The 112720-nt window shown below is 60.6% G+C and carries 113 protein-coding genes (2 of these 113 cut by a window edge); 67 read left to right on the top strand and 46 right to left on the bottom strand.

Going from position 1 to position 112720, the window contains the following annotated elements:
• Window positions 1–1458 carry the 5' portion of a DUF563 domain-containing protein gene (locus Q1A91_RS12020; RefSeq protein WP_299877296.1) on the bottom strand. 261 nt of this gene lie to the left of the window's left edge, so 1458 of the gene's 1719 nt are visible here — the first part of the coding sequence; its start codon is at window positions 1456–1458; its stop codon lies off the left edge, out of view.
• 178 nt (window positions 1459–1636) lie between these two features.
• Between Q1A91_RS12020 and mutS the strand changes: the two genes are divergently transcribed.
• Window positions 1637–4258, top strand: coding sequence for a DNA mismatch repair protein MutS (gene mutS / locus Q1A91_RS12015; RefSeq protein ID WP_299877754.1), 2622 nt, complete (start codon window positions 1637–1639; stop codon window positions 4256–4258).
• Between the two features lie 49 nt (window positions 4259–4307).
• On the opposite strand, the gene Q1A91_RS12010 is transcribed toward mutS, so the two are convergent.
• Window positions 4308–4871, bottom strand: coding sequence for a nucleotide exchange factor GrpE (locus Q1A91_RS12010; RefSeq protein WP_299877293.1), 564 nt, complete (start codon window positions 4869–4871; stop codon window positions 4308–4310).
• Window positions 4872–4880: 9 nt separating this feature from the next.
• Window positions 4881–5945 carry a heat-inducible transcriptional repressor HrcA gene (gene hrcA, locus Q1A91_RS12005; RefSeq protein WP_299877291.1) on the bottom strand — a complete coding sequence of 355 codons (1065 nt, stop codon included), beginning with the start codon at window positions 5943–5945 and terminating at the stop codon, window positions 4881–4883.
• Between the two features lie 109 nt (window positions 5946–6054).
• Here hrcA and rph point away from each other — a divergent pair, with 109 nt between their 5' ends.
• From rph to hemW, 3 genes are read left to right on the top strand one after another with little or no spacing between them, the layout of a single operon-like run.
• Window positions 6055–6768, top strand: a complete 714-nt coding sequence (rph, locus tag Q1A91_RS12000; protein WP_299877288.1) for a ribonuclease PH — start codon at window positions 6055–6057, stop codon at window positions 6766–6768.
• A complete protein-coding gene (gene rdgB, locus Q1A91_RS11995) occupies window positions 6765–7376 on the top strand; it encodes an RdgB/HAM1 family non-canonical purine NTP pyrophosphatase (RefSeq protein ID WP_299877285.1) in 612 nt (203 codons plus the stop codon). Before rph ends, rdgB begins: the two co-directional genes overlap by 4 nt.
• On the top strand, window positions 7369–8526 hold the full coding sequence (gene hemW, locus Q1A91_RS11990) for a radical SAM family heme chaperone HemW (RefSeq protein ID WP_299877283.1): 1158 nt from the start codon (window positions 7369–7371) through the stop codon (window positions 8524–8526). Before rdgB ends, hemW begins: the two co-directional genes overlap by 8 nt.
• Here the strand turns inward: hemW and Q1A91_RS11985 are convergent.
• The 7 genes from Q1A91_RS11985 to Q1A91_RS11955 all read right to left on the bottom strand — a co-directional run bounded on the left by Q1A91_RS11985 (window position 8523) and on the right by Q1A91_RS11955 (window position 15858).
• Window positions 8523–9413, bottom strand: coding sequence for a ParB/RepB/Spo0J family partition protein (locus Q1A91_RS11985; protein WP_299877280.1), 891 nt, complete (start codon window positions 9411–9413; stop codon window positions 8523–8525). The genes hemW and Q1A91_RS11985 overlap by 4 nt on opposite strands.
• A 10-nt stretch (window positions 9414–9423) precedes the next feature.
• Window positions 9424–10224 carry a ParA family protein gene (locus Q1A91_RS11980; RefSeq protein WP_299877277.1) on the bottom strand — a complete coding sequence of 267 codons (801 nt, stop codon included), beginning with the start codon at window positions 10222–10224 and terminating at the stop codon, window positions 9424–9426.
• Entirely contained in the window at window positions 10217–10825 is a 609-nt protein-coding gene (gene rsmG, locus Q1A91_RS11975; RefSeq protein ID WP_299877274.1) for a 16S rRNA (guanine(527)-N(7))-methyltransferase RsmG, read from the bottom strand. The genes Q1A91_RS11980 and rsmG overlap by 8 nt, the downstream gene beginning before the upstream one ends.
• Window positions 10822–12684, bottom strand: coding sequence for a tRNA uridine-5-carboxymethylaminomethyl(34) synthesis enzyme MnmG (gene mnmG / locus Q1A91_RS11970; RefSeq protein WP_299877271.1), 1863 nt, complete (start codon window positions 12682–12684; stop codon window positions 10822–10824). Before mnmG ends, rsmG begins: the two co-directional genes overlap by 4 nt.
• A gap of 13 nt (window positions 12685–12697) precedes the next feature.
• Window positions 12698–13981 (bottom strand): tRNA uridine-5-carboxymethylaminomethyl(34) synthesis GTPase MnmE, encoded by a 1284-nt coding sequence (gene mnmE, locus Q1A91_RS11965; RefSeq protein WP_299877268.1) that lies wholly within the window; start codon window positions 13979–13981, stop codon window positions 12698–12700.
• 31 nt (window positions 13982–14012) lie between these two features.
• Window positions 14013–15284: a transcription termination factor Rho gene (rho, locus tag Q1A91_RS11960; protein ID WP_299877265.1), complete on the bottom strand. Its 1272-nt coding sequence runs from the start codon at window positions 15282–15284 to the stop codon at window positions 14013–14015.
• Between the two features lie 124 nt (window positions 15285–15408).
• Window positions 15409–15858 carry a CopD family protein gene (locus Q1A91_RS11955; RefSeq protein WP_299877262.1) on the bottom strand — a complete coding sequence of 150 codons (450 nt, stop codon included), beginning with the start codon at window positions 15856–15858 and terminating at the stop codon, window positions 15409–15411.
• 402 nt (window positions 15859–16260) lie between these two features.
• Here Q1A91_RS11955 and Q1A91_RS11950 point away from each other — a divergent pair, with 402 nt between their 5' ends.
• The 4 genes from Q1A91_RS11950 to dnaQ are packed head-to-tail and all read left to right on the top strand — an operon-like array spanning window position 16261 to window position 18959.
• Window positions 16261–16860 carry a Maf family protein gene (locus Q1A91_RS11950; protein WP_299877259.1) on the top strand — a complete coding sequence of 200 codons (600 nt, stop codon included), beginning with the start codon at window positions 16261–16263 and terminating at the stop codon, window positions 16858–16860.
• Complete coding sequence (locus Q1A91_RS11945) at window positions 16857–17690, top strand: shikimate dehydrogenase (protein ID WP_299877257.1); 834 nt, start codon at window positions 16857–16859, stop codon at window positions 17688–17690. Before Q1A91_RS11950 ends, Q1A91_RS11945 begins: the two co-directional genes overlap by 4 nt.
• Window positions 17690–18280, top strand: a complete 591-nt coding sequence (gene coaE, locus Q1A91_RS11940; protein ID WP_299877254.1) for a dephospho-CoA kinase — start codon at window positions 17690–17692, stop codon at window positions 18278–18280. Before Q1A91_RS11945 ends, coaE begins: the two co-directional genes overlap by 1 nt.
• The gene (gene dnaQ / locus Q1A91_RS11935) at window positions 18273–18959 is read left to right on the top strand and encodes a DNA polymerase III subunit epsilon (RefSeq protein WP_299877251.1); all 687 of its coding nucleotides are present in this window, start codon (window positions 18273–18275) and stop codon (window positions 18957–18959) included. Before coaE ends, dnaQ begins: the two co-directional genes overlap by 8 nt.
• Here the strand turns inward: dnaQ and secB are convergent.
• Complete coding sequence (gene secB, locus Q1A91_RS11930; RefSeq protein WP_299877248.1) at window positions 18956–19438, bottom strand: protein-export chaperone SecB; 483 nt, start codon at window positions 19436–19438, stop codon at window positions 18956–18958. The genes dnaQ and secB overlap by 4 nt on opposite strands.
• 74 nt (window positions 19439–19512) lie before the next feature.
• The gene (locus Q1A91_RS11925; protein ID WP_299877245.1) at window positions 19513–20019 is read right to left on the bottom strand and encodes an FxsA family protein; all 507 of its coding nucleotides are present in this window, start codon (window positions 20017–20019) and stop codon (window positions 19513–19515) included.
• 104 nt (window positions 20020–20123) lie between these two features.
• On the opposite strand from Q1A91_RS11925, the gene Q1A91_RS11920 reads away from it, so the two are divergent.
• The 3 genes from Q1A91_RS11920 to Q1A91_RS11910 are packed head-to-tail and all read left to right on the top strand — an operon-like array spanning window position 20124 to window position 22395.
• Window positions 20124–20783 carry a Tim44/TimA family putative adaptor protein gene (locus Q1A91_RS11920; RefSeq protein WP_299877241.1) on the top strand — a complete coding sequence of 220 codons (660 nt, stop codon included), beginning with the start codon at window positions 20124–20126 and terminating at the stop codon, window positions 20781–20783.
• Between the two features lie 41 nt (window positions 20784–20824).
• Window positions 20825–21817 carry an MltA domain-containing protein gene (locus Q1A91_RS11915; RefSeq protein ID WP_299877238.1) on the top strand — a complete coding sequence of 331 codons (993 nt, stop codon included), beginning with the start codon at window positions 20825–20827 and terminating at the stop codon, window positions 21815–21817.
• Complete coding sequence (locus Q1A91_RS11910) at window positions 21814–22395, top strand: Smr/MutS family protein (RefSeq protein WP_299877236.1); 582 nt, start codon at window positions 21814–21816, stop codon at window positions 22393–22395. Before Q1A91_RS11915 ends, Q1A91_RS11910 begins: the two co-directional genes overlap by 4 nt.
• Here the strand turns inward: Q1A91_RS11910 and Q1A91_RS11905 are convergent.
• The 3 genes from Q1A91_RS11905 to hslV are packed head-to-tail and all read right to left on the bottom strand — an operon-like array spanning window position 22392 to window position 25508.
• Window positions 22392–23609: an MFS transporter gene (locus tag Q1A91_RS11905; RefSeq protein ID WP_299877233.1), complete on the bottom strand. Its 1218-nt coding sequence runs from the start codon at window positions 23607–23609 to the stop codon at window positions 22392–22394. The genes Q1A91_RS11910 and Q1A91_RS11905 overlap by 4 nt on opposite strands.
• 37 nt (window positions 23610–23646) lie before the next feature.
• Window positions 23647–24954 carry an ATP-dependent protease ATPase subunit HslU gene (hslU, locus tag Q1A91_RS11900; protein WP_299877231.1) on the bottom strand — a complete coding sequence of 436 codons (1308 nt, stop codon included), beginning with the start codon at window positions 24952–24954 and terminating at the stop codon, window positions 23647–23649.
• Entirely contained in the window at window positions 24951–25508 is a 558-nt protein-coding gene (gene hslV, locus Q1A91_RS11895) for an ATP-dependent protease subunit HslV (RefSeq protein WP_299877229.1), read from the bottom strand. Before hslV ends, hslU begins: the two co-directional genes overlap by 4 nt.
• A 101-nt stretch (window positions 25509–25609) precedes the next feature.
• Here hslV and Q1A91_RS11890 point away from each other — a divergent pair, with 101 nt between their 5' ends.
• A complete protein-coding gene (locus Q1A91_RS11890; RefSeq protein ID WP_299877226.1) occupies window positions 25610–26515 on the top strand; it encodes a hypothetical protein in 906 nt (301 codons plus the stop codon).
• A 48-nt stretch (window positions 26516–26563) separates the two neighbouring features.
• On the opposite strand, the gene trxA is transcribed toward Q1A91_RS11890, so the two are convergent.
• From trxA to regB, 7 genes are all read right to left on the bottom strand, one after another.
• The gene (gene trxA, locus Q1A91_RS11885; protein WP_299877224.1) at window positions 26564–26884 is read right to left on the bottom strand and encodes a thioredoxin; all 321 of its coding nucleotides are present in this window, start codon (window positions 26882–26884) and stop codon (window positions 26564–26566) included.
• A gap of 40 nt (window positions 26885–26924) precedes the next feature.
• Window positions 26925–30299, bottom strand: a complete 3375-nt coding sequence (gene addA, locus Q1A91_RS11880) for a double-strand break repair helicase AddA (RefSeq protein ID WP_299877221.1) — start codon at window positions 30297–30299, stop codon at window positions 26925–26927.
• Window positions 30296–33253, bottom strand: a complete 2958-nt coding sequence (gene addB, locus Q1A91_RS11875; protein ID WP_299877752.1) for a double-strand break repair protein AddB — start codon at window positions 33251–33253, stop codon at window positions 30296–30298. Before addB ends, addA begins: the two co-directional genes overlap by 4 nt.
• On the bottom strand, window positions 33246–33938 hold the full coding sequence (locus tag Q1A91_RS11870) for a nucleotidyltransferase family protein (RefSeq protein WP_299877749.1): 693 nt from the start codon (window positions 33936–33938) through the stop codon (window positions 33246–33248). Before Q1A91_RS11870 ends, addB begins: the two co-directional genes overlap by 8 nt.
• 105 nt (window positions 33939–34043) lie before the next feature.
• Window positions 34044–34517 (bottom strand): tRNA (adenosine(37)-N6)-threonylcarbamoyltransferase complex ATPase subunit type 1 TsaE, encoded by a 474-nt coding sequence (tsaE, locus tag Q1A91_RS11865; RefSeq protein WP_299877219.1) that lies wholly within the window; start codon window positions 34515–34517, stop codon window positions 34044–34046.
• Window positions 34518–34565: 48 nt separating this feature from the next.
• A complete protein-coding gene (locus tag Q1A91_RS11860) occupies window positions 34566–36077 on the bottom strand; it encodes a PAS-domain containing protein (protein WP_299877216.1) in 1512 nt (503 codons plus the stop codon).
• An 84-nt stretch (window positions 36078–36161) separates the two neighbouring features.
• Window positions 36162–37547 (bottom strand): sensor histidine kinase RegB, encoded by a 1386-nt coding sequence (gene regB, locus Q1A91_RS11855; RefSeq protein WP_299877213.1) that lies wholly within the window; start codon window positions 37545–37547, stop codon window positions 36162–36164.
• Between the two features lie 97 nt (window positions 37548–37644).
• Between regB and Q1A91_RS11850 the strand changes: the two genes are divergently transcribed.
• Window positions 37645–38253 carry an SCO family protein gene (locus Q1A91_RS11850; protein WP_299877210.1) on the top strand — a complete coding sequence of 203 codons (609 nt, stop codon included), beginning with the start codon at window positions 37645–37647 and terminating at the stop codon, window positions 38251–38253.
• Window positions 38254–38336: 83 nt separating this feature from the next.
• The gene (locus Q1A91_RS11845) at window positions 38337–38885 is read left to right on the top strand and encodes an ActR/PrrA/RegA family redox response regulator transcription factor (RefSeq protein ID WP_299877746.1); all 549 of its coding nucleotides are present in this window, start codon (window positions 38337–38339) and stop codon (window positions 38883–38885) included.
• A 105-nt stretch (window positions 38886–38990) separates the two neighbouring features.
• Here the strand turns inward: Q1A91_RS11845 and Q1A91_RS11840 are convergent, their stop codons facing one another.
• The gene (locus tag Q1A91_RS11840) at window positions 38991–39476 is read right to left on the bottom strand and encodes a GNAT family N-acetyltransferase (protein ID WP_299877207.1); all 486 of its coding nucleotides are present in this window, start codon (window positions 39474–39476) and stop codon (window positions 38991–38993) included.
• Complete coding sequence (locus tag Q1A91_RS11835; RefSeq protein WP_299877204.1) at window positions 39473–40069, bottom strand: HD family hydrolase; 597 nt, start codon at window positions 40067–40069, stop codon at window positions 39473–39475. The genes Q1A91_RS11840 and Q1A91_RS11835 overlap by 4 nt, the downstream gene beginning before the upstream one ends.
• 245 nt (window positions 40070–40314) lie before the next feature.
• Here Q1A91_RS11835 and Q1A91_RS11830 point away from each other — a divergent pair, with 245 nt between their 5' ends.
• The 3 genes from Q1A91_RS11830 to Q1A91_RS11820 all read left to right on the top strand — a co-directional run bounded on the left by Q1A91_RS11830 (window position 40315) and on the right by Q1A91_RS11820 (window position 42721).
• On the top strand, window positions 40315–40509 hold the full coding sequence (locus tag Q1A91_RS11830) for an S-adenosyl-L-homocysteine hydrolase (protein ID WP_299877201.1): 195 nt from the start codon (window positions 40315–40317) through the stop codon (window positions 40507–40509).
• 88 nt (window positions 40510–40597) lie between these two features.
• On the top strand, window positions 40598–41986 hold the full coding sequence (gene ahcY, locus Q1A91_RS11825) for an adenosylhomocysteinase (RefSeq protein WP_299877198.1): 1389 nt from the start codon (window positions 40598–40600) through the stop codon (window positions 41984–41986).
• A gap of 6 nt (window positions 41987–41992) precedes the next feature.
• Entirely contained in the window at window positions 41993–42721 is a 729-nt protein-coding gene (locus Q1A91_RS11820; protein WP_299877194.1) for an extensin family protein, read from the top strand.
• Between the two features lie 12 nt (window positions 42722–42733).
• Here Q1A91_RS11820 and Q1A91_RS11815 read toward each other — a convergent pair whose 3' ends face one another.
• Window positions 42734–42949: a hypothetical protein gene (locus Q1A91_RS11815; protein WP_299877191.1), complete on the bottom strand. Its 216-nt coding sequence runs from the start codon at window positions 42947–42949 to the stop codon at window positions 42734–42736.
• A gap of 246 nt (window positions 42950–43195) precedes the next feature.
• Here Q1A91_RS11815 and Q1A91_RS11810 point away from each other — a divergent pair, with 246 nt between their 5' ends.
• On the top strand, window positions 43196–43537 hold the full coding sequence (locus Q1A91_RS11810; RefSeq protein WP_299877189.1) for a DUF2853 family protein: 342 nt from the start codon (window positions 43196–43198) through the stop codon (window positions 43535–43537).
• Window positions 43538–43765: 228 nt separating this feature from the next.
• Here the strand turns inward: Q1A91_RS11810 and Q1A91_RS11805 are convergent, their stop codons facing one another.
• From Q1A91_RS11805 to tsaD, 5 genes are read right to left on the bottom strand one after another with little or no spacing between them, the layout of a single operon-like run.
• Window positions 43766–44158 carry a DUF1761 domain-containing protein gene (locus tag Q1A91_RS11805; RefSeq protein WP_299877186.1) on the bottom strand — a complete coding sequence of 131 codons (393 nt, stop codon included), beginning with the start codon at window positions 44156–44158 and terminating at the stop codon, window positions 43766–43768.
• 52 nt (window positions 44159–44210) lie between these two features.
• The gene (locus tag Q1A91_RS11800; RefSeq protein ID WP_299877183.1) at window positions 44211–44630 is read right to left on the bottom strand and encodes an EVE domain-containing protein; all 420 of its coding nucleotides are present in this window, start codon (window positions 44628–44630) and stop codon (window positions 44211–44213) included.
• Window positions 44630–44905, bottom strand: a complete 276-nt coding sequence (locus Q1A91_RS11795) for a YciI family protein (protein WP_299877180.1) — start codon at window positions 44903–44905, stop codon at window positions 44630–44632. The genes Q1A91_RS11800 and Q1A91_RS11795 overlap by 1 nt, the downstream gene beginning before the upstream one ends.
• A 1-nt stretch (window position 44906) precedes the next feature.
• Entirely contained in the window at window positions 44907–45860 is a 954-nt protein-coding gene (locus Q1A91_RS11790; RefSeq protein ID WP_299877178.1) for an NAD(P)H-dependent glycerol-3-phosphate dehydrogenase, read from the bottom strand.
• Window positions 45857–46942: a tRNA (adenosine(37)-N6)-threonylcarbamoyltransferase complex transferase subunit TsaD gene (gene tsaD, locus Q1A91_RS11785; RefSeq protein WP_299877175.1), complete on the bottom strand. Its 1086-nt coding sequence runs from the start codon at window positions 46940–46942 to the stop codon at window positions 45857–45859. Before tsaD ends, Q1A91_RS11790 begins: the two co-directional genes overlap by 4 nt.
• A gap of 64 nt (window positions 46943–47006) precedes the next feature.
• Here tsaD and Q1A91_RS11780 point away from each other — a divergent pair, with 64 nt between their 5' ends.
• The 22 genes from Q1A91_RS11780 (at window position 47007) to Q1A91_RS11675 (ending at window position 70199) form a co-directional block, all read left to right on the top strand.
• Window positions 47007–47714, top strand: a complete 708-nt coding sequence (locus tag Q1A91_RS11780; RefSeq protein WP_299877172.1) for a uroporphyrinogen-III synthase — start codon at window positions 47007–47009, stop codon at window positions 47712–47714.
• Window positions 47715–47826: 112 nt separating this feature from the next.
• Window positions 47827–49134 carry a hypothetical protein gene (locus Q1A91_RS11775; RefSeq protein WP_299877169.1) on the top strand — a complete coding sequence of 436 codons (1308 nt, stop codon included), beginning with the start codon at window positions 47827–47829 and terminating at the stop codon, window positions 49132–49134.
• 13 nt (window positions 49135–49147) lie between these two features.
• On the top strand, window positions 49148–50659 hold the full coding sequence (locus tag Q1A91_RS11770) for a heme biosynthesis HemY N-terminal domain-containing protein (RefSeq protein WP_299877166.1): 1512 nt from the start codon (window positions 49148–49150) through the stop codon (window positions 50657–50659).
• A 157-nt stretch (window positions 50660–50816) separates the two neighbouring features.
• A complete protein-coding gene (locus Q1A91_RS11765; RefSeq protein ID WP_299877164.1) occupies window positions 50817–52079 on the top strand; it encodes an ABC transporter substrate-binding protein in 1263 nt (420 codons plus the stop codon).
• 15 nt (window positions 52080–52094) lie between these two features.
• Complete coding sequence (locus Q1A91_RS11760) at window positions 52095–52808, top strand: ABC transporter ATP-binding protein (protein WP_299877161.1); 714 nt, start codon at window positions 52095–52097, stop codon at window positions 52806–52808.
• Complete coding sequence (locus Q1A91_RS11755) at window positions 52801–53496, top strand: ABC transporter ATP-binding protein (protein ID WP_299877158.1); 696 nt, start codon at window positions 52801–52803, stop codon at window positions 53494–53496. Before Q1A91_RS11760 ends, Q1A91_RS11755 begins: the two co-directional genes overlap by 8 nt.
• Window positions 53496–54422 (top strand): branched-chain amino acid ABC transporter permease, encoded by a 927-nt coding sequence (locus Q1A91_RS11750; RefSeq protein ID WP_299877155.1) that lies wholly within the window; start codon window positions 53496–53498, stop codon window positions 54420–54422. Before Q1A91_RS11755 ends, Q1A91_RS11750 begins: the two co-directional genes overlap by 1 nt.
• The gene (locus Q1A91_RS11745; RefSeq protein ID WP_299877152.1) at window positions 54419–55945 is read left to right on the top strand and encodes a branched-chain amino acid ABC transporter permease; all 1527 of its coding nucleotides are present in this window, start codon (window positions 54419–54421) and stop codon (window positions 55943–55945) included. Before Q1A91_RS11750 ends, Q1A91_RS11745 begins: the two co-directional genes overlap by 4 nt.
• Window positions 55946–55948: 3 nt before the next feature.
• A complete protein-coding gene (locus tag Q1A91_RS11740) occupies window positions 55949–58249 on the top strand; it encodes a N,N-dimethylformamidase beta subunit family domain-containing protein (RefSeq protein ID WP_299877149.1) in 2301 nt (766 codons plus the stop codon).
• Window positions 58250–58271: 22 nt separating this feature from the next.
• Window positions 58272–59240: a LuxR C-terminal-related transcriptional regulator gene (locus Q1A91_RS11735; protein WP_299877145.1), complete on the top strand. Its 969-nt coding sequence runs from the start codon at window positions 58272–58274 to the stop codon at window positions 59238–59240.
• Window positions 59241–59303: 63 nt separating this feature from the next.
• Window positions 59304–59930: a LysE family translocator gene (locus tag Q1A91_RS11730; RefSeq protein WP_299877142.1), complete on the top strand. Its 627-nt coding sequence runs from the start codon at window positions 59304–59306 to the stop codon at window positions 59928–59930.
• 38 nt (window positions 59931–59968) lie between these two features.
• The gene (locus tag Q1A91_RS11725; RefSeq protein ID WP_299877139.1) at window positions 59969–60814 is read left to right on the top strand and encodes a DMT family transporter; all 846 of its coding nucleotides are present in this window, start codon (window positions 59969–59971) and stop codon (window positions 60812–60814) included.
• Between the two features lie 375 nt (window positions 60815–61189).
• Entirely contained in the window at window positions 61190–62095 is a 906-nt protein-coding gene (locus tag Q1A91_RS11720; RefSeq protein ID WP_299877136.1) for a LysR family transcriptional regulator, read from the top strand.
• A gap of 99 nt (window positions 62096–62194) precedes the next feature.
• Entirely contained in the window at window positions 62195–62746 is a 552-nt protein-coding gene (locus Q1A91_RS11715; protein ID WP_299877134.1) for a sigma-70 family RNA polymerase sigma factor, read from the top strand.
• The gene (locus Q1A91_RS11710) at window positions 62743–63339 is read left to right on the top strand and encodes a hypothetical protein (RefSeq protein WP_299877132.1); all 597 of its coding nucleotides are present in this window, start codon (window positions 62743–62745) and stop codon (window positions 63337–63339) included. Before Q1A91_RS11715 ends, Q1A91_RS11710 begins: the two co-directional genes overlap by 4 nt.
• Before the next feature lie 149 nt (window positions 63340–63488).
• Window positions 63489–64382: a hypothetical protein gene (locus tag Q1A91_RS11705; RefSeq protein ID WP_299877130.1), complete on the top strand. Its 894-nt coding sequence runs from the start codon at window positions 63489–63491 to the stop codon at window positions 64380–64382.
• A gap of 20 nt (window positions 64383–64402) precedes the next feature.
• Window positions 64403–65521 (top strand): S8 family serine peptidase, encoded by a 1119-nt coding sequence (locus tag Q1A91_RS11700; RefSeq protein WP_299877127.1) that lies wholly within the window; start codon window positions 64403–64405, stop codon window positions 65519–65521.
• Between the two features lie 88 nt (window positions 65522–65609).
• Entirely contained in the window at window positions 65610–66404 is a 795-nt protein-coding gene (phnC, locus tag Q1A91_RS11695) for a phosphonate ABC transporter ATP-binding protein (protein ID WP_299877124.1), read from the top strand.
• 39 nt (window positions 66405–66443) lie between these two features.
• Window positions 66444–67346, top strand: a complete 903-nt coding sequence (phnD, locus tag Q1A91_RS11690) for a phosphonate ABC transporter substrate-binding protein (protein ID WP_299877121.1) — start codon at window positions 66444–66446, stop codon at window positions 67344–67346.
• Window positions 67347–67411: 65 nt separating this feature from the next.
• A complete protein-coding gene (phnE, locus tag Q1A91_RS11685; protein WP_299877118.1) occupies window positions 67412–68302 on the top strand; it encodes a phosphonate ABC transporter, permease protein PhnE in 891 nt (296 codons plus the stop codon).
• Window positions 68299–69579, top strand: coding sequence for a phosphonate ABC transporter, permease protein PhnE (gene phnE / locus Q1A91_RS11680; protein ID WP_299877115.1), 1281 nt, complete (start codon window positions 68299–68301; stop codon window positions 69577–69579). The genes phnE (Q1A91_RS11685) and phnE (Q1A91_RS11680) overlap by 4 nt, the downstream gene beginning before the upstream one ends.
• Window positions 69579–70199, top strand: a complete 621-nt coding sequence (locus Q1A91_RS11675; protein WP_299877112.1) for a chloramphenicol acetyltransferase — start codon at window positions 69579–69581, stop codon at window positions 70197–70199. The genes phnE (Q1A91_RS11680) and Q1A91_RS11675 overlap by 1 nt, the downstream gene beginning before the upstream one ends.
• On the opposite strand, the gene phnF is transcribed toward Q1A91_RS11675, so the two are convergent.
• Window positions 70196–70906, bottom strand: coding sequence for a phosphonate metabolism transcriptional regulator PhnF (gene phnF, locus Q1A91_RS11670; protein ID WP_299877109.1), 711 nt, complete (start codon window positions 70904–70906; stop codon window positions 70196–70198). The genes Q1A91_RS11675 and phnF overlap by 4 nt on opposite strands.
• Before the next feature lie 102 nt (window positions 70907–71008).
• Here phnF and phnG point away from each other — a divergent pair, with 102 nt between their 5' ends.
• The 3 genes from phnG to Q1A91_RS11655 are packed head-to-tail and all read left to right on the top strand — an operon-like array spanning window position 71009 to window position 73109.
• Window positions 71009–71464: a phosphonate C-P lyase system protein PhnG gene (phnG, locus tag Q1A91_RS11665; RefSeq protein WP_299877106.1), complete on the top strand. Its 456-nt coding sequence runs from the start codon at window positions 71009–71011 to the stop codon at window positions 71462–71464.
• A complete protein-coding gene (phnH, locus tag Q1A91_RS11660; RefSeq protein WP_299877103.1) occupies window positions 71464–72024 on the top strand; it encodes a phosphonate C-P lyase system protein PhnH in 561 nt (186 codons plus the stop codon). Before phnG ends, phnH begins: the two co-directional genes overlap by 1 nt.
• A complete protein-coding gene (locus tag Q1A91_RS11655) occupies window positions 72024–73109 on the top strand; it encodes a carbon-phosphorus lyase complex subunit PhnI (protein WP_299877101.1) in 1086 nt (361 codons plus the stop codon). Before phnH ends, Q1A91_RS11655 begins: the two co-directional genes overlap by 1 nt.
• 5 nt (window positions 73110–73114) lie before the next feature.
• On the opposite strand, the gene Q1A91_RS11650 is transcribed toward Q1A91_RS11655, so the two are convergent.
• On the bottom strand, window positions 73115–73291 hold the full coding sequence (locus Q1A91_RS11650; protein ID WP_299877098.1) for a hypothetical protein: 177 nt from the start codon (window positions 73289–73291) through the stop codon (window positions 73115–73117).
• Window positions 73292–73353: 62 nt separating this feature from the next.
• Here Q1A91_RS11650 and Q1A91_RS11645 point away from each other — a divergent pair, with 62 nt between their 5' ends.
• The 4 genes from Q1A91_RS11645 to phnN are packed head-to-tail and all read left to right on the top strand — an operon-like array spanning window position 73354 to window position 76192.
• Window positions 73354–74184, top strand: a complete 831-nt coding sequence (locus Q1A91_RS11645) for an alpha-D-ribose 1-methylphosphonate 5-phosphate C-P-lyase PhnJ (RefSeq protein WP_299877095.1) — start codon at window positions 73354–73356, stop codon at window positions 74182–74184.
• Complete coding sequence (gene phnK / locus Q1A91_RS11640) at window positions 74181–74951, top strand: phosphonate C-P lyase system protein PhnK (protein ID WP_299877092.1); 771 nt, start codon at window positions 74181–74183, stop codon at window positions 74949–74951. Before Q1A91_RS11645 ends, phnK begins: the two co-directional genes overlap by 4 nt.
• A gap of 9 nt (window positions 74952–74960) precedes the next feature.
• Window positions 74961–75653 carry a phosphonate C-P lyase system protein PhnL gene (gene phnL, locus Q1A91_RS11635; RefSeq protein WP_299877089.1) on the top strand — a complete coding sequence of 231 codons (693 nt, stop codon included), beginning with the start codon at window positions 74961–74963 and terminating at the stop codon, window positions 75651–75653.
• Window positions 75650–76192 (top strand): phosphonate metabolism protein/1,5-bisphosphokinase (PRPP-forming) PhnN, encoded by a 543-nt coding sequence (gene phnN, locus Q1A91_RS11630; protein ID WP_299877086.1) that lies wholly within the window; start codon window positions 75650–75652, stop codon window positions 76190–76192. Before phnL ends, phnN begins: the two co-directional genes overlap by 4 nt.
• Here phnN and Q1A91_RS11625 read toward each other — a convergent pair.
• Window positions 76174–76848, bottom strand: a complete 675-nt coding sequence (locus Q1A91_RS11625) for a DUF1045 domain-containing protein (RefSeq protein WP_299877083.1) — start codon at window positions 76846–76848, stop codon at window positions 76174–76176. The two genes, phnN and Q1A91_RS11625, sit on opposite strands and share 19 nt — an antisense overlap.
• 46 nt (window positions 76849–76894) lie before the next feature.
• Between Q1A91_RS11625 and Q1A91_RS11620 the strand changes: the two genes are divergently transcribed.
• Complete coding sequence (locus Q1A91_RS11620; RefSeq protein WP_299877080.1) at window positions 76895–78040, top strand: alpha-D-ribose 1-methylphosphonate 5-triphosphate diphosphatase; 1146 nt, start codon at window positions 76895–76897, stop codon at window positions 78038–78040.
• A 19-nt stretch (window positions 78041–78059) separates the two neighbouring features.
• On the opposite strand, the gene hemF is transcribed toward Q1A91_RS11620, so the two are convergent.
• Window positions 78060–78941, bottom strand: coding sequence for an oxygen-dependent coproporphyrinogen oxidase (gene hemF / locus Q1A91_RS11615; protein WP_299877742.1), 882 nt, complete (start codon window positions 78939–78941; stop codon window positions 78060–78062).
• A 94-nt stretch (window positions 78942–79035) separates the two neighbouring features.
• A complete protein-coding gene (locus Q1A91_RS11610) occupies window positions 79036–79797 on the bottom strand; it encodes an MOSC domain-containing protein (RefSeq protein WP_299877077.1) in 762 nt (253 codons plus the stop codon).
• Window positions 79798–80094: 297 nt separating this feature from the next.
• On the opposite strand from Q1A91_RS11610, the gene Q1A91_RS11605 reads away from it, so the two are divergent.
• The 12 genes from Q1A91_RS11605 to Q1A91_RS11550 all read left to right on the top strand — a co-directional run bounded on the left by Q1A91_RS11605 (window position 80095) and on the right by Q1A91_RS11550 (window position 92641).
• On the top strand, window positions 80095–81414 hold the full coding sequence (locus Q1A91_RS11605) for an extracellular solute-binding protein (RefSeq protein ID WP_299877074.1): 1320 nt from the start codon (window positions 80095–80097) through the stop codon (window positions 81412–81414).
• 96 nt (window positions 81415–81510) lie between these two features.
• Entirely contained in the window at window positions 81511–82458 is a 948-nt protein-coding gene (locus Q1A91_RS11600; protein WP_299877071.1) for a carbohydrate ABC transporter permease, read from the top strand.
• 112 nt (window positions 82459–82570) lie between these two features.
• Complete coding sequence (locus Q1A91_RS11595) at window positions 82571–83506, top strand: carbohydrate ABC transporter permease (protein ID WP_299877067.1); 936 nt, start codon at window positions 82571–82573, stop codon at window positions 83504–83506.
• A 94-nt stretch (window positions 83507–83600) separates the two neighbouring features.
• Entirely contained in the window at window positions 83601–83789 is a 189-nt protein-coding gene (locus Q1A91_RS11590) for a hypothetical protein (protein ID WP_299877065.1), read from the top strand.
• A gap of 5 nt (window positions 83790–83794) precedes the next feature.
• A complete protein-coding gene (locus Q1A91_RS11585; protein WP_299877062.1) occupies window positions 83795–84892 on the top strand; it encodes an ABC transporter ATP-binding protein in 1098 nt (365 codons plus the stop codon).
• Window positions 84885–85880 carry an ABC transporter ATP-binding protein gene (locus Q1A91_RS11580; protein WP_299877059.1) on the top strand — a complete coding sequence of 332 codons (996 nt, stop codon included), beginning with the start codon at window positions 84885–84887 and terminating at the stop codon, window positions 85878–85880. The genes Q1A91_RS11585 and Q1A91_RS11580 overlap by 8 nt, the downstream gene beginning before the upstream one ends.
• Before the next feature lie 12 nt (window positions 85881–85892).
• Complete coding sequence (locus Q1A91_RS11575) at window positions 85893–87515, top strand: dihydroxyacetone kinase subunit DhaK (protein ID WP_299877056.1); 1623 nt, start codon at window positions 85893–85895, stop codon at window positions 87513–87515.
• Window positions 87516–87536: 21 nt separating this feature from the next.
• Window positions 87537–88604, top strand: coding sequence for a LacI family DNA-binding transcriptional regulator (locus Q1A91_RS11570; RefSeq protein ID WP_299877053.1), 1068 nt, complete (start codon window positions 87537–87539; stop codon window positions 88602–88604).
• Window positions 88605–88616: 12 nt separating this feature from the next.
• On the top strand, window positions 88617–89675 hold the full coding sequence (locus Q1A91_RS11565; protein WP_299877050.1) for a sugar phosphate isomerase/epimerase: 1059 nt from the start codon (window positions 88617–88619) through the stop codon (window positions 89673–89675).
• Window positions 89676–89985: 310 nt separating this feature from the next.
• Window positions 89986–91116, top strand: a complete 1131-nt coding sequence (locus Q1A91_RS11560; protein ID WP_299877047.1) for a Gfo/Idh/MocA family oxidoreductase — start codon at window positions 89986–89988, stop codon at window positions 91114–91116.
• Window positions 91117–91170: 54 nt separating this feature from the next.
• Window positions 91171–92343, top strand: a complete 1173-nt coding sequence (locus Q1A91_RS11555) for a pyridoxal phosphate-dependent aminotransferase (protein ID WP_299877044.1) — start codon at window positions 91171–91173, stop codon at window positions 92341–92343.
• Entirely contained in the window at window positions 92336–92641 is a 306-nt protein-coding gene (locus Q1A91_RS11550) for a cupin domain-containing protein (RefSeq protein WP_299877041.1), read from the top strand. The genes Q1A91_RS11555 and Q1A91_RS11550 overlap by 8 nt, the downstream gene beginning before the upstream one ends.
• Here Q1A91_RS11550 and Q1A91_RS11545 read toward each other — a convergent pair.
• From Q1A91_RS11545 to Q1A91_RS11530, 4 genes are all read right to left on the bottom strand, one after another.
• On the bottom strand, window positions 92638–93423 hold the full coding sequence (locus tag Q1A91_RS11545; protein WP_299877039.1) for a carnitinyl-CoA dehydratase: 786 nt from the start codon (window positions 93421–93423) through the stop codon (window positions 92638–92640). The genes Q1A91_RS11550 and Q1A91_RS11545 overlap by 4 nt on opposite strands.
• A 12-nt stretch (window positions 93424–93435) precedes the next feature.
• Window positions 93436–95466 (bottom strand): acetate--CoA ligase family protein, encoded by a 2031-nt coding sequence (locus Q1A91_RS11540; protein WP_299877036.1) that lies wholly within the window; start codon window positions 95464–95466, stop codon window positions 93436–93438.
• Window positions 95466–96626 carry an acyl-CoA dehydrogenase family protein gene (locus Q1A91_RS11535; protein ID WP_299877033.1) on the bottom strand — a complete coding sequence of 387 codons (1161 nt, stop codon included), beginning with the start codon at window positions 96624–96626 and terminating at the stop codon, window positions 95466–95468. The genes Q1A91_RS11540 and Q1A91_RS11535 overlap by 1 nt, the downstream gene beginning before the upstream one ends.
• Before the next feature lie 91 nt (window positions 96627–96717).
• Complete coding sequence (locus Q1A91_RS11530) at window positions 96718–98157, bottom strand: mannose-1-phosphate guanylyltransferase/mannose-6-phosphate isomerase (RefSeq protein ID WP_299877030.1); 1440 nt, start codon at window positions 98155–98157, stop codon at window positions 96718–96720.
• Between the two features lie 190 nt (window positions 98158–98347).
• On the opposite strand from Q1A91_RS11530, the gene Q1A91_RS11525 reads away from it, so the two are divergent.
• The 3 genes from Q1A91_RS11525 to cueR are packed head-to-tail and all read left to right on the top strand — an operon-like array spanning window position 98348 to window position 102039.
• A complete protein-coding gene (locus tag Q1A91_RS11525; protein WP_299877027.1) occupies window positions 98348–99364 on the top strand; it encodes a pyridoxal-phosphate dependent enzyme in 1017 nt (338 codons plus the stop codon).
• 54 nt (window positions 99365–99418) lie between these two features.
• Window positions 99419–101656: a heavy metal translocating P-type ATPase gene (locus Q1A91_RS11520; protein WP_299877024.1), complete on the top strand. Its 2238-nt coding sequence runs from the start codon at window positions 99419–99421 to the stop codon at window positions 101654–101656.
• A complete protein-coding gene (cueR, locus tag Q1A91_RS11515) occupies window positions 101653–102039 on the top strand; it encodes a Cu(I)-responsive transcriptional regulator (RefSeq protein ID WP_299877021.1) in 387 nt (128 codons plus the stop codon). The genes Q1A91_RS11520 and cueR overlap by 4 nt, the downstream gene beginning before the upstream one ends.
• Before the next feature lie 3 nt (window positions 102040–102042).
• Here cueR and Q1A91_RS11510 read toward each other — a convergent pair whose 3' ends face one another.
• From Q1A91_RS11510 to gmd, 3 genes are read right to left on the bottom strand one after another with little or no spacing between them, the layout of a single operon-like run.
• Window positions 102043–103209, bottom strand: coding sequence for a DegT/DnrJ/EryC1/StrS aminotransferase family protein (locus Q1A91_RS11510; RefSeq protein WP_299877018.1), 1167 nt, complete (start codon window positions 103207–103209; stop codon window positions 102043–102045).
• Window positions 103206–104135 carry a GDP-L-fucose synthase gene (locus tag Q1A91_RS11505; RefSeq protein WP_299877015.1) on the bottom strand — a complete coding sequence of 310 codons (930 nt, stop codon included), beginning with the start codon at window positions 104133–104135 and terminating at the stop codon, window positions 103206–103208. The genes Q1A91_RS11510 and Q1A91_RS11505 overlap by 4 nt, the downstream gene beginning before the upstream one ends.
• Window positions 104135–105253 carry a GDP-mannose 4,6-dehydratase gene (gene gmd / locus Q1A91_RS11500; protein ID WP_299877012.1) on the bottom strand — a complete coding sequence of 373 codons (1119 nt, stop codon included), beginning with the start codon at window positions 105251–105253 and terminating at the stop codon, window positions 104135–104137. Before gmd ends, Q1A91_RS11505 begins: the two co-directional genes overlap by 1 nt.
• A 120-nt stretch (window positions 105254–105373) precedes the next feature.
• Between gmd and Q1A91_RS11495 the strand changes: the two genes are divergently transcribed.
• Complete coding sequence (locus Q1A91_RS11495; protein WP_299877009.1) at window positions 105374–106063, top strand: fumarylacetoacetate hydrolase family protein; 690 nt, start codon at window positions 105374–105376, stop codon at window positions 106061–106063.
• Here Q1A91_RS11495 and Q1A91_RS11490 read toward each other — a convergent pair.
• The 3 genes from Q1A91_RS11490 to Q1A91_RS11480 are packed head-to-tail and all read right to left on the bottom strand — an operon-like array spanning window position 106056 to window position 108190.
• On the bottom strand, window positions 106056–106856 hold the full coding sequence (locus Q1A91_RS11490; RefSeq protein ID WP_299877006.1) for an alpha/beta hydrolase: 801 nt from the start codon (window positions 106854–106856) through the stop codon (window positions 106056–106058). The two genes, Q1A91_RS11495 and Q1A91_RS11490, sit on opposite strands and share 8 nt — an antisense overlap.
• A complete protein-coding gene (locus Q1A91_RS11485; protein ID WP_299877003.1) occupies window positions 106849–107838 on the bottom strand; it encodes a P1 family peptidase in 990 nt (329 codons plus the stop codon). The genes Q1A91_RS11490 and Q1A91_RS11485 overlap by 8 nt, the downstream gene beginning before the upstream one ends.
• Window position 107839: 1 nt before the next feature.
• A complete protein-coding gene (locus Q1A91_RS11480; RefSeq protein WP_299877000.1) occupies window positions 107840–108190 on the bottom strand; it encodes a cupin domain-containing protein in 351 nt (116 codons plus the stop codon).
• Between the two features lie 84 nt (window positions 108191–108274).
• Here Q1A91_RS11480 and Q1A91_RS11475 point away from each other — a divergent pair, with 84 nt between their 5' ends.
• Together Q1A91_RS11475 and Q1A91_RS11470 are read left to right on the top strand one after the other, a co-directional pair.
• Window positions 108275–109396: an acetoin utilization protein AcuC gene (locus tag Q1A91_RS11475; protein WP_299876998.1), complete on the top strand. Its 1122-nt coding sequence runs from the start codon at window positions 108275–108277 to the stop codon at window positions 109394–109396.
• 67 nt (window positions 109397–109463) lie between these two features.
• On the top strand, window positions 109464–110720 hold the full coding sequence (locus Q1A91_RS11470; RefSeq protein WP_299876995.1) for an Hsp70 family protein: 1257 nt from the start codon (window positions 109464–109466) through the stop codon (window positions 110718–110720).
• Window positions 110721–110723: 3 nt separating this feature from the next.
• On the opposite strand, the gene Q1A91_RS11465 is transcribed toward Q1A91_RS11470, so the two are convergent.
• Window positions 110724–112010, bottom strand: a complete 1287-nt coding sequence (locus Q1A91_RS11465) for an acetylornithine deacetylase/succinyl-diaminopimelate desuccinylase family protein (RefSeq protein WP_299876992.1) — start codon at window positions 112008–112010, stop codon at window positions 110724–110726.
• Between the two features lie 135 nt (window positions 112011–112145).
• Here Q1A91_RS11465 and Q1A91_RS11460 point away from each other — a divergent pair, with 135 nt between their 5' ends.
• Window positions 112146–112720: the 5' portion of a YihY/virulence factor BrkB family protein gene (locus Q1A91_RS11460; protein WP_299876988.1), read on the top strand. It continues 301 nt past the right edge of the window; only the first 575 of its 876 coding nucleotides appear in the window; it begins with the start codon at window positions 112146–112148; its stop codon lies off the right edge, out of view.

Here is a 112720-nt window from a genome sequence, read left to right as displayed (position 1 = left end):
CACCATCTCCTCATGCGCCTCAAACAGCGCCAGCACCTGCGGCAGGGCATCTGCCGCCAGCAATTGCCGCGCCAGAGAGGCGAGCGTCGGTGCCCTGGTCAGCGTTGGCACATGCCCCAGAACGGTTACGACAAACGCCATCACTTCGCCCACGGCCTCTTCGGACAAGGACACCGGCACAAGGCCGTCTGTCTTGAAATCAGGCTCTGACAAAGGGTTTTCCTGCTTATAATCGCCAAAGAAGCTGATGTATTTGCACCTTGCGGCATGGGCCACTGGCCAGAAATCCGCCCACCTGTGCTGCGCTGTCTGATGGGTTCCAATCTCAATCACGTAGGTCTGCGGCCCCGCAAACAGCATATTGGCAAACCCGGCCCCATGGTATGACACCATCATCTCCGCGCGCGCCATCACGGCGATTTGCTCAAGCGGCGGCATGTTCTCAAAAACGACGTACTCAAACCCGAACATCTGTAAATGCTCAAACAGCAGTTCTTCGCCAGCCATATGGCGCTCGCGGCTAAGCCGGTTATCCCGGCCCACGAAAATCCGCTTGGGCAAATGGCCAAAATCCTGCACCTCAATCGCCGCCAGCGCCCGCTCCCTCAATGCGCGGAGCGGGCCCGGCACGGAGTTCATCGTCAACATCGGCAAGGCATTGATCGTGTGCAAGGCTGCGTTCTCTCGTTTCTCTCCCGGCAGCAACGCCCCGATCCCGCGCTGCACAGAGGGCGGCATATGCAAATGACCCCCCATCACATCATACCCGGTGATCGCCTGATGATAGGACTTCGGCGCGCGTTCAAAGTGCAACCGGCCCTTGAACTCAGGAAACAGCGTCTCCGCAAAAGCCTGTGCAAAGGGGCGCTGCTTCTCAGGTGCATTGGGGAAATGAAAAAAGATCTCTCCCTGAAAGTCCAATCCATCCAGCAAGGTCAGTTGCGGCAGGGATTCCGTGAGGAAGTGATAATAATTAAACGTGTTCCGGCAGGGCACAACAAACGGCGTATCAGGCTCTAATCCGCCTGAAATCACCGGCAATGACATCCCTTCATTCTGCCACTGCATCTGCTGGAAGTAGAGGTTCAACAGAACATCAGGCGCCCCGACTTCCGTGTTTTCCCAACGGAACCTGTTCAGCAACCGCGACCCCGCAGCGCCACTCAGCAAAAACTGCCCGCCTGCGGCGACAAAGGACTTGTGGCACGTCACATCGCTCAACAGCGCAGGCACGCTTGTTGTCTCAATCGGCTGGGCAAAGCGTTTCTGGGACATCGTCCGCCGGATGGTGCCCCGCATCCGTTCGCGCATCTTGGGATGTGCCGTGATCGGAAACCCTTCGATCACCGCCCCGTCCGTGGGCTGCCAAACTGTCTCTACGTGCTGCAACGCCTGCATCCGCGTGTCACGCCATGGGTTCAGAAACAGGTCTTCAGGCGGCAATGTCATATCGTTCATGTCCCGCACTGAGCCGCCCTCTCCTCTTGGGGTTTAGATTAGGTTAAAAAATATCACTTTTGTGGAAACCGTCCACAAACATCCCCGTGTCAGTCGCCCTTTCCCTCGCAACCGTGGTTTTGTACATACACCTGACGTGGATCAGGGGGTGCGGGTGAGCCAGGACAAAGTCACGCCAATGATGGCGCAGTATCTTGAGCTGAAGGCGCAATACGCCGACGCGCTGTTGTTCTACCGCATGGGCGACTTTTACGAGATGTTCTTTGACGACGCTGTCGCGGCGGCCGAAGCGCTGGACATCGCCCTGACCAAACGCGGCAAACACGAAGGCAACGACATCCCCATGTGCGGTGTACCGGTCCATGCCGCTGAAGGATACCTGCTGACGCTGATCCGCAAGGGGTTCCGCGTTGCTGTCTGTGAACAGATGGAAAGCCCGGCGGAGGCAAAGAAACGCGGCTACAAGTCGGTCGTCAAACGTGATGTTGTCCGGCTGGTCACCCCCGGCACCCTGACCGAAGAAGCCCTTCTGGAAGCGCGCCGTCACAACTTCCTCGCCGCCTATGCAGAGGTCCGCGATGAAGCAGCGCTCGCCTGGGTCGATATCTCCACCGGTGCGTTCCATGTGATGCCCCTCTCGCCTGTGCGGCTCAGCCCCGAGCTTGCGCGCCTTTCCCCGTCCGAGCTTATCGTTTCTGAAGCAAAAGAGCCTGAACTGTACGACTTAGTCTCTGATTTCAATCTGTCGCTCACCGGCATGCCCCGCGCCGCCTTTGACAGCACGGGGGCGGAAAACCGGCTCTGCACGCTCTTCAACATTGCCACGCTCGATGCCTTCGGCACTTTCACGCGCAGCGAAGTTTCCGCCATGGGTGCGCTGATCGACTATCTGGAAATCACGCAGAAGGGCAAACTCCCCCTCCTCCGCCCCCCGCAGAGAGAGAGCGAAGCACGCACTGTCCAGATCGACGCGGCCACCCGGCGCAACCTTGAACTTACCCATGCCATGACCGGCGGGCGCGCAGGCTCACTGCTCGCCATCATGGACCGCACCTGCACCGCCGCCGGCGCCCGCCTGCTTGAACGGCGTATTTCCAGCCCCTCTCGCGTCCTTGAAACGGTACATGCCCGTCTGGATGCCGCCACATTCGGCTATGACAATGCCCGCCTTACCCAGGACTTGCGGGATAGCTTGCGCAAAGTGCCGGATCTGGACCGCGCCCTGTCCCGCCTGTCGCTGGACCGGGGCGGACCCCGCGATCTGGCCGCCATCCGAAATGGCCTGACCCAGGCCGAAGCGCTGAGCCAGACACTCGGCACCCTCGACCTCCCCGATCTTTTGCGGGAGGCGACCACCGGCCTTGCGGGCCACGACGGGTTGATCGACCTCCTCGACCACGCGCTCGTGGCCGAACCCCCGCTGCTTGCCCGTGACGGCGGCTTCATCGCAGAAGGCTACGACGGCCCGCTAGATGAAGCCCGCAAACTGCGGGACGAAGGCCGCAGTGTCATCGCCAGCATGCAGCAGGACTTCATCGCCCAGACCGGCATCAACACGCTGAAGATCAAACACAACAACGTGCTGGGCTATTTCATCGAAACCACCGCCACCCATGCGGAAAAGATGCTCTCCGCCCCGCTGTCAGACACCTTCATCCATCGCCAGACGACCGCAAATCAGGTGCGGTTCACCACCGTAGAACTGTCAGAAATGGAAACCCGCATCCTGAACGCAGGCAACGAAGCACTGGAGATCGAAAAGCGGCTCTATGAAAGCCTGAAAGGCCGGATACTTGAGCGCGCGGGCGAAATTGCGGTGACATCAAACGGGCTGGCAGAGATTGATCTTGCGCTCAGCCTTGCAAACCTCGCCGAGGAAGAAAACTGGACGAAACCTACAGTCGACAACAGCCGCGCCTTTCGCATTGAAGGGGGCCGACATCCTGTCGTGGAACGTGCGCTGCAACAGCAATCCGGGGAACCCTTCATCGCAAATGACTGCGATCTGAGCGCCGACGGCACCGCGGCCGCTGTCTGGCTGCTGACCGGCCCGAACATGGCTGGCAAATCGACTTTCCTGCGACAGAACGCATTGATTGCCCTGATGGCACAAATGGGCAGCTACGTCCCGGCAACACAGGCCCACATCGGCCTGATCAGCCAGCTCTTCAGCCGCGTCGGAGCCTCAGACGATCTTGCCCGTGGACGCTCCACCTTCATGGTCGAAATGGTCGAAACCGCCGCGATCCTCAATCAGGCCGACGATCGTGCGCTGGTGATTCTGGATGAGATTGGCCGCGGCACGGCAACCTATGACGGTCTCTCCATCGCCTGGGCCACACTGGAACACCTGCACGACGTCAATCGCGCCCGCGCCCTGTTTGCCACCCACTACCATGAAATGACCGCCCTTTCCGCCAAACTCCACGGTGTTGAGAATGCGACCGTCGCCGTGAAAGAATGGGAAGGCGAGGTCATCTTCCTGCATGAAGTCCGCAAGGGCGCCGCAGATCGATCCTACGGTGTTCAGGTCGCCCAGCTCGCTGGCCTGCCTGACAGCGTCATCGCCCGTGCACGGGTGGTGCTGGACGCGCTGGAAAAAGGCGAACGCGAAGGCGGGGCAAAACAAAAAACCCTGATCGACGATCTCCCGCTTTTCTCCGTCAGCGCGACCCCGCCGCCACAGCTCCAAAAACCCTCAAAGGTCGAAGACGCCCTGAAAAACGTGCTGCCGGACGAACTCACCCCCCGCGAAGCCCTCGACATCCTCTACAAACTGAAAGAAGCGGCCAAGCCCTGACCGCCTCTTCCAAATGGTTTTAAAAACCCCCGCGGAGCGTTGAAATCTCTTATCCCGCAGGTTGCGACGAAACCCCAACCTGCGCGGGACGCAACAACCGATCATGCAGCATGAACCCTTCGGCGGCAACTTGAATGATATCGCCTGCCTTGGTGCCCGGCACAGGTGCCTCGAACATCGCCTGATGGTTTTGGGGATCAAACCTGTCACCAACCTCTGGCGCGATGATCTCAATCCCGTGTTTCTTGAAGACGTTCAGCAGCTCCCGCATGGTCAGTTCAACCCCTTCAAGCAGGGGCCCGGACACATCACGTTGCTCATCCGTTGCGGCTTCCAGCGCGCGCTTCATGTTGTCATAGACCGGCAGCATATCCCGCGCGAGCTTTGAACCGCCATAGTTCTCAGCCTCCCGCCGATCCTTGTCAGACCGCTTGCGCGCATTCTCCGCATCGGCAAGCGCACGCATGAAGCGGTCTTTCAGCTGGTCCCGCTCCGCTCTGAGCTGATCCAGTTCCAGCGCTTCGTCATCAATCTCTTCTTCCTCGGCGGCATAGACTTCCGCCTCTGCCGCATCCAGATCGTCTAAAAATTCATTTTCTCTCGGGTCAGCCATTCTTCACCTCTAGCTGCGGTCGGAGACCATCTTTCCGACCAGCTGCGCCGTGTAATTCACAATCGGCACAATACGTCCATAATTCAGGCGCGTGGGGCCGATCACACCGACCGCACCGATCACCTTTCGATCAGCGTTCATATAAGGGGAAACCACCAGAGAGGAACCCGAAAGTGAGAAAAGTTTGTTCTCAGAGCCAATAAAGATGCGCACACCGTCACCACCTTCGGCAAGTTCCAGAAATTCAGCGATATCGCGCTTGCGCTCAAGGTCATCAAACAGCTGTCTCACCCGCTCCAGATCTTCGGCTTCTGCGTCCCCGTCCAGCAGGTTCGCGCGGCCCCGCACGATCAGGCGTTCCGAATGTTCCCCTTCGCCTTCCCAAAGGACCGCACCGCTTTCAACAAGTTCCTGCGCAAGCGCGTCAATTTCGGACCGGCGCTGCGCAATCTGCTGTTTGATGCTGCGCTGCAATTCGCTGATGGTCTTGCCTTCCACCAAAGCGTTGAGGAAATTCGCAGCCTCCCGCATGGAACTGGGGGTTTGTCCGGGCGGCGGTGTGAACAGCCGGTTCTCCACATGACCGTCGGAAAAGACCAGAACCACCAGCGCGCGGTCCGGGGACAGGGACACAAACTCGATATGCTTGATCGGGGCTTCGTGCTTGGGGGTCAGCACCAGCGATGCGCCATGGGTCACACCGGACAAGGCCGATCCCACGCGGTCCAGCAGGTTGCCCACGTCTGACGCATCCTGCCCCATCGTCGCGTCGATCTTTTCACGATCCTTGTCCGAAGGATCACCCACCTCGATCATCCCATCGACAAACATCCGCAACCCAAGCTGCGTGGGGATACGCCCGGCGCTGATGTGCGGGGAGCCAAGCACACCGATATGTTCAAGATCCTGCATCACATTGCGGATCGTGGCGGCACTGACCTTCTCACTAAAATCCCGCGTCAGCGTGCGGGAACCAACCGGGTCACCTGTATCCAGATATCCTTCAACCACACGGCGAAACACTTCGCGGGAGCGATCATTCATTTCCTTCAGCAGCTTGACAGTCTCTGACATTCACTCACCTCTGGTGCCAATAAAGGGAGGCAGAGCGCAAACGTCAATCTTGCTTGCATAACAGGCGCGTGGGGCGGTATCCCCGAAGCCAAATCAAAAAGGATATCCCATGCGCCCTTCTGGCCGGAAACTTGACGAAATGCGCCCTGTCTCTGTTGAGGTCGGGTTTACCAAACACGCTGAAGGATCGGCGCTGATCAAGGTGGGTGACACCCATGTCCTGTGCACCGCAACGGTCGAAGACCGCGTGCCGCCGTTCATCAAGGGGTCCGGATTGGGCTGGGTGACAGCGGAATACGGGATGCTGCCCCGCGCGACCAACACCCGCATGCGGCGGGAAGCGGCGATGGGCAAACAAGGCGGGCGCACGGTGGAAATTCAGCGTCTCATCGGTCGATCGCTGCGCGCCGGCGTGGACCGGGTTGCTTTGGGCGAGCGCCAGATTTCAATCGACTGTGATGTCTTGCAGGCAGACGGCGGCACACGCTGCGCCTCCATCACCGGCGGCTGGATTGCCCTGCGTCTTGCGGTGAACAAGCTGATGAAGGCCGGTGACATCATCTCCGACCCTTTGGAAGATCCAGTTTCGGCAGTAAGCTGCGGCATCTACGCGGGCCAGCCCGTGCTTGATCTGGACTACCCGGAGGATTCCGAAGCCGGCGTTGATGGCAATTTCATCATGACCGCAACCGGCAAGCTGATCGAAGTGCAGATGAGCGCCGAAGGTTCCACCTATTCCCGCGATCAGATGAATGAACTGATGGATCTGGCGGAAAAAGGTGTGGCGGAATTGGCGTCGATCCAGAAAGACGTCACTGCGTGACACGCAAGTTCACCTCCGACCGTATCCTGATCGCGACCCACAACGCGGGCAAGCTCGAAGAAATGGCGCAGCTCTTTGCGCCCCGCGGGGTGCAGGTTGTCGGCGCGGCGGAACTGGGCCTGCCTGAACCGGAAGAGACGGAAACCACCTTTGTCGGCAATGCCCGGATCAAGGCGCATGCGGCGGCAAAGGCAACCGGGATGCCAGCACTGGCCGACGATTCGGGAATTGAGGTCGACGCGCTGGACGGCGCGCCCGGTGTCTATACCGCAGATTGGGCGGAAACACCGGATGGCCGGGATTTCGTGATGGCGATGACCAAGACCCACAGGCTGCTGGAAGAGAAGAGCGCGCCCCATCCCCGACATGCACGTTTTTGCGCGACATTGGTACTGGCCTGGCCTGATGGCCATGACGAAGTCTATGCAGGAACGGTGGAGGGCACGCTTGTCTGGCCGATGCGGGGCAAGCTGGGCCATGGATATGATCCTGTGTTTCAACCCGACGGCCATGACATCACCTTTGCCGAAATGGATGCTGATCAGAAAAACGCAATCAGCCACAGGGCAGATGCCTTTACCAAGCTGATCAAGGGTTGTTTTGACTGAGGACTGGCGAGAGGGGGGCTTTGGCCTCTATATCCATTGGCCGTTTTGCGAGGCGAAATGTCCCTATTGCGATTTCAACAGCCACGTTTCGCGCAACATTGATCAGAATGCTTGGCGCAACGCCTACATCGCCGAGCTTTCACGCGCTGCGGCTGAAACACCGGACCGGGTTTTGAACGCCGTTTTCTTTGGGGGTGGCACACCCAGCCTGATGGATCCCGATGTGGTCTCAGATCTCATCGCCGCGATCCGCACCCATTGGCCCGTTGCGAATGATCTGGAAATCACACTGGAGGCAAACCCAAGTTCTGTTGAAGCCGGCCGTTTTACAGCCTATCGGGAAGCCGGGGTGAACAGGATTTCGATGGGCATTCAGGCGCTCAATCATACCGACCTGCGCCGGTTGGGGCGCATTCACACTGCCACAGAAGCCATGACAGCCTTCGACATCGCGCGGAACACCTTTGATCGGGTCAGTTTCGATCTGATCTACGGGCGGCAGGATCAGAGCCTTGCCGATTGGGAAGTAGAGCTGAAACAGGCTCTAACATTGGCCCTTGATCACTTGTCGCTGTACCAACTGACCATTGAACAAGGCACTGCATTCGGCGACCGCTACAACCGCGGGGGTTTGCGGGGATTACCGGATGAGGATCTGGGCGCGGACATGTACACGCGCACACAGGAGATTTGTGAAGACATGGGCATGCCCGCCTACGAAGTCTCAAATCATGCGCGGGACGGCGCCGCCTCACGGCACAACTTGATCTACTGGCGGTATGGAGACTACATCGGCATCGGTCCCGGCGCACATGGCCGATTGACGCTGGGCGGACAAAAACGGGCCACCGAAGCCTTCAGCAATCCCAAACGATGGCTGGAGGGTGCAATGCAGGGCATGACGGAGAAGCAGCGCGGTACTTTGTCTGCTATGGATCAGGCACAGGAATTCCTGCTGATGGGCCTGCGCCTGAAAGAAGGCATCGACCTGCGGCGATACGAGAGCATTGCCGGGGCATCCCTGCCCAGCGAGAAGGTAGCGGAGCTTGCCGATCTGGGTATGGTTCGTGTTTCAGATCGCCGTTTAATCGTTACGGATCAAGGGTTTATGGTTCTTAATGCCGTAATAGAAGCCCTGCTGCCGGATTAACCGCCGCCGAGGACACGGCACAGTTCATCCAGCTCTTCCAATGTCCGATAGTGAAGCGTCAGCTTGCCGCTTTCCTGCCCATCCTTGTGGTCCAAAGACACTTTCATCCCAATCGCCGCCGCAAGATCCCGCTCCAACGCGACGGTATCGGCATCCTTTTCCTGCGCGGGGGATTTGGCGGTGAGTTTTGACGCAGGACCACTGGCTTCCTTCTTGACCAAAGCCTCAGCCGCGCGGACGGACAGGCCGCCTTTGATGATCTGCTGCGCAAGCTTCAGCGGGTCCTGGGCCGGGATCAACGCGCGCGCATGTCCGGCACTGAGGGCACCGGTGCGCACCATCTCTACCACCCCATCCGGGAGGTTGAGCAGACGCAGCAGGTTGGCAATATGGCTCCTGCTCTTGCCAAGCGCTTCGGCCATTTTCTCCTGCGTGTGACCAAAGCGGTCCATCAGTTGACGGTATCCTGCGGCTTCTTCAATCGGGTTCAGATCAGCACGCTGAATGTTCTCAATGATCGCAACTTCGAGCACTTCAACATCGGTAAATTCACGCACAATGACTGGCAGTTCGTGCAGTTGCGCCATCTGCGACGCGCGCCAGCGGCGTTCGCCGGCAACGATTTCAAAACTGTCATCGGGACGGGCGCGGACGATCAAGGGCTGGATAACACCTTTCTCCTTGATCGACGCCGCGAGGTCTTCAAGATCTTCGGACGCGAAGCGTTTCCTCGGCTGGTCTGGGTTGGGAGAGATCTGCTCAATCGGGATCAGACGCTCAGCCGCACCCGGTCCTTTGGCGGCGGTGTTTTCGGACTCTGTCACGTCGGCCATCAATGCCGACAGCCCACGACCCAAACCCCGCTTGCGTTCCTGCTTCTCTGCCATTTCGACCCCCTTAGTTTTGATTGTTTTCCAGTATTTCCTGCGCCAAAGCCCGGTATGCCATCGCCCCTTTGGACTGGCTGTCGTAAGACAGCACCGGCAAAGCAAAGCTGGGCGCTTCGCTGACCCGGACGTTCCGGGGGATCATGGTTTTGAACACAACATCGCCCAATGTATCGCGCGCATCCTGCTCCACTTGTTGGGACAGGTTGTTGCGCCGGTCGTACATGGTCAAGACCACCCCCTCGATCCGAAGATCCTTGTTTCCGCTCTGCCGCACTTCCCGCACGGTCATCATCAGCTGAGAAAGACCTTCGAGGGCAAAAAATTCACTTTGAAGCGGCACCAGAATGGAATGTGCAGCAATCATTGCGTTCACTGTCAAAAGGTTCAGCGACGGCGGGCAATCAATCAGGATGTAATCCAGCGCAAAATCATCCATCTGAAGCTGCCGCAGCGCATCATGCAGAAGGAAGCTCCGCTTTTCATTCGAAATGAGTTCAATATCAGCAGAACTCAGATCGACAGTGGCAGGGATGACATACAGGCCGTCGTGGTTGGTTTGCTGCACCAGGCGATCCAGTGCGATATCCTCAAGCAGCAGCTCATAAGTGGTAAATTCACGGTCATCCAGCGCGATCCCAAACCCCGTGGAGGCATTTCCCTGCGGATCAAGATCAACCACCAGCACACGCTTTCCCGCCTCCACCAGGGCAGCGGCAAGGTTGATTGTCGTGGTCGTCTTGCCAACGCCGCCTTTTTGGTTTGCCACAGCGATAATCTTGGGCCCTTGTGGCCGCGTGGGGTCAGACACGTCGAATATCCTCAATTCTCAACACAGCTGCAGCAGGGTTTGTGATGCTTGTAATGGCTTCACAGCGGTATGACCACCGTTCTTGGGCGGCCGCATGCTCTTTCTGCCAGTTTTCTCCTTTTGGGAAAATGGCTGTTCCCGTCGGGGCCATATGTCGGCTTGCAAACCCCATCAGCGCGTCCAGATCAGACAAGGCGCGGGCACTGATCACATCGGCATTTTGGGGGGCAAGCGCCTCAATACGTTCGGAACGCACCACACCGTTCAGGGAGAGTTCCCGTATGGCACCTCTCAGGAAGGCTGATTTCCGTTGGTCGCTTTCAACAAGGGTGAACTTTGTGTCCGGGCTTTGTTCAACCGCGATGATCGCCACGACAATGCCCGGAAAACCGCCGCCGCTGCCCAGATCAAGCCAATGCGCGCAGGCTGGCGCAATATCGAAGATCTGAACGGAATCGCGAATATGGCGGTCCCAGATGTGCGGAATACTGGCCTTGGAGATCAGGTTGATCTTTACCGTCCACTTTTCGACCAGCTTAACGAAGGCTTCCAGCCGTTCCAATGTTTCACGTGAAACATTCAGTCCGTGATCTGTTGTCATGCTGTCTTCTTACGCGCATTTCGTTTCAACCGCGTCAGCAGCAACGTCAACGCCGCCGGCGTCATCCCGTCAATCCGCCCCGCCTGAGCCAGTGTTTCAGGTTGCGCCGCCATCAACTTAGCCTTCAACTCATTTGACAGCCCTTCCAGCGCCCCATAATCGAAACCCTCCGGAATCCGATGTGCTTCATCTTTTTGCAGCACATCTATATCACGTTGCTGGCGGTCCAGGTAATTCGCATAGAGCGCGTCCCGTTCAATTTGCTGACGGATGCCATCGGGCACGTCATCAAGCTCCGGCAGCAGTGGAATCAGATCGTCAAACCCAACATCGGGAAACGACAGGAGCTGAAACGCAGAGCGGCGGTTTCCATCCTGGCTCACCTTGATCCCGGATTGCGTTGCCTCCTTCGGCGTAAAGGTATGATCCGATAGCTGTTGCTTCGTCTTCCGCAACTGCGCTGACTTTTCGCTAAAAAGCGCCGCGCGCGCCTCCCCCACACATCCCAGCACCATCGCCAATGGCGTCAGGCGTTGATCTGCGTTGTCCGCCCTCAGGGACAGCCGAAACTCCGCCCGAGAGGTGAACATGCGATAGGGCTCTGTCACGCCGCGCGTTGTCAGATCATCCACCATCACACCGATATAGCTCTCAGACCGACTGAAGAGGACTGGATCGCCTTGTTTTGCCGCCCGCGCCGCGTTCAACCCCGCCACAAGCCCTTGCGCTGCCGCCTCCTCATACCCTGTGGTTCCATTGATCTGCCCAGCCAGGTACAATCCCGGCACCGACCGCAGCTCCAACGTGGCCCGCAAAGCGCGCGGATCGACATAGTCATATTCAATGGCATAGCCCGGTTGCAGGATCACTGCATTCTCAAGGCCAGCAATCGAACTGACATAGGCTTCTTGCACCTCCACAGGCAATGACGTCGATATCCCGTTCGGATAAATCGTATGGTCATCCGCCCCCTCTGGTTCCAGGAAGATCTGGTGAGACGTCTTGTCCGCAAACCTCACCACCTTATCTTCAATCGACGGGCAATACCGCGGACCAACCCCGTCAATGTGACCGCCGTACATGGCGGAGCGTTCGAGGTTCTGCGCAATGATCTCATGCGTCGCAGCGTTCGTATGCGTGATCCCGCAGGTAATCTGCGGCGCACTCACGCCCGTCGACATAAACGAAAAGAGGGTTGGCTCATCATCTCCCGGCTGTTGTTCCAACCCTGACCAGCCGATTGTCCGGCCATCAAGGCGTGGTGGCGTGCCCGTTTTCAAACGGCCCATTGGAAGTTCAAAGCTATCCATCCGAAGGGCGAGTTGCTCCGTCGCCTTGTCGCCCATCCGCCCACCGGAACGGCTGACATCGCCGATATGTATCACACCGCGCAGGAATGTTCCGGTGGTCAGGATAACGGCAGAGGCAGTGATCTGCTCACCCGACGCCAGAACGACACCCGCAACGGCAGCGCCATTCATGACAAAATCAACAACCTCCCCCTCAATAATCTCAAGGTTTGGCTGTTGTTCTGTCTCCGCCAGCATCTCGCGCTTGTAGATCTTTCGATCCGCTTGCGCTCTTGGCCCCTGAACTGCCGGTCCCTTTCTGCGGTTCAACAACCGAAACTGTATGCCCGCCTTGTCCGCAACCCGCGCCATGACACCGTCCATGGCATCAATCTCTCGCACCAGATGGCCTTTGCCCAAGCCTCCAATCGCCGGATTACAAGACATGACCCCGATGCCATCTCTGGACATCGTGACCAACGCCGTTTCCGCACCCATCCGCGCAGCAGCATGCGCCGCTTCGGATCCGGCATGACCACCGCCAATGACAATCACCTCAAAATGTTTCACGTGAAACACTCCATCACTTGCCCAAACAAAAACTGGAGAAGATCTCATCCAGCAGGGATTCAACGTCAACCCGACCGATCAGCGCTTCCAGGCACCTTATCACATGCCGCAACTCTTCAGCAGCAAGTTCATAGCGATCAGGACCCGACACCAGAATTGCATCTGTCTGCGTCAATCCCGCCAAGGCCTCTGTCAGAACAGACCGATGACGCGCATGTGTCGCGATACCCACCAAAGCAGCTCGCCCTGCCAAAGCCTCCCGCACCTGATCAATCAGCTCATCCACACCCTGCCCCGTCAGTCCAGAGACACCCTCACCATCTCCCCGCAAGTCTGCCTTCGGCGCAATAACGATATCACCCTCCACCGGCGTCAGCTTCAATTGCACATTTTCTTCAGACAGAAAGACCCTCAGGTCAGCACCCCGCGCCCGCTCAATCGCACGATCAATACCAATCACTTCGACCACATCTTCGCTGTCCCGCAATCCCGCCGTATCCAAAAGCGTCACCGGCAGACCGCCAAGGTCCATACGCACCTCAATCACATCCCGTGTCGTCCCGGCAATGTCCGAGGTAATCGCTGCTTCCCGCCCAGCCAGGGCATTCAGCAACGTCGATTTCCCAGCATTCGGCGCACCCAAAATCGCGACCTCAAACCCGGATCTGATACGTTCTGCAACCTGACTCCCATCAATCTCCGCTTCAACCTCAGACCGGACGGCCCGAAGCAGATCGTTCACCTCTGGCGTGACATCAACCGGGACATCTTCATCTGCAAAATCAATTGTCGCTTCCAGCAAGGCCGCCGCCCGGATCAACCGCGACCGCCATCCATCCACCAGTGTGCCCAGATGGCCCGAAAGCACACGCAGGGCCTGCTTTCGTTGCGCTTCGGTTTCCGCATCAATCAGGTCTGCCAACCCCTCAACCTGCACCAGGTCGAGCCGCTCGTTGTCCAGCGCACGGCGGGTGAACTCCCCCGGCTCCGCCAGCCGCGTGGCGTCAAATCCAGACAGGACATCAAAGAACGCCTTCACCACCGCGATACTGCCATGGAGATGAAATTCAACAACGTCTTCGCCGGTGAAACTATGGGGTCCTGCAAAGGCGAGGATCAACGCCGTATCAATCCGGGCGCCATCCGCCCCCCGCACAGCCCGTACAGCAGCCTGCCGCACGGGAGGCAGTGGCCCTGCAACCTGTTCGGCAATCTCAAACGCCCACGCACCCGACAACCGGACCACGCAAACACCTGCGCGGCCCATCGCCGTAGCTTGGGCATAAATCGTCTCCATTTCACATAACCTATTGTTATTATGAAATATTCTAGGTGTTCATCGAATCGAAGAAGTCTGAGTTCGTCTTGGTCTGCTTCAGCTTCCCGATCAGGAACTCAATCGCATCCGTGGTCCCCATCGGGTTCAGGATACGGCGCAGCACAAAGGTCTTCTGGAGATCAATCTTGTCGACCAGCAGATCCTCTTTCCGCGTCCCGGACTTCAGAATGTCTATCGCCGGGAACACGCGCTTGTCTGCGATCTTGCGATCCAGCACGATTTCAGAGTTACCCGTGCCTTTGAATTCCTCAAAGATCACCTCATCCATCCGCGACCCGGTATCAATCAGCGCAGTTGCGATGATGGTCAGCGAACCGCCTTCTTCAATGTTGCGTGCCGCACCAAAGAACCGCTTGGGCCGTTGCAGTGCGTTGGCATCCACACCACCGGTCAGAACCTTGCCGGAGGACGGCACAACCGTGTTGAATGCACGGCCAAGGCGCGTGATGGAATCGAGCAGGATCACCACATCACGTTTGTGTTCCACCAGCCGCTTGGCTTTCTCGATCACCATATCGGAGACAGCCACGTGACGGGTCGCAGGTTCATCAAAGGTCGAGGATACAACTTCCCCTTTCACTGACCGCTGCATGTCCGTCACTTCCTCGGGCCGTTCATCAATGAGCAACACAATCAGATAACACTCGGGATGATTCTTCTCGATCGAGTTGGCGATGTTCTGCAACAGAACCGTCTTACCCGTGCGCGGCGGCGCCACGATCAGGGACCGCTGCCCCTTCCCGATGGGAGAGACCAGGTCAATGATCCGGGCAGAGCGGTCTTTGACCGTCGGATCGTCCACTTCCATGGTCATCCGTTCATCCGGATAAAGCGGTGTCAGGTTTTCAAAGGCAACCTTGTGACGGGCCTTCTCAGGCTCTTCAAAGTTGATCTTTGTGACCTCTGTCAGGGCAAAGTAGCGCTCATTGTCGTCCGGGGCCTTGATCAGCCCCTGAATGGTGTCTCCGGTCCGCAAAGACCACTGTCTGATCATGTCGGGCGACACATAGATATCATCTGGACCCGGCAGATAGTTGGCCTCCGGAGAGCGCAGGAATCCAAACCCGTCCTGAAGCACTTCCAGAACCCCATCGCCGGAGATTTCCCATCCCTCATCCGCGCGCTCACGCAGGATCTGGAACATCATCTCGCCCTTGCGCATGGTGGAGGCGTTCTCAATCTCCAGCTCTTCGGCCATCGCCAGAAGGTTCTTCGGCGTCTGGGCCTTCAGATCGGCCAGATTCAGCGTATCAGTGGTCATGGAATATCCTTTGCAGCCGTCACGCAGGTTCACGCGGCTGGTCGTCACAGAATGGGAAGCAAAAACATCACCCGGACGGGCAACGCTGCCATATAGGCGCCGACCCCCGTCAGAGTCAATCAGATCAGAACTTCAGCACCACAGAAAACACGATCACGATCATCAGCACCGTCGGCACTTCGTTCATCATCCGGTACTGTTTGCCTGTCAGCGTGTTCTCTCCCGCTTCAAACCCTCGGACACGCCGCATCAACCAGATGTGGAACGCTGTCATTCCCAGAATGCCAAACAGCTTCGTCCAGGGCCAGACATAGGACCAATCGACAATCCCCGGTGTGGCCACCAGCAAAATCCCAAAACCCCAGGTCGCCATCATCGCAGGGTTCATGATCACTTTCGCCAGTTTACCTTCCATCATGGTAAACAGCGCATGGGTCTCCCCACTCAACCCCACCCGTTCCGTATGATGCACCATCAGGCGCGGCAGATAGAACAGGGCGGCCATCCATGAAATCACGGAGATGATGTGAAACGCTTTGACCCACAGATAGGCTGAGGCAAGAATGTCAGACATAGGACCCTCCGTTCCCCGCCTTTCATATATAAATAAAGAAAAGAAGAAAGATGATGATGTAAGTAGGGTGCCCGATTTCTGTGGATTATTGGTTTGCCCCCGATCTTTTTCACAACGGATAAGTCGATCCGCGCTTCCGGGGATAAACGGTCAGCAAGACAATTTTGTGAGGGAAAATCAGCGCAGGCATGCACCCCGCTTGGCCACCGTCCTGTGGATAGAAAACCTGGACCATGTGTATGGCCCCGATTCCCCCACGGATCAGGCTTATCCTCACACACAGGTGCGGGAATCGTTATGAAACCCATGACGAAGCCGTCAAGCATTTCTGTTTCTCGATCTGCCTAGATATTGTGGGGAAAACCCTTAAGAAGTCCTTAAGATTTCGCACAGGATATCCACATGTCTCATCCTCTCATTCTTGCGTCAGGATCGCAGATCAGGTCCCAGCTTCTGACGCAGGCCTGCGTTGCGCATGAGGTGATCCGTCCGCTTATTGACGAGGACATGATCAAACACGCCCTTCTGGCGGAGGAGGCCAAGCCCCGCGATATCGCTGATACCCTCGCTGAAATGAAAGCCCGCAAAGTCAGTGAAAAACACCCTGACGCTTTGGTTCTGGGATGTGACCAGGTGCTTGACCACAAAGGCACGCTCCTGTCGAAAGCCCCCGATCCGGACGCTGCACTGGCGCAGCTCAAGTCACTGCGCGGCAGCCAGCACATGTTGCTTTCCGCGGCCGTGATCTGTGAAGGGGGTAAACCGATCTGGCGTCATATCGGGCAGGTTCGCCTGCGCATGCGGGCGGCAAGTGACAGCTACCTTGAGGATTATGTTGCCCGGAATTGGGACAGCATCCGCCACGCCGTCGGCTGTTATTTGCTGGAAGAAGAAGGGGTCCGCCTGTTCTCTCACGTGCAGGGGGATTACTTTCATGTCCTGGGTATGCCACTTCTTGAGCTGCTTAACTATCTGACCCTGCGCGGAGACCTTGCCACATGACGCCCTCCAGAATTCCTCTTGCCGGTGTAATCGGCTCTCCGATTGCGCATTCGAAGTCGCCACAACTGCATGGCCATTGGCTCAAGACCTACGGCATTCCGGGTCACTATATCCCGATGGACATCGCCTCGGACGATCTGGCCGAGACCATTCGCATGTTGCCGCGGATGGGATTTGTCGGGGTGAACATCACGATCCCCCACAAGGAAGCGGTGCTATCAATCGCGGATCTGATCACGGACCGCGCCATTCTGATCGGGGCGGCGAACACGCTGATCTTCCGCAAAGATGGAAAGATTCACGCCGATAATACAGATGGCTATGGCTTCATGGAAAACCTCAAGACCGGCGCGCCGGGTTGGGATCCCCGATCCGGCCCGGCTGCGGTGTTGGGTGCCGGGGGCGCTGCGCGTGCTGTCATCGCATCGCTATTGGATGCCGGCGTTCCTGAAATCCTGCTGTCCAACCGCACTCGGGTCCGGGCGGATAAACTCAAAGCCGACTTCGGCAGCCGGTTGCAGGTCTATGACTGGGTCCAAGCGGGCAACATGTTTGATCACGCAGCACTCGTGGTGAACACGACCTCCCTTGGGATGATCGGCAAGAACGAAATGCGCGTGCCGCTTGACGGTTTGCAGAAAGGCGCCGTCGTAACAGATCTGGTTTATGCGCCGCTCAAGACACAACTCCTTGAAACCGCAGAACAAATGGGCTGCATAACTGTGGACGGCCTCGGCATGTTGCTGCATCAGGCTGTGCCTGCGTTTGAACGCTGGTTCGGCACCCGGCCCGCTGTTGATAGTGCCGCGCGCGCGGCGGCCTTGCGCTGATGTTTCTTTTGGGTCTGACCGGTTCCATCGGCATGGGCAAATCCACGACCGCGCAGATGTTTGCCGCCGAAGGATGTGCCGTCTGGGATGCAGATGCTGCGGTGCACCGACTCTACAGCAAAGGTGGCGCGGCTGTCGCACCCATGGCCGTAGCTTTACCCGCCGCCGTCGAAGAGGGCGCGGTGTCCCGTACACAGTTGAAGGCGATCATCGGGCAAGATCCGACAGCCTTGACCAGAATCGAAGCCATCGTGCATCCCCTTGTCGCCAAAGACCGCGCCGATTTCATCGCTGCGGCCAAATCAGACGTGATCGTTCTTGATATCCCGCTCTTGTTTGAGACGGGCGGGGACGCAAAAATGGACGCAACAGCCTGTGTCAGGGTCGATTCAGATACGCAGAAGGCCCGCGTGATGGATCGGGGCACAATGACCGAAGCGCAATTTGAAACCATCCTGTCCAAGCAGATGCCGATTGACGAAAAATGCGCCCGCGCGGACTATGTGATAGAGACAGATACACTTGACCATGCCCGCACGCAGGTGCGCGCGGTGTTGGCAGACATTCGGGAAAAAATTGCACATGCGTGAAATCGTATTGGACACGGAAACCACTGGTTTCGACCCTGAAACCGGCGACCGCATTGTCGAGATCGGCGCGGTTGAACTGATGGGCCATGTCGCCACCGGCAAGACCTACCACCAATACATCAACCCCGAACGCGCAATGCCGGATGAGGCCTTTCAGGTTCATGGTCTGGGGGATGATTTCTTGCGCGACAAGCCGAAGTTCGCGCAGATCGGGCAGGCGTTTCTTGATTTCATCGGTGACGCCAAGCTGGTCATCCACAACGCGGCTTTCGACATCAAATTCCTGAATGCCGAATTGAAATGGATGAACCTACCCCAAATCCCATGGGAGCAGGCGATTGATACCCTCGCCATTGCCCGAAAGCGGTTTCCCGGCTCTCCCGCGTCACTGGACGCGCTCTGCCGTCGGTTTGGCATCAACAATGACGCCCGCACCTTGCACGGCGCGCTTTTGGACAGTGAAATTCTGGCCGAAGTGTATCTTGAGCTGATTGGCGGCCGTCAGCCGGACTTTGCGCTGTCCCAACAGCCCGCGCAAACGGCGGAAAGCACGGCCACGGTGTGGAAACCGAAGCCACGTCCAACGCCCCTGCCCGCGCGGGTGACGCCGGATGAAGCCGCCGCCCATGCTGAGTTCATCAGCAAACTGGGCGACGATCCCATGTGGGTAAAGACTTAAGCGTCTGCTTTTGGTGGGTTTTCGGCCTGACGGCGCGCGATTTCGTTCCGGTACAGTGACAGGAAGTCGATGTTTTCCAGGTTCAGCGGTGGGAAGCCACCGTCGCGGGTGATGTCGCTGACAACACGGCGCAGGAACGGGAAAATCATGCGTGGACATTCGATCAGCAGGAACGGATGGATCTGGTCATCCGGCACGTTCTCAATATGGAAAATGCCGACATAGTCAATTTCCAGCACGAACAGCGTGGTGTCGCCTTCTTTCGCCTTGGAGGTCACGTTCAGCTTGATGGCGGATTCGTACTGATTGTCCGTGGTGCGTTTCTTGGCATCCAGATTGACCTGCACCTGCACGTCAGGCTGCACATCAGCGGAGGCACCCTTTTGGGCCATGATGTTCTCAAAAGACATGTCGCGGATGTATTGGCCCAGCACACGCATCTGCGGTGCGACGGGTTGTGTGGCTTCGTTCTCTGCCATTGGATGTTCCTTGTGGTGAATTCAGGTTGGCGGCGGCTTATCAGGTTGATGCCCTGCCCTCAATGCCCCTGGCTCTAATGCTTGGTCCAGCCGGAGGGACCGTCTGGTTTGCGGTCCTCCCCCTCGATTTCGTGAAATTCACCGTCGATGACATCCCCGCCCGTAGGGCCGCGCCGACCGGATGGGTCGTGTGGTTGGCCAGGCTGGTGCCCATGTGGTGTCCCGAAACTGTGGACCTGAACCCGTTCCCGCAGCATCTTGTATGCCGCTTGCCGGAAACCGGGGATCAACAAGGCAAAGCCGAGCGCATCTGTAAAAAACCCCGGCGTCAGCAGCAAAGCGCCGGCAAAAAGGATCATCGCGCCATGCACCAAAGGTTCCGTCGGGTCGCGCAGATCGTTGAAGGATGTCCGCAGCTGGCCCAAGGCCATTGCGCCCTGCGTGCGGACCAAAAACGTCCCTAACACAGCGGTGATCAGCACGATCAGCAGGGTCGGCCACAGGCCAATTGCACCTCCAACCTGAATGAAAAGCGCGATTTCAATCAGCGGTACGGCGATAAATGCGATCAAAAGCCACATGACGGCATTGTCCTTATCTGGGGCGCGGAGTGGACTCACCCCGCTCATGCACCTACATAAGACCAGAACTCCGATGTTTCCATGTTTTGCCTGATGAGGTTTCGATGAACTCTCCTATGCTACAGCTTCTGGTTCTTGCCGGTATTGCTGTTTTTCTGATCCTGCGCCTGCGTAATGTGCTGGGCACCCGCGAAGGGTTTGAAAAGCCCCCCGTCGTGGATCAGGCACCGGCGCGCCGTGAAGGTCCGGCTTTTGAGGTGATCGAAGGCGGGCCGGATCTGGACATCACCGATCACTTCCCGGAGGACAGCGATCAGGGCAAGGCGCTGGCAGGAATGAAACGGCTAGAGCCATCCTTCAACGTCGGTGATTTTCTGGGTGGTGCCCGTGGCGCCTATGAGATGATTGTCATGGGCTATGAGCATGGCGAACTGGCGGAAATCCAGCCCTTCCTGTCCGAAGAGATTTACGAAAGCTTCGTTGACGGCGTCGCCGCGCGGGAGGACCAAGGCCTGACAATCGAAGCCAACTTCATCGGTGTGCGGGAGCTTGAGTTGGAAGACGTCACGCTTGATCCTGACACCAACGAAGCCGAGGTGACCATGCGTTTCGTGGCAGAGCTGAATTCCGCGGTGCGCGACAAGGCGGGTGACATCATCGAAGGCTCCCTCACTGAGGTGAAAAAGCAAAAAGACACTTGGGTGTTTGCCCGCATCATGGGTTCGGATGATCCAAATTGGTTGCTGGTTTCTACAGACGGGTAAGACATGCGATCTTTGCATTGGCTGCGGTTGGGGCTTCGTTCGTGACCCCCGCGGCAGCCACGGATGTGTCTTACAGCGTTCTTGAATTTGATCAGCTGGATGGCTGGGACAAGGACGACCACGCCGCCGCCTTTGATGTGTTCCTGAGCACCTGCGGTGACATGAAGCCTTCTGACTGGCGAGCGGTATGTGCCTACGCCCGACAAAACCCCGATCCTCGGCAGTTCTTTGAACTATTCTTTCGGCCGGTCCTGATCGAGGACGGCCAGGACCCGCTCTTTACCGGCTACTTTGAGCCGGAACTTGAGGGCGACAAATACCGCTCCAACCGCTACCGCTTCCCGGTCTATGCGATGCCGAACGAGGCAAAGCAGAATTCGCCCTGGCTGACCCGTCGCCAAATCCTGACAAGCGGCGTGATGGATGGCCGCGGCCTTGAAATTGCGTGGGTCGATGACCCGGTTGAGCTTTTCTTCCTTCAAATTCAAGGGTCCGGGCGTATCCGTCTGCCAGATGGATCCTACATCCGCGTCGGCTATCGCGGGGCCAATGGGCATCCCTACCGGTCCATCGGGGTCGAACTGGTTCAGCGTGGCATCTACCAACCCCATCAGGTCAGCGCCGAGGTGATCAAGAACTGGGTCCGCCGCAACCCGGATGCAGGACGGGAGCTTTTGTTCCACAATCCGTCCTATGTGTTCTTCCGCGAAGTCAATCGTGTCCCCGCAGACAAAGGGCCGCTGGGGGCAATGAACCGGTCTGTGACCACGCTCCGCTCCATTGCTGTTGATCCCGCCTATGTCACGCTCGGCTCTCCGGTCTGGGTTGAGAAGGACGGTGCCGATCCGCTGCGGCGGCTGATGATCGCGCAGGATACCGGCTCCGCGATCAAGGGCGCGCAACGGGCGGATGTGTTCTTTGGCACCGGCGATGACGCAGGGCGCGCGGCCGGCAAGCTGCGTGATCCCGGACGGATGCTTGTGCTGATGCCCATTCAACGCGCCTATGCCCTGCTGCCTGAAAGCGCGATATGAAACGGCGCGGATTGGACAAGGACGACCTTGAGCTTTGGCGCAGGGTCACGGAGCGGACGGAAAAGCTTGACCTGAAATCGCTGTTTACGCCCGAGATTGACACCCCCTCCCCCTCCGTTCCGGCGATCCGAAAAGCCAAGACCATTGTGCTGGGCAAACCAAACCCCAAACCCCGGCGCAACACCCATGACTTGTCACCCGCCCTGCCCGATCAGATGAATGCCGCCCCGGTGCAGATGGATCAAAAGGCCTTTGGCAAGATGAAGCGCGGCAAGATCAAACCAGAAGGGCGGATCGACCTGCATGGCATGACGCTGGACCGTGCCCATCCCGCGCTCAGCCGGTTTATCCTGTCGGCGCATAAGAACGGAAAACGGCTGGTGTTGGTCATCACTGGCAAAGGCAAAGTGCGCGACGAAGGTGGGCCGATTCCGGTGCGGCACGGTGTTCTGCGCCATCAGGTGCCGCAATGGTTGGGTATGGCGCCACTGTCATCCGTGGTTTTGCAGGTGACACAAGCGCATGTCAGCCACGGCGGTGGCGGTGCATATTACGTCTATCTGCGGCGTCAGCGTTAGCGGCCCAGCGCGGGTCTGTACTTGAAAATCCCGAATGCCGCCAACCCGGCTGCACCGAAATAGAACAGCGCGATCGGCAACATCTGCGCCTGAAAATCCACGCCCCAGTCGATCAGCGCGCCGGTCACACCCGGGCCGATGGCGGAGCCGAAAACCATCAACGCCGCCGCCGCCGATTTGATCGCGCCAATGTGCCGTGTGCCGAAATATTCAGCCCAGAAGGTCGATGCACCCGTCGCCTGCATCCCCTGCCCGATGCCAAAGATCACCAACCCCACGCCGGCCATGAAAATAGTCTCTGCAAAGGCCAAAACGACAAAAGAGAATGCAAAAGGCAACATTTGAACAGGCACGATCCTGCTGACCCCGAAGCGGTCAATTGCCCAGCCCGATGCGAACGTCGCCGTGATCGCGGACAAGGTATAAATCGGCATCAATGCCACGTAATTCACCAGTGCCCAGCCCTTTGTCTCCACCAGATGCACCTGATGGAAGAACAACGCGGTGCCCCATGCCGCGGGCCCAGCAATCATCGGGATCATCAGGAAGAAGAGCGGGGAGCGCAGGGTCTCAGGCCGGGTCCAGTGCCGCCCGTGCATCCCGGCAATCTGCGCCTCTGCGGCCATGCTTTGCGGGGTGCGTTCCTGGCGGAGCAACACAAGAACAGCCGGGATCGTCAAAAGAACCATGCCAGTGGCCAATACCCAAAGGCTACGCCAGTGCATGACAGCAAAAAGCGCGACGAAAGCGATGGGCAAGATGGCCTGCCCCACGGCATATCCCATCGAGGACAGCGAAAGCGCTTTGCCCCGCGTCGCTTCGAACCAGCGCACCATTGCCACCGATCCCAGTTGCGACATCATACCCTGCCCGGTGAGCCTGAGCGCAAAGATCACCGCAATCAGCAGCACCCATGAGGTATTCACCGACATCGCCAGACAGGCCAGCGCCAGCGCGATCATCACACCAAGCGCCAGCGCCCGAATGCGGAACCTGTCTGTCAGCACGCCAACCCAGATCATCGCAATTGCTGATGCGGTGGTGCCAAGGGTGTAGATCCCACCCCATTGACCGTCGGTTAACCCGAAGTCGGCCTTAATCTCTCCAGCGAAGAGAGAGATGAAATAGGTCTGCCCATAGGACGACGTGAAGGTGAGCAGAAAGCCCGCCAGCAGAAACAGCCAGTTGGTGCGCAGGAAGTGGAGATAATCCATGCCCCTACATCAGATGTGCAGGGGCAAATGGAAAGGATTAAAGCACGTAACGGCTCAGATCAGCGGACCTCGTGAGCGCGCCGAGGTTCTCTTCCACAAAGGCTTCGTTCACCTCAATCACATCCCCGGACCGGTCCGGCGCGGTGAACGACAACTCCTCAAACACCCGCTCCATCACGGTGTAGAGACGGCGCGCACCAATATTTTCAACTGATTGGTTCACGTCCGCCGCGATCTTGGCCAGCGCGGCAATCCCTTCGGGGGTGAAGCTGACAGTGACCTCTTCAGTGCCCATCAGGGCGGTGTATTGCAGGGTCAGCGCGTTATCTGTTTCCGTCAGGATGCGCACGAAATCTTCTTCCGTCAGGGCCCGCAGTTCGACCCGAATGGGCAGACGCCCCTGCAATTCCGGCAACAAATCGGACGGCTTGGCGATATGGAATGCACCCGACGCAATGAACAGCACGTGATCGGTCTTCACCGGCCCGTGTTTGGTGCTGACAGTTGTGCCTTCGATCAAGGGCAGCAAATCACGCTGTACCCCCTCGCGGCTGACATCGCCACCGCGTGCATCTGACCGGGCGCAGACCTTGTCGATTTCGTCCAGAAAGACGATCCCGTTCTGCTCCACCGCATCAATGGCAGCGCGGGTGACGGTTTCGTCGTCCAGCAGCTTGTCCGCCTCTTCGCCGATCAGCACTTCATAGCTTTCAGCGACGGTGAGCCGCTTGCGTGTGGTGCGACCGCCCATGGCTTTGCCAAACAGATCGCCAAGGTTCATCATTCCCGCCCCGGCACCCGGCTGGCCCGGAATATCCATCATCTGAAAGGGGTTGGAGGTGTCTGATACCTCCAGATCAATCATCGTATCGTCCAGCTGCCCATCTTTCAGCTTCTTGCGGAACATGTCCCGTGTCCCCTCGCGCGCATCGGGCCCTGCAATGGCATCAATCACCCGCTCTTCCGCGGCCTTGTGGGCGTTGGCCTTCACGTCTTCGCGCATATGCTCGCGCGTCATCGCGATGGAGGCATCGACCAGATCGCGAATGATCTGCTCCACATCCCGGCCGACATAGCCGACTTCGGTGAACTTCGTGGCCTCGACTTTCAGGAACGGCGCGCGGGCCAGTTTGGCCAAACGGCGGCTGATCTCTGTCTTGCCGACGCCGGTGGGGCCGATCATCAGGATGTTCTTGGGATACACCTCATCGCGCAGATCGTCGGCCAATTGCTTGCGCCGCCAGCGGTTGCGCAGCGCCACGGCGACAGCACGTTTGGCGTCCTTTTGGCCAATGATGAAACGGTCAAGCTCTGAGACAATCTCGCGCGGGGTCAGGTCGGTCATTTGGAAATTTTCTCCACGGTCAGATTGCCGTTTGTGTAGACACAGATGTCAGATGCAATTGCCATGGCATCCCGCGCCACCGCTTCTGCATCGCGGTCGCTGTCAATCAGCCCACGCGCAGCGGCCAGTGCGAAGTTACCCCCCGACCCAATCGCTGCCACGTTATGCTCAGGTTCCAGCACGTCGCCGGCACCGGTGATGATCAGCAGTTCCGTGCCATCCGTCACGATCAGCATCGCTTCGAGCTTTTGCAGGTATTTGTCAGTCCGCCAATCCTTTGCCAGCTCAACCGATGCCCGCGCCAACTGGCCGGGTGTCGCCTCCAGCTTGACCTCCAGCCGCTCCAGCAGTGTGAAGGCATCGGCCGTCGATCCGGCAAAGCCCGCGACCACGTCAAACCCACCGGGCGAAAGCCTGCGCACCTTGCGGGCCGTGCCCTTGATCACCGTCTGACCCAGGCTGACCTGACCATCACCGGCGATGACAACTTCATCACCCTTCTTGACGCCAATGATCGTGGTGCCGTGCCATCCGGGGAAAGCGTGTTCTGACATAAAGTTCTCCGTTTCAACGGGTTCTATATGACCCCCCGGCGCAGGTCGCACAAGGGTGTGCGGGCTTGTCGGCCACCCGAAGCGCCGCTAGCGTCCGGGTCATGACTGATGATCTTCCGCTTCGTTTCTATCTGCATGACGCGCTGCGCCGACGCGCTGAGGCTGGTGGTCATAACTTCATCAATCTGATCTGTGAAATAGCTGAAAGTGCACGGTTTAGGGTCGAATTTCACACGACCCCGCTGCCGTTGAGGGTGCCCGATGTCCATTCCCTCTATCATATGGAGCCGCCGGCGAACGCCCGTGGATTGGTCTTTCGCAAGGTGTATCACTACCCTTTCTGGCAGATCGATCAGACATCGGAACGCTGGCATTGGGATGTGGCCAAGGCGCAGTTTGACCCCACAACCGTGTCAAATGACGCAGAACGGTTTTACCGCTTCTGGCAAAAACGCCTGTTTGAGGCAGCCCCGCAAGACACCCGGCGGGATGGCTTTGTCTATGTCCCGCTGCAAGGGCGTCTGACCCGCCATCGGTCCTTTCAGAAATGCAGCCCGCTCGACATGATCCGCCATTGCCTGATCCACCTGCCGGATCGCAAGATCATCGCCACTCTGCATCCGAAAGAGGAATATACCGCATCAGAACGTGCCAAACTTGATGCACTGGCCCGCAAGCACCCCAATCTGGAGATCGCCACGGGCGACATGGTGCACTACCTGCAAACCTGCGACTTTGTCGTGACCGAGAATTCAAGCGCTGCTTTCAACGGCTTCTTCTTTGGAAAGCCTGCGTTGCTTTTTGCGGGGATTGATTTCCATCACATCGCGGTAAAGGCGGATATGGATGACCTGCAAACAAGTTTCGACCAGGTCGCAGGGCATGCACCTGACTATGCCGCCTATGTCTGGTGGTTTTGGCAAAGCCAGAGCATCAACGCTGGCAAGGACGACGCACGAGATAAAATCGCGGCCCGCCTGCGCCGGTTTGGCTGGCCGATAGAATAAAGGGCGCCCCGACAGGACGCCCTTTCAGATTACCGAGGATCAGAAAGATCAGAGTGAATCTTCGATCCAGCTTTGCAGCGCCGCTTTGGGTTTGGCGCCGGCCATGTTGGACACAACCTGACCATCCTTGAACATGAACAATGCCGGGATCCCGCGCACACCCATCTGGGCGGGGGAATTCGGGTTCTCGTCCACGTTGACTTTGACGATCTTCACTTTTCCGTCCATCTCAGCGGAGAGTTCCTCCAAAGATGGGCCGATCTGTTTGCACGGGCCACACCATTCGGCCCAGAAATCCACCACAACGGGGATATCGGAATTCTTCACTTCGGCGTCGAAGGTGTCATCGGTGACTGCGACGGTGGCCATTTTGCTCTCTCCTGACAGCGGATGTTGTTGAGGTGTGAACCTATGAACGGGGAGGGGGCGCGTCAAGATATGGTGACCCAGACAGCGCCGATATCACGTCGTCGTGTGGCAGTACCATGAGCGCACGTGTCGCTGTCCATAAAACAGCCGTCTCGACCATCTTGTCTGGATAGATCTGCCCAAGCATGAGCGCATAGGCCCCCATTTGGCGCAGGATTCCATCCGGGCAGGCGGCGGCGGAGGCCGGCGCGGTTTGGTTGGACTTGAAATCAATCGCCATCACGCGGGTGTCCTCCACCACCAAGCGGTCAATGATGCCGTGCAGACGGGCGTTCCCGATCTGCGCGGTGACGGGGACTTCGGCCAATGTGTCGGGCGTAAAGAGATGTGCGAGTTTGGGATCATCCAGAACCGCCAGAGCCTGTTCAACAGCGCGCCCGGCGTCCTGGGGGAGTTCTCTCTGTGCAATGCGCGTCGCTGCTGTCCGCCGGGATGGTGCAGGCAGGGCGGGTAGGACTTCGAGCAAATGGTGCACCATCGAGCCAAAAGCCATCGCGGCATCACGGTCCGTTTCGCTTTCACCCCCAAGGGTTTTTGTACCCCCCAGATCGGATGGTGAAAGGGCAGGGGTTTCCAACGCGAATATCGGCAATTGCGCGTTGAAAACAGTGTCTAACTTGGGGTTCTGGGCGGTTCTTGGCGGCGATACGTCAACCTCCAGCCCGTCCCAATCACCTTCTTCAAAGCGCAGCGTTGCACCCCCGTCCACTTCAACGGCGTTCATGTGGTCCAGCGTTTCCTGCATGATCTTGTACCACCCGCTGTCCTTGGACGACATCTTCCCGGCGGCGGCGACGATCAGCCATTTCTCTGCCCGGGTCATGGCAACATACAAAAGCCGCAACCGCTCTTCGTGCTGGGCTGCGATCATCTCTTCCAGCCGCAGGCGGATCGCGGTGGGCTGTTCGTCCTTGTTCGGTTTCCATACGGGCAATGCACCCAGTGACACGATCTGATCCTTGACCGAGGCGGTTCGCGCCATCGTATCCGGCAGGATCACAATCGGCGCTTCCAACCCTTTGGCGCCATGCACTGTCATCACCCTGATCTGATCCGACGCACTGTCGATCTTGCGTTTGATTTCCAGATCATCTGTCCGCAGCCATTCGATGAACCCCGTCAGGCTGGGAACCTCCGTGCGTTCATAGGCCAGCGCCTGCGCCAGCATCGCGTCAATGCCGTCTTCCGCCTCTGCGCCCAGCCTTGCAAGCAAGCGGGCGCGGCCCTGATGGCGGGTGAGAATGCGTTCGATCAGATCATAGGGGCGCAGAAAGTCGACCTGCCCGCGCAAATCAGACAGTATCGCAAGCGTCTCGGGATGTGTTTCCTCTTGATGCCGCAGGCGTTGCCACAAGACCTGCCCTTTGGGCCGCCCCTGCGCCAGCGTATAGAGCGCCTGTTCATCCCACCCCAACAGTGGCGATTTCAGCGCCGTGGCCAGCGCCAGATCATCGTCCGGCGTAGTGAGGAAGTACAGCAAAGCGGCCAGATCCTTCACGGCCAGTTCTGCGCCCACTTTCAAACGGTCCGCGCCGGCAATGGGCAAATTCCGCGCTTTGCAGGCGCGGATGATCTCTGCGAACAATTGTTTGCGCTGCTGAACAAGGATCAGGAAATCACCCGCCGTGATGCGCCGTTTAATGGGCGTTTGCTGGCCCTTCTTCTCATCCGGAATGTAGTTTTCACCCTGTATCAGGGTCGCAATTTGATCGGCGATCTTCTCTGCCAGGATCACATGGTGATGACGCGGGCTGAGCCGGTCGACAGGGTCTGTCCAGGGCGTGTCTTCCTCCGCGGGAGACGGGTCAATCAGCGGCCAGAGGTCCACGCGCCCCGGCAATTGATCCTTGAACGCCCTGTGCAGCGAATCCCGGTCAAACCCGTCCCGCCTGCGCGGATCAAAAGCAGTGTCTACACAGCGCAGAATCGCGCTTGAGGAGCGGAATGAATACTCAAGACTGCGGCGCTGGAAGATCTTGCTGGCCCCGGTGAACTTCTCTTCGAAATAGGCAGCCTTGTGGTCAAACTCCCTCGGATCCGCACCCTGAAAGGAATAGATCGACTGCTTCTTGTCGCCCACCACAAACATCGTGCGATCGACATCGGCACGCATGCCTTCGCCACTGTGGAACTCTGCTGTCAAAGCCTTGATCACATCCCACTGCCGTGGCGATGTATCCTGGGCTTCGTCCACCAGAACATGGCTGATCCCGCCGTCAATCCGGTAAAGCACCCAGGCCGCAGTTGCAGGATCGGTCAGCAAGGCGCGGGCCTTGAGGATCAGGTCATCGAAATCCAGCCACCCGCGCGCCTGTTTCGCCGTGGCGTAGCGGTGCAGGAAAGCATGTGCAAACCTGTGCAAAGCGACAGTGTTCCGCGCCGATACCAGCGCAATCCGCGCATCACGCGCGTCCTCAACCCGCTGCATGAACCCGTGCAGTGCGTCGAGGTCATCCGCGATGACCTTCTGTGTGGGTTTTGTCGGGAAGGTTGAAAACTTGGCAGTGTAGGGTGCCGCACCGCTTTTGGTCAGAAAGACGGATTCCAGCAGGGGCAGGGTGGTCAGATCGCACCTCCCAACCTCCCGCAGGACATCCGCCGCTTTTCCGTCGTTCCCGCCTTTTGCCGTCAGATGCGGCAGGATACGGCTGATCAGTGCCTGTTCCCCGCCAACAAATGCCATGTCTGCAACGGCGTCGTCAGTCAGCGTGGCGGGATGGCCCAGCGTTGTCAGGACGTCTTCAAAACGCAGATCACCCTCAAACTGATCGCGTTTGCCGGTGATCGCCTGCGTGAGCCTGCTGAAATCCTCACCACTGTTGATGCGGGCCATATCGCGGATCAAACCCGCCTCCGGTCCCTCTGCCATCTGATCGACAATCTCTGCGCGCAACAACTCTGCGGCGCGGTCCTCAATCTCCGTGAATTGAGGGGAGACGCCTGCCTCCAGCGGGAACCGCCGTAACAGCGCCGCGCAGAAGGAGTGGATGGTCTGGATCTTCAACCCACCCGGCGCTTCAATCGCCAATGCAAACAGGGTACGGGCCTGCCGCAGGACGGGCGGGGACAGTTCTGTTTCGATGCCAAGCTCAACAAGCGCTTTGCGCAGTTTCGCGTCGTCCAGCATCGCCCACGCCCCCAGCCGCTGGAACAAGCGGTTCTGCATCTCTGACGCCGCGGCGGTGGTATAGGTCAGGCACAGAATATGCTGGGGCGACACCCCGTCGAGCAGCAGACGCGCCACCCGATCTGTCAAAACCCGTGTCTTCCCAGACCCGGCATTGGCCGCCAGCCACGTCGAGGCATCCGGGCGCGCGGCCTCAATCTGGGCGCGGGTGGCGTCATCGAAGATCATGTCAGATCCTCCGGCACGGGCAGGTCGGTGCCATCCCATTCCCCATATCGGGCAAGTTGATCAAACTCACCCTGCGCGCCTTCAGTCTGTACGATCCTGCGGGACAGAAACCCGCGATCCGGCGCAAGATAGGCCGTGAGCAGCGCGTGCAAACCGGCGAGCACCCTGGCAGGTGGTTCATCGTCCAATGGCGCGCTGATTTCATCTGGATTCGACCCTAATCCAATGTAAATTGCCGCCGCAACGGGGGTAGGGGGAAGGCCAGCAAAGGCGCCTTCTTCGACCATCGCAGCCTCGATCAATAATTGCTTGTCGAAATACGTCTGCTCTTTCTTCGTAGGTGGCGCACCGGTCTTGTAGTCGTAGATGAGCGCATCTCCGTTGTCGGTCATGTCAATCCGATCGGCGAAGCCGATGATCTCAAAACCGATGTCTTTGAAAAGGTAACTGCCGCGCGCCCCCTCTTCAAACGCGACGGGACGCGAGTATCGTTGCCGGGCGCTCTCATGGTCGATGAACCACTCGGCAATCCGCTCAACCCGCGCCAGCCACATCGCGCGGGTTGCGGGCCAGGGTACTTCGCGGGTCAATACGGCTTCGGCATGTTCCATCAGATGGGCGGTGGTCAGCAGCGTGATGTCATCCGCGACAGATTTGATGAACTCTTCCATGATCTTGTGCACGACGATCCCGCGCATCGGCGCATCCGGGGCGGGCACAAGCGGATCAATCGCACGCAACCCCAGGACGTGGCGCGCATAGATCGCATAAGGGTCACGGATCAGTTTCTTGATCTCCGTCACCGACAGTTTGCGCGGACGGGCGCCGGCGGGAGGACGGGGCGCGGGGCGGGACGCTCCAGCGGTTGGCGTGATCTGTTCCAGCGCCGCCGTCTGCGCCAGCCAATCCTCCCCCCGTTCGCGCATCGCATCCCATGCGGCGCGCCCACCGGCATCCGGCAACCCGGTCAACAGATTGCCCAAACGGTTGAGCCAGCGTGACGGTACGGTCTCTGCCTCATCCGAGCGGATCGCGCGGGTCAGCCAAACCTCGGGTGCGGCAATCGCCTGCTGGTAGTCATGGGCAGACAATCCGATGCGGCGTTCGGGCAACAACAGCCCTGCATCCTTGCGCATTGTCCGGTTGAGCCAGGGATCAGGCGGCGGTGCTTCGGGCCATGTGCCGTCGTTCAGCCCGCCAAGGATCACCAGATCCGCGCCCTGCACGCGCGCCTCCAGCGTGCCCCAGATCATGATCCTGGGATGCGGCGCGTCGCGGTCGCGGACCTCCGCCGCAGACAGCAGCGCCCCCACAAGATCGGTGTAATCCGCAGCGGACATCTGACCGCCGTGATCTGCATGGGCCGCCAGATCATCCATGACCTCGCGCGCCTTGCGCCCCGCATGTTTGTGCCAAAGCGGGTCTGGATTGGCAGATTTAGAGCCTGATGCGATCCGTTCTGCACGTTCCAGATGCCGTGTCACCCACTCTGAAAGATCATCTGTCCTGACACCATCCTGCCCGCAGAACACATCCGAAACCCATGTGGTCCACCGCTGGAAATCATCAGGCGCATCAAGTTTGCGCGCCGCCCGGCTGGCGATCCGCTCCAGCCCTCCCGCGTCAGGATAGGGCAGCCCATCCCGTCTGATCTGCATCTCCAACCGCTGGGTGTGCAGCTGGTGGAGGTTCCGGTCTGCACCGGCGTGGGTCAGCGGGTGTTTCAAAAGCGTCAGCAGCGTCTCCGCATCCAGCTGCGCACGGAACAACCCGGCGACATGGCGCAGAAAACGACCGGGCGGTGACAGGTGCAAAGGCGTGCCAGCACTGTCATCGGGCAGAATGTTCCACCGATCCAGCGCTGCGGTGACCTGCCGCGTGAGCATCCGGTCCGGCGTGATCAGGGCGGCGGTCTGCCCCTCCTGCGCGGCCTTGCGCAGCCGCAATGCAATGGTCAGCGCTTCCTGCCGCGGGCTGGTGGCCTCAACCAGCGTCATGTCTTTCGTCGCCGCCTCAAGACCGGAAAGCTGTGGACCTTCGCTCAACCAGGCGTGGGTGACCGGGGCGGGGCGCAGCGACAATGACACAAGTTTGTTGCGCATCGCCGACGGGGGCGGCGTGTCATGCCAGGGCAGGATGCTGTCCTTGGGCAGGTCAAGCGCGGTCATCAGGTGCCGGAACCGATATTGCGGATGATCCTCGGACAGCAGGGCATCCTCCAGATCCGCCCAAACGGCAGTTGGCATGTCAAAATCAAAACCGGGCAGCACCACAGCCCCTTGTGGCAACCGCGCGACGGCCTGCATCAAAAGCGCCGTTGTGCCACGCGATCCGGTAGACCCTGCCAGGAGGACGGGGTGCTGAGGCGGGTGTGCGTCCCACCCGGCGATCAGGGCCTGCGTCAGTTGCCGCTGACGGGCCTCGGCATCTGGCGCGCTGCCGGTCTGGCCAAGGTATTGTTGCGCTATGCCAAAGAACTGCTTGGCCCGTTCCCAATGCCCCGACTGGTCTGTCACATCAAGCGCTGCGATGTCCGCGGGCGAGACACCTTCGCCCTGCATCTCATCGATCAGCTTGGCAAGACTGTCTGACAGATCGTAAAGCGACGTGCGCGGTGCCAGCCGTCCATCAGCATCCAGCAGGGTCGAGACGAGTTGTATCAGATCAAGCCGCCGCCGCAGAGGCGGGGAGGGGGGCGGCAGATCCGCGTGCGGGATCAGCGCATCGAGGCTGGTCAGAAGATGAATGCGCGGCAGGAAACCGGCAGGGCCCGCATCAAAGATATCGCGCAAACGGCGGGCCATGCGCCGGGTGTTCACGATCAGATCAATCCGCGCGATCTGTTCCGGCGGCCCCCCGTCAAGACGGGTACGCAGCCCCGCAATCAGGGTCGCTGGAAAGTCCAGACCGGGTGCGATGCCAAACACACGGGGGTGCGCGCCGTGTTCAAACATGGCGGCCCGCCAGCAGGTCTTCGGCAAGGGTGATGCCTTCGGGGTGGCCGACATCACACCAATGTCCGGGGTAGGATGTGCCAAACAGGCGGTCCTGGCGCAGCATCACGTCCCACAGGCGGTTGAGCGAGAATGCCCCGGGCGGCATCTGCGACATGAGATCGGTCTTGATGATCTGAAGGCCGCCATAGACCAGCCCGCTCCCACGTTGCAGCCTGCCAGCGGGATCGGCAGCGAAATCGTCAGGTCCGTTCCGGCCGACAGCGCGATCAGAAGGCACGCACATCAAGAGCGCGTCCATGACCTCCGGCTGCCATGCGGCCATCAGCAACGGCAGCGGATTGGGCCCGGCCCAGAACGCGTCAGAGTTCATGGTGATAACGGTCGTTGCCCCCAGCGTCGGAAGCGCATTGCGCAGCCCGCCGCCGGTGTCCAGGATGTCGGGCGTTTCCAGAATGCAGGTGACATTGCGCCCTTCAAGATGGCTGCGCAGCGCGTCGGGCTTGTAATGCAGATTGGCAACCACGCGCCCGGTCTGCGCCGTTTCAATCAGACCCAGCGCATGGTCGATCATCGGTCGGCCTGCCACCTTTACCATGGGCTTGGGTGTGTCTTTTGTCAGCGCGCCCATCCGGGTGCCAAAGCCAGCAGCGAAGAGCATGACGGGGAACGGGGTTTCAGGCATCTCGTCTTCGACCTTGCAAGGAGTTGAGCGGGTGACCTGCGTGGGAAGGTCCACCATTGGGCGGTGTCGGCCATAGGGGAGATATGTCAAACGCGATAGTGCAACTCATGTCAGCCATGCCTTTACCCGCGCGTCCCATCTGTCGCTATCCCACCTGCAAGTCAGTCGCCGCGCATCCTGTTGCCCAGCCTGCGCCAGCGTCAGATCAAGCGCATCCTCCGGGCGGAGATCCCCCAACCGGTCGGGCCATTCGATCAGGCAGATCGCGCTCTCAAAGGCGTCTGAAAGGCCAAGCTCCTCAATCTCTGCCGTGCTGGTCAGGCGATACAGATCGGCATGCCAGATTTCCCCCTTCGAGGTGTCATAGGTCTGTACAAGCGTGAACGTGGGGGAGGGGACGTCTTCGGGTTCAACAAGCAGGGACTGGATCAAAGCGCGGGCAAAATGGGTCTTCCCCGCGCCGACATCACCGGTCAGCAAAATGACGTCTCCCGGCACCAGCACAGCACCCAGACGCGCGGCGCTTTGGGCGGTTTCCTCAGCCGAGTGGAAGGAGCATGTGGTGAGAGGCGCGGACATTGCCCTATCGTGGCGGTGCCGGTCCGGGGCTTCAAGGGCAAAGCGCGGTCAGACGCTCAGCGTCGCTTCATTTTCAAGCGCCAGCTGTGCGGGCGGATCACTGCGATCAAAGCGGATCAGTCTTGCGCCGGTTGCGATCACATGCATCCGGCAGCGCAGCGTGGTGGCATCCTTGAGCGGCAAAGTGACTTCCTTATGTTGATGATGCTCTGCACCGCTGACGAAATCGGCAATCACAGGCCATGGCGCGTCAGCCGCGGCTCTGTCCTGCCAGGCGCTGATGGCATCCGCGATGGTGACATCTGCAAACGCGCCATCGGGGTTCTGGTCCCACATGATGCGGTAGGCATCATTGCTGAAGGTCAGCACACCCGCAGGAGAGAAGACAACAAGCGCTTCTTCAAAACTGTCGAACAGCGCCTGACCCAGTTCAAGCTCCGCCCGGAAGTTCCGGGTCAGCTGAACCTCTGCGCTGATATCCTCAATCAGGAAGGCGGTGGCCCCGTCCGGGTGCGGACGTCCCTGCACACTGAACGTCTGCCCGCCTTCAAGGCTCCATGTTTCCTGATAACGGCCATCGGCAGCAGCGAGGATCATATCGGCGATCTCTTCCCGCCAGCTGGCATAATTCTTCGGCTCCGGCATGCGCCTGTGTTCGCGCAGCTGATCAAAGAAGGAAATCATCGTGGGCCGTCCGGACAGGAACACGGCCGACAGGCCCGTCAGATCAACCAGCGCCGGGTTGAACAACGCCAGCTGTCCATTCCTGTCAAATATGGCAAGGCCAGTCGGCAGATGTGCGAAGGTCTTGCTGAGGGTCTGGACAAAGGTGCGTTTGGCCTCTTCTGCCTGACATTGCGCGGTTACGCATTTGGCATGCAGATAGGTCACATCACCCACAGGTTCGCAGGTCACTTCATACCATTCGGTGGGGGATCCATCCGGTGGCAAGAGCTGGGTGCGCACCGGATCAGAGCCGGGATCAGGCGTTTCAAAAGGCGAGAAGGATTGTTGTGCCTCATCCGGAAAGAGCCGTTGGATCAGCGCGCAATAGGCCCCGTTTTGCCAGATCACGTTGCCGTCGCCATCAACCGCCCATGCAGCATGGGGAGAGCTGGCGGCGGCATTTCCCAGATGTCCGATAGCGGCGCGCTGGGCTGGTGTATGTGCCTGTTCCGGCGGGACGGAAGACAGCGATACCCAACACAGATCACCCCGCCAGCGGATGCGGACCTGTTCGGGGTCCTGCCCGTCCACCGCATCCAGGGTCTGGCTGCCCCGCGACCCGCTGTGGGCCATGCGGGGGAAGTTGGGGAATCTGCCAACCAGCGTATCCCAAAGATCCTCCCAGTCATGGGTGCCCGGTTCCATCTCAAGCGTGTGGGCGGCGGTCTGGGTGGCGTGATGCAGGATGCCGTTTTCAAACAGCAGCGCGACCGCCTCCGGCCCCGCTGAACCGTTCTGCTGCGCAACAGGGCGCGCCGGAATGCGCTGAATGGACCAAAGGGCAAGCGCCGCTGTCAAAACAGAAATGCCGCTTACCAGAAGTATGTCTGTCAAGATCTGCACCATCGAACCCTAAAACCGTATTACGTTCAAAATGCGGTCTCATGGTTAATAGGCTCTTAATAACGCCGGAATTTCTTACAGATTGAACTGTGGGTTATGGCCCAGCGCCTGCCTGTTTTCGCTTGTTTCAACGACCAGCGCCGCTCTTGGCCATGTCACTTCTACCACTGCGCCGGTCCGGTTGGGCTGGGGGCTGTCTTCGGGACCATTGGCAAATCTCAGCTGCGCGCCGGAGCGTTCAAGCAGCGTCTTGGCGATGAACAGACCCAGCCCCATCCCCTCGTATTCGGGTCTGCTGCCTTCGGACTGCGCGCGGCTGCGCTGACGCACAAACGGATCGCCAATCCGGCCCAGCACCTGCCAGGGAAAACCCGGCCCGTCATCGACGATGCGCAGGGAAATCTCCGTCTCTGACCAGCGGGTTTCGATCCAGACCTCGCTTGCCGCGAAATCGACAGCGTTTTGCACAAGGTTGCGCAACCCGTGCACGATCTCCGGCTTGCGCAGCACGATGGGCTGTTCCTTGCGGGTCTGCGGGTCCATCCCGATGTCCATCAGGACGGTCTTGCCCCGATCCATATGCGGCTCCGCCGCCTCGATCACCACCGCTTCAAAAGGGGCCTGACGCAACAGCACGTCGTCCTTGCCCGCGCGCCCCATGTTATGAAGAATGACCCGGCACCGGTCCGCCTGATCGCGGATCAGGGCCGCGTCTTCTGCCAGATCAGGTTGGTCCTTGAGATCATTGAGCAGCTCTGCACTGGCGAGTTTGATCGTCGCGAGCGGTGTGCCCAACTCATGCGCCGCAGCCGCTACAACGCCGCCCAGATCGGTCAGCTTCTGTTCCCGCGCCAGCGCCATCTGCGTGGCGGCCAATGCGTCACCCATGGTGTGGATCTCGGTCGTGACGCGCCATGAATAGGCGCTGGTAAACAGGATCGCGATGATCAGACCGACCCAGTGACCGAAGACAAACAATCCCGGAATGCGCAACACCTCACCGCTTTGGGTGGTCAGTGGAATATGCGCGACGGCCAGAATGGAAACGATCACCATTGTTGTGGTGCACAGCACAATCGTCGATCGCAGGCTGAGCGCGGAAGCGGTGATCGTCACCGGCCCCAGAAGCAACAGCGCGAAAGGATTGTGCAGCCCGCCCGTGAGGAACAGCAAGACACCCAGCTGGACGACATCAAAGAACACCAGAGAGGCATTTTCCCGCTCCGACAATCGCTTGTTCTCGGGAAACACAAAGGTGGCCACAAGGTTCGCCACCACGGATGCGCCAACGGCCAGGTAACACAGCCCCAGTTCAAGCTGTAGACCGTAGATCAGCTGTGCCACGGTGATCGCCACAAGCTGCCCGGTGATCGCGACCCAGCGCAGGACAATCATGGTCCGCAGACGGATCCAGTTGGCCCGCTTCCGCCCGGACAGGGGCCGGATATTCGCCTGCGTCATCTGCGCACCTTTTGTTTATTCGGCATTACACCAACCGTGATGTAGCGTAAGGGTGCCATATCGCCCGTACAAGGGCACGTCCACGCAAGGAGAGACCATGAAAATCATTGCCATAGCCGCCGCTGCTGTCGCCGTCGTATTTCTGGGTGTCATTGGTTGGATGACCCTTGGGGGGCAGGGGGATGACAAGTACGCCCAATGCCGTTCGTCCACCGTTGCCGGTGAACTGGGCGGGCCGTTTGAACTGGTCAACGGCGCCGGGGAGACGGTGACGGACAAGGATGTCATCACTGAACCGACGTTGATCTATTTCGGCTATACCTATTGCCCGGATGTCTGCCCGCTGGACGTTGACCGCAACGCCGCCGCGGTGGAGATCATGGAGGAGCGCGGGCAAAGCGTGACGCCGGTCTTTATCAGCATCGACCCCAAGCGGGACACGCCGGACGTGGTCGGGGAATTCGCGGAAGTCATGCACCCGAGGATGATCGGGCTGACCGGCACACCAGAACAGGTGAAGGCGGCCAGCCAGGCGTATCGTACATATTACAAGGCACATCCGGACGTGGATGGCGAATATCTGGTGGATCATTCGACCTTCAGCTACCTCGTGATGCCCGACGAGGGCTTTGTCGAATACTTCCGCCGCGAAGTGCCGCCGCAGGAGTTGGCGGACAAGATCGGGTGCTTTGTGGATAACGTCTGACAGCGCGGCATTTGACCCGGACCCCTACTGCACCATATCAGGGTAAGTATCCGCATGGATCAAAGACATAGGGACGAAGAATGATGGCTGAAATGGCGGAGATGGGCGCGGATCGCTCGCTGCTTCTGGTGGATGATGATGAGCCGTTTCTGCGGCGTCTGGCCAAGGCCATGGAGAAACGCGGATTTGAAGTGGAAACCGCGGACAGCGTCGCGGCGGGAAGCGCCATCGCGACGGCCCGGCCACCCGCCTATGCGGTAATTGATCTGCGGCTTGAAGACGGCAACGGCCTCGACGTGGTGGAGGTGTTGCGGGAGAAGCGGGAGGACGCGCGGGTCGTTGTGCTGACCGGGTACGGCGCCATTGCAACGGCAGTGGCGGCGGTCAAGATCGGGGCCACGGATTACCTGTCCAAACCTGCGGATGCCAACGACATCACCAACGCGCTTTTGGCCAATGGCGATGACCTGCCACCACCCCCCGAAAACCCGATGAGCGCGGACCGGGTGCGGTGGGAACACATCCAGCGGGTCTATGAATTGTGCGACCGGAATGTATCGGAAACCGCGCGGCGGCTGAACATGCACCGGCGGACATTGCAGCGGATTCTGGCGAAGCGGTCGCCACGGTAAATTGCCGGAAATCGGGGGTCACGGGCTGTACACAACCTGTACACCGTTAACGCGCGGTGCGTTCATGGGATGCTTGGAAAGATTACCAAAACCTAAAGCCAAGACCTACAGATCGTAGCGCTTGAGACATTTGTCGACGATCTGACCATTCGCCATCTCGTAGCCTTCGATCCGGCCGTAATCCTGAAATCCGCGACTTTGATAGTAGATCAGCCCGCCCTCATTGTCGGCACGGATGTTGGCGTTGATCCAGACATACCGCATCGCTTTGGCGGCTTTGCGGGTCGCATCGAACAGCTTTGAACCAATGCCGAGCCCGGTCTGGCCTATCTGCACGAAGGTGGCAATGTTGGCGGCCTCGGCAGGCAGGCTGTCTTCGGGTTCGATCCACTGAAAGCCCACGACCTTTTCCTGCGCATCGACCGCGACGTGCCACGCATTGCGGTCAGCGCAGAACTGCATCCACTCCGCCAGATCATCGCCCGTCACCGGACGGGTCAGGGCAGTGGTGCCGCCTTCGGCGATGATCTCATTCAACAGCCGTGCCATGTCGGGCAGATCAAGCGGGATGGGACGGCGGACGGTGATCATGTGCAGGCCTCCAGCAGATCAGCATGACGGGCGGTGAAGGCAGTGCGGGTCTCAACCGGGGGGCGCAGGACGATGGAGAGACCTTCCATCACGGATGGATCCGGCGCGCCGAAAAACTTGGTCGCTTCAGCCTCTTCAAAGCCGGCGATCTGGATGGCTTCCATCCAGGCGCTGATCCGGTCGGCTTTCTTGATCTGACGCTTGATCTTCACAGGCAGTGCTGCGGGCAGGCCGAACCGGATGTGGATGGCCGATGTCAGCCGATCATCCAGCGCCCCATACCCCGGCCCGACAGCGGCCTTCACCGGAGAGATCATATCCCCGATCACATACTCCGGCGCGTCATGCAGAAGGGCCGCCAGCTGCCACTTGGCGGGCGCTTTGGGTTCCAGCCTGCTGAACAGGGTTTCCACCAGCAAAGAATGCTCCGCCACGGAATAGGCATAGTCGCCATGGGTCTGACCATTCCACCGGGCGACAAAGGCAAGGCCATGGGCAATGTCCTCAACCTCCACATCCATGGGCGTGGGGTCCAGTAGGTCCAGTCTGCGCCCTGATAACATGCGCTGCCAGGCACGTGGTTGTTTGGCCATGAAGCCCCTCCCGAAAATTTAACCAAAAATAGATTGAACCATTTCTGAACCCACACGAACACATACATATTGAGACGATACGATCTGTGTAACGAGTACCTTTTTTATTGAGTTTAGTAATGAGTTAGGAGTTTGACATGAAGCGCGTTTTTTTATCGCTGCTTACAGTCGGCACCCTTATGAGTACGGCCACAGCTGCTATGGCCAATGACGTTTGTATGCCAGGCCCTGAGTTAAGAGCATCGTTGATTGATTGGTACGGGGAAGAGCCCGTTGCTGCACCGAACAAGGCGCAGCAGCAGATATGGGCCTCTCCCCGGACCGGCACCTGGACCAAGGTCCATTTTGACGCCAACGGCGTGGCCTGCGTTCTGGCGCAGGGCGATGACTGGCTGGTGGGTGCGGCCCGTGAGGCGCTGTTGGCGTCGCTAGCGGATTAACACCCCGAAACCACGTACCGACTGTCGCATTGAGGCTTTAACACAAAGGTGTTAGAGGCGCGCAAACACTTCTTGAAAGGTGCGCGTCATGGCCAACGACTATATCGTAAAAGACATCAACCTTGCTGCTTTTGGCCGCAAGGAACTGGATATTGCTGAAACCGAAATGCCCGGCCTGATGGCCCTGCGCGCCGAATACGGCGAAGCGCAGCCGCTGAAAGGCGCGCGCATTGTCGGATCGCTGCATATGACGATCCAGACAGCGGTTCTGATTGAAACGCTGGTGGCGCTGGGCGCAGATGTGCGCTGGGCGTCGTGCAACATCTTCTCCACCCAGGACCACGCGGCGGCGGTGATTGCGGAAGCGGGCATTCCGGTATTCGCGATCAAAGGCCAGTCGCTGGAAGAGCATTGGGATTATCTGGACAAGTCGTTCATGTTTGATGACGGCCCGAACCTGATCCTCGACGATGGTGGGGATGCGACCCTCTACATCCTGTTGGGTGCACGTGCTGAAGCGGGCGAAGATGTGATTGCTGTGCCGTCTTCCGAGGAAGAAGTCGCGATCAAGGCCCAGATCAAGAAGCGCATGGAAGCCAGCCCCGGTTGGTTCACCAAGATGCGCGATCAGATCAAAGGTGTGTCCGAGGAAACCACCACGGGCGTGCACCGGCTCTATGAACTGGTGAAACAGGGCCAGCTGCCGTTCCCTGCGATCAACGTGAATGATTCCGTGACCAAGTCGAAGTTCGACAACAAATACGGCTGCAAGGAATCGCTGGTGGACGGCATCCGCCGCGCGACAGACACCATGATGGCTGGCAAGGTTGCGGTTGTGATGGGCTATGGCGATGTGGGCAAAGGATCGGCCGCGTCGCTGGCCGGTGCGGGTGCACGGGTGAAAGTCACCGAAGTGGACCCGATTTGCGCGTTGCAGGCGGCGATGGACGGGTTTGAAGTTGTGCTGCTGGAAGACGTGGTTGGCACGGCTGACATCTTCATCACCACCACCGGCAACAAGGACGTGATCCGCATCGAGCACATGCGTGAGATGAAGGACATGGCGATTGTCGGCAACATCGGCCACTTCGACAATGAGATCCAGGTCGCCAGCCTGAAGAACCACAAATGGACCAACATCAAAGAGCAGGTGGACATGATCGAGATGCCGAATGGCAATCGTCTGATCCTGCTGTCTGAGGGGCGTTTGCTGAACCTTGGTAATGCCACCGGCCACCCGTCGTTTGTGATGTCCGCCTCCTTCACCAATCAGGTGCTGGCGCAGATGGAACTGTGGACCAAGGGCGATGAGTACAAGAACGACGTCTACATCCTGCCCAAGCATCTGGATGAAAAGGTCGCGCGGCTGCATCTGGACCGGATCGGCGTGAAGCTGACCAAGATGGACCCGGAGCAGGCGGCCTATATCGGCGTGTCCCCGGACGGTCCGTTCAAGCCGGAACACTACCGCTACTGATTGCGCATGACGCCCGAACCGAACAGAAAACGCCGCCCCGTCCTGCGCTGGGCGGCGTTTTTCGTGGTGCTGGGCGTGGGCATCTGGCAGGCGCTGGTGCATCCGCGCAGCCCACTGCCGGAAGCGTGGAATCCTTTGGTCGGGTTTGATCTGTCCCAGCCGGAGACGCTGTTGACCCGGTGGAAAATGGCGCGGGCGCTGGCCGATCCGCAGGCTTGTTTGGCTGCGTTAGAGACGGGTGCGATCTTTGAGAAGGTTGCGGATCTGGAGGAAAGCGCGCAGTGCCATATCCGCCCGCAGGTCATTTTGCAGAGCACGGCAACCGCGCGCATGCAGCCGTTGAACACGCGCTGTCAGACCGCGCTGAGGCTGGCGGCATGGGACCGCTATGGCATACAACCTGCCGCGCGCGAACACCTGGGCACTGGCGTGCGCCGGATCAATCATCTGTCCAGCTACAATTGCCGGGCCATGCGGACGACCGGGTCAGGCGCGCCAAGGATGAGCACCCATGCCACCGCCGATGCCGTGGATATTGCCGGCGTCACGCTGGATGATGGGCGGCAGATCCGGCTGATTGAACACTGGACAGGGCAAGACGCGCGCGCAGCTTTCCTGCGGGACATCCGGGACAGTTCCTGCACGTGGTTTCGGGTAACACTGGGGCCGGAGTATAACCGGCTGCATGCGGATCATTTTCATCTACAGCATACCGGCTGGGGCCTGTGCCGTTGACCTGAGCGGCCGTCAAAGGACGAACCCCAAAAGCAGCAGCGAACTGAGCGTGCTGGCTTCGATCACGGTCTTGAACACGCCCGCAGGTTGCGGCGGCGGCATGCTGAGTTCACGCTCCACCGTGGTCATGGGCCGGACGGCCCGGTTCTTGGCACAGCGCGGCGTGACGGCTGTTGTCATGTGAAGGCGCGCAAGGCGCTCCTCGAAGGTTGGTTTGTAGTGGGACATTATAAATCCTCTATCTGCTCTGGGTCCCATAACAGGTAAGCTCTGGGTCGTTTTTGTGGCGTATTATGTGAAATTGCGGGGCATCCTCGTGGCCTGTCTGCGGTGAAGAGACCCGGTTTATGGCGCGGATTTGCCGTGCGGGGAGAACGCGGCAAATTTTCCCTTTGTGGTGATCCCGTTTCTGACTAGGCTGCGGCGCAGCTAAGAAAGCTGAACAAGAGACATAACCAAGCTGGGAGACTTCCAATGGGCAAACGTGACGAGTGGATCGAAAAATACGCAGACGATCTGAAGAACAAGTGTGGCATGACACCTGACATGGACCTGCTGACCAAGGTCACCATCGGGTGCGGTCCGTCGATCTACAACGCCGACGCCTCAACCGTGGCAGGCAGCCAGGAATCGGAACTGGAGACAGTGAAGAACAACTTCCTCATCAAGAAACTGGGCCTGGCCGACGGTCCCAACCTGATGGAAGCGATCAACAGCGTGATCGAAACCTATGGCAAATCCGAGCGGAACAAGTACCGCGCCGTGGTTTACTACATGCTGACCAAGCACTTCGGCAAAGAATCCGTTTACGGCTGATCACAGTCCCAGAGGACCACAGACGCCCGCTTCATCAAGCGGGCGTTTTGCTTTTGTGTTTCTTTTGAAGCATTGATTTCTTTGAGAATTCGGTTGTTCGGGGTAAGACCATGCTCCGGCCAGAAGGCCAGAACGGATTTCGAGACGTGTGTGGGATCTTGGGAGCACACGGGGTGAGAGAGGGTTCTGGCGGCGTGTCAGGACCCTCTTTTTTTCAGAAGCGGACGCCTAGAACAGCGTCAGCACCAGCCCGATGATCGCGCAGCCAAACGTTGCATAACCGGCATCAATCAGCGTCAGCTTGAAGGGCCTGCCCCCATAGCCGTTGTTGATCATGATCCACGGGCTGATGAAAAACAGCCCCACGCCCAGACCGGACAGGAACCCTTTGCCGATCGTCTCAATCCCCGACAGAGCAAAGGTGTGCCGCATCATGCCGGCAACCACGATCATCGCCACACCCGCCATGATATAGGGCAGGGGAGAGTCGTTCTCCGGCCGCCCGTCCGGGCCTGCCTTGATCCCTGCGGCTTCCATCCATGGACCGGCCAGCATCATGTACCAGACCGCCCCGAACGCAAATCCGGCGATGGCGGCCACCAGCACTGCAAGAATACCCATCCTGTGTTCCTCCTTCATCTTCCCGTATTATGGGTCGATGTGTCGGACTTGCCTATGGTTTTGTTTGGCCCATCGCGCAGACGGTTTCCCACTCCTCAGCCGTGACAGGCTGCACGGACAGGCGGGAATTCTTGACCAGCACCATCTCTTCCAGGCGCGGATCGGCTTTGATTTCGTCCAGCGAAACAGGCTCTATAAAAGGCCGAACGGCCTTGATGTCCACGCATTCCCAACGCGGATCATCGGTGGTGCTGTCGGGATGCGCCTGTGCAATGACCTCGACAATGCCGACGACGGATTTCTCTTTCATCGAGTGATAGAAGAACCCCAGATCGCCGGGTTTCATCGCGCGCATGAAGTTGCGCGCCTGATAGTTGCGCACGCCGTCCCATTCCTCACCCGCCTCGCCCTTGGCGACCTGATCGTCCCAGCTCCAGGTGTTGGGCTCTGATTTGAACAACCAATAGGCCATCAGCCAATGACCCTTTTCCACGGGCGCAATGTGACCGACGCAAAAAGCCCGGCTTTGGCATAGGGGTCTGCGGCGGCCCAGTTTTCGGCGGCGGCCATGTCGGGCACATCCATGATGATCAGCGACCCGATCATGCCACCGTCATCGTCCAGCAGCGGGCCTGCCTGCGCGATCATCTCGGGCTGTGATCCCAGATGCGCCAGATGGGCGTCACGGTTGGCCGCGCGGAGGTCCTGCGCGCCGGGTTTGTCATGGGCGATCAAGGCAACAAGCATATCATTCTTCCTTTAGAGGCCGCGCCAGAAGGGATTTCATCGCGGTCGTTACATCTAAGCGCCGATCCAGCAGACCTGCAACGGCAGCGGTGATGGGCATGTCGAGGGTGTGTTTTTGAGCAAGGGCATGCACCGCCTGCGCTGTCGCGGCCCCTTCTACGGTGATTTTGGGGTCAAACGCTTCGCCCCGCCCCAGTGACAGGCCGAGGCGATAGTTGCGGGATTGATCGGATGTGCAGGTCAGCGTCAGATCGCCAAAGCCGCTGAGACCCGAAAGGGTGGAGGGGTCTGCGCCCAGATGCGCCGCGAGCCGCTGCATTTCCGCGTAGCCACGGGTCATCAGTGCAGCACGCGCGCTTTCGCCCAGACCCGCGCCCATGGCCGTACCGCAGGCGATGGCGATGACGTTCTTCAGCGCCCCGCCCAGTTCCGCGCCCACCGTATCTGTTGTGCGGTAGAGACGCAGGTTCTGCGTGGTGAGCTGTTCCTGAAGCGCTGTGCCGGTCTTTTCATCCGCACAGGCCAGTGTCAGCGCGGTGGGCAAGCCACGGGCGATGTCGGCGGCAAAGCTGGGGCCGGTCAGGATCGCAGGCTGGGCGCTGGGCAGGCAGGAGGCGATTACCGCGACGGGCCCCAGACCGGTGATCCGTTCAACACCTTTGCAGCAGGCAACAAGCGGTTTGCCGTCGAGCAGGGCGGCGTTTTCGGTGATGAAGCCGCGCAGTTGCTGCATGGGCACGGCGAGCAGCAGGGCATCGGCCTTTGTTGCCTGCGCCAGATCGCCGGTCACGGTGAGCGCATCGGGGAAGGGGCATCCGGGCAGCCGCGCGGTATTCTCCCGCTGTGTCTGCATGTCCGCCGGGGCCCGCGCCCAGAGCGTGACGGGACCGTTGCCTGCCAGTGAAATCGCCAGCGCAGTGCCAAAGGCACCCGCACCCAGTACCGCGACGCTCATGCCTTGGCCCCTTTCTTGCCGGAGCCCAGCATGCCCGGTTGCCGCTTGTCCAACGGCCAGCGCGGGCGGGCGGAGAGGGTCATGTCATCAGGCTCGCGCAATGTGGCCTGTTCGGCTGCGGCATAGGCGATCATCGCGGCGTTGTCCGTGCACAAGCCAAGGGGTGGGGCGAGGAAAGTGACGTTTGCGTCTTGAGAAACAGTCTCTAACACAGTGCGAATGGCCTTGTTTGCAGCGACACCGCCGGCAACGCAGATGGTTTGTACGTCCGCCACTTCAGCCAGCGCGCGGCGGGTTTTTCCGGCCAGGACATCGACAACGGCGGCTTGAAAGCCGGCAGCAAGGTCGGCCTGATCCTGCTGAGTGAGGCCGCTTTGCGCCGAGACCAGCGTGTCGCGGGCGCGCAGGACGGCGGTTTTCAGGCCGGAGAAGGACATGTCACATCCCGCACGATCCATCAGCGGGCGTGGGAAGGCAAAGCGGGCGGGATCACCGCTCAATGCCGCCTGCTCAATCGCGGGGCCACCGGGTTGGGACAGGCTGATCAGGCGGGCGACTTTGTCAAAGGCTTCGCCGGGTGCATCGTCAATCGTGCCGCCAAGCCGGGTGAAATCATCAGGGCCAGAGACCAGCAAAAACTGGCAATGCCCGCCGGAGACGAGCAGCATCAGGTAGGGATAGGGCACATTGTCGGTCAGGCGTGGGGTCAGCGCATGGCCCGCCAGATGGTTGACGCCATAGAGCGGTTTGCCCGTCGCCGCCGCCAGACCCTTGGCGCACATCACGCCGGAGACGACCCCGCCGATCAGCCCCGGACCTGCGGTCACGGCGATGGCGTCCACCTCAGAAAGCTGCATTTTGGCCTGTGTCAGAGCCTGTTCGACGCAGTGATCGAGCTTTTCCGCATGGGCGCGGGCGGCGATTTCGGGCACGACGCCGCCGAAAGCCGCGTGCAGATCGTTCTGCCCCACCACCACGGAGGACAGCACCGCCCCCGTCCCATCCGGCAAACGGCGGACCACGGCGGCGGCGGTATCGTCGCAGCTGCTTTCCAGTCCCAGAATGGTTTCGGGTGCGCGCATCACGGTCTTCTCTTGGTTGTGCCCGGCTTGCATGGGCCTCCACTGGCAGGTAACACCGCAGGCCATGGCAAACAATGCGCACCCTTCATCGCTGTTGCTGACCCGGACGCAGGCGGATGCGGCGCGGTTTGTGGCGCAACTGGATGCTGGGCTGCTGGCAACCACCGATATTGTCATCGCTCCGCTGTTGCGGATCGAAGGGGTGGAGGGTGCGGTCGATCTGGATGGCGCGTCTGCCGTGATCTTTTCCTCCGCCAAGGCTGTGGGGTTTGCGCCGGTTGGCGCGGGGCGTCGGGCGTACTGTGTGGGCGCTGTGACCGCAGAGGCGGCAGAGGCCAAGGGCTGGCGCGTGCAGCAGGTGGCGCAGACGGCCGATGATCTGGTGGCTGCGTTGGATGCGGCGGGTCCGTTGGTTCATCTGTCCGGCCGGCATCAGCGCGGTGACATTGCAGAACGGCTAACAGCACGGGGCATCCCATGCACGCGGCAGGTGCTGTATGATCAGCCGCTCCAACCGCTGGACCCTGCGGCGCAGCGCGTGCTGGAGGGGGACAAACCGGTGATCGTTCCCCTTTTTTCGCCCCGCATCGCCGGGCAGTTTGCCAAAGAGGCGCGCGATTTGACGCAGGCGCATGTGCTGGCGATCAGCCCGGCTGTTGCCGAAGCGTTTGAAGCAGGCAGGCCTGCAGCACTGCGCATTGCTGCTGAACCAACGGGCATTGAGATGCGCCGGGGTGTTGAAAAGCTGTTGCGGGAGACCAGCTTGCCTTGAAGCCCGCCTGTGTTGGCGGGTAAGATCGTGCAGTCAATCCGGCCTGTGGGTCAGAATCGGAAAGGTGGGGATCGTGGCGAAACCAAAAAAACCAGCATCCAAGGCGTCGGATATGGCTGGAGCGTCCAAGGCAAGTGCTGCTGAGACGAAGCCCGATCCTGTGGCACAGGCTGTTGCCAGCACGAAAGCCGTGGCCGAAAGCGCGAAACCTGCGCCTGAGAAATCGCCCGAGAAACCAGCGGCAAAAACGCCAGGCGCTGCGGCGACAGCCACCAGCAAAGCCTCCGAGGCTGCAAAGCCTGCCAGCACCGCAGAGAAGAAACCTGCAACGGCTGACAAACCCAAGGAAGCCGCACCCGCAAAACCAGCAGAGGCGAGGCCGAAGGACGCAGCTGCAAAGAGCCCCGCCAAGCCTGAGGCGGCAAAACCGGCTGAGGTGTCCAAACCAAAGCCGCAACCAACCCCTGCGCCGACACCCCCCGCACCTGCGCCGCAGAAGAGCGCGAGCCCCTGGCCGCTGGTTTTGGGTGGTGTGGCGGCCGGTGTGATTGGATTTATCGCGGCAGAGATGAACGCCTTTGGCCTGCGCGCCAACAACGACACATTGCAATCGGCGATCAGCGCCCAATCCGACCGGATTGCGGAACTGGAAACAGCACTTGCCGATGCGGCCGCACCCGAGATGCCTGATATTGCGCCCCTACAGGAGGAACTTGGCGGGTTGAGCGGCACGGTTGCATCGCTGGATGAGCGGGTGACAGAGCTGGTGAACCGGCCCATCGTGACCACCACCGGTGAGGTGGATGTTTCGGCCTATGAGAACCAGCTTGCCGATCTCCAGTCCTCTGTTGTGGCCCAGAAGGAAGAACTGGACCGGCTGCTTGAAAACGCCCTGAGTGTTGAGCAGGCCACCGCGGAAGCCGCGCGGCTGGCGGTGGTGCAGGGCGCGCTGACAGACCTGTCTGCGGCGATCACCGAAGGGGTGCCGTTTGAAGGCGCACTGGCCGTGCTGGCCGAGAATGGCGTGAGCGATATTCCCGCTGCCCTGGCGGACGCGGCTGCTGATGGGGTGCCGACGCTGTCGGGTCTGCAATCAGGGTTCACCGAATCCGCCCGCGCTGCCCTTGGCGCCGCGCGCGCGTCCGGTGAACAGGCAGGCGAAGACGGCTTTGTCGGCTTTCTGAACCGCTCCCTCGGGGCGCGGTCGGTGGCGCCACGGGAAGGGTCGGACCCGGATGCGGTCCTGTCCCGCGCCGAAGCTGCGATACGCGAAGGTGCGTTGGATACGGCATTGAGCGAACTTGATACACTGCCTGCGGCAGCGCAGGATGCGATGGGGGCGTGGCTCTCAGATGCGAAGGCACGGGCGACGGCGCGCGCGGCGGCCCAAGACCTGTCTGAACGCCTGACGGCAAACTGAGGAACCCGGATTTATGTTGTGGTCATTGATCAAGATTATTGTGTTTGTCGGCGTTGTTGCAGCGGCGGCATGGGGTGCCGGGTATCTGCTGGAAAGTCAGGGCGGTGTGCAGATCACCGTGATGGGCACGGAATACAGTTTCGGCCCGTTGCAGTCGGTCATTGGCGTCGTGGTGCTGCTGGTTGCGGTGTGGATCCTGCTGAAGCTGATCTCCCTGCTGTTTGCGACGTTGAAGTTCATCAACGGGGATGAGACGGCCCTGTCGCGCTATTTCGACCGCAACCGCGAACGCAAGGGGTTCGAGGCGCTGTCAGAGGGTCTGATGGCGCTGGCCAGTGGCGAGGGCCGCGTGGCGATGGCGAAGGCGGCGAAGGCGGACAAGTACCTCAACAAACCTGCGCTGACCAACCTGCTGACCGCACAGGCGGCTGAACTGGCTGGTGACCGGCGCAAGGCCGAGGAAACCTATCGCAAGCTGGTCGAGGATGATCAGACCCGCTTTGTCGGTGTGCGCGGGATCATGAAACAGAAGCTGGCGGACGGGGACACGGATACCGCGCTGAAGCTGGCGGAGAAGGCCTTTGCGCTGAAGCCCAAGCATGAGGAAACCGGTGACGTCCTGCTGCGCCTTCAGGCGGAGAAGGAAGACTGGTCTGGTGCCCGCCAAACGCTGAGCGCCAAGTTAAAGAACGGTGTGCTGCCGCGTGACGTGCACAAACGCCGGGATGCGGTGCTGGCGCTGTCCGAAGCGCGTGACGTCTTTGCCGAAGGCAACGACATTGCTGCGCGGGAAGCCGCGATTGAGGCGAATCGGCTGTCGCCTGACCTGATCCCCGCTGCGGTGATGGCCGCGCAGGGGTATATTGAGCAGAACAAACCCCGCTATGCCACGCGGTTGCTGACCAAAGCCTGGGGCGTGCAACCGCATCCCGATCTGGCGGCTGCCTTTGCTGCGATTGCCCCGGATGAGAAACCCGCCGCGCGGATCAAACGCTTTGCTGGCTTGACCAAGGCGAAAGCCGATCATCCCGAAACCAAGATGCTGCTGTCTGAACTGCACATCGCGAACGAGGATTTCCCGCAGGCGCGCCGCGCGCTGGGCGATCTGGTTGAAACCGATCCCACCGCGCGGTCGGTCACCCTGATGGCCGCGATTGAGCGGGGCGAGGGCGCGTCTGACACGGTGGTGAAAGGCTGGCTGGCCAAGGCGCTGACGGTGTCGCGCGGTCCGCAGTGGGTTTGCGACAATTGCCAGCACATCCATGCCACATGGCACCCGATCTGCGTCAACTGCTCCAGCTTCGACACGCTGGCGTGGACGACGCCGCCCACGGCAGAGGTGGCGATGCCCGGCGGGGTTCAGATGCTGCCGCTGATTGTTGGCGCGATCGAGGATAAATCGGACGAAGCGGCTGACACGACGGGCAAAGAGCCGGATGCCTCCGTCATCGAAGATGTGGAGCTTGTGGAGGATGCCGTGGTGGAGACGGCAGAAAAGACCGACAAGCCACAACCCGCGACCTGACAGCCGACCCGCGCCTGACCAGAAAGAAAGCGGACTGCCCGATCAGGGGCGGTCTGTTTGTGCATTTGAGGCCAGCCTCGCGTCCAGTAGTGCATTTGCATCATAGACAGTCCTGACGCCGCCAACGTCTAATTCCCTGCAAAACAGGGAGATGACAATGTTTACATTATCCAAGCGAAACCTCGTTCTGGGGGCCGCAAGTGCCGTCGTTGCCAGTTGCATGACCGTGATGGCCGCCTCGGCCGAGAATATCATCATCGGTGTGCCCGCCGCGCAGTCCGGTCCCGTGGGAGTTGCCGATCATCAGGACTGGACCAACGGTCTGATGATGGCGATTGAAGAGATCAACGCGGACGGTGGTGTGCTGGGCCGGCAGTTGGAAGCCAAGATCATTGATCTGGATATGCTGACGCCCGAGGGCAACGTTGCGGGTATCCAGACCCTGATCGAAGGGGGCAGCCACGCAATTGCCTCTGCCTTCACGATCATTCCGCCCCCTGCGATGGACACAGCAGCGCCGTCTGGCATCCCTTATCTGCACGGCAATACCTCGTCGTTGAACGTTGATTTGTTTCAGGGCGATCCGGAGAAGTACAAGAATATCTTCCAGCTGGATGTGCCTGAGAAATACTATGGCTCCGGCTATGTGAAGTTTTTGCAGGACATGGTCGCCTCCGGCCAGTGGGAACCGAAGAACAACAAGATCCATATCGTGCAGGGGCAGATCAGCTATACGCAGCTGATCTCTCAGGCCACGCAGGAGGCCGCCGCTGCCACCAATGGCGAATGGGAGATTGCGGCGATCACCGACATTCAGTTCCCGGTACAGGACTGGGCGCCGGTCATCCGCGCGTTGCAGGATACCGATGCCGCCGCGATCATGATCGACCACTGGGTGGCCGCCGAACTGGCTGCCTTTGCCCAGCAATATGCCTTTGATCCGGTGCCCGATTCGCTGGTCTATCTGCAGTATGGCCCGTCGCAGCCGGAATTTCTGGACCTTGCGCAGGGCGCGGGGGAAGGCATGATCTGGGGCACGGTCTATGGTGTCTATGCCGATGAAATGGGCGCGGCCTTTCGCGAAAAGTACCGCGCGAAGTATCCCGGCACGATGGGCATGGTTTACACCGGTGGCGGCTATGACGCGGTACAGATCCTCAAACAGGCGTGGGAACAGGTGGGCGACCCGGATGATTTTGCCGCCGTGGGCGACGCCATCCGCGCGATTGAGTATCGGGGCGTGAACGGGTTCTACACGTTCGACCCGGAGACGAATTCCGGCATCTCCTATCCCAACATGACCGACGATCCCGAAGCGGGTCAGGCGCATCTGTTCTTCCAGGTTCAGGACAATGAGCACCGCATCATCGCGCCATCGCCCTTTGCCGAAGTCGACTTTGTCGCGCCGCCCTGGTGGTAAGTCAGAGGGACCGCAATGCTGTTCGGATGTGAAGGGATCAACCTGTCGCTGGGCGGCAGGCACATCTTGAAAGATGTCGCACTGACCGCCCAGCCCGGAGAGATCCTCGGGCTGGTGGGGCCGAACGGGGCGGGGAAAACCTCCCTTTTTGAGGTGCTGTGTGGGCGCTATGTGGCGGATACCGGCAAGGTGATGCTGGATGGCCGCGATGTGACGGCGCTGCCCTTTCACAAACGCACGCGGCTGGGGTTGGGGCGGACATATCAAAGCCCTGTCGTGCCTGCGTCCCTCACTGTCGGAGAGACGTTTCGTGCCGCGCGCAAAGCCTATGCCCCGGCCTTAAGCAAACATGATGCCGAATGGGCCGCGCGGCTGGTGCATCTGCACGTGCCATGGGGCACCCCGGCTGCGTCTCTGGGCGCGTTTGAGCGGCGCAAGCTGCTGCTGGCCTGTCTAATGATGCGCGGGCCGAAGGTGATCCTGATGGACGAACCCGCCTCCGGCCTGATCAACGCGGAGATTGATGAGCTGGACCTGATCATGCGCACCTTGGTCGATGAATACGACATCGCGCTGGTGTTGATCGAGCATCGGCTGGAGTTGCTGTCGGCGGTGGCGGACACCTGCATCGTACTGGATCTGGGCGAGGTAATTGCCAGCGGGGCACCGGGCAATGTCTTCGAAAACCCCCGCGTCAGAGCCGCATATTTCGAGGGACAGGATGCCTGAACTGTTGGAAATCGAGAAGCTGTCGGCGGGCTATGGTCCGCTCCGCGTGCTGCATGAGATCGACATGACAGTGCGCGCGGGCGAACGGCTGGGGCTGGTGGGCCTGAACGGGCACGGCAAGACGACGCTGATCCGGGCGCTGACCCATATGTCGGGCTGGCAGCAGGGGTCGATCAAACTGGACGGCAAGGAGATCGGCGGCGCGCGGTCGCTGGGAGCCGGACGTCGCACGCCGGGGCTGGTGCGCATGGGGATCGGTGTGGCGCCGCAGGGCGATGCGATCTTTCCGGGATTATCAGTGCGCAAACATCTGGAGTGTGGCGCGTTCTCAAAGCTTGCGTGGCGGGAGCGGAAGGGGCGGATCGACCGGATCTTTGACATTTTCCCGCCCCTGCGTCCGTTGGAACATGCGCTGGTCGGCAAGTTGTCGGGTGGTGAACGGCGCATGGTGTCGATTGGCCGGATGCTGATGACCGAAGCGCGGCTTTATCTGATTGATGAGCCGTCGCTGGGGTTGGCACCGAAGATTTCCCATCGGGTGATGGAAGCGCTGTGGGACCTGCCGGTGGAGGGTGCGATGATCATTGCGGAGCAGAACGTGGCACTGCTGACGGGCCGTGCGGACCGGATGATCGGCATGCACGCAGGCCGTTTGCGCGGCGACGTTGGCCATGTGGCGCTGAACTGATGGACCTGGGTCTGATCATATACGCGCTGAACCTGTCGGCGATCTACGCGCTGATGGCGATTGGCATTTCGATCCTGTGGTCGTCGGTGGGCATCATCAACATGGCGCATGGGGCGACCTTTGCGGTGTCGGGCTATGCCGCGTGGCTGGTCACGGGCGTGATGAAACCGGTGATTGCGGATATTCTGGGCAATGGCGGTCTGGCGACCTTTGCGATGGCGGGGACGCTTGTCGGGTCTGCGCTGGTTGCGGGGGCCTTGTGCGGGGTGGTGATTTACCTGCTGGCGTTCCTGCCGATCCACGACAAACCGAACTTTCAGGTGCGCGCGCTGATCGTGACGCTGGGCCTGAACATTGCTGCGGTGCAGGGGCTGCTGTGGACGTTTGGGCCGCGCAATCAAGGGCTGCCGAAGATCTTCGGCTTTGGCCGGTGGGAGGTCTGGGGCACCAAGATCAGATACGATCAGGCAGGCACGATCATCGGGGCCGCGATCATCATGACATTGACGCTGGCGTGGCTGCGCTATTCCCGGCGCGGGCTGGAAGTGCGCGCGATGATGCAGAACGCGGAAGGGGCGGCATACTCCGGCATTTCGCGACAAGTAACGGCACTGCCTGTGTTGATGCTGACAGGCGCATTGGCTGGCATGGCGGCGGCGCTCCTCAGTCAGACGATTTTCGTCAGCCCCACGGCAGGGGTGATCCCCCTGGTCAAAGGCCTGACAATCGCCCTATTGGGCGGATTAGGCTCTGTTCCCGGCGCGATGATCGGCGCGCTGCTGGTGGGGTTCCTTGAAGCCATTGTCGGCGCAATTCCCTTCCTCGGCCAGCGCTATGTCATGTTCGCCACTTTCCTCTTTATCATTGCCGTCCTGATCATCCGCCCGCGCGGCATCGGCGGCCTGTTGGATGACACCCGCGAATGAGTGAGAAACGTTTTCATAAAGTCGGACGCAGGCCCTATGAGCTACGGCTGACCCCCGATGGCAGTGCCGAGCGTGCGCGCGGTCGGCTGCCCGGCACCAAGCGGCACTGGCTGCAATGGCGTGACGTGCACAACCCCAAGACGCTGAGGCGTGAGCGGGTGCTGGTGGACAAAAAGCCACTGTGGTGGGTGATTGGCCTCAGTTTTCTGGTGATCATAACGCCGTTCCTGCCGAACTCACTGATTTCGGTTGTGTCGATCTTTTGTGTCTATGCCTCGATCAATGTGCTGTGGACGCTGATCATCGGGACGGCGGGTATCTTCTCGCTGGCGACTTTGGCCGTGGTCGGGGCGTCGGGGTATATCGCCGCTGCCGCCAATGTCTATCTGGGCGTGCCATGGCCCTTCATGTTGCTGATCGGGCCGCTGGCCGGGCTGGTGTTTGGCGCGGTGCTTGCAGCACCCTCGACGCGGCTTGATGGTCTCTATTACGCGCTTCTGACCATGGGTGTGGCTGAGATTTGCCGGGTGTTCGTCATGCAATTGCGCCCCCTGACCGCAAGCGGTGGCGCGATCACCAATGTGGACAGTTTCATCCCCGAAGACTGGTTCCTGCAACGCCCCGGCCTGCTGCTGGGGTTCGCGGGGGCGTTCCTTTTGCTGCTGGGTGCGCTGCTGGTCTGGCGGCTGGTGAATTCCGAACGGCTGGGGATGCTGTTGCGGGTGGCCAAAACCAGCCGGGAGGACGAAGCCTTTGCCGAAGCCATCGGCATTGATTTCCGCCGCGCGCGACTGCTGGTGTTTGTGATCTCATCGGCGGCGCTGGGCGTCGTGGGAGCGTTCTATGCGATGTATTTCCGCTCCATCTCGCCGCAGATTTTCTCGCTCGATCAACTGCTGCTCTTGTTCGCGATGATGGTGATTGGCGGGCTGGGCCGGGCCGAAGGGGCGGTGATTGGCGCGGCAGTGGTGACGATCATCGACAAGGGGCTGATCACGCTGGGGCCGCCGCGGATCATTCTGGTGGCGCTCATCATGATTGGCGTCACGATTTTTGCCCGCGAAGGGCTGACCGGCGCCCGCGACCAATTCCGCGATTTCCGCAAGCGCAAAGCCGGGGAGCGGCGCGCGGGACGGACCGACAAGGGAGGTGAAGCCATGCCTGAAGAAGCCACCGACGTGCACGACAAGCAGGAGCTGTACTATCGCCGCTTCAACAAACGACTGCGGGACCGGTTGAAAGAGCTGATCACGCCGGAGCTGATCGAAGAGCACAAGCGCGATCCGCTGGGCCACCATTCCGATGCCCTGTCGCGGGTGCTGAACTACTTCCGGCGGGGGGAAATGGCGGACAAATACGTGATCCACCGCATGATCCCGGCGGAGGAGAAGTTTCGCATCATGGCGGTCTCCGGCCAGCGTGGGATGCCGCCGCGTGTGGTGGATGACCGTGAGTATACCGACATCAAGGACGCCTATCATGCGGTGTTCCTGCTGCGTGTGAATGACCTTTTGGAAAGCTGACCCATGACGGACGTAAGACTATTCGGGTATTCGGACCCGCTTGCCGCACAGGCGGGCAAACCGATTGATTTCATGGTTTCGGCTGAGGGGACAACGCAGGCCAGGGCGGAACTGGTGCGGCTGGTGCATGGGGATTTCAACCCGGATGGTCCGGGGTTCATCGAGGAAGTGGTGCAGGCGGATATTCCCGGCACGCTGGATGTGCAGCGGCAGTACACGCAGAACGGGTCGTTTGCGCGGGTGGATGATCCGGGGGATGTGCTGGCGCCGGAGGGGGCGTTTACGGTGCATGCCTTCATCTGGCCGTCGATGCCGATGGCGGGGCGGCAGACGATCATGGGGCGCTGGTCGGTGCATGAGGCGACGGGATATGCGCTGGGCATCAATGCCGAAGGCAAGCTGGAATTCTGGGTGGGCGACGGCGCCAAGGTGGATCAGGTGGTGGCTGATGCGCCGCTGGTGCCGAAGGTCTGGGTGCTGGCCGTGGCGAGTTTTGATCCCGCGACGGGTGAAGCGCGGTTGCGGCAGATTGATGTGCAGAACGCGTGGAATTCGCACATCGGACCGGTGGTGCCCTATGACCATAACGCCCATGTGGTGGAGACATTACGGGTGAAGCCCACCCACGCCGATGCGCCTTTCCTGATTGCCGGCGCGCATGAGCATAACGCCAAGCGCGGGGCCTTTGTTTCGACCCTGTATAACGGGAAAATCGACCGCTGCGGGGTTGTCGGGCGGGTATTGAGCGCCGATGAAATGGCGCAGATTGCCGAAGGCGAGGTGCCTGCGGACCCGCTGACCTATTGGGATACGACCGCCGGATACACCGACCGTGGCATATCGCCGGATATTCAGGACACAGGCCCGAACGGGCTGCATGCGGTGGGCGTGAACCGGCCCATTCGCGGGATGACCGGTTGGAACTGGCAGGGGCGCGATGATTGTTATCGATTGAACCCCGCGCAGTTTGGCGGCGTGGCTTTCCATGACGACGCGCTGACCGATTGTGGGTGGTCCCCGACGGTCAACTGGACACCGCCTGCGGATTTCCGGTCGGGCGTCTACGCGCTCAAGATCACCGCCGGTGACGCGGTGGAGCGGATCCCGGTGATCATCCGGCCTGACAAACCGCGCGCCAAAATCGCGGTGCTGATGTCGACCTTTACCTATCTGGCCTACGCCAACGAACACCTCAGTTTCGAGGCGCAGATCGCCCAGGCAATCGTCGCGCATACGCCCGTCATCTCGGGCGAGGATCTGGAGTACAACAAGCTACAGGAATTCGGGTTGTCGACCTATGACCATCATACTGATGGGGCGGGCGTGTGTTACTCAAGCTGGAAGCGGCCGATCATCAACATCCGTCCGGGGTATCGCATGGCGGGGATGAACTTCCCCTGGGCGCTGCCTGCGGATCTGTCACTAACGTGGTGGCTGGAGCATGCGGGATACGAGTATGACCTGATCACCGACCACGATCTGGACCGCGAAGGGGAGGCGGCATTCGCGCCCTACAAGACGATCATCAACGTGACCCACCCGGAGTATTATTCCGAAACCATGCTGGACGGGACGGAGGCCTATCTGAAGAGCGGGGGCCGTGTGATGTATCTGGGCGGCAATGGGTATTACTGGGTGACGGCCTCCTGCCCGGATGATCCGGCGTGCATTGAAGTGCGCAAGCTCGATGTGGGATCGCGCGCCTGGCAGGCGGAAGCGGGGGAGGGGTATCTGGCCTCTACCGGGGAACGGTCAGGGCTTTGGCGCTCACGCGGGCGGCCGCCGCAGAAACTGGTGGGTCTGGGGTTCACAGCGGAAGGGATGGACCGGGCGGAACCGTTTGAGCGGATGCCGGACAGTTTCCACAAACGCGCGGCCTGGATTTTTGACGGGATCGGAGATGAGGAGCTGATCGGTGATTTCGGTCTTGCGCTGGGTGGCGCGGCGGGGGTCGAATTGGACCGCTATGATCTGGCACTTGGCACACCGCCGCACACGCTGCTGGTGGGATCGTCGATCAACCACACGGACAATTATCCGCTGGTGTCCGAAGAAATCACCTATGCCTTTCCGGGGCGCGGCGGCTCGCAGGACCCGCAGGTACGGGGCGATATGATCTACTTCACCACCGCCAATGACGGCGCGGTTTTTGCCGCGGGTTCCATCAGCTGGAGTCAGGCGCTGCCCTGCCATGGCGGTGAAAACAACGTCGGGACCATCATGCGCAATCTGCTGGACGCTTTCACAAAAGATGGCGCTTTGCCCGGTTCCGCATATACTGGAGAGGAGAAACACTGGAGGTAGTAGCCTTTCTGGGGGGCATCCAATGTACACCAACATGAGCGAACTGTCGGCGTTTGTGGTGAAACTGAACGCACGGGCGCAGCAATCCGGCATGACCGATCTGGTCAATTGGGCAGTGTCCAATCTTGCGGATGTGCTGGGATATGACTGCGCGTGGTACGGCTGGGCGCATGTGCAGCAACGCGGCACGACCATCCACGCCAGTTCTGTCTACAACCTGCCCAAGCATTATTACGACACATGGACCGGGGTCGCGCATCAGGACCTTCTGGTCGAACAATTCATCGAAGACCCGACCTGCGTGCCGACCTATGATCGGTACGGCAACGCGCAAACGGATGGGATGGAGACGCTGTCCGATACCTTTGGCCTGCGCAAGATGGCCACCGCGATGTGTCTGCGCCGGGACCGGACCGCATCCTTTTATATCTCCGCTTATCGCGGCGGGCAGCACACCGGGGGGTGGACGCGGGGCGATTGTGAATTCCTGCAATGTGCGGTGGACAACATCTCTGCCGCTGCCCGGATTGCCGCCAAGAATGACCTGCCGGCAAGTGATGCGCAGACCGCCGCGGTTTTCCTGAGCCGCCATGGTGCGACGATTGTCGGCCTTGATACGATGCGCGACCGTTTTGGCCATCTGTGGACCCGCAGCGATGGGGACCGGGTGCCCAAGTGGTTGGCCGATTACGTGGATCAACCCGGAGAGCATATCCTGATTGATCAGGAACTGGTTGCCACCTGTGAGCCGCGGATGTCGCGGGAGGGGTTGTCGTTGCAGAAGGTGTCTTTGCGCCCCCTGCGTAAGTTCGACCTGTTGACCGGGCGCGAACGGGACGTGGCGCATGTGCTGGCCAGTGGCAAAAGCCACAAGGAAACCGCACGGATCCTTGGGGTGGCCCCATCGACCATCCGCAACCAGACCCAATCCATCTATGGCAAGCTGGGCATCGACAACCGCGCCAGTCTGGCCAAACACGTGCCTGTCTGACCTTCGCCGTTGACCTTTGGTCTGCCAGAGGATTGAGTCCCCCGATGTTTTGAGGACGCATTGATGGACAGCACCCTATTCCTTGCTTTCATGGCCGCCACGCTGGCGATTGTCGTCACCCCCGGCCCGTCTTGCGCGCTGGCCTCCAGTCAGGCGCTGAAATACGGGCCAAAGGCCGCGCTGGTGACGGTGATGGGTGATGCGCTGGGATCGGTGGTGCATATCGTGATCGCGGTGATCAGCCTTCAGGCGTTGTTGAGCGTTGCCGGACAGGTCCTGCCGGTGCTTCAGGTGCTGGGCGGGATGTATATCCTCTATCTTGCCTATAAGTCCTTCACCGATGTGCCCCATGCCGCGGTGGGAGCGGGCCAGATGCGGGGCTATGGGCATGCTTTTCTGAGCGGTTTCTTCGCCTGCGTCAGCAACCCCAAGGCCATCGTCTTTTTCGCGGCACTCTTTCCCGGCTTCATCGCGCCCGATCTGGATGTCGTGTTCCAGTCACTCGTCTATGGCGCGATTTTCGTGCTGCTGGATGCGGCGTCGATCATTGGATATGCGATGCTGGCAGTGATGGCCGTGAACTCACGCTATGGTCAGCGGATCAATATCAACAAGCTGAGCGGTTTTGGATTGTTTGGCGTCGGTGTGCTGCTCCTTTTCAAGGGCGTGCGTGATATACGAACGGCCTGAGCATTGCACCAACACCATCGCAGAGAGCACCACGCGCCATGACATCATTAAGCCTCGGCCTGATTGCTGCTTTGTGCTGGGGTCTGCACGATATCACCATCCGCTACCTGAGCCGCACGGTGCCTTTGATGGCAGCACTTCTGGTGGTGCTGACCGTGGGGGCCGTGTTCCAGACCGGCGTGTTCCTGAGCCGGGGGGAGGGGTTTGCCGTCAGCAGTGCCGCTGCGGGATATGCGGTTGGCGCCGGACTGGCGTTTCTGGCGGCGAGCGTGGGGCTCTATTTTGCTTTTGAACGCGGGCCGGTGCGGTTGGTTGCGCCGATCATTGCGGGCTTTCCGATCCTGTCGATTACCTTTGCCGTTCTGGGGGGCAGCACCATCTCCCTGCTGCAAGCCGCAGCGGTTCTGGCGATTGTGTTCGGTGTCGGGATTGTCGCGGCCCTGTCCGATCACAGTGACGAAGCGATCCCGCCCATCGGTCCGACCATTGCGCTGGCTGCGTTTTCGGCTGCGGGTTTCGCCAGCACGTTCAAGCTGGGTCATATCGCCGCCGAACTGTCGGGAGAATTGCCAACCACCCTTGTCACCCGTTTGACCGCACTGGGCGTGTTGCTGGCCTTTCTGCTGGCGCGCCGGATGCCGCTGTGGCCGGGACGCACCGCAATGGTGCCGTTGTGCGCGATGGGGTTGCTGGACGGCGTCGCGCTGCTGTCGATCATGTCCGCTGCGGCTTTGCCGCATCCGGAATACGCTTCTGTGGCGTCATCCCTGTTCGGAATGCTGACGATTCTGCTGGCGTGGATTCTGCTGAAGGAGCGGATGACCATGTCCCAATGGGGTGGTTGTCTGATCGCGTTTGCCGGTGTCGGCTATCTGGCATCATAACGCAGGGTAGAAATTTCGGCAGAATCCTGACGCCACGGCAGATGGTGAGCAAATATCCGCCATTTGCTGAGCAATACACCGCCGAAAACCATCCCCTTGCGATCCGGACCGGCATGTCCGTTCGATTTTTTCGATAGCATAACCATATGATTTATATCCTTTTTATGGAATATTTTGATTTTTCTCCAAAATACATGTGAATATTCTGAACCTTTTCCCCCGTGCAGCCGACGTACTATTGTAACGAGTGCAAGATGTTGCCGGGGGATCTCTTTTTGGCCAGTGGGCGTGTATGTGCTCGCTGGCCTTGTTTCCCCGGTTATCTTTGAAGTCGCGTGGGGCGGCTGCGTTATTACTGGGGTACACGAACGGGCTATGGACCGGCTGATCCAGATGGAAGCGTTCGCGCAAGTGGTCGATCAGGGAGGGTTCTCTGATGCCGCTAAAAAGATGGGTATCTCCAAGTCCGCCGTCTCCAAACATATCTCCTGTCTTGAGGCCCGTCTGGGCGCGCGTCTGTTGAACCGGACCACCCGCCGCGTCAGCCCGACGGAGATCGGCACAGCCTATTACCGCCGCGCCCGTCAGGTTCTGAGTGATGCAGATCAGGCGGATGCGCTGGTGTCCTCCATGCAGTTCGAACCGACGGGTCTGTTGCGCATCAGCGTGGCCAGCGATCTGGGCCGCAGCCATCTGATGTGCGTGCTGGAACGGTTTCTGGCCGCCTATCCACAGGTAAACATTGAACTTGAGCTGAGCGTGGGAGACGTGCCGCTGATCTCTGGCCACTTTGATCTGGCGATCCGCACCGGTGCGATGCAGGACAGCACGCTGCTGACGCGCAAGCTGGCCACGGCCAGCATGCGGGTTCTCGCCAGTCCGGCCTATCTTGAGCAACACGGACGACCTGAAACGATCGATGCGCTGAGCAATCATATCCTGCTGACCCATATCGGCCATCAGGACGTGGGCGGCTGGAAACTGCACCCGCTCAAAGGCAAGACCATCCATGTGCCGCCCAAGGGCTCGCTTGCGATCAACGACGGTCAGACGCTGCTGGATGCGGCGATCAATGGCTTGGGGATTGCGTATCTGCCGAGCTACGTCTTTGCCGATGCGCTGGCGGCCGAACGGGTGGTTGATATTTTCCCCGATCTGGCGCTGAAACCGCAGGACATTCATGTGCTATATCCGTCAGGCCAATTCATGCAGCCGAAAGTGCGCGCGTTCATCGATGCGCTGGCCGCGGCGTTCACTGACAAGGGACCTGACACGTGGTGAGGGAATTTCCCCGCTGTCACAAACTTGCGATTCGCGTGTAAATACCGCAACCTCTTGATATACGACTTTTTTTGAACAGTATTTTGACGGCAAATTGGAATGAGCGCAGACCACGGATTTCTCATGCGCCAGATCGCCACTGGTGATCAGGCAGCCTTTGCTGCGCTGTATCAGGCGCTCGAAGGGCCGACGCTCAGATTTATTCGGTCAAAAATGAACGATCCGCATGAAGCCAACGACATACTTCATGAAGTGTTTATGGAAGTCTGGCGATCAGCTGGGAAATTTGAGGGGCGCTCCATGGTCAGGACCTGGGTCTTTGGCATTGCCTACCGCAAGACGGTAGACGCTTTCCGCAAGCGCGGGAAGGTGGAGACGCGCGACGAATTACCCGAACAGATCGATCCGGCAGATGCCGCAGACATGACGTTGAATGCCCGGCAGGAAGCTGTGCATTTGAAGTCATGCCTGAACGGGCTTTCTGAGGAACAGAGGCTGGCCATATCGCTCGCCTACTTCGAGGACATGACCTATGATGAGATCGCCGAAGTGGCAGGCGTGCCTGCCGGGACGGTTAAATCAAGGGTCTTTCACGCCAAGAAACTGTTGGCTGCCTGCATGCGCAGCCGGATCGAGAGAGCCGCAACATGACCCTGCTGGACCAAGAAGAAATTGACGCGCTGCTGGTGTTTCACGCCAATGGCACCCTGAACACCCAAGAGAGGGAGAAGGTGGAAACCGCACTGGCGCGGGATCCTGACCTGTCAGATGACCTGTCGCTCCTTCAGGCCCTGCGTGCCGAGATGCAGGAGGAGGCGCTGCCCTCTGCCGGGATGCTGGCGCAGCAGCGGCTGATGGCGGCCGTGAAACGCACATCGCAGGATGTTCCGGCCCCGGTTATGGAACCACAGGCGCGCAAGACCTCATGGCCGATTGCCCGTATGGTCGCCGTTCTGGCGGTTGCAGCACTGGTTGGTCAAAGCGTATTTGTCTGGCGCGGGGCAGAGGCGCCGGGCTATGAACTTGCATCCAGTGGTGCAGTAGGCGACCTTCTGGTCGCGTTTCAGCCAGGTGCGACGGAAGAAATGATTCGCGAGACGCTGCTGTCATTGGACCTGCAGATTGTCTCTGGCCCGTCTTCTTTGGGGCTGTACCGTCTGAGCAGCGGTGAAGAACAGATTGGCGTGCAGGCGCTGGCCGCCCGGAATGACGTTTTTGAAAGCGTGGAGAATGCGAGCGAATAAGGCCAACATAAGCACGGCGGCGGCCCTTGGGTCCTGTCTGTCGGTCCTGACATTTTTGTCAGGGCCGTTTTTGCTGTTTGGCTCTACGGCTGCGTCCGCACAGTTTTCGAGTGAAGAACCCCTTGTGATTCTCGCCAGCGTCTCCGTCGGTGGGGGTGACAACGGCGGCGGTTCTGGTGGGGATGGCACTGGCGGTTCTGGCGATGGGACTGGCGGCACTGGTGGTAACGGAGATGGCACCGGTGGAACTGGCGGTAGCGGCGATGGCACCGGTGGAACTGGCGGTAGCGGTGACGGCACCGGTGGAACTGGTGGCAATGGAGATGGCACTGGCGGAACTGGCGGCAATGGTGATGGCACCGGCGGGACTGGTGGTAACGGTGATGGTACCGGCGGGACTGGTGGTAACGGTGACGGCACTAGCGGCACGGGCGGTAACGGAGATGGTACCGGAGGCACAGGTGGCAACGGTGATGGCACCGGCGGCACGGGTGGTAACGGAGATGGCACCGGCGGCACGGGTGACAACGGTGATGGTACCGGTGGCACTGGCGGTAACGGCGATGGCACCGGCGGCACGGGTGACAACGGTGATGGTACCGGTGGCACTGGCGGTAACGGCGATGGCACCGGTGGGACTGGCGGCAATGGTGATGGCACCGGCGGAACTGGCGGTAGCGGTGACGGCACCGGCGGCACGGGTGGTAACGGCGATGGCACTGGTGGTAACGGAGATGGCACCGGCGGCACGGGTGGCAGCGGTGATGGCACTGGTGGAACTGGTGGCAACGGTGACGGTACTGGTGGCAATGGCGATGGCACTGGCGGGACTATTGGTGACGGCGTCGGAGTCGGCGGAAATGGCAACGGCACCGATGGAAATGGCACCGGCGGCAATGGCAGCGGCACCGGCGGCAACGGGGGGCAAGAGCCGGAAGGTGAAGGCCCCGACGGGCATGATCAGGGGCAAGGGCAGGGTGTGCTTTCTGCCGGCGGTGGACCGGACGCAAATGAAAACCCAACACCCCGTCCTGGCCGTGTAGAAGGTGCAGCACCGTCTCAGGTGGACCGTGGCACGCGCTCCCGCACGCGCAGCGAAACGGGTGGCCCCGTTGTCACCGTGCGCGGCAGCGGAAACCCGGAAGTTGTGGTCATCGGCCCCGCGCGGCAGGCACAGGCGGCCGTAGATGCGCTTGCGCAAGTTGGCGCGCGGTTCCTGCGGACCCAGCGTCTGGGCAGCATGGGGTTGCAGGTGTTGGTCTTCGAATACCCACGGGGCCGACAGATTGCCGCGATCAACGCGGCCCTGAATGCCGCAGCGCCTGACATGGATGCGGCCTATCACAACATCTACGAATTTGCACAATTCGCCCCGCGCACCTATGCGCCTGCGCTTGTGGCGCCCGGCGCGACAAACGGGTGCCGTCTGCCCCGATCCGTCCGGATCGGGATGATCGACGGCCCTGTAAACACCAACCACCCGGCGCTGGCAGGGGCAAAGGTTCGGACCCATTCCCTGCTTGATGCGCGCGAACGGTCGGTCGGTACCGCCCATGGCACCGGCGTTGCGGCGCTGATGGTCGGCGAAGACCCGCGCGGCTATTTCTCTGGCTTCGCGCAGGGGGCTGAGCTGTTCTCTGTCGCGATCTTCACCAGCCGGCTGGGGGCGGAGCGGACGAGCGTTGAACGCATCGCAGGGGCGCTGGACTATCTGCTGGCCCGTGACGTGCGGCTGATCAACATGTCCTTCACCGGCCCCAACAACAACGTTCTGCGCATCGTGCTGGAAGCCGCCTCTTCTGCCGGGGCTGTGATGGTCGCAGCGGTCGGGACGGACAATCTGCCCGGTGGCTCCCTGCCTGCGGCCTCCGAGTTCGTGATTGGTGTCACCGCCATTGATTCCCGCCTGCGCAGGTTCAGCGCGGCCAACCGCGGCCCACAGGTGGAATTCGCCGCCCCTGGTGTGGACCTTTATGTGGCGAAGGGCCGGCGCGGTGGCTATGCGACAGGCACCTCTTTTGCGGCACCCATCGTCACGGCACTCATCGCTGACATGGTTGCACGCGGGACCCGCGGCCTGACACAGGTGCGTGCCCGCCTGCGGGCCAACGCGCAGGATCTGGGCGACCGGGGCCGCGACAACAGCTTTGGTCACGGCCTTGTCCGCGCCTCCAACTGCTGATCGGCGCTTTCACAAAACTTTCGCAAATTTGATACGTTTCTGAAATTGCACCCTGCGACACCCCGGCCAGACATCAGGGGGTGCAGGCATGCTGACGATCACGGAACTGACCAAGACCTACGGCACCAAAGATGCCGTGCAGCGCGCCAGCCTGCAGGTCGACAAGCCCACGATGATCGGCATCATCGGGCGTTCGGGCGCAGGGAAATCCACCCTGCTGCGCATGCTCAACCGGCTGACCGATGCCACATCGGGCGCGGTGACCTTTGAAGGCCGCCCGATCACCGCGCTGACTGGTGCAGACCGCCGCAAATGGCAATCCGAATGCGCGATGATCTTCCAGCAGTTCAATCTTGTGCCGCGCATGGATGTCGTCTCAAACGTGCTGCATGGCACGCTGAACAAACGCTCCACCCTTGCGACGCTGTTCAATCTCTACCCCGACGCAGACGTGCACCGCGCCATTGATATCCTCGACCGTCTGGGCATTGCCGAACACGCCCCCAAACGCGCCGAAGCGCTGTCAGGTGGCCAACAGCAGCGCGTCGCCATCGCGCGCGCGCTGATGCAGAACCCCAAGATCATCCTTGCCGATGAACCCATCGCCTCGCTCGACCCGATGAACGCGCAGGTGGTCATGCAGTCCCTCCGCCGCATCCACGAAGAGGATGGCCGCATGGTCATCGCCAACCTGCACACGCTGGATACCGCGCGCCGCTATTGCGACCGCGTGGTCGGCATGCGGGACGGGCGAATCGTCTTTGACGGCACCCCTGAACAACTCACCACCGGTGTGGCGCGCGACATCTACGGCGCGGACGCCTCCTTCTCCGAAGCCGCGACATCAACCCAGATCGACACGCTGGAGCGTGAGACGGCCTGACCGGAAAATTCGACCCTAAACAAGCAAAAGAGAGACGACATGAAACAGATCCTTGCGGCCGCATTGGCCACAACCGCCCTGACTGGCACCGCATTCGCCGCTGATATCACCGAATTCCGCATCGGTATCCTGGGTGGTGAAAACGCGCAGGACCGGATGAACTCCTATGAATGCCTGCGCGCCTACACCGAAGACGCACTGGGGGTTGAGGCCAAACTCTTCGCCCCGGCCGATTACAACGGTGTCATTCAGGGCCTGCTCGGCGGCACGCTGGACATGGCATGGATGGGCGCGTCTTCCTACGCTGCCGTGCATATCCAGAACCCCGACGCGGTGGAGCCTGTGCTGGTCAAGATCAACCTTGATGGTTCCTACGGCTACCACTCCATCGGGTTCGCGCGCAAAGACAGCGGCATCACCTCGCTGGAGGCCATGCAGGGCAAGGTCTTTGGCTTTGGTGATCCGAACTCCACCTCCGGCTATCTGATCCCGTCGATTGAGATCCCCCAGACCACGGGCGCCAGCATGGACAGCGGCGACTACTTTGGTGAGGTGAAGTTCACCGGCGGGCATGAACAGACCATCGTTGCGGTGAACAACGGTGACGTTGATGGCGGCGTGACATGGGCCGATGGGCAGGGCGCATGGGAAGACGGCTACAACTCCGGCGCGCTGCGTAAGGCGGTGGATGCGGGTCTGGTCGACATGAACGATCTGGTGGAAATCTGGCGCTCCAAACCGATCCCCGAAGGGCCAGTGGTGCTGCGCACCGAACTGCCAACTGAGGTAAAGGCCAAGATGACCGCGCTGGTGGACGGCCTCTATGAAGCCGACCCCGATTGCGCCTACGGCGTCGCGGCAGGGGACAGCCTTGGTTTCGACCCGATCACCCATGACGCCTATGTTTCCATCGTCGAAGCCCGCAAAGCCAAGTCGAACTGAACCATTTCAATAACGTGTCGCAGGTCCCGGTGCGCCGGGGCCTGCAATTTGTATTCGGGGGCACCATGGCAGAACTGACAGCAACCGGCGACAGCCGACAGGGGATCGAGGCTGCCTATATGGCCCAGATGCGCCACAAGCGCATATTGAACCTCATTGGCATTCTGATCTTCGCGGCATTGCTGATCGGGGGCTTTCAGGCCGCTGACAATCGAAACGCCGGCGGTTTCTGGGATGGGTTGCCCAATGTCCTCGACTTCCCCGGTGATGTTCTGAGCGAAGCCTGGGAGCGGTCCCAACTGCTGCCGGGTTACTTCATCAAGTACCTGCCGTCCCTGTTAGAGACGATAAACATCGCCGCCGCTGCCACGCTGATCGGCGCGCTGATCGCATTTTGTATGGCTCTTCTGGCCACACGCGGCCTTGCCCCCGCCCCATGGCTCATCGCCCCGGTCCGCCGCACGCTCGACATCCTGCGCGCGGTGCCGGAGATCGTGATCGCCCTTGTGCTGATCTTTCTGCTGGGGGGCGGTCCGGTGCCTGCGATGATCGCCATCGCGCTGCACACCATCGGCGCGCTGGGCAAGCTGTTTTCCGAAGTGAATGAAAACGCCTCACTGCAACCGGTGGAAGGGCTGCAATCCACTGGTGCCAGTTGGATGCAGCGGATGCTGCTGGGCGTTGTGCCACAGGTCGCGCCCAACTACCTGTCCTACGCGCTCCTCCGTTTTGAGATTAACATCCGCGCCTCCGCCATCCTCGGTTTTGTGGGGGCAGGCGGCATTGGCTATGACCTGCGCAACACCATGTCCTGGGGACAGGGGAAATTCGACGAAGCCGCCGCGATCTTCCTGCTGCTCTTTGCGACCATCGTGATTGTCGACCAGCTGTCTGGCGTTGCGCGCAACCGACTGACCCATGGCAAGGCCTTTGCCGACAAGGGGGCCGTGATATGACCACTGCCGTGCTGAAATCTGACACCACCGCGCTGTTCCGACGCAAGCGGCTGGGCACGCTGGCATGGCCGGTGCTGATCGCTGCTTACATCGTCTACGTCTTCTTCGCCTTCGACGTGCCCGGTCTGGCTGACCGCATCAGCGTCAAGAACATGCAGACGCTGGTGGCCGACAGCTACAGCTACAAAACCCACGTCACCCGCGACAACCGCTCTGCCGAGGTGTCCATCGCCATCGAAGGGGAGCGCAAAGGCGCATACGCCCCCGGCACATCGCCCGATTGGGTGGCTTTGGGAGAGGAGACGGTGATTGATCTGGGAGAGGGCCATATCGTGACCTTCGGGCCCGACACGGTCAGCTACAACATCCCCGATTACGGCCTGATCACCGCGCAACCGGGCAGCAGCGGTGTCAACGCAACGCTGCCCACGGGTCAGACCCCCGACTGGATCAGCGCCTCCAAGAACCGCATGGCGATCACCACGGATGCGGGCCGTCTGACCATCACCCGGAACCGCTCCGAAGTGTTCAAGTACTCCGGTGGTTGGGAACTGTTCTTCTTCACCCTCGACAGCCCCTACCACGGGATGTCCTTCGGCCAGTTGGTCGGAACGGGTGAATACGCCGCGATCTGGCAGGACTTCTGGCGCAACAAGATGTGGCGGCACTACGATGTGGCATGGGCGCTGTTCGAGACGTTGCTGATGGCGTTCCTCGGCACCTTTGGCGCTGCCCTCATCGCCTTGCCGCTGGGCTTCGTCGCGGCCCGCAACTTCAGCCCGCTCGGCAGTCTGCGTTTCGCTGCGCGTCGCCTGTTCGATTTGCTGCGTGGGGTGGATGGGTTGATCTGGACCATTGTCCTCAGCCGCGCGTTTGGTCCCGGACCGCTGACCGGGGCGCTGGCCATTCTGCTCACGGACACCGGCACTTTCGGCAAGATCTTCTCCGAAGCGTTGGAGAACGTCGACGGCAAGCAGATCGAAGGGATCACCTCCACCGGGGCCAAACCCCTGCAACGCTACCGCTTTGGCGTCATCCCGCAGATCACCCCGATCCTGCTGAGCCAGGTGCTCTACTACCTCGAATCCAACACCCGTTCCGCCACGATCATCGGCGCGATCACCGGGGGTGGTATCGGTCTGCTGCTGACGCAGGCCATCGCCACGCAGAAGGATTGGGAGGAGGTCAGCTACTATATCATCCTCATCATCCTGATGGTGATGGCGATGGATACCCTCTCCGGCTGGCTGCGCCGTCGGTTGATCAAAGGCACGTAATGCCCCGTCTTAGAGCCGAAACACCCTTTCTCCACCCCGATTGCGACGTGACGGAGGACTGCACCTTCGGCGCTTATGTCGAACTGGGTCGGGGCACGCGCATGGCGCACAACAGTATGGGCGACTACGCCTATTGCGACCGCTACGCTGACATCGCAAACGCTGAGATAGGCAAATTCGCCAACATCGCCAGCTATGTGCGCATCGGCGCCACAGACCACCCGATGGACAAGGCCAGCCAGCACCACTTCCATTACCGGTCCGCAGATTACTTCGATGACGCAGAGCGTGACGCCGCGTGGTTCGCCCACCGCCGCAGCCGCCGCGCGCGGATCGGGCATGACACGTGGCTGGGCCACGGCGCGCAGGTGCGGCCGGAGATCACCATCGGCCATGGCGCCGTTGTTGCGGGAGGTGCCATCGTGACCAAGGACGTGCCGCCTTACATGATCGTTGCTGGCATCCCCGCAACACCCCTGCGGGCGCGGTATGACGACAAGACCGCCGAGCGCATGATGGCGCTTGCGTGGTGGGACTGGCCGCACGCCAGGCTGCGCACAGCCCTTGAGGATTTCCGCACCCTCAAGGCCGAGGCGTTTGTGGAGAAATACGCCGGCTAGTCCTCGCTCAGCGTCAGCGTGACCCGGTCCCCGGCAAACCAAGTATGGCCCAACTCCACCGGGATGCCATCCAGATCCACGTTCACACCGACCGACCGCAGGATCGGTGCGCCCTGCGGGATGCGCAGATGCAGGGCCTGCATGGGCCCCGCGAGTTTCGCAGTGAGCCGCGTTGACGCGCGCGTGTAATCCTCAACCCCGGACAGCGCCAAAGCCGCCGTGACAGACCGCGTTTCGCGCAGATACGCAGGCAGGTTGGGGAAGGGGGCGGCGGGGAACACGCTGCGAAAGACCGCCATCGGCGCGCCATCCGCCAGCGACAGGCCTTCAAGCACGTGTACCTGCATATCAGGCTCTAACTTGAGCAGTTTACGTTCCTTGCCGCCAGCGGCCCGTGTTTCAAGGGACAGGATCTCCTTGGCGGGTGTGCGCCCTGCGGCCAGCACGTTCTGATGAAACCGCACCCGTGATCCGATGGGATAATCCGTGGGCCTGGTGGCCACAAACACGCCCGCACCGCGCCGGGCATGCACCAGCCCGGCCTCCGCCATCTGTCCCAGCGCGCGCCGGACGGTGTGCCTGTTCACCCCAAACCGCGCGGCCAAAGCAGCCTCCGTCGGCAACTGGTCTCCGGGCGCATATTCGCCCCCGGCGATCTGCTTGGTCAGGATGGCTTCAATGGATTTCCAGATTGGCGTGCGGGGCATCTGTTACAAAAATTTCATCTGCAAAAGGATTGCGTTTCGGCGGGCGCTCCGCCATGATTTGTCTAGTTGTATAGAATGCTAGACAAGTCTGCAAGGTGTCTAATGTCGCAAACACAAATTGATCCCGCCGCCCGCAAAGCCTGGATGAGCCTGCTGGCCAAGGCACCGGCCAAACGTCTTGCCGATCTGTGGGCGCAGAACGGTCCGTCGCCTGAACATCAGTTCCTGCGCGCACCCGAAGTGGGTGCCGTCATGGTCCGGGGCCGCGCGGGCGCAAAGGGGGCGGCCTTCAATCTCGGAGAGATGACCGTGACCCGCTGCTCTGTCCGCCTGTCCACGGGCGCGGATGGCCACGCTTACGTGCAGGGGCGCGACAAGGACAAAGCCACACAGGCCGCCTTGATCGACGCACTGATGCAGACGGATCAGGCAGAGACGATCCAGACCCGCATCATCGACCCGTTGGAGACTGAAATGAAGGCAGGCAAAGCCACCCGCGCCGCCAAGGCTGCGGCCACCAAGGTGGATTTCTTCACCATGGTCAGAGGAGAGGATTGATGGACACGCAAGCCCTTGAAGGCGGATATGCCAACGCCCCCGTCGATGCTGCACAGGCCTTCCGTGCGATCATGCGCGTGATGGCCCGCCCCGGCACGATCGAGGACATCACCGGCACCGCCCCACCCGCGCCCCTGTCGGTTGCCGCCGGCGCCGTGCTGCTGACCCTCTGCGATCCGGAGACGCCAGTGCATCTGGCAGGCGGCCATGACACCGCTTCTATCCGTGACTGGATCACTTTCCACACCGGTGCGCCGCTGGTCGCCCCTGACAAAGCCGCTTTCGCTGTTGGCACATGGGATGACTTGCCGCTGCCCGCGTTCCCGCTGGGCACTTCGGAATACCCCGACCGCTCCACCACATTGATCATTGAGCGTGACGCGTTCAGCCAGCAGGGCGCTACGCTGCAAGGGCCGGGGATCAAGGACGCAGCGCGCCTGTCCCTGCCGGAAACGGAAGCCTTCCAGGCCAACCGCCGTCATTTCCCATTGGGTCTCGACTTCATCTTCACCAGTGGCAGCCGCATCGCGGCCCTGCCCCGCAGCACGAGGGTCAGCTGATGTATGTGGCCGTAAAGGGTGGCGAACGCGCCATCGACAATGCCCACGCATGGCTGGCGGAGGAACGGCGCGGGGATACGTCCATCGCTGAACTCTCCATCGCGCAGATCCGCGAGCAGCTCAGCCTCGCCGTGAACCGCGTGATGGCCGAAGGGTCGCTCTATGACCCCGACCTTGCCGCGCTGGCGATCAAACAGGCGCGCGGGGACATGATCGAGGCGATCTTTCTGCTGCGCGCCTACCGCACCACGCTGCCCCGTTTCGGTGGGTCAGAGCCGGTCGAGACGGAGCAGATGGCCTGCGACCGCCGCGTGTCTGCCACGTTCAAGGATGCACCGGGCGGGCAGGTGCTGGGCCCGACGTTCGACTACACCCACCGCCTGCTGGATTTCAAACTGGCCGCCGAAGGGGAGGTCGACCCGGCTCCCGAAGCACCCGCACCCGATGCCGCGACGCCTCACATCATGGATTTCCTCAACCGTGAGGACCTGATCCAGCCTGAACCCACAGGGGAGGACATCCCCCCCGACCTGACCCGCACGCCACTGGAGCTGCCAGCGGACCGGGCGCTGCGGCTACAGTCCCTAACGCGGGGCGATGAGGGTTTTATCCTTGGCATGGCCTATTCTACCCAGCGCGGCTACGCCCGCAATCACGCCTTCGTGGCGGAGCTGCGCATCGGCACCGTGCCGGTTGAGATGGAGATCCCCGAACTGGGATTTTCGATTGAGATCGGAGAGGTCGAATTGACCGAATGCGAGACCGTGAACCAGTTTCAGGGCTCAAAAACCGAACCGCCTCAGTTCACCCGTGGCTATGGTCTTGTCTTTGGGCTGTCAGAGCGCAAGGCGATCTCCATGGCGCTGGTGGACCGGGCCTTGCGCTGGAAAGAGCTTGGCGAAGACGACCTCGGCGCGCCGGCGCAGGATGAGGAATTTGTCCTCTACCACGCGGACAACATTCAGGCGACCGGGTTCCTGGAGCACATCAAATTGCCCCACTATGTGGATTTCCAATCTGAACTGGAACTGATCCGCAAGCTGCGCCGCGAGGCGATGGGCCAGGCGCAGGAGGCCGCCGAATGACCCGCTCAATCGCCGCCGCCATCCCCGCCACAACTGTCGCTGCCGCCCATGACGCCACCGCCGTCCCCCTTGCTGTGCGCGCGGTTCAGCCAGTGTTTCTGCGGCAACCTGTGCCAGGCAACTTCCCTTACCACGAGCGAGACAACCAGAAACGCGATCATCGCGTAGGCAATCCATTCCATTCCCTTCAGCCTTTCCATCAGATGCGGTCGGCCCCACCGTCGCGCACAAATAGGGCCGCACCATGACCGATTACAACTTTGCCTACCTTGATGAGCAAACCAAACGCATGATCCGCCGCGCGATCCTCAAAGGGTTGGCAGTGCCGGGCTATCAGGTGCCTTTTGCCAGCCGGGAAATGCCGATGCCCTATGGCTGGGGCACGGGAGGCGTGCAGGTATCTGCTGCTGTTCTGACCCCGGATGACACCTTCAAGGTGATTGATCAGGGGGCGGATGACACCACCAATGCAGTCTCTATCAGGCGGTTTTTTGAGAAAACCGCTGGCGTGGCCGTAACCGAGAAGACCGCCAAGGCCTCCGTCATCCAGACCCGCCACCGCATTCCCGAAACGGACCTGACCGAGGATCAGATCCTCGTCTACCAGGTCCCAATTCCCGAACCCCTGCGCTTTCTGGAGCCGTCGGAGGTGGAGACCCGCAAGATGCACGCGCTTGAGGAATACGGGTTGATGCACGTCAAACTCTACGAAGACATCAGCCAGCATGGCGCCATCGCCACCGCCTATGCCTATCCGGTGAAGGTCGAAGGGCGCTATGTCATGGACCCCTCCCCGATCCCCAAGTTCGACAACCCCAAGCTCAACATGGCTGGGATCCAGCTGTTTGGCGCAGGCCGTGAACAACGCATCTACGCGGTGCCGCCCTACACGCAGGTGGTCAGCCTTGATTTTGAGGATCACCCGTTTGAAGCCAGCAAGGCCGACCACGCCTGTGACCTGTGTGGCTCAACCACAAGCTATCTGGACGAACTGATTGTCGATGATGAAGGCGGGCGCATGTTCATGTGCTCCGACACCGACTTTTGCGCAGCCCGCAGGGAGGACGCCGCATGACCCCCTTGTTGCAAGTCGAGAATATCGCCAAATTTTACGGCCCCCGGATCGGGTGCACGGATGTTACCTTTGACCTTTATCCCGGCGAAGTCATGGGGATCGTTGGTGAAAGCGGATCCGGCAAATCGACACTGTTGAACTGCCTTGCAGGGCATCTGCCCCCCGACCGGGGCGCAGTCAAATTCGACACCCGCACCGACGGGCTGCGCGACACTGTCACCATGTCCGAACCGGAACGCCGGATGCTGGGCCGCACCGATTGGGCCTTTGTCCACCAACACGCGCGGGATGGTCTGCGGATGAATGTCAGCGCGGGTGGCAATGTGGGCGAACGCCTGATGGCCGTGGGCGCGCGCCACTACGGCGATATCCGCAGCACCGCCACGGATTGGCTGGGCCGGGTGGAGATTGACGCCGACCGCATCGACGACCGCCCCACCGCCTTTTCCGGCGGGATGCAGCAACGCCTGCAAATCGCCCGCAATCTGGTGACGGGCCCGCGGCTGGTGTTCATGGACGAACCCACCGGCGGGCTGGATGTCAGCGTGCAGGCGCGTCTGCTGGACCTGCTCCGCGGGCTGGTGCGTGAGATGGGGTTGAGCGCGATCATCGTCACCCATGACCTTGCCGTGGTGCGCCTGCTGGCGGACCGGCTGATGGTGATGAAATCGGGCCATGTGGTGGAAAACGGGCTGACCGATCAGGTGCTGGATGATCCCCAGCACGCCTATACGCAACTCCTCGTGTCCTCTGTTTTGCAGGTGTAAGGAATGACCATGATCGCGATTGAAAACGTCTCCAAGACCTTCACGCTGCACAATCAGGGCGCTGCGGTGATCAAGGTGATGCAGGATGCGCAGCTGCATGTCGAACCCGGCGAATGTGTCGCCCTGACGGGTGCCTCTGGCGCAGGGAAATCGACCCTGATGCGGATGATTTACGGCAACTACCTTGCTGCCTCGGGTCGCATCTTTGTGGGCGACACCGATGTCGCGCAGGCTGATCCCCGCCAGATTCTCGATCTGCGCCGCCATACGCTGGGCTACGTCAGCCAGTTTCTGCGGGTGGTCCCCCGTGTGCCCACGCTGAACGTCGTGGCAGACCCATTGCTCAGCACCGGCACAACGGAAGCTGAGGCGCTCCAGACCGCCGGTGACCTGCTGGCCCGCCTGAACATCCCTGAACGGCTTTGGATGCTCAGCCCCACGACCTTCTCTGGTGGGGAGCAACAGCGCGTCAACATCGCCCGTGGCTTTGCCTACCCTTACCCCGCGCTGCTGCTGGATGAACCCACTGCCAGCCTCGATGCCACCAACCGCGACACTGTGCTGACCCTGATCGAGGAAGCGAAGGCGCGCGGTGCGGCCATCCTGGGCATCTTCCATGACACGGCCGCCCGCGACCGCATCTGCGACCGGGTGGTCGATGTCACCTGTTTCACCCCCGGCGCGCAAAGCGTCCCGGCATGACGGGCCGTCTGATCGCTGTTGTCGGCCCTTCGGGCGTGGGCAAGGATTCCGTGATGCGGGCGCTGGTGGCCGCGCGCCCTGACATGCGGCTGGCGCGGCGCGTCGTGACCCGACCCAGTGATGCGGGGGGGGAGGATTTTGACGGCGTCACGCCAGAGACCTTCGCGCAGATGGAGGCCAGCGGCGCCTTCGCGCTCAACTGGTTCGCCCATGGCCTGCACTACGGCATTCCCGCGACTGTCAGGGCGGACCTGAATGCAGGCCATGACGTGCTGGCCAACCTGTCGCGCGGGATGCTTGGCAAGGCGCAGGAGGTTTTTCCGGGTATGATCACCCTCAACCTGACTGCCGAGCGCGAGGTTCTGGCCCAGCGTCTGACCGCGCGGGGCCGCGAATCCATCGCGGATATCGCCGCGCGGCTGGAACGTGCAGATCAACCTCTGCCAGCGGACATATCGGCTCTAACACAGGATAATTCTGGCCCATTGAGCCAGACGATCACCGACATTCTCAACCACCTCTACCCGGCAAGGGCGTAGCGATGGATTTCCTCGAACATCCCATCGGCGCGCTGCCCGGCCAGCGTCAGACTGCCAATCTCAAACGGCACACCCAGATGCGGCGCGAAAAGCGGCGTGATGGCCTGCCGAACCTGTGTGACCTGCGCCTTCGGCAATTTCGAACTCAGCGTGATGTGAAACCGGAACTGGTCCAGCACATAGGGGTAACCCCAGCGCACCAGATGCGCGTCCTGTGCGGGCGTCAGATTGGCCTGCCTGCGGCGCGCCAGCTCTGCCTCCGAGGGCATGGCCCGAAACCCATCCAGTTGCTGCACAACCTCTCCGGCCAAAGCTGCCAGCGCGGATTGATCGCCAACGGGCACCAGCGCCAGAAACCGTCCCAGCGCAGCCAGTTCCAGCCCGTCCAGCGTGACGGGCGCAAGGGTCCGGCACAAGGCATCTGTCTGCGCCATCAAGGCGTCCGCCGTCATGCCCTCTGCCAGGACAAACGGCGGTTTGATCGTCCCATGCAGCCCGTACTTGCGCGGCGTCTGCGTGATCGCAGCCACATCCAGACCACCCACATCCGGATGCGTGACGGCACGCCCCTGTGCCACATCCCAACCCAGCCAAGCCGCCCCCAGGGCGGCCAGGTCGCCCTGGGGCGTGAAATAGATCGCATATCGGTCGTACATTCTTCCCTCCGCCACCTCTTTGGTGGCCCAAAAGCGTGACAGTGACATGACAAAAGAAACGATCCTCGCCAATGCCAAACTGGTTCTGCCGGATGACGTGGTCACAGGGGCGGTGGTGATCCGCGACGGCGTGATCACACATGTCGATGGTGGTGGCGCAGTGCCCCCCGGTGCGGTGGATTGCGAAGGGGACTACCTGTCTCCCGGTTTGATCGAACTGCACACCGACAACCTTGAACGCCACATGAAACCGCGCCCCAATGTGGACTGGCCCCACCGCGCCGCCATTGTCGCCCATGATCGGGAGCTTGCAGGCACCGGGATCACCACGGTCTTCGATGCCATCCGTGTCGGGTCCATCCACTCCCACGCGCTGAAACGGTACAACAAATACGCACGTGGCATGGCGGATGAAATCCTTGAGATGCGCAGTGCCGGCCATCTGAAAATCAGCCACCATATCCACCTTCGGGCGGAGGTCTGTTCCGAAACCCTTGTCGAAGAGATTGACGAATTTGGTCCCGATGACCGCGTCGGCATCGTCTCCCTGATGGATCACACGCCGGGGCAGCGACAATTCCGCGACCTGAAAAAGTTCGAAGACTACGTCTGCACCAAGAACAACATGCCGCGCGACGGTTTTGCCGAGTACTGCGATTTCCTGCGCGGGCTGCAAACGACATACGGCGTGGCGAATGAGAAGGCCGCCGTCAAGGCCGCCGCGCGCTTCGGTGCGGTGCTGGCCAGCCATGATGACACCACCGCAAATCAGGTCGCCCAAAGCCATGCCTACGGCATCAAGCTGGCTGAATTCCCGACCACTGTTGAGGCGGCAGAGGCCTGCGCCGACAAACACATTGCCACGATCATGGGCGCGCCCAATCTGGTGCGGGGTGGGTCACACTCCGGCAATGTCGCCGCCTCCGAACTGGCGCAGTTTGATCTGCTGGATGTGCTGTCGTCTGACTATGTGCCCGCGTCACTGCTGATGGGGGCCTTGTTGCTGGCCGATCAATGGGACGACATGGCGCGGGGCATGGCCACGGTCACATCCGCGCCCGCGCAGCACGCCGGCCTGACGGACCGGGGCACTCTGCGCGAAGGTCAGCGTGCCGATCTGGTCCGTTTTGGCCGCATGGGCCGCGCCCCGCTGGTGCGGGGTGTCTGGTCGGCGGGCAATCAGGTGGCGTGATGCGGCTCTATTGCAGGGTTTAGTGCCACTTCGCGACAGGCGGCAGGCTCATCAGGACAGCTTCCGGATCATGCCCGGTTTCCAGCCCGAATTTGGTGCCCCGGTCGTAGACAAGGTTGTACTCCGCATAAAGCCCGCGATGGCGCAATTGCGTTTCCTTGTCCTCTTCTGACCATTCGGTCGGGTGGCGTTTGTCCACCAGAGGCACATAAGACGGCAGGAAGGCCGATCCCACATCGCGGGTCAGCGCGAAATCCGCCGCCCAATCGCCGGTGTTGCGGTCATCATAGAAAATCCCGCCCACACCCCGCGCGCGTTTGCGGTGCGGGATATAGAAATACTCATCCGCCCAGGCCTTCAGCTCATCATAAAGCGTATCGCCATGCGGATCACACGCACCTTTCATCTCCCCATGAAAATGCGCGGTGTCTTCGTCATATTCGATACAGGGATTCAGATCCGCCCCGCCGCCAAACCACCAGGCATGGGGGGTCCAGAACATGCGCGTGTTCATATGCACCGCCGGCGCATGGGGGTTCTGCATATGCGCCACCAGGGAGATGCCCGAGGCCCAGAACCGCGGATCATCCGCCATCCCGGGTATCCCCTTGCGCGCTGCCATCGCCGCCTGCGCGCGCGGGGCCAGCGTGCCAAACACGGTGGATATATTGACCCCCACCTTCTCAAACACCCGACCGCCGCGCATCACGCTCATCTCTCCGCCGCCCGCATCGGATCCGTCATCCGAGGTGCGGCTGGTCTTGCGCACTTCAAACCGTCCCGCAGGCGCATCAGCGGCATGACGGTCTTCCAACGCATGGAAACCGGCCACGATGTCGTCGCGCAGTTGCCGGAACCAGTTTGAGGCTTGGGATTTTTCAGTGTCGAAGTTGGTGGTCATCGGAATCTCGGACATTGTTGTTCGCGCCGACCCTACCGTGGTGATGCCGGAGATAAAGCAAAAACGAACAGGTCAGCTGTCCGCCACTTGGACATCACAGCAGGTTCAGCGCATCTCCGGGCGCGATCCGCCCCCCTTGAACCACTTCCGCGTAAATCCCCATGTCCTTGTGACCATAATGCTGCCGCAACGCACCGGGCAGGTCGATGTCACGTGCCCCGGTTTCAAGGTTCACCTCCGTCGCCGGGCACCGCTGGGTCCGCAGCAGCACGCGCAACCGGGCCTCCCCGATGCGGACCTCCCGCCCTTCCCAGTTCAGTTCGTCAAAGGGGGCGGTGCCGGAAAACAGGATATTGCCGCGAAACCGCGCCGGGCTGATGTCCATCTTCACCTTCTGGGCAAAATCGGCAACGCTGTCGACATTGATCAACGATACCGCGTTCATCATCGCCTCTGACACCACCGACACATCCGTGAATTTGTGTGGCCCCGCAGAGTGCAAGGTGGGCTGCATATCCGCCTCGTACCCCAGATGCGCGGCAATCGCCGCCGCCGCGCCCTCGCGCCCCTCGGGTGTCCGGGTGTCAAAACCTGCCTCCCCGATATGCAGCATCTGCGTGCCGTCATCATACCGTGTCTCCAGCAGCGCCAACCCCGCATCCCGCGCCAGCACAACGAACTTTCCCTTCGGCAAGGGCCTGGGGTTTTCGGGGTCAAACCCGCTGCCCCGCCGGGCAAATCCGAACGCGCGGTCCAAGGGAAACCCCTGACCGGGCGACAGCGTGACGTGGTCCAGCCTCTGCGCACTCAACCCCTTCACCGGGTAATGGCAGAGCATTTCAATCTTGGCGGTCATGCGGGCATCCTGACAACAATGCGGGTGGAAAACATGCGGTGACGTTCGCAGCAAATCCACCGGAATGCAAAGACCGGATATGACTTCAGCCAAGACCGTCAAATTGCACGCGCAGACATTTCATACCAAAAAATAACAATGTAAATCAGCGTATTATACCCCAATTCGCCAGATATGAGGTACGCACCTCAAAAAATGCCTAGACGTGAGGTGCGTACCTCAAATAGCGTGGCACATGTGAAAACGACGAATCGGCACCCCGAGTAAAAAGCCGATTGCACATTGGGAGGAAAATCCATGAAGAATTTGAAACTGGCATCTGTCAGTGCCCTTAGCATTGCCGCGGCATCCTTCGCGCAAAGCGCGGCTGCCGAAGATCTGACACTCTGCTGGGCCGCCTGGGACCCTGCAAACGCATTGGTCGAGTTGAGCAAGGAATTTGAAGCGCAATCCGGCCACAACATGAGCTTTGAGTTCATCCCCTGGCCCAACTTCGCCGACCGGATGCTGAACGAACTGAACTCCGGCGGGAAGCTGTGTGATCTGCTGATCGGCGACAGCCAGTGGATCGGTGGTGGCGCGGAAAACGGTCACTACGTCAAGCTGAACGACTTCTTCGACAGCGAAGGCATCTCCATGGATGATTTCGCCGAAGCGACGGTCTATGCCTATTCCACATGGCCCAAAGGCACGCCAAACTACTACGCGCTGCCCGCAATGGGGGACGCAAACGGCTGGTTCTACCGCAAAGACTGGTTTGAGCGGGACGACATCAAAGCCGCTTTCAAAGAGGCAACAGGCCGCGATCTGGCAGAGCCGAAATCCCAGAAAGAACTGCTCGAAATCGCGCAATTCTTCCAGGAACGTGAGATCGACGGCAAGACCGTCTACGGCGCCTCCATCTTTACCGAGCGTGGGTCCGAAGGCATCACCATGGGCGTGACATCCGCGCTCTATCCATGGGGCTTCAAATACGAGAACACACCCGGTTCCTACGACATGGACGGTGCGGTGAACTCTCCCGAAGCTGTGGAAGCCCTTGAATTCTATAAAGAGTTTTATGAGACAGCGACCCCTCCGGGCTACACCAACTCCTACATGGGTGAATCGCTTGATGCGTTCAAATCCGGTCAGGTCGCCATGGCGATGAACTGGTTCGCCTTCTTCCCCGGCCTCTACGCCGATCCCAACACAGGCGGTGACAAGATCGACTTCTTCGTGAACCCACCCCAGAACCAGGCAGGTTCAACACTGGGCGGGCAGGGCATTTCTGTTGTCGCCTACTCCGACAAGCAGGACGCCGCCCTTGAGTACATCAAATGGTTCGCCAACCCCGACGTGCAGGCCAAATGGTGGGAGCTGGGCGGCTATTCCGCGCATAACTCCGTGCTGAACGATCCGGGCTTCAAGGACAGCGCACCCTTCGCCGGTGACTTCCTCGAAGCGATGGGCTCGGTGCAGGACTTCTGGCAGGAGCCTGCCTACGCTGAACTGCTGCTGGCCATGCAGAAACGCCTGCATGACTACATCGTGGCCGATCAGGGCACAGCCCAGGAAGCACTCGACAAGCTGGTCGAGGATTGGACCGAAGTCTTCGAAGACGAAGGCAAGCTGTAAAAGACCCGTAGGGTGCGCATGCACGGCGCACCCTACCCCCACCAAAACCCTGCCTGACCCGCCACCATCCACCGCGCCCGCGCGACCGGAGACGTCATGTCCAAAACACCAATCACCCGCGCAGCCGCCGCCACCCCCGTCCGGGTCGCGCGCAAGGTCAGAGGTCTCAGCGACCGTGCCATCGCGTGGATCTTCGTGGGCCCCACGATCTTCCTGTTGCTGGCCATCAACATCTTCCCGCTGATCTGGACGATCCGCCTCAGCTTCACCAACTTCAAGGCCAACCGCCTGAACCGCGAACCCGAATGGGTCGGGTTGCGCAATTACGAACGCATCCTGACCGACAGCGACATCTGGCTGAACATGCAGGCCACCGCGCACTTTCTGTTCTGGACGATCTTCTTTCAGGTGCTCATCGGCTTTACGCTGGCCTACCTGATCAACAAGAAATTCAAAGGCAACGACCTGTGGACGACGATCATCGTCCTGCCGATGATGCTCAGCCCGGCGGTGGTCGGCAACTTCTGGAAATTCCTCTATCAGCCACAAATCGGTCTCTTCAACTACATCGTCGCCTTCTTCACCGGCAAAGACCCCTCCAGCTTTGAAATGCTCGGCTCCGTCGATCTCGCCCCGTGGTCCATCGTGATTGTGGACACATGGATGTGGACGCCCTTCGTGATGCTGATCTGCCTTGCCGGCCTCCGAAGTATCCCCGACTACATCTATGAAGCTGCCGAGGTCGACCGCGCCTCAAAACTGCGGCAGTTCTTCACCATCACCATCCCCATGGTGCTGCCCTTCCTGATGCTCGCCGTCCTCTTCCGGGGTATCGAAAACTTCAAGATGTTCGATCTGGTTGTCCAGCTCACCGGTGGCGGCCCCGGCTCCACAACCGAACTCACCTCCATCAACCTCAAGCGTGAGGCCTTTGAGAAATGGCGCACCGGTTATGCCTCGGCCTATGCGATCATCCTCTTCGTCACCGTGTTCGGCCTCGCCTCGATCTACGTCAAAGCCCTCAACAAGGTAAAAGAAAGATGACCCCCGCCCCATCCACCCCCCTCTTTTCTCCAGAAATATCCTCGGGGGGAGGCGTCAGCCGGGGGGCAGACAGCCCCCCTCCGACGGCGCAATCCAGTACTGGTGCCCGATCATGAGCTTCTCCGTCACAGAGCCAAGCAAACGTTCCAAATGGTTCGCAGGCACCATGGTCATCCTCTACGCGCTGATCACCATGGTGCCGCTTGTGTGGATCATGCTCACCGGCTTCAAATCCCCTTCCGATGCCATCAGCTATCCGCCGAAAGTCCTGTTTGAGCCGACCCTCGAAGGCTACGTGAACCTTTTCACCACCCGCACCCGCCAGACGGATGACTTCCTCGCCGCCAACCCGCCGCAGACCTGGTATGATGAGATCGTGCGCGAATACGACATGGTCATCGCGGGCCCCTCGAAATTCGGCGAACGTTTCCTCAACTCGGTGATCATCGGTTTCGGCTCCACCTTCCTCAGCATCGTGCTGGGGACGCTGGCCGCCTATGCCTTCAGCCGTTTCAAAATCCCGCTGGCCGATGATCTGCTCTTCTTCATCCTCAGCACCCGCATGATGCCGCCCATCGCCGTGGCGATCCCGATCTTCCTGATGTACCGACAACTGGGATTGTCCGATACGCACCTCGGCATGATCCTGCTCTATACGGCGGTAAACATCTCGCTGGCCGTCTGGCTGCTCAAAGGCTTCATCGACGAAATCCCGCGCGAGTATGAAGAGGCGGCCCTCATCGACGGTTACACAAGGTTTCAGGCTTTCTACAAGGTTGTCCTGCCGCAGGCCGCCACAGGCATCGCCTCCACCGCGATCTTCTGCCTGATCTTCGCGTGGAACGAATACGCCTTCGCAGTCCTCCTGACCTCCGGCACGGCCCAGACCGCCCCGCCGTTCATCCCCACAATCATCGGCGTCGGCGGCCTCGACTGGCCAGCGGTTGCGGCAGGCGCGACGATCTTCCTTCTGCCTGTGATGATCTTCACCATCCTGCTGCGCAAACACCTGCTGCGCGGCATCACTTTCGGAGCGGTGCGGAAATGATCCCAACGCGCCTCATCCAGATGCTGCACCGCGGCGGTGTACAGGTTGTGTACAGCTTGTGCACAGACCTTGACCCCCAACCGGAGGCCCTGACATGACCAATTTCCTCTCCGGCCTCCTCCGCCTCAAACGCGGCCCATGGGAGATGCTCGCAACCATCCTCATCGGCCTGGGGGTCTTCATGTTGATGCAGCCCTTCGCGCTGTGGCTTTATACCTATTCCTTCATCGTCACGCTGGTGGGCACCGTCATGTTCATCGTCGTTTCCCACTTCAAGGACTGACCGCCGTGGCCCAGATCCAGATCAAGAACATCCGCAAGGAATTCGGTGATTTCACCGCGGTGAAGGAATCCAGCTTCACCATCGAAGACGGTGAATTCTTCATGCTCCTCGGCCCCTCCGGCTGCGGCAAAACCACCACCCTGCGGATGATCGCCGGCCTCGAACTGCCGACGAGCGGCGAGATTTATCTCGACGGCGAGGAGATCAGCCAACTACCTCCCAGCCAGCGTGACATCGCCTTCGTCTTTCAGATGTTCGCGCTCTACCCGCATATGAACGTGCGCAAGAACCTCAGCTATCCTCTGGTCAGTCAGGGCATGCCACGTGCCCAGGTCAAGGCGAAGGTGGAGGAAGTGGCGAACATCCTCGGCATTCAGGACATGCTCAACAAACCCGTCGGTGGTCTCTCCGGCGGCGACCGCCAGCGCGTCGCGCTGGGCCGCGCCATCGTCCGCGATCCCAAAGCCTTCATGATGGACGAGCCCCTCGGCGCGCTCGATGCGGAATTCCGCGAGCACATGGCCGAAGAGCTACGCGCGCTGCATGACCGCATGAACGCCACCACCGTCTACGTCACCCACGATCAGCTTGAAGCGATGCAGATGGGCGACAAGATCGTCGTGATGAACAACGCCGTGGTTGAGCAATTCGGCACCCCGCAGGAGGTCTATGACAAACCCGCGACGATGTTCGTGGCGGATTTCATCGGCTCGCCGTCGATGAATTTCCTGCCCTTTGAAGGCGCCGTGAGCGAAGGCGCCACGAGCGTTACCCTCAACGGTCAAACACTTGGAATTCCACAGCAAAGACAAGGTGCAAGTGGCAAGCTTGTCTACGGTGTCCGTCCCGAACACATCAAGCTCAGCGACACGGGCGACTACCGGGGCGAGGTGATCACCACCGAATACCTCGGCACCACCCAGATCATCACCCTCGACACGCCAAATGGAGAATTGAAGGCCCGCGTGGACAGCGCGCAGGTTGCCACAGTTGGAGAGAAAGTCGGCCTCAGTTTCGAGGCCCCCAAGATCACGCTCTTCGACGAAGCAACAGGTGCCGCGCTGATCTCCGAACTGAACGAAAAGGTGCTCGCCCATGGCTGAGGTCATCCTGAAAAACCTGTCCAAATCCTACGGCGATCAGGTCGGCATCGCGGATGTGTCGCTCACCATTCCTGACGGATCGTTCGTCGTTCTGCTTGGCCCCACCGGAGCGGGCAAAACCACCACGCTGCGCCTGATTTCCGGCCTCGACAAGGCTGATCAGGGGGAGGTCTGGATCGGTGGCCGCCAGGTCGACAATGAAATGCCGGCCCAACGCGACGTGGCGATGGTGTTCCAGCAATACTCGCTCTATCCGCATCTTACGGTGCGCGAAAACCTTGCCTTCCCGCTCAAATCCCCGGTGCTGAAAACCTCCCCGGATGAGATCGAGCGCAAGGTCAATGACGTGGCCAGCGTCCTCCAGATCAGCCACAAGCTCGACAACAAGGCGACGGCCCTATCAGGGGGGGAGATGCAGCGCGTCTCCATCGGCCGTGCCCTTGTACGCGACCCCGCGATCTTCCTCATGGACGAACCGCTCAGCTCGCTCGACGCCAAGCTGCGCACGGATCTACGGGTAGAGCTGAAACGCATCCATGCCAGCCTCGGCGCCACGCTCCTCTACGTGACCCACGACCAGATCGAAGCGATGACCATGGCCACCCATATCGGTGTGCTGGATCACGGGCGTCTCGCGCAATTCGGCTCCCCCCGCGACATCTATGAGAACCCCAATTCGCTCTATGTCGCGGGCCGTCTGGGTCAGCCCCGCATCAACATCCTGCCCGCTGACCTCTTCGGCGGGATGCCCCAAGGCACCACGCAGATCGGCATGCGCCCGGAGCACATCACCCAGGGCGAAGGCGTCGAGGCGCAGGTGCAGCGCGTCGAACATCTGGGCGATCAGAACCGCCTGCACCTGAACCTGCAAGGCCATGACGTGATCACCATCGCCGATCCTGCCACGGACTACGAACCCGGTGCCGTGCTGAAAATCGCCCCCAACAACCCGCTGTGCTTTGACGCCACGGGTGCCCGCATTCGCTGAAGGAGACCGACCATGCCGCAATTCATCAACGCCAAGGAAACGCTTGTCACCGATGCCATCGACGGGCTGCTGCTGACCTCCGGTGGCGCGCTTACCCGGCTGGATGGCTATCCGCATATCAAGGTGGTGTGCCGCACCGATTGGGACAAATCCAAGGTCGCGCTGATCTCCGGCGGCGGGTCGGGACATGAACCAGCCCATGCCGGGTTTGTCGGTCGCGGTATGCTGACCGCCGCAGTCTGCGGAGAGGTCTTTGCCTCCCCTTCTGTCGATGCCGTTCTGGCCGGGATACTGGCGGTGACGGGTGAGGCAGGGTGCCTGCTGATCGTGAAGAACTACACCGGCGACCGCTTGAACTTCGGCCTTGCGGCAGAACGTGCGCGGGCGTTTGGGTTGAAGGTCTCCATGGTGATCGTAGATGATGACATCGCCCTGCCTGATCTGCCGCAACCGCGTGGCGTGGCGGGGACGTTGTTCGTGCACAAGATCGTCGGCGCCATGGCCGAAGGCGGCGGGGATCTTGATGCGATAACAGCCGCAGCGGAGAACGCGATTGGTGCCATGGCTTCCATCGGGACATCGCTGGATACCTGCACCGTGCCGGGCTCAACCAAGGAAGACCGGATCGCGCCGGGCATGGCCGAACTCGGCCTGGGCATCCACGGCGAAGCAGGGGTGGAGCAGGTGGCGTTGAAGGACGCCAAACATGCGATGCACATGGTGCTGGAAAAACTCACGCCGATGATTGGCGACGACCCGCATGTGGCGCTGCTCAACAATCTCGGCTCCACCACGCCGCTTGAGATGAGCGTGCTGGCGCAGGAACTGGCCACGGCGGAGAGTGCGGCGAATATCAAATTCATCATCGGGCCTGCGCCGATGATGACCTCCCTCGATATGCACGGTTTTTCCGTCTCCGTCCTGCCGGTGACGCCTGGCAATCAGGCGCATCTGGAAATGCCCGTGGACCTGCCTGCGTGGCCCGGCATGGTGGCCCTGGGTGCCACCGACCCGCGCCCCTTGCCCGATGGTCTGAGCCCGATCAAACCGATCCCCTCTGCCCATCCCAGAACGCATGCCCTGCTGGATCATTGCTGCGACCTGCTTATTGCGGCGGAGGCAGATTTGAATGCGCTTGACGCCAAATCCGGCGATGGCGACACCGGCAGCACGCTGGCCACGGCGGGGCGCGCGATGAAAGATGCGCTGGACCGCCTGCCGCTTGCCGATCCGACGCAGCTGTTCCGGGCGGTCGGTGACGAGCTGAGCCAAACGATGGGAGGGTCCTCCGGCGTGATCCTCGCGATCTTCTTCGGGGCGGCGGGCGATGCCTGCGCCAGCGGGCATCCCGTGCCGCAGGCGTTGCTGGCCGGTCTCAAACGGATCAGCGAAGTCGGCGGTGCCGCCAAAGGCGACCGCACGATGATCGACGCGCTTGAACCCGCGCTCACGGCGCTGCCGCAAGGCATGGGTGCCGCCGCCGCTGCCGCCCGCGCAGGTGCCGATGCGACCGCCAGGATGGGCAAAGCCAAAGCAGGACGCGCGTCTTACGTGCCGGAGGAAAACCTGATCGGCCACAATGACCCCGGCGCCGAAGCGGTGGCGCGGCTTTTCGAAGGGTTGTCTGAAACCTGATGTCAAAAGCCCGCACATAAGATGAAAGAGGCCCCGAATATCCCTGCGGCCCCGACGATCAACGACATTGCCCGTGTCGCTGAGGTCAGCCTTGCGACCGTCGACCGCGTGCTGAATGCGCGCCCCGGTGTGCGGGAAAAGACCGTGCGCAAGGTACATGAGGCCATCGATACGCTGGGGTATGTCCGGGACACGGCTGCCGCCAATCTGGCACGGGGGCGGGTCTATAACTTCGTCTTCATCCTGCCATCGAACAGCAACGAATTTCTGTCTTCCCTTGTGGCAGAGATCGACCGCCTGGGCCGTCGCCTGCGCCATGAGCGCACCCGCCTCTCGTTTGTGCAGGTGGCCGCCTTTGATCCGGTCGCCCTTGCCCGCGCGATGGATGGCATTGATGCCGAGACGGTTGACGGCGTTGCGATCTTCGGTCCGGAAACCCCATCGGTGCGCGACAGTGTGGCGCACCTCAAGGCCAATGGGGTGACGGTGGTATCGCTTGTTGCCGACATACCAAGTTCCGAGAGGGACCACTACATCGGTGTCGACAACATCGCCGCAGGCCGGACCGCGGGGCAACTGCTTGGTCGTTTTCTCGGTGGGCGGCAGGGCAAGATCCTTGTGCTGACCGGGTCGATGCTCGCCCGCGATCATCTCGAACGCCGCTTGGGATTTGACGAAGTGATGGCCCGCGATTTCCCGCAGCTTGAAGTGCTGGCCTCTCTCGAAGGCCGCGATGATCCGGCACTGATTGCCCGCCTGCTGCCGCAGACGCTGGAACAGCACCCCGGCATCATCGGCATCTATTCCTCTGCCGCGGGCAACGAGGGGCTGCTGGAATACTTCAACACGCACCAGCCCGCCATCAAGCCCATCGTCATCGCACATGAACTCACCAGCCTGTCCCGCCACGCGCTCAGTGCGGGGTTTTTTGATGCGGTGATCAGCCAGGACAGCGGCCATCTGGTCCGCTCTGCCGTGCGCATCATGCGGGCCAAAAGCGACCAGACCCCGATCAACACAGCGCAGGAACGCATCCGGATCGATGTGTATCTGAAAGAGAACATGCTGCCGGAAAACGAGACCGACTAGGGAGGATACGACATGAAAACCATTCAGGGCCCCGCGCTGTTTCTGGCGCAATTCGCAGGCGACGATGCCCCGTTCAATTCATGGGATGCCATCACCAGATGGGCCTCCGATTGCGGGTACAAAGGCGTGCAGGTGCCAAGCTGGGACGCGCGCCTGTTCGATCTGGCCAAAGCGGCGGAGAGCAAGGATTACTGTGATACCTTCAAGGGCCAGGCTGCGGAGAATGGCGTGGCGGTCACGGAGCTCTCCACCCACCTGCAAGGCCAACTTGTCGCCGTGCACCCCGCCTATGACACCGCCTTTGATGGCTTTGCCGATCCATCCGTGCACGGCAACCCCAAGGCGCGGCAGGAATGGGCCGTCGATCAGGTGATGAAAGCAATCAGCGCTTCCGCGAATATGGGCATCAGGAACCACGTCACATTCTCCGGCGCGCTGGCCTGGCCCTATGTTTACCCCTGGCCCCAGCGCCCCGCCGGATTGGTCGAAACCGCCTTTGACGAGCTCGCCAAACGCTGGCGTCCGATCCTTGATCATGCAGAGGACAACGACGTCAACATCTGCTACGAAATCCACCCCGGTGAAGACCTGCACGATGGCGTAACCTTCGAGATGTTTCTTGAGCGTGTCGACAACCACACCCGCTGCAACATGCTCTACGATCCGTCGCATTATGTGCTGCAATGCCTCGACTACCTCTACAACATCGACATCTACAAAGACCGGATCAAGATGTTCCACGTCAAGGACGCGGAGTTCAATCCAACGGGCCGCCAGGGTGTCTACTCCGGATACCAGCCCTGGGTCGACCGCGCAGGCCGCTTCCGATCACTGGGCGATGGTCAGGTCGATTTTGGCGCGGTGTTCTCAAAGATGGCCGCCAATGATTTCGACGGCTGGGCGGTGGTCGAATGGGAATGTTGCCTCAAACACCCCGAGGACGGCGCACGCGAGGGAGCGCAGTTTGTCTCCGATCACATCATCCGCGTGACGGAACGTGCTTTCGATGATTTCGCGGACGGTGGCACCGATGAAGCGGCAAACCGCAAGATGCTCGGGATCGAAACATAAATAACCGTGCTCCGGGGTGCAGCTGTCGCGCTGCCTCCGGCGGGGATATTTGAGGAGAAAAGATGACAGACCGCCGCGATCAAGAACCCGCGTGGATCCCGAATGTGCCGTCCCTGGTATCTTTTCTCTACAAATATCCCCGCCGGAGGCTCCCATCCTCGAAAAAAGCGGATCGGTTAATGTTGTGTTCATACATTTCCGACAAATTGATACATGCGGTACAGGCAGGGATTGCCGATGACCGTGAGAGAAGATGCACCTCGTTCTGTTTACAGAACGGGGTGTTTCCATTTCTGAAAGGAACCCTCAGATGACGAATAGAATTCGACTGGGCATGGTCGGCGGTGGCAACGATGCGTTTATCGGTGGGGTGCACCGTATCGCGTCCCGTATTGACGACCGGTATGAGTTGGTGGCGGGTGCCCTGTCCTCCACCCCGGAAAAGGCGCGTGCGAGTGGTGAGGCACTGGGCCTGCCACGTATCTATGATGACTACAAACAGATGGCGATCCGCGAGGCGCGGCGGAAAGACGGGATCGAGGCGGTCTCCATCGTGACGCCCAATCACGCACACTACGCCGCTGCGCGGGAATTCTTGAAGCGCGGGATTCATGTGATTTGCGACAAGCCTCTGACCTCCACCCTTGCGGACGCGAAAAAGCTTGTCAAAGCGGCTGAGCAATCGGGTGCGCTGTTTATTCTCACGCACAACTACACCGGCTACCCGATGGTGCGGCAGGCGCGGGAAATGGTGGCAAAGGGTGACATCGGCACAATCCGCGTGGTGCAGGTGGAATACCCGCAGGATTGGCTGAGTGAGGAACAGGATTTCAAACAGGCGGAGTGGCGTACCGATCCTGCGCGCTCCGGCGCAGGTGGGTCGACCGGGGACATCGGCACCCATGCGCACAATCTGGCGTGCTTCATCTCTGGCCTGGAGGTTGAGGCGCTGGCTGCTGACCTCGATGCCTTCGTGCCGGGGCGGCAGGTGGATGACAATGCCCACGTCATGCTGCGGTTCAAGGGCGGTGCGAAGGGGATGCTGTGGTCTTCCCAGGTGGCCCCCGGAAATGAGAACGCTTTGCGCATCCGCGTCTATGGTGAAAAGGGCGGGCTGGAATGGGCGCAGGAGGATCCGAATTACCTGTGGGTCACTCCGCTGGGCGAGCCCAAGCGCCTGATCACCCGCAACGGGGCCGGGGCAGGGGAGGCTGCCGCGCGGATGTCTCGTGTGCCGCCGGGCCACCCTGAGGGGTATCTCGAAGGGTTCGCCAACATCTATTCCGAAGCGGCCGAGGCCATTCGCGCGCATCAGGCGGGCACCACTCCAGACGCTGCCGTATTGTACCCCACGGTCCAGGACGGGCTGCGCGGTGTGCAATTCGTGGATGCCTGCGTGCGCTCCTCCAAGCGCAATGCGGCCTGGGTCAGCATGGACTGAGCTTGCTCCCGACGGGCGTTGGCATAAGGTGGTTTTGCAATCAAAGGACCGCTCATGCCCAAACTCGCCCGCCGGATCACAGATACCTCGCCCAAGAACTTTGGCATGTTCGCCAAGGCTGTTGCGATGGAGGGGGACCTGATTCACCTTGAACTTGGCATGCCGGTGCATGACACGCCCACACATATCAAGGAAGCGGCCATTGATGCTCTGCGCAGGGGCGAGGTGCACTACAGTGATCTGCAAGGCATTGCACCGCTGCGGGAGGCGATGGCGGCAAAGCTGAGGGATGTGAACAGCCTCAGGGTTGATCCGTCCGAGATCATCGTCACCAACGGTTTGACACAGGCCTCATACGCCGCCTTCATGGCGTGGCTTGATGAAGGGGATGAGGCGATCCTGCTTGACCCCTACTACCCCCAACATATCGGCAAGATCGAACTGGCAGGGGCCAAAGCCGTCATTGCGCCGCTGGATGCCAAGGATAACTTCCGCATCAAGCGCAACCTGATCGCGCCCCACATCACATCAGCCACCAAGATGATCTGCCTCGTGAACCCCTGCAATCCAACGGGGCGTATCTATGACCGGGAGGAGCTTCAAATCCTCGCGGACCTCGCCATCGAGCACGATCTGATCGTCCTCTCCGATGAAGTCTATGAGCAGATCACCTACGGCGGCCAACACATTTCGATCGCCAGTCTGCCGGGGATGCAGCAGCGGACGATTACAACCTTCGCCTTTACCAAGGCCTATGCCATGGACGGCTGGCGGTTGGGCTATCTGGTGGCGGATGCTGCGATGATCGGGCCGCTGATGAAGATCACCACAAACGAAGTGACCCATGTGAACACCTTCATCCAGCACGGGGCGTTGGCCGCGCTTACGGGACCGCCGGACGTGCTTGCCGAAATGGTTGCGGACGACAAGCGCCGCCGTGATCTGGTGGTGGCGCGGCTGAACCAGATGCCCGGTGTGCGCTGTCCCGAACCCGAAGGGACGATCTACGCCTTCCCTGAGATTACCGGCACTGGCCTCACCGCGCAGGACGCGGCGGATCGGCTGTTGCAAGAAGCGCAGGTCGTGGTTGAGGCGGGCAGCTTTTACGGCGCGCAGGGGGAGGGGCATCTTCGCGTCTGCTTTGGTTCGCAAACCGCCGAAAGGCTGGAAGAAGCGATGGACCGGATGAGCCGGTTCTTCAACGCACTGGAGAACGGGAATGTGTGAAGCGACGGGCACTGCAATCGGCATCGTTCAGGTCGAGAACGACGAAATCCGCGTCACCCGCTGGGACTTCCCGCACAAAGGGGCGAACACGGGATGGCACAAGCATGCGTATGACTATGTTGTTGTCCCCGTCGTGGATGGAACGCTGTCGATCACCGGACCTGATGGCACCGTGTCAGAGGTACCGCTCAAGGCCGGTGTCTCATACGCCCGCGAAGCGGGGGTCGAGCATGACGTGGCCAACGGGCTGGACACGCCGATGGCCTTTGTCGAAATCGAATTGCTGAAATCGGGTTAGCGGCCTTTCCAGACCGGATCGCGTTTTTCGGCAAAGGCCTTCGCGCCCTCCAGCTGATCCTCAGAGCTGTAGAGCACATCCACCGTGCGCAGCTTCCTTTGTGTGATCCGGCTCATCGCATCCTGAAACTTGCTGTCTTCCGCATCGCGCACGACCTCTTTGATCGCCGCGTAGACCAAAGGCGGGCCGGAGGCGAGCAGGCGCGCTAATTCCCCGGCGCGGTCCATCAGCTGATCCGCCGGGATCACCTCGTTGATCAGACCCCAGCCCTTGCCTTCGTTTGCGTCAAACCAACGCCCGGTCAGCAGTAGTTCCATCGCAACGTGGTAAGGAATGCGTTTGGGCAGCTTCACCGACGCCGCATCCGCCACCGTACCTGACCGTATCTCAGGCAATGCAAAGGTCGCGTGATCGGCGGCCAATATCATGTCACCGCTCAATGCCAGTTCAAGTCCACCACCACAGCAGATCCCGTTCACCGCCATGATCACCGGCTTGTTCATATCGCGCAGTTCCTGCAAGCCGCCAAAGCCACCCACACCGTAGTCGCCATCCACCGCATCGCCATCGGCGGCGGCTTTCAAATCCCAGCCGGGGCAGAAAAACTTCTCTCCCGCGCCGGTCACAATCGCGACGCGCAATTCAGGATCATCTCGGAAGTCGGCGAAGATATCGCCCATGATCCGGGAGGTCTGGAGGTCGATTGCATTCGCCTTCCCCCGCGCCAGTGTCACTTCAAGGATCGCACCTTCGCGGCGGGTCTGGATCGGGTTCTCTGTCATTGAAACGTCCTTCTATTCAGAGCGGCGCAGCAGCGCGTCGGCGGCAATGGCGTCGCTCTTTGTGCATATCAGCGGGTTGATTTCAATCTCGGCCAAGCCACAGGCATGGGCAAGCACATAGTCCTGCACAGCGCGCACGGCCCTCAGGATGGCCGGGATATCCGCAGGGGGCGCACCGCGGTGTCCATCCAATAGGGGCGCGGTGCGCAAGGATCGTAGCGCGGTTTCGACGCTGGCATCGGTTGCGGGGATCAGCAGGCTGGCACTGTCCTGCCAGATCTCCGTCAGCGTCCCCCCCGCCGCAAGGGTCAGCACAAAGCCGTGGGCGGGGTCACAGACTACGCCGATCAGCAATTCCACCACGCCGCCAGTGATCATTTCTTCGATCAGATAGCCTTGTGTGGCCATGGTTTTGGCGGCCTCCATGGTTTGCCCAACCGATGAAAGGTTCAACCGCACCGCCCCGGCTTCGGTCTTATGCGCAACGCCTTCGCCTTTGAGAACTTGCGGAAAACCGACACCCTCAGACGCGGCAGCAACCTCTGCCATATCAGCACAGCGCGCGGCACGTGGAACCCGCAAGCCATGGTTCGCCAGGATCGCCTTCGCCTCCGCCTCGGCAATCAACTGTGGGTCATTCGCAGGGGCGGGCAGCAGCAGTGGGGCAGCAGTATCCGATGACACCCGCGCGGCAATCGCGCAAGCCTCCAACGCCTCCTCCAGCCCGCAGAACGGCACGACACCGGCGTCCATCAACCGGGCGGCAACGTCCTCCGGCATCAGTTCCGGCAGGCTGGCAACCATCCCGTACCGCGCCCCGGTTTGTGCCGCCGCCGCGATGGTCGCGGCAATGGCGCAGTCCCAATCGGCGGGATCACAACGGTCCGGACGCGGGAAATCCGCGATCAGCAACACCATGCCAAGCCCCGGATCGGCCATCGCGGCAAAGGCGGCGGTCATCGCCGGGACATCGCGCCAGATATAGGTGTGGTAATCCAGCGGATTGGCCAGCGCGACCAGCGGCCCAAGGGCCGCGCGCAGGTCGGATTTCTGGCGTGGGGTCAGTGGCGGAAAAACCAGATCACGGTCGACGACCGAATCCGCTGCAAGGCTCGCCTCCCCTCCGGAACAGCTGATCGACCCCAGCGTTTTCTGCGTCAGCCGCCCGCCCACATGCAGCAGCTTCAGCGTCTCCAGAAAGGTCGTCAGATCATGCACCCGCAACATGCCCAACCTGTCGAGCAGGGCCGCCGCGCCCGCATCCCCACCGGCAAGGGACGCCGTGTGTGACAGCGCGGCCTTCTGGGCCTGATCAGAGCGGCCCATCTTGAGAACCACGACCTCCTTGCCCAGCGCCCGCGCCCGTTCCGCCAAAGTCTCAAACGCGCGCAGATCACCAATCCCCTCGATGTGCAGGCCCAGCGCTGTGACGCGCGGGTCTTCCAGCAACGCCTGCCCGATCTCCGACACACCACATTGCGCCTGATTGCCGGCCGTCGCCACATAGGCGACGGGCAAGCCGCGTTTCTGCATGGTCATGTTGATCGCAATGTTGGAGCTTTGCAGCACCAGCGCCACGCCGCGCGCGCACCGTTGCCCGCCATGCTGATCCGGCCAGAGCAATGCGCCATCCAGATAGTTGATCACCCCATAGCAGTTCGGCCCGAGGATCGGCATGTCGCCCGCTGCCGCCAGAAGCTGCGTTTGCAAATCAGCCGCGCCCGCATCCTCCGCCTGCGCCTCCAGAAAACCGGAAGCGAAACAGACCGCGCCCCCTGCACCCATGACAGACAGGGCCGCAACAATGTCGATGGTCAGGTTGCGGTTCACCCCGATGAAGGTCGCATCGGGCGCGTGGGGCAGGGCATCAACGGAGGCAAAGGCAGGCAATCCCTCAATCTCTGTCGCCGTGGGGTGCACCGGCCAGATATCTCCGCCAAAGCCCATCTTCGCGGACTGCCGCACCACCTGACGACACCACGCACCGCCACCCACCACGGCAATCGACCGTGGCCGCAAGAGCCGCCCCAGATCGCCGGTCATTAGGCCCCCAACGGGCGCAGCAGATCGCGCGAGATGATGTGCCGCTGAATTTCCGAGGTGCCGTCCCAGATGCGCTCCACCCGCGCATCGCGCCAGAAGCGTTCAATGGGGAAGTCATCCATCAACCCCATGCCGCCAAAAATCTGCAAAGTGGTATCGGTGACCTTCGCCAGACATTCAGAGGCATAGACCTTCGCGCTCGCAATCTCCCGATTGGCGGGCAGATTTTCATCCAGCCGCCACGCCGCGGCCAGCGTCAGCCAATCGGCGGCGTCGATTTCGGTGATCATGTCGGCAATCTGAAACGACACGCCCTGAAACTTACCGATCTGCTGGCCGAACTGCTTACGCTCGGCCGCATAGTTCAACGCATAGTCAAAGCACCGCCGCGCGCGCCCGACGCTGAACGCGGCAACGGTCAGGCGTGTCGCATAGAGCCATTCGTTCATCACCGCAAAGCCGCCATCAACCTCGCCCAACACTTGCGCATCGGGCAGACGGCAGTTGTCGAAATAGAGGATGCAGTTCTTGTATCCCTTGTGACTGACCGAGTTGTACCCATCGCGCACTTCAAACCCCGGCGTGCCGCGATCCACCAGAAAGGTGGTGATCCGTTTCTTCGGGCCTTTGGGTGTTTCATCTACGCCCGTGGCGATGAACACGATGAAGAAATCCGCATGTTCCGCGCCCGAAATGAAATGCTTGGAGCCATTCACCACCCAATCACCACCATCGCGCACGGCGGAGCATTTCATGCCGCGCACGTCCGAACCGGCATCAGGTTCCGTCATCGCCAGCGCATCCATCCGCTCCCCGCGCACGGCAGGCAGCAGATAGCGTTCGCGCTGTTCATTGTTGCAGGCCATCAGGATATTCTGCGGCCGCCCGAAGAAATGCGTCAGCGCCATCGACCCGCGCCCCAACTCCCGCTCCACCAGCGTGAAATCCACATGGCTTAGGCCAGCGCCGCCAACTTCTTCGGGGAAGTTGCAGGCGTAGAACCCCAGATCAATGGTCTTCTGCTTGATCGCTTCGCCCAATTCATGGGGCACCTGCCCGGTACGCTCCACTTCAGCCTCATGTGGATAGATCTCTTTCTCCACAAAACTGCGCACGGTGGAGACGATCATCTCCTGCTCTTCACTAAGGCCGAAATTCATCCGATGTCTCCACTGTCCTACAATCCGGAGACTAGCCAGATTCTACAGCAACACCAGTGCCATACGCGACAGGTTTTTGGCGCGAACAGACCTAACCCTTGGCCCCTTGCCCGCGCGCATAGACATCCTCATAGCGGGTGATGTCATCCTCCCCCAGATAGCTGCCGGTTTGCACTTCAATGAGCTCCATCGGGACCTTGCCGGGGTTCTCCATCCGGTGAATGGCGCCGAGCGGGATGTAGACACTCTCGTTCTCACACACCAATTGCTCCTTGTCGTCGATGGTGACCTTGGCGGTGCCTGCGACAACGATCCAATGCTCTGACCGGTGCACATGGCTTTGCAAACTCAACGCCGCACCGGGGTTCACCACGATGCGTTTGACCTGAAAGCGGCCGCTCAGGATCAGCGTCTCAAAGAAGCCCCAAGGGCGGTGATCCTTGGGGAAGGTATCGGCCTGCGCAATCTTCGCGCGGCGCATGTCCTTGACCACATCACCCAGTTCCGCCACCCGGCTACGGTCCGCGACCAATACGGCATCCGCCATCGCCACGGCCACCACATCTTTCAGCCCCAGCCCGACCAGCTGCACCGCATCATTGTCCGACCGCAGGAGGCTGTTCTGACAGTCCACCGCATAGGCAGGTCCCTGCAAGGCAACACCATCGGCATCGCGCGTGGCATGGTCATACACCGCATTCCAACCGCCCAGATCAGACCAATCCCCCTGATGCGCGACCACGCTGAGGTTATCCACCTTCTCCATGATCGCAAAATCAACCGAGATGTCATCGCATTTCGCCCAGGCCGCCGGGTCCAGCCGCAGGAACCCCAGATCGGGCTGTGCGGCATCCACCGCCGCCTGCACCTGCGCCAGCATGTCAGGGGCATGGGTGGCAAAGGCGTCGATCATCACCTGTGCTTTGTACATGAAGATACCCGCGTTCCACAGGTATCCTCCGGCGGCCAGCATCCGTTCCGCCTCCGCCAATACCGGCTTTTCCACGAACCGTTTCAAAGGCACTGCGCCATGCGCTTCTCCAGCGCCGAGTTCCAAGTAACCATACCCTGTCTCTGGTTTGTCAGGCAAAATCCCGAAGGTCACGATCTGTCCTGCGCGCGCGGCTGGCACACCGCGCTGCAAGCTGTCGCGGAACACATCCGCCTGGGTGATGTAGTGGTCCGACGGCGCGGCCAGCATCAAAGCGCCTGCGTCCGTCTGCGCCTGCACCAACGCGGCGGCCAGCAATGCGGGTGCGGTGTTGCGCGCCTGTGGCTCTATCAAAACTGCACCGGGATCAATCCCTGCATCCCCCAATTGCTGTGTTGCCGTGAAACGGAAATCGGAATTCGTCACGACCAGAGGCGCTGCAAACCCGATACCGGACATGCGCTGTGCCGATTGCTGAAACAGGCTCCCCTCTCCGATCAGATCGATAAACTGCTTGGGAAAGCTCTTGCGCGACACCGGCCACAGCCGCGTGCCCGACCCGCCGCAAAGGATCACCGGTGTAATATCGGGAGAGGTCATGTGATGTCCTTCTATACTCACTGCGCAACCGCACGGGGGTGTTTTTGACCTACGCCGCGCCTGCCCTTCGTTTCAAGGATGAATGCCAAAAGCGGCGCGTGCCTGTGGCCTTCACTGGGAATTTTGTTGACAATGTTGCCACAAACACCGGTCACTGTCCGCATTGTGCAAGTATTTCGATAGGTTGATTATGGACGAAGTGAATTTGAATGCGGTCTCGCTGGAGGCAATTCGGAGCCGCAGTGAGGAGTTACGCCACGCTATTCGCCGCACACCTGTTGTGCCCCTGGAAGGGCCGGTGATCACCTCAGCACTGGGGATCGACCACGTCGCACTCAAGCTGGAATGTTTTCAGCATACCGGTACTTTCAAGGCACGCGGGGCATTTTCGAACGTGCGCAGCCTGTCGGAGGATCAGTGTCGTGCCGGTATCACTGCCGCAAGTGCGGGCAACCATGCCATCGCGGCCGCCTGGGCTGCCCGTGCGGCCGGTGTCTCTGCCAAAGTCGTGATGCAGAACAACGCCAACCCCTTTCGCATCGCCCGCGCCCGTGCCGAAGGGGCGGAGGTGATCCTGCGCGATCCCGGTCCCGCCACCTTTGGTGAGGCTGAGCGTCTGGCCCGAGACGAGGGGCGGACTTTCGTGCACCCTTTTGACGGGACAGAGACGGTGCTCGGCACGGCTGCCATCGGATTGGAACTGATGCAGGACCTGCCCGATCTTGAGGCGGTAGTGGTCTCCGTCGGGGGCGGGGGGTTGATTTCCGGCGTGGCGGCGGCGGTCAAGCAGATGAACCCCAATTGTCAGGTCTACGGGGTGGAGCCCACAGGGGCAGACAGCATGTCCCGCTCCCTTGCCGCCGGGCATCCCGTGACACTGGACAAGGTGGCGACCATCGCAGACAGCCTCGGCCCGCCGATGGCGCTGCCATTGGGTCATGCGCTCTGTGCGGCTTATGTCGATGACATGGTCACGGTGACGGATGATCAGATCTGCGCGGCCATGATCACCTTTGCGGAGGAAGCCAAGCTCGCCGTTGAACCCGCCGCTGCGGCTGCACTTGCGGGGCTTCTGCAACCCTTGCGCAGGCGGTTGCAGGGCAAGAGCGTCGGGATCATCGTCTGCGGTGCGAACATCGACGCTGGCACCTATCAAAGCCAGCTTGTCCGGGGCCGCGATCACATTGAGGCGCTGGTGTCTTTCTGACCCCTTGACCTTCCAGTGACTGGAAGGCTTATGTCGCCTGTGAAGGAGTCGCTTATGACCGTCACTGCGCCTGTTATCCTGCCTGTCTCAAACATGAACTGCGGTGCGTGTGTCGGGCGCGTGTCCAAGGTGCTGGCGTCTGTTCCCGGTGCGCAGGAGGTGAACGTGAACCTCGCCAATGAAACAGCGCAGTTTCAGGCCACCGAACCTGACACCCTGTCCCGCGCGATGGAGGCATTGGCCAAAGCAGGCTATCCCGCACGCGCCCAGACGAAGAATGCAGCCGAAGCGGAAGCGGGCCGCGAAGAGACCCTCCACGACTTGCGCCGCCGTTTCATTTTTGCCGCGATCTTCACCCTGCCCGTGTTCATCCTTGAGATGGGCAGTCACATGATCCCGGCGCTGCATCACCTGGTCATGCGCACCATCGGGATGGAGGCCAGCTGGGGGCTGCAATTCGCCTTCACCACGCTTGTGCTGATTGGGCCGGGGCGGGAGATCCTGACCCGTGGCATGCGCGCACTGGCCCGCCGTGCGCCAGACATGAACAGCCTCGTCGCACTTGGCGCGGGTGCCGCGTGGAGCTATTCAACGGTGGCGTTGATGGCGCCTGATCTGCTCCCTGCTGCATCCCGTGTTGTCTATTTCGAAGCGGCTGCCGTGATTGTCACGCTGATCCTCATGGGCCGCTGGTTCGAAGCCCGCGCCAAGGGCCGGACCGGAGCCGCCTTGCGTGCGCTCATTGGCCTGCAACCGGACACCGCAACCGTGAAACGCGATGGTGATTGGGTCACCCTGCCCATTGCTGATCTGACCCCCGGCGATGTCATCCGCATTCCGCCGGGTGCGCGCATCCCGACCGATGCAATCCTGACCAGTGGCAGCAGCGCCGTTGATGAAAGTATGCTGACAGGCGAACCAATGGCGGTGACCAAAACGCAGGGCGACCCGCTGACCGGTGGCACGATCAACGGCAATGGCGCATTGGAGGCCGAAGTGCGTGCCGTCGGCGCTGACACCGCCTTGGCCCGCATCATCGAGATGGTGAAACAGGCACAAGGTGCGCGCCTGCCCATTCAGGGCCTCGTCGACCAGATCACGCTTTGGTTCGTCCCGGCCGTACTGGCGCTGGCCGCGCTGACCGTGATCGTCTGGCTTCTGCTCGGGCCCGGTATCGCCCCCGCACTGGTTGCGGGTGTATCGGTCCTCATCATCGCCTGTCCCTGCGCCATGGGATTGGCCACGCCGACCTCCATCATGGTAGGCACCGGTGCGGCAGCAGAGCGTGGTGTGCTCTTTCGGCAGGGCGACGCTTTGCAGGGATTGAGCGATGTGGATGTCGTCGCCTTCGACAAAACCGGCACCCTGACCGAAGGCCGTCCGACCCTCACCACACTGCGCATGGCCGATGGGGTGACGCGCGGCAAAGCTCTGTCCCTGATCGCAGGGATAGAGACGCATTCAGAGCATTCCATCGCCCGCGCCATCGTCGATGCGGCCCTGGCCGAAGGGGTCACGCCGTCACCAACCACGGGGTTCACCGCCGTGCCGGGGCAGGGGGCACATGCTCTGATCTCCGGTGAAGTCATTCTGATCGGAAACGCGACCCTGATGGCGGCAAATAGTGTTGATATCAGCGCCTTCGCGGCAGAAGCAGAAACCCTTTCTCTGATGGGTCAATCGGTGTTCTTTGCCGCCTACAAGGGGGCGCCCCTTGCCCTGTTGGCCGTTTCCGATCCGATCCGTGATACTGCGCGCACGACCATCGAAACACTCACCGCCCAAGGCATCAAAGTGGCGATGATCACCGGCGACAGCGCCCCTACCGCGCAAGCGGTGGCAGAGGCGTTGGGCATTCCACATGTGATGGCGGGCCTGTCGCCGGAAGGAAAGCAAACCGCCCTCGACAGTTTAAGGAGCGATGGGCGGCTGGCCTTTGTCGGCGACGGCATCAATGACGCGCCTGTGCTTGCACGGGCGGATGTGGGGGTGGCCATTGGGACCGGAACAGATGTGGCGATTGAAACCGCCGATGTGGTGCTGATGTCTGGGGACCCCAAGGGGGTGCTGACCGCTTTGGAGGTCTCCCGCGCAACCCTGCGCAACATCCGTCAGAACCTCTGCTGGGCCTTTGGGTATAACGTGCTGCTCATCCCGGTGGCCGCCGGAGCGCTCTACCCTGCTTACGGTCTGCTCCTGTCGCCGATCCTCGCTGCGGCAGCGATGGCGTTCTCTTCGGTCTTCGTTCTGGGGAATGCCCTGCGCCTGCGTCGGTTGGGGGCGCGGTTATGAACATCGCCGAAGTCAGCCGCGCAACCGGCCTGCCCGCCAAAACGATCCGGTATTACGAAGACATCGGGCTCATCACACCTGCGCGACAGGAAAACGGGTACCGGGTGTTTCGCGACACCGATCAGCACAAGCTCGCCTTCCTCGCCCGCGCGCGGTCATTGGGCTTCGGGATCGACGCCTGCCGCGACTTGCTGACGCTCTATACCGATCAGGACCGTGCCAGCGCCGATGTGAAAGCCATCGCGCAGGAGCATCTGTCGGAGATCGACAGCAAGATCGCCGCCCTGCAATCCATGCGCGATACCTTGGGAGAGTTGGTGGATGCCTGCGCCGGGGATAACCGCCCGGATTGTCCGATCCTCAAGGATCTGGCGCGGCAATAGTCTCTACACCTGCGCCAAAGCCTTCACCGCCTCGTCCAGCGGATAGTGATGGTTTCCCACAAAGAGCCCATTCGTATCGATGTAATCCGCGTGTCGCAGGGTGTCGTGAATGTCGAAATCGAAGTACTGCATCACCTCGTTTTTGGCGAAGTTCCCCGCGACAATCGGTCGACACTCAAAGCCTGCCGCTGTCAGGTCCTTCACCACTTGCGCCCGCGTCCCTGCGTATTCTTCCCGCAGCACCAGCGAAAATCCGAACCAGCTTGATTTGCCAATCTCCTGCTGGATCATGAAGCGCGGATGATCCGCCAGATGCTCTTGTACCAAGGCGCCATTCGCCCGCCGTCCCTCTATCAGCCCCGGCAGCTTCTTGATCTGCTCCCGCCCCAGCGCGCCTGACATTTCCAAAGGCCGAAGGTTGTAGCCGGGCAGGACAAAGCGAAAGCTCTCCTCAAAGGGATCATCGCTTTTCTCCCCCGTCACATGGTTGAACTTCGGCAGGTTCCGCGTCCAGCCGTGCGCGCGCAAGCTGAGCATGACGTGATAAATCTCCTCATCATCCGTCACCACAACCCCGCCCTCCATGGTGGAGATATGGTGCGAGAAGAAACACGAATACGTGCCCATCACCCCAAAGGTCCCCGCCTGCTTGCCGCCAAAGGTCGCGCCCATGGATTCGCAATTGTCCTCGATCATCACGATCCCGCGCGGCTCGGTCAGGCGTTTCAGCGCATCAAAATCATTGGGGTTCCCGAGCAGATTCACGACCATCAGCGCCTTGGTTTTGTCCGTGATCGCCGCCTCCAACGCCTCCAGATCGTAGTTCAGCGTTTCCCGGTCGATATCGACAAATTTCATCCGCAACCCGTACTGCCCCAGCGGGTAATAGGTCGTGGACCAACTGACCGCAGGCACGATGATCTCATCACCGCGTTCCAGCTTCAGATCGGGGTTCTTGGTGAAAAACAGCGCCGCCGTCATCAGCAGGTTGGCCGAGGATCCTGAGTTCACCATCACCGCAAATTTCGATCCGAACAGCGCTGCGAATTCTTCCTCAAACGCCCGCACCTCCGGCCCCATGGAGAACATGTCGGACTTGATCACCCGGTCCAAAGCGTCGAATTCGGCCTGATCCCAGGAGGACGTGGCGAGGGGGTAGGTAAAGCTCATGTCGCGTGATGCTCCAGATAGAATTGATAGGTCTGTGCGATGCCATCCCTTAGCGATGTGGGCGCTTGCCAGCCCCATGCGGTTTGCCGCTCTGTGCTGCACAGTTTCTGTTTCATGCCAACGGGCCGGGTCAGGTCATGGGTAAACGTACCCTCCCATCCAATCACCTCCGCCACGGTGGCGTAATAGTCATTGATCGAATGGTCATGCCCCAGCCCAACGTTCATCGCACCGGGCACATCCTTCGTATTAGAAACTGCTTTCCACACCGCATCCGCCAGATCAGGGGCATACATGAACTCCCGCCGAGCGGTGCCGTCCCCCCAGATTTCCACCGTGTCAGAGCCGCTTTTCATCGCCTCATCCACCTTGCGGATGATCGCGGGCAGCAGGTGTGAGTTTTTCGGATCGAACTTGTCGTAAGGCCCATAAAGATTGCAGGGGATCAGCGTTTTGTACTGCGCGTCCGGGTCTTCGGACCGGATGTAGTCACACAGCTTCATCGCCATGATCTTGGCAATGGCATAGCCCTCATTCGTCGGCTCCAGCGGTCCCGTCAGGATGGTTTCTTCCCGCAGCGGGTTCTCCCCCTCACGCGGATACATGCACGTCGACGCCAGATTGATCAGTGTTGGCACACCCGCCTTGTGCGCGCCCATGATCACGTTTCGCCCGATGGCGATGTTCTCTTCCAGAAAAGCGACCGGGTTGGCCATATTCGCCTGAATGCCCCCCACACGCCCGGCGGCATGCACCACCACTTCCGGCTTGTTAGAGATTAGGTAGGCATCCACCGCCGCCGCATCCGTCAGGTCCAATTCCGCCGACCGGGGTGCCAGAATATCCCACGCACCCGCCGCGTCATGTGCGCGGATATTGCGCCCGACCATGCCGCCGCCGCCGGTGAGGAACAGCCGCAAAGCCATCAGTCTTCCCGCGACAGCTGGGTCTCGTACCCATGCTCATTCAGCACCCGGTCCCGCTTGGCCGCACGCAGATCATTGGCAACCATCTCGGCACACATTTCCTGCACGGTGATCTGCGGCTCCCAGCCCAGCTTCGCCTTCGCCTTGGATGGATCACCCAGCAGGGTCTCTACCTCCGCCGGGCGGAAATAGCGCGGATCAATCCGCACGATCACATCGCCTTCCTTCATGCCCGGCGCATCATCACCCGTGATCTTGTCGACGACCCCGACTTCTTCCAGCCCGCTACCCTCAAACCGTAGGGTCACACCCAGTTCCGCCGCCGACCATTCGATAAACTGCCGCACGGAATACTGCACACCCGTCGCAATCACGAAGTCATCCGGTGTGTCCTCTTGCAGCATCATCCACTGCATCCGCACGTAATCTTTGGTGTGCCCCCAATCGCGTAAAGCGTCGATATTGCCCATATAGAGACAGGTATCGAGCCCCTGCGCGATGTTGCTAATCCCCCGCGTGATCTTGCGGGTCACAAAGGTTTCGCCGCGCCGCGGGCTCTCATGGTTGAACAGGATGCCGTTGCAGGCGAACATGCCATAGGCTTCGCGGTAGTTCACCGTGATCCAATAGGCGTACATCTTGGCAACCGCGTAGGGGGAGCGTGGATGGAACGGCGTCGTTTCCGTCTGCGGCGTTTCCTGCACCAAACCGTACAATTCCGACGTCGACGCCTGATAAAACCGCGTCTTCTGGTCCATCTTCAAAAACCGGATCGCTTCCAGCAGCCGCAACGCGCCAATCGCATCCACATCCGCCGTATACTCCGGCGCTTCGAAACTCACCGCCACATGGCTCTGCGCGCCAAGGTTATAAACCTCATCTGGCTGCACTTCAGACAGGATGCGCGTCAGGTTCGACGTATCTGTCAGATCCCCATAATGCAGTTTGAAATTCACGTCCCGCTCATGCGGATCCTGAAAGATATGGTCGATCCGTTGGGTGTTGAACAGCGACGCGCGCCGTTTGATCCCATGCACCTCATAGCCTTTTTCCAGCAGCAGTTCCGCCAGATATGACCCGTCCTGCCCCGTGACCCCGGTGATCAGCGCTTTTTTCATCGTTTGTGTCCTGTCATCGCTTTGCCCCTTCATATGACATTGCGCAGGCAGGGCCAACAGAGGTTGCGAGGGGCGGCGGAATGGGCCACTCAGGAAAGATCAAATCGAAGGAACCCGCGTATGTACGTCTTCACGCCCCCCGCCCAGGCCAGCCTTGCCGTTGCCGGAACGTCAGACCGCTTCCCCGTGCGGCGCATCTTCTGCGTGGGCCGCAACTACGCCGCACATGCCCGCGAGATGGGCAAAGACCCGGATCGTGAAGCCCCGTTTTTCTTCACCAAACCCGCTGATGCCGCTTTGGATACCCCCTGCACCGTGCCCTATCCGCCCTTGACCGAAGACCTTCATTACGAGATCGAACTGGTCATCGCCATTGGCAAAGGTGGCTCTAACGTGAGCGAAAACGACGTGATGGAGCATGTCTGGGGCGCCTCCGTCGGCGTCGATCTGACCCGCCGTGACCTGCAAGCGGAGGCCAAGGAGGCAGGCCGTCCGTGGGATTGGGCAAAGGCCTTTGACAAATCCGCGCCCATCGCGCCCATCGTACCGATTTCAGATGTCACGAGTGTGGAGCAAGGCCGCATCTGGCTCGCTGTGAATGGCGAGACCCGGCAGGACGCGGACCTGTCTGATCTCATCTGGTCCGTGCGCGAACATGTCTCGATCCTGTCGCAGGCAATGGAGCTGGCGCCCGGTGATATCATCATGACAGGCACCCCGGCGGGGGTCGGCGCGGTCAGCCCCGGTGACGTGATTACCGGCGGTGTCGACGGGATCGGCACGCTTGAGGTGAAAATCGGCCCTAAATAGGATGTTTGGCGGTGAACGTGGTCACATGGTGCGCGACGTCCTCTGTCGCGTCCCAAACCACAGAATGACCCGCACCTTTTAACCAATGCTCCGTCAGGTTGGGCAGCGGTGCGAACCCCGGTTGCGCGGCGGCGGGTGGGACAAGCACGTCTTCCTCACCGTAGAGCACCTGCACCGGCAGCGTGAGCGTCGTCAGATCCGCCACCAGCCGCATGCCTTTGAACATCGCGATCTGGTGCTTCATTGCCGCAAGGCTTTGCGCATGCGGGTAGGCCAACGCGGCTTCAACCGTCAAAGCTGCCGTCTCGGGCGCTTCAAAGAACGCCGATCCGAAGATCCATGGATAGAGCGCGCGCAGCCAAAGCGTCTCTCCCTCCGGCCCCTCACGCACGGCGGTCAAAGCGTCGAAAACGCCCGCAATCCGGGGCATCCGCACACGGCCCGATGCCATGATCGACAGCGTCGCCACGCGCGCGGGTGCAACCCCTGCAATCTCCAGCCCCATTAGGCCGCCCATCGAATGTCCGGCGATGTGAAACCGGTCAAACCCCAGATGATCCATCACCGCCAGCGCATCCGCCACCATCACAGCCATATCCACCGGCGCATCCCACGGCACCGTGCGCCCGGTGGCTCGATTATCGACCCTAACAACAGTATAGTTGGGTAAGAGAGGCACCAACGGCGCCCATGTCGCACTGTCACTCAGCATCCCCGCCAGCAACAGGACAGGTGGCCCGTTCCCCTCGATCTCATAGTGCAGGGATACACCGTCGCGCACCAGGTCAGGCATTCAGCTCACTCCATGTTTGCAAAAGATCTCCCGCCGCCGGGGTTGCGGCATAGACTCCCCGTGCAATCGCCCGGCTCAGACACAGAGCGGCAGCATGACCGATTAACGTTACATCACCCGCATTGTGCCGCGCCGTCGTTGCCGCAAACACCAGATCGCCGTCATGGGGCGTATGCGCAGGCACCGTCGCGCGACCAATCCCGTCATGCGCGGCGACCGCGACGCGTTGGCATTCGGCCTTGGTCAGGGTGGCATCGGTGGCAACGATCGCAATGGTCGTATTCTCCCGCATCGACATCGCATCGCGCTTGCGGTTCTCCGTGCTCAACCCCAGACCGCTGGCGGTGTCCGGTCCGAATCCGCCAAATTCATCGCCCATCTCGAATGGAGCTGCGTAGAAATGCCTGTCTCCCGGCGTGGTGACAGACCCCACCGGATTGACCCCGACCAGCGCCCCTACTGTGCTGCCATCCGGCAAGGTCAGAGAGGCGGAGCCAAGCCCACCTTTCATCATCGCCGTCATCGCCCCGGTGCCGGCACCGACGCTGCCAATCTCAAACACCTCCGCCGCCGCATCAAACGCCGCCCGCCCAAGCGCGCGGTACGGGTTGTGATCCCAGCCCTTGTCCCCGCCATTGAGCAAATCGAACAAGATCGCCCCTGGAACCAGCGGGATCTGCGCAGGGCCAACCGCAAATCCCCGCCCCGTCGCGCGCAAGCCATCGACAACGCCAGAGCAGGCATCCAGCCCAAAGGCCGATCCGCCGGACAACACCAACGCATCAACCGCCGCCACGCTTTTATCCGGCGCCAGCAAATCCGTCTCCCGTGTGCCAGGGGCACCCCCCATGACATGTACCGAGGCGGTGAAGGGCGCGTCGGAGGTCAGCACCGTGCTCCCCGATTTCAACAGGGCATCCTGTGCATTGCCCACCAGAATACCCGGCACATCGGTGATCAAATTGCGTGCTCCCGGTCCCATTTCAGAGCCTCGGCTTGGCGGCGGCGGTTGCCGGATCGCCTGTATTAGGCTCTCCTTTCGGCTCTATCAGCAGGACTTCGCATTCCTGATCGGCACGTGGTCGGTGGGTCACGCCACGCGGCACGACGAACACCTCTCCGGCTTTCACCGGATGCGACGCTCCTTCCAGATCCATCATCATCTCCCCCTTCAACACGAGGAAGAAATCATCGGTGTCCTCATGCAGATGAAAGGGGAATTCCCCCTGAAACTTCACCACCATCACATCGTTGTCGTTGTAGTCAGCCACCACATGCGGGTCCCAAAGGGTGCTGATCTGGCTCAGCTTCTGCGCGAGGTTGATGGGGGTCATGGCGGCTCCTTCCAGCATTCAACGCCACTCTGCTGTGCCCCCGCCCGGTTGGCAATTCCCGATCCGCGCTTTACCTCCCTTGCCATGTCCAAACCCCGTTTCATCGGTCATGAGATTTTCCGCCATTCCAGCTATGGCCGCTGGCACCCCCTACGGGTGCCGCGGGTGTCGACGGTGATGGACCTCTCCCGTGCGTTGGGCTGGTTACCGTCAGAGCAGTTCATCACCTCCCCCCGTGCCAAGCCGAATGCGCTGCGCAACTGGCACACGCCTGCGTATCTGGATGCGCTGCAACGGGTGGAGCAGACGCAAACCGCGACTGATATCGACAGGCAAAGGCACGACATCGGCAGTGTCACGAACCCGGTCTATCCTGAGATTTTCAGCCGTCCTGCCACCGCTGCCGGCGGGTCGATCCTTGCCGGGGAGCTGCTGCGCGACGGTGGCGTGATCTACAATCCGCCCGGTGGCACGCACCATGGCATGCCTGACCGGGCAAACGGGTTTTGCTATCTCAATGATCCTGTGCTGGCGATGCTCAGCCTGCGCCATCAGGGTGTGCAGCGGATCGCTTACGTGGATATTGACGCGCATCATCCTGACGGGGTGGAGGAAGGGTTCGGCGGTGATCCCGATTGCCTGATGATTTCAACCCACCAGGCAGGGCTATGGCCGCGCACGGGCGTGCTGGAGGACGATGGCGGCGGAAATGCGTTCAACCTGCCGGTGCCGCGTGGCCTGAACGACAGCGAAATGGCCTTTATCAGAGACGAGTTGATCCTTCCCCAGGTTCAGAGATTTGCACCTGACGCGATTGTTTTGCTGTGCGGTGCAGACGCGGTTGAAGAGGACCCACTATCCCGTTTGTCGCTCTCCAACAACGCCCATTGGGATGTGTTGCGGGGGTTGATGGGCTTGGCGCCACGTCTGTTGGTGTTGGGCGGCGGGGGGTACAATCCTTGGTCTGTGGGCCGGCTTTGGACGGGGGTGTGGGGCATCCTGAACGGGCATGAAGCGCCCGACCATTTGCCTTCCGCCGCCGAAGCGGTGCTGCGCGCCTTGCGGTTTGATGGCAACCGACGGGGCAAAAACCCGCCGGAACACTGGTTCACCACCCTGCGTGATGCCCCGCGCGAGGGGCCTGTGCGGCATGAGGTGCAGGCCGGTGTCCGATACCTGAACGCCCGCCAAATGCGTCTGTCGTAGCACTTCCACGATTGATCCCTGCGGCAACCCGCGCTATCTCCGCGCCTTTCGGCAAGGGAGTGGTGGTATGGGACAGGTTCTGGGCATTGATTTCGGCACGTCCAATTCCGCCGTCGGGGTCAGCGTGGATGGCAAACCCCACCTGATAGAAATGGAGTCGGGCCAGCAAACCCTACCCACTGCCGTGTTCTTTGATTTTGAGGAACAGCGGGTGATCTATGGCACCGCCGCGCAGCGGGCCTTGATTGACGGGGAGGAGGGGCGGTACATGCGCGCGCTGAAGTCCTTGTTAGGGACTGGTTTGATGCGCGAAAGCCGTCTGTTGCTGGGGAAGCGCACGGATTTCATCGGCATCGTCGGCACCTTCCTTGCAGAACTGAAACGCCGCGCGGAAGCGGCGACGGGCGAGACGTTTGACCGTGCCCTGTCGGGGCGCCCGGTGTTGTTCCACAGCGCTGATGAAAAGCGCAACGCGCAGGCGTTGATCGATCTCAAGGATTGTTACGCCGCCGCGGGGTTTGACGATGTCCGCTTCCTTCCCGAACCCGAAGCCGCCGCTTTGGCCGCACGTGCGGCTCTCACGCCCGGAGATCTGGGGTTGGTCGTGGACATCGGCGGCGGTACGTCAGATTTCACGCTCTTCCGTCAAAAGGGTGCGCGCCAGATCGAGATTCTGCGCAGCAACGGTTTGCGGCTGGGGGGCACTGATTTCGACAAGGAACTCAGCCTTGCGCATGTCATGCCGCATCTGGGCCGTGGCACGCCGATCCGGCATGAATTTGGCGATCAGACCCATATCGCACCGAACAAGATTTTTGCCGATCTTGCGACCTGGCAGAAAATCCCCTTTCTCTATGCCGCAGATACCCGCCGCGCGGCAAAGGACCTGGCCCAGTATGCGGTTGAGGCGAACCGCTTGCAGCGGTTGGTAAAGGTGCTGGAGGACGAATTGGGCCATGATCTGGCCTTTGCGGTGGAAGCAGGCAAGATGATGGCCAACAATCCCGCCGCGACCGCGCCGCCGGAGATCAACCTGGGGATTCTTGAAAAGGGCATCCGGCTGCCCTTGCCTGCACCGATGATGGCCGCGACACTTGCGCAGGGTGCAGCGCAGATCGCCCAGACCGCAGAAGAAACCGTGGTGCAGGCCGGGTTGAAACAGAACGACGTGACCAAGCTGGTGTTCGTTGGAGGGTCCAGCCTGATGGCAGTTGTGGGCGATGCGTTGAAACGGCAGTTTCCGGATGCAGAGATACACCGTACTTCCGCGCTCACCGGTGTGGTGGATGGTCTGGCGCTGGCGGCAGAACACGCCTTTGCATAGACCCTATTCAGGGGTTTTGGGCAGCAGAAGCGTTTCTAACGCGGCACCCATGACACAGGCGGAATCCACCATATCGTCGATCCCGATGTACTCATCCGGTTTATGCGCCAGTTCCAGGATGCCGGGGCCATAGGCGATGCAGTTCTTCAGCTTTCCGATCCGGTCGATGTGCTTTTGATCGTAGGAACCGGGGGAGGCCACATATTCTGGCGGCTTGCCGATCACGTCTTCGATGGCCCGGTGCACCGTCTGCACCACGGGCGCGGCCTTGTCTGTCATCGACGGCAGAACCGAATTGAGCTCCGTCAGCTCATACTCGAAATCCGGGCGCGTCTCGCGCAGCCCTTCGAGCAAACCGGTCACCTCCGCGCGCACATCTTCCAGTGATTCCTCCACCAGAAACCGCCGATCAATCGTGATGCGGCAACTGTCTGGCACGCAGTGGGCAGGCAATCCGTCAAAATCCTCATGTTGTTCCCTTTGCCCGCCGTGGATCGAGTTGATGTTCATCGTCGATTGCCGCGCACCTTCAGGCACCACAGGCATTTCGGTGAAGCGTGTCGCCATTGCGGGGTAGAGTTTGTCTTCAAATTCCGACAACACCGCCCCCATATGCCGGACCGCGCAGTCACCAAGGAAGGGCATTGAGCCGTGGGCGATCTCTCCCTTTGTCTCAATTTCAGCCCACCAGCCGCCCCGGTGGCCCAGACAAATGCGATCCTTGTTCAGGGGTTCGGGGATGATGACATGCTGCACGCGGGCAGGGTCGAAAAAGCCCTGCTCCGCCAGATAGGCAACCCCGCCATAGCCACCGGATTCCTCATCCGCCGTACCGGAGATTTCAATACTGCCTGCGAAGGCCGAATGCGTCTCTAAAAAGGCTTCAGCGGCAATGATGGATGCGGCGAGCCCGCCTTTCATGTCGCAGGTGCCGCGGCCGTAGATCTTGCCGTCCGACACGGCTGCACCGAAAGGATCAAACGTCCAGCCGGCGCCAACCTCAACCACATCCGTATGGCTGTTGAAATGCACGCATTCGCCGGGCTGGGTCCCGTCCCGGCGGGCCACAATGTTCCAGCGCGGGAACTTCTCACTGTCGCCGGGCGTTCCATGGGCACGGATCAACTGCGTCTCAAACCCGTGAGCGCGGAACCTTTTGTCGAGGTATTCGCAGATCAGACGATAATCCTGACCGGGCGGGTTCAACGTCGGGATGCGGATCAGGTCTTGCGTCAAAGCAATCAGATCATCGCGTTTCGCAGCGATGGCGCGGGAGAGAGATGTTGTCATGCGCGCCATTTTGTCTAAGGCAGGGTGTATTGCAAGGTATGGATTGGTGCATCACCCTGTTGCGTGATGCGCCCCTTGGACGGCAGACGGCTTAAGAAGATATACGACCGTTGGAACGAGTAGAAAAGGCAACCCATGCACACTCCGCCCCCACAGACCTACGTTGCGCAATACTGGCAAGCGTTGAAATCCACGGTCACCCATATTTCTGACAACAACATTTCGCTGGTGTCTGCGGGGGTTGCGTTCTTTGTGATGCTGTCCCTGTTTCCCGCATTGGCTGCGTTCATTGCCCTGCTTGGTCTGATCCTTGATCCGGTGGTTGTCCTCGCCCAGTTGGAAGAACTGCGCGGCCTGTTGCCAGCAGACGTGTATGACATCATCAACACCCAGATCACCAGTCTGGTGACGGCACGCAGTGACACGCTCGGGTGGGCAGGTGCACTGTCGATCCTGTTTGCCCTGTGGTCTGCGCGGGCCGGGGTGGGTGCATTGATGGTTGGGCTGAACGAAGTCTACAACACCAAGAACCGCAGTGCCGCATATCACTATCTGCGGGCCTTGATGTTGACGATCATTCTGGTGGTGGTTGGCATCGTTGCCCTGATCACGCAAGTGGTCACGCCGGTCTTGCTTGCGTTCTTCCCGCTTGGCACCTTCAGCACGCTGATCATTGATGTGCTGCGGTGGGGGATCACCATTGCCGTTTT

It is taken from the genome of uncultured Sulfitobacter sp. (genome assembly GCF_947500075.1).
In the GTDB taxonomy this organism is placed as follows: Bacteria; Pseudomonadota; Alphaproteobacteria; order Rhodobacterales; family Rhodobacteraceae; genus Sulfitobacter.
Note: the sequence above shows the minus strand (reverse complement) of the source record. Positions and strands in the feature narration are given on the sequence as shown.

Bases quoted from the DNA above. Each gene is read 5' to 3' on its own strand.
- mutS (WP_299877754.1), top strand. From the start codon at position 1,637: ATGATGGCGCAGTATCTTGAGCTGAAGGCGCAATACGCCGACGCGCTG.
- Q1A91_RS12010 (WP_299877293.1), bottom strand. From the start codon at position 4,871: ATGGCTGACCCGAGAGAAAATGAATTTTTAGACGATCTGGATGCGGCA.
- hrcA (WP_299877291.1), bottom strand. From the start codon at position 5,945: ATGTCAGAGACTGTCAAGCTGCTGAAGGAAATGAATGATCGCTCCCGC.
- rph (WP_299877288.1), top strand. From the start codon at position 6,055: ATGCGCCCTTCTGGCCGGAAACTTGACGAAATGCGCCCTGTCTCTGTT.
- Q1A91_RS11985 (WP_299877280.1), bottom strand. From the start codon at position 9,413: ATGGCAGAGAAGCAGGAACGCAAGCGGGGTTTGGGTCGTGGGCTGTCG.
- rsmG (WP_299877274.1), bottom strand. From the start codon at position 10,825: ATGACAACAGATCACGGACTGAATGTTTCACGTGAAACATTGGAACGG.
- mnmE (WP_299877268.1), bottom strand. From the start codon at position 13,981: ATGGAGACGATTTATGCCCAAGCTACGGCGATGGGCCGCGCAGGTGTT.
- rho (WP_299877265.1), bottom strand. From the start codon at position 15,284: ATGACCACTGATACGCTGAATCTGGCCGATCTGAAGGCCCAGACGCCG.
- Q1A91_RS11955 (WP_299877262.1), bottom strand. From the start codon at position 15,858: ATGTCTGACATTCTTGCCTCAGCCTATCTGTGGGTCAAAGCGTTTCAC.
- Q1A91_RS11950 (WP_299877259.1), top strand. From the start codon at position 16,261: ATGTCTCATCCTCTCATTCTTGCGTCAGGATCGCAGATCAGGTCCCAG.
- Q1A91_RS11945 (WP_299877257.1), top strand. From the start codon at position 16,857: ATGACGCCCTCCAGAATTCCTCTTGCCGGTGTAATCGGCTCTCCGATT.
- coaE (WP_299877254.1), top strand. From the start codon at position 17,690: ATGTTTCTTTTGGGTCTGACCGGTTCCATCGGCATGGGCAAATCCACG.
- dnaQ (WP_299877251.1), top strand. From the start codon at position 18,273: ATGCGTGAAATCGTATTGGACACGGAAACCACTGGTTTCGACCCTGAA.
- secB (WP_299877248.1), bottom strand. From the start codon at position 19,438: ATGGCAGAGAACGAAGCCACACAACCCGTCGCACCGCAGATGCGTGTG.
- Q1A91_RS11925 (WP_299877245.1), bottom strand. From the start codon at position 20,019: ATGTGGCTTTTGATCGCATTTATCGCCGTACCGCTGATTGAAATCGCG.
- Q1A91_RS11920 (WP_299877241.1), top strand. From the start codon at position 20,124: ATGAACTCTCCTATGCTACAGCTTCTGGTTCTTGCCGGTATTGCTGTT.
- Q1A91_RS11910 (WP_299877236.1), top strand. From the start codon at position 21,814: ATGAAACGGCGCGGATTGGACAAGGACGACCTTGAGCTTTGGCGCAGG.
- Q1A91_RS11905 (WP_299877233.1), bottom strand. From the start codon at position 23,609: ATGGATTATCTCCACTTCCTGCGCACCAACTGGCTGTTTCTGCTGGCG.
- hslU (WP_299877231.1), bottom strand. From the start codon at position 24,954: ATGACCGACCTGACCCCGCGCGAGATTGTCTCAGAGCTTGACCGTTTC.
- hslV (WP_299877229.1), bottom strand. From the start codon at position 25,508: ATGTCAGAACACGCTTTCCCCGGATGGCACGGCACCACGATCATTGGC.
- Q1A91_RS11890 (WP_299877226.1), top strand. From the start codon at position 25,610: ATGACTGATGATCTTCCGCTTCGTTTCTATCTGCATGACGCGCTGCGC.
- trxA (WP_299877224.1), bottom strand. From the start codon at position 26,884: ATGGCCACCGTCGCAGTCACCGATGACACCTTCGACGCCGAAGTGAAG.
- addA (WP_299877221.1), bottom strand. From the start codon at position 30,299: ATGATCTTCGATGACGCCACCCGCGCCCAGATTGAGGCCGCGCGCCCG.
- addB (WP_299877752.1), bottom strand. From the start codon at position 33,253: ATGTTTGAACACGGCGCGCACCCCCGTGTGTTTGGCATCGCACCCGGT.
- Q1A91_RS11870 (WP_299877749.1), bottom strand. From the start codon at position 33,938: ATGCCTGAAACCCCGTTCCCCGTCATGCTCTTCGCTGCTGGCTTTGGC.
- tsaE (WP_299877219.1), bottom strand. From the start codon at position 34,517: ATGTCCGCGCCTCTCACCACATGCTCCTTCCACTCGGCTGAGGAAACC.
- regB (WP_299877213.1), bottom strand. From the start codon at position 37,547: ATGACGCAGGCGAATATCCGGCCCCTGTCCGGGCGGAAGCGGGCCAAC.
- Q1A91_RS11850 (WP_299877210.1), top strand. From the start codon at position 37,645: ATGAAAATCATTGCCATAGCCGCCGCTGCTGTCGCCGTCGTATTTCTG.
- Q1A91_RS11845 (WP_299877746.1), top strand. From the start codon at position 38,337: ATGGCTGAAATGGCGGAGATGGGCGCGGATCGCTCGCTGCTTCTGGTG.
- Q1A91_RS11840 (WP_299877207.1), bottom strand. From the start codon at position 39,476: ATGATCACCGTCCGCCGTCCCATCCCGCTTGATCTGCCCGACATGGCA.
- Q1A91_RS11835 (WP_299877204.1), bottom strand. From the start codon at position 40,069: ATGGCCAAACAACCACGTGCCTGGCAGCGCATGTTATCAGGGCGCAGA.
- ahcY (WP_299877198.1), top strand. From the start codon at position 40,598: ATGGCCAACGACTATATCGTAAAAGACATCAACCTTGCTGCTTTTGGC.
- Q1A91_RS11820 (WP_299877194.1), top strand. From the start codon at position 41,993: ATGACGCCCGAACCGAACAGAAAACGCCGCCCCGTCCTGCGCTGGGCG.
- Q1A91_RS11815 (WP_299877191.1), bottom strand. From the start codon at position 42,949: ATGTCCCACTACAAACCAACCTTCGAGGAGCGCCTTGCGCGCCTTCAC.
- Q1A91_RS11810 (WP_299877189.1), top strand. From the start codon at position 43,196: ATGGGCAAACGTGACGAGTGGATCGAAAAATACGCAGACGATCTGAAG.
- Q1A91_RS11805 (WP_299877186.1), bottom strand. From the start codon at position 44,158: ATGGGTATTCTTGCAGTGCTGGTGGCCGCCATCGCCGGATTTGCGTTC.
- Q1A91_RS11800 (WP_299877183.1), bottom strand. From the start codon at position 44,630: ATGGCCTATTGGTTGTTCAAATCAGAGCCCAACACCTGGAGCTGGGAC.
- Q1A91_RS11795 (WP_299877180.1), bottom strand. From the start codon at position 44,905: ATGCTTGTTGCCTTGATCGCCCATGACAAACCCGGCGCGCAGGACCTC.
- Q1A91_RS11790 (WP_299877178.1), bottom strand. From the start codon at position 45,860: ATGAGCGTCGCGGTACTGGGTGCGGGTGCCTTTGGCACTGCGCTGGCG.
- tsaD (WP_299877175.1), bottom strand. From the start codon at position 46,942: ATGCGCGCACCCGAAACCATTCTGGGACTGGAAAGCAGCTGCGACGAT.
- Q1A91_RS11780 (WP_299877172.1), top strand. From the start codon at position 47,007: ATGGCAAACAATGCGCACCCTTCATCGCTGTTGCTGACCCGGACGCAG.
- Q1A91_RS11775 (WP_299877169.1), top strand. From the start codon at position 47,827: ATGGCTGGAGCGTCCAAGGCAAGTGCTGCTGAGACGAAGCCCGATCCT.
- Q1A91_RS11770 (WP_299877166.1), top strand. From the start codon at position 49,148: ATGTTGTGGTCATTGATCAAGATTATTGTGTTTGTCGGCGTTGTTGCA.
- Q1A91_RS11765 (WP_299877164.1), top strand. From the start codon at position 50,817: ATGTTTACATTATCCAAGCGAAACCTCGTTCTGGGGGCCGCAAGTGCC.
- Q1A91_RS11760 (WP_299877161.1), top strand. From the start codon at position 52,095: ATGCTGTTCGGATGTGAAGGGATCAACCTGTCGCTGGGCGGCAGGCAC.
- Q1A91_RS11755 (WP_299877158.1), top strand. From the start codon at position 52,801: ATGCCTGAACTGTTGGAAATCGAGAAGCTGTCGGCGGGCTATGGTCCG.
- Q1A91_RS11750 (WP_299877155.1), top strand. From the start codon at position 53,496: ATGGACCTGGGTCTGATCATATACGCGCTGAACCTGTCGGCGATCTAC.
- Q1A91_RS11745 (WP_299877152.1), top strand. From the start codon at position 54,419: ATGAGTGAGAAACGTTTTCATAAAGTCGGACGCAGGCCCTATGAGCTA.
- Q1A91_RS11740 (WP_299877149.1), top strand. From the start codon at position 55,949: ATGACGGACGTAAGACTATTCGGGTATTCGGACCCGCTTGCCGCACAG.
- Q1A91_RS11735 (WP_299877145.1), top strand. From the start codon at position 58,272: ATGTACACCAACATGAGCGAACTGTCGGCGTTTGTGGTGAAACTGAAC.
- Q1A91_RS11730 (WP_299877142.1), top strand. From the start codon at position 59,304: ATGGACAGCACCCTATTCCTTGCTTTCATGGCCGCCACGCTGGCGATT.
- Q1A91_RS11725 (WP_299877139.1), top strand. From the start codon at position 59,969: ATGACATCATTAAGCCTCGGCCTGATTGCTGCTTTGTGCTGGGGTCTG.
- Q1A91_RS11720 (WP_299877136.1), top strand. From the start codon at position 61,190: ATGGACCGGCTGATCCAGATGGAAGCGTTCGCGCAAGTGGTCGATCAG.
- Q1A91_RS11715 (WP_299877134.1), top strand. From the start codon at position 62,195: ATGAGCGCAGACCACGGATTTCTCATGCGCCAGATCGCCACTGGTGAT.
- Q1A91_RS11710 (WP_299877132.1), top strand. From the start codon at position 62,743: ATGACCCTGCTGGACCAAGAAGAAATTGACGCGCTGCTGGTGTTTCAC.
- phnC (WP_299877124.1), top strand. From the start codon at position 65,610: ATGCTGACGATCACGGAACTGACCAAGACCTACGGCACCAAAGATGCC.
- phnD (WP_299877121.1), top strand. From the start codon at position 66,444: ATGAAACAGATCCTTGCGGCCGCATTGGCCACAACCGCCCTGACTGGC.
- phnE (WP_299877118.1), top strand. From the start codon at position 67,412: ATGGCAGAACTGACAGCAACCGGCGACAGCCGACAGGGGATCGAGGCT.
- phnE (WP_299877115.1), top strand. From the start codon at position 68,299: ATGACCACTGCCGTGCTGAAATCTGACACCACCGCGCTGTTCCGACGC.
- Q1A91_RS11675 (WP_299877112.1), top strand. From the start codon at position 69,579: ATGCCCCGTCTTAGAGCCGAAACACCCTTTCTCCACCCCGATTGCGAC.
- phnF (WP_299877109.1), bottom strand. From the start codon at position 70,906: ATGCCCCGCACGCCAATCTGGAAATCCATTGAAGCCATCCTGACCAAG.
- phnG (WP_299877106.1), top strand. From the start codon at position 71,009: ATGTCGCAAACACAAATTGATCCCGCCGCCCGCAAAGCCTGGATGAGC.
- phnH (WP_299877103.1), top strand. From the start codon at position 71,464: ATGGACACGCAAGCCCTTGAAGGCGGATATGCCAACGCCCCCGTCGAT.
- Q1A91_RS11655 (WP_299877101.1), top strand. From the start codon at position 72,024: ATGTATGTGGCCGTAAAGGGTGGCGAACGCGCCATCGACAATGCCCAC.
- Q1A91_RS11650 (WP_299877098.1), bottom strand. From the start codon at position 73,291: ATGGAATGGATTGCCTACGCGATGATCGCGTTTCTGGTTGTCTCGCTC.
- Q1A91_RS11645 (WP_299877095.1), top strand. From the start codon at position 73,354: ATGACCGATTACAACTTTGCCTACCTTGATGAGCAAACCAAACGCATG.
- phnK (WP_299877092.1), top strand. From the start codon at position 74,181: ATGACCCCCTTGTTGCAAGTCGAGAATATCGCCAAATTTTACGGCCCC.
- phnL (WP_299877089.1), top strand. From the start codon at position 74,961: ATGATCGCGATTGAAAACGTCTCCAAGACCTTCACGCTGCACAATCAG.
- phnN (WP_299877086.1), top strand. From the start codon at position 75,650: ATGACGGGCCGTCTGATCGCTGTTGTCGGCCCTTCGGGCGTGGGCAAG.
- Q1A91_RS11625 (WP_299877083.1), bottom strand. From the start codon at position 76,848: ATGTACGACCGATATGCGATCTATTTCACGCCCCAGGGCGACCTGGCC.
- Q1A91_RS11620 (WP_299877080.1), top strand. From the start codon at position 76,895: ATGACAAAAGAAACGATCCTCGCCAATGCCAAACTGGTTCTGCCGGAT.
- hemF (WP_299877742.1), bottom strand. From the start codon at position 78,941: ATGACCACCAACTTCGACACTGAAAAATCCCAAGCCTCAAACTGGTTC.
- Q1A91_RS11610 (WP_299877077.1), bottom strand. From the start codon at position 79,797: ATGACCGCCAAGATTGAAATGCTCTGCCATTACCCGGTGAAGGGGTTG.
- Q1A91_RS11605 (WP_299877074.1), top strand. From the start codon at position 80,095: ATGAAGAATTTGAAACTGGCATCTGTCAGTGCCCTTAGCATTGCCGCG.
- Q1A91_RS11600 (WP_299877071.1), top strand. From the start codon at position 81,511: ATGTCCAAAACACCAATCACCCGCGCAGCCGCCGCCACCCCCGTCCGG.
- Q1A91_RS11595 (WP_299877067.1), top strand. From the start codon at position 82,571: ATGAGCTTCTCCGTCACAGAGCCAAGCAAACGTTCCAAATGGTTCGCA.
- Q1A91_RS11590 (WP_299877065.1), top strand. From the start codon at position 83,601: ATGACCAATTTCCTCTCCGGCCTCCTCCGCCTCAAACGCGGCCCATGG.
- Q1A91_RS11580 (WP_299877059.1), top strand. From the start codon at position 84,885: ATGGCTGAGGTCATCCTGAAAAACCTGTCCAAATCCTACGGCGATCAG.
- Q1A91_RS11575 (WP_299877056.1), top strand. From the start codon at position 85,893: ATGCCGCAATTCATCAACGCCAAGGAAACGCTTGTCACCGATGCCATC.
- Q1A91_RS11570 (WP_299877053.1), top strand. From the start codon at position 87,537: ATGAAAGAGGCCCCGAATATCCCTGCGGCCCCGACGATCAACGACATT.
- Q1A91_RS11565 (WP_299877050.1), top strand. From the start codon at position 88,617: ATGAAAACCATTCAGGGCCCCGCGCTGTTTCTGGCGCAATTCGCAGGC.
- Q1A91_RS11560 (WP_299877047.1), top strand. From the start codon at position 89,986: ATGACGAATAGAATTCGACTGGGCATGGTCGGCGGTGGCAACGATGCG.
- Q1A91_RS11555 (WP_299877044.1), top strand. From the start codon at position 91,171: ATGCCCAAACTCGCCCGCCGGATCACAGATACCTCGCCCAAGAACTTT.
- Q1A91_RS11550 (WP_299877041.1), top strand. From the start codon at position 92,336: ATGTGTGAAGCGACGGGCACTGCAATCGGCATCGTTCAGGTCGAGAAC.
- Q1A91_RS11545 (WP_299877039.1), bottom strand. From the start codon at position 93,423: ATGACAGAGAACCCGATCCAGACCCGCCGCGAAGGTGCGATCCTTGAA.
- Q1A91_RS11540 (WP_299877036.1), bottom strand. From the start codon at position 95,466: ATGACCGGCGATCTGGGGCGGCTCTTGCGGCCACGGTCGATTGCCGTG.
- Q1A91_RS11535 (WP_299877033.1), bottom strand. From the start codon at position 96,626: ATGAATTTCGGCCTTAGTGAAGAGCAGGAGATGATCGTCTCCACCGTG.
- Q1A91_RS11530 (WP_299877030.1), bottom strand. From the start codon at position 98,157: ATGACCTCTCCCGATATTACACCGGTGATCCTTTGCGGCGGGTCGGGC.
- Q1A91_RS11525 (WP_299877027.1), top strand. From the start codon at position 98,348: ATGGACGAAGTGAATTTGAATGCGGTCTCGCTGGAGGCAATTCGGAGC.
- Q1A91_RS11520 (WP_299877024.1), top strand. From the start codon at position 99,419: ATGACCGTCACTGCGCCTGTTATCCTGCCTGTCTCAAACATGAACTGC.
- cueR (WP_299877021.1), top strand. From the start codon at position 101,653: ATGAACATCGCCGAAGTCAGCCGCGCAACCGGCCTGCCCGCCAAAACG.
- Q1A91_RS11510 (WP_299877018.1), bottom strand. From the start codon at position 103,209: ATGAGCTTTACCTACCCCCTCGCCACGTCCTCCTGGGATCAGGCCGAA.
- Q1A91_RS11505 (WP_299877015.1), bottom strand. From the start codon at position 104,135: ATGGCTTTGCGGCTGTTCCTCACCGGCGGCGGCGGCATGGTCGGGCGC.
- gmd (WP_299877012.1), bottom strand. From the start codon at position 105,253: ATGAAAAAAGCGCTGATCACCGGGGTCACGGGGCAGGACGGGTCATAT.
- Q1A91_RS11495 (WP_299877009.1), top strand. From the start codon at position 105,374: ATGTACGTCTTCACGCCCCCCGCCCAGGCCAGCCTTGCCGTTGCCGGA.
- Q1A91_RS11490 (WP_299877006.1), bottom strand. From the start codon at position 106,856: ATGCCTGACCTGGTGCGCGACGGTGTATCCCTGCACTATGAGATCGAG.
- Q1A91_RS11485 (WP_299877003.1), bottom strand. From the start codon at position 107,838: ATGGGACCGGGAGCACGCAATTTGATCACCGATGTGCCGGGTATTCTG.
- Q1A91_RS11480 (WP_299877000.1), bottom strand. From the start codon at position 108,190: ATGACCCCCATCAACCTCGCGCAGAAGCTGAGCCAGATCAGCACCCTT.
- Q1A91_RS11475 (WP_299876998.1), top strand. From the start codon at position 108,275: ATGTCCAAACCCCGTTTCATCGGTCATGAGATTTTCCGCCATTCCAGC.
- Q1A91_RS11470 (WP_299876995.1), top strand. From the start codon at position 109,464: ATGGGACAGGTTCTGGGCATTGATTTCGGCACGTCCAATTCCGCCGTC.
- Q1A91_RS11465 (WP_299876992.1), bottom strand. From the start codon at position 112,010: ATGACAACATCTCTCTCCCGCGCCATCGCTGCGAAACGCGATGATCTG.